At 43.5% G+C, this 115,343-nt stretch carries 89 protein-coding genes, 9 tRNA genes, 7 pseudogenes, 2 riboswitches and 2 other annotated features (1 of these 109 running past the window's edge); of the genes and pseudogenes, 90 read left to right on the top strand and 15 right to left on the bottom strand.

The features are described from left to right. The first annotated feature begins 272 nt into the window (after positions 1 to 272). From DXA18_RS08615 to DXA18_RS08645, 7 genes are all read left to right on the top strand, one after another. Positions 273 to 1,064: an HAD family hydrolase gene (locus DXA18_RS08615; protein ID WP_158567107.1), complete on the top strand. Its 792-nt coding sequence runs from the start codon at positions 273 to 275 to the stop codon at positions 1,062 to 1,064. Between the two features lie 26 nt (positions 1,065 to 1,090). After that, positions 1,091 to 1,522 carry a metal-sensing transcriptional repressor gene (locus DXA18_RS08620; RefSeq protein WP_118383567.1) on the top strand — a complete coding sequence of 144 codons (432 nt, stop codon included), beginning with the start codon at positions 1,091 to 1,093 and terminating at the stop codon, positions 1,520 to 1,522. Positions 1,523 to 1,743: 221 nt separating this feature from the next. Continuing rightward, the gene (locus DXA18_RS08625) at positions 1,744 to 2,997 is read left to right on the top strand and encodes an AraC family transcriptional regulator (RefSeq protein ID WP_118383568.1); all 1,254 of its coding nucleotides are present in this window, start codon (positions 1,744 to 1,746) and stop codon (positions 2,995 to 2,997) included. 78 nt (positions 2,998 to 3,075) lie between these two features. Then, the gene (gene larB, locus DXA18_RS08630) at positions 3,076 to 3,819 is read left to right on the top strand and encodes a nickel pincer cofactor biosynthesis protein LarB (protein ID WP_118383569.1); all 744 of its coding nucleotides are present in this window, start codon (positions 3,076 to 3,078) and stop codon (positions 3,817 to 3,819) included. Between the two features lie 18 nt (positions 3,820 to 3,837). Further along, on the top strand, positions 3,838 to 5,169 hold the full coding sequence (larC, locus tag DXA18_RS08635) for a nickel pincer cofactor biosynthesis protein LarC (RefSeq protein ID WP_118383570.1): 1,332 nt from the start codon (positions 3,838 to 3,840) through the stop codon (positions 5,167 to 5,169). A gap of 66 nt (positions 5,170 to 5,235) precedes the next feature. Beyond that, on the top strand, positions 5,236 to 6,054 hold the full coding sequence (gene larE, locus DXA18_RS08640) for an ATP-dependent sacrificial sulfur transferase LarE (protein ID WP_118383571.1): 819 nt from the start codon (positions 5,236 to 5,238) through the stop codon (positions 6,052 to 6,054). A gap of 35 nt (positions 6,055 to 6,089) precedes the next feature. Beyond that, on the top strand, positions 6,090 to 7,193 hold the full coding sequence (locus DXA18_RS08645; RefSeq protein WP_118383572.1) for an ornithine cyclodeaminase family domain: 1,104 nt from the start codon (positions 6,090 to 6,092) through the stop codon (positions 7,191 to 7,193). 145 nt (positions 7,194 to 7,338) lie between these two features. On the opposite strand, the gene DXA18_RS08650 is transcribed toward DXA18_RS08645, so the two are convergent. Then, entirely contained in the window at positions 7,339 to 9,036 is a 1,698-nt protein-coding gene (locus tag DXA18_RS08650; protein WP_118383574.1) for a carbon starvation CstA family protein, read from the bottom strand. Between the two features lie 122 nt (positions 9,037 to 9,158). Then, positions 9,159 to 9,412, bottom strand: a binding site (T-box leader). Positions 9,413 to 9,473: 61 nt separating this feature from the next. Then, entirely contained in the window at positions 9,474 to 10,190 is a 717-nt protein-coding gene (locus tag DXA18_RS08655; RefSeq protein ID WP_118383575.1) for a GTP pyrophosphokinase, read from the bottom strand. A gap of 163 nt (positions 10,191 to 10,353) precedes the next feature. On the opposite strand from DXA18_RS08655, the pseudogene DXA18_RS08660 reads away from it, so the two are divergent. The 12 genes and pseudogenes from DXA18_RS08660 (at position 10,354) to DXA18_RS08710 (ending at position 22,776) form a co-directional block, all read left to right on the top strand. Then, positions 10,354 to 11,795, top strand: a pseudogene (locus DXA18_RS08660) (Wadjet anti-phage system protein JetA family protein). Between the two features lie 22 nt (positions 11,796 to 11,817). Further along, positions 11,818 to 12,453 (top strand): DUF4194 domain-containing protein, encoded by a 636-nt coding sequence (locus tag DXA18_RS08665; protein WP_118383577.1) that lies wholly within the window; start codon positions 11,818 to 11,820, stop codon positions 12,451 to 12,453. Next, positions 12,410 to 15,825, top strand: a pseudogene (locus tag DXA18_RS17405) (SbcC/MukB-like Walker B domain-containing protein). Before DXA18_RS08665 ends, DXA18_RS17405 begins: the two are co-directional and overlap by 44 nt. Continuing rightward, on the top strand, positions 15,785 to 15,952 hold the full coding sequence (locus DXA18_RS15650) for a hypothetical protein (RefSeq protein ID WP_158567108.1): 168 nt from the start codon (positions 15,785 to 15,787) through the stop codon (positions 15,950 to 15,952). Before DXA18_RS17405 ends, DXA18_RS15650 begins: the two are co-directional and overlap by 41 nt. A gap of 93 nt (positions 15,953 to 16,045) precedes the next feature. Next, a tRNA-Gln gene (locus DXA18_RS08675) sits at positions 16,046 to 16,116 on the top strand. Between the two features lie 41 nt (positions 16,117 to 16,157). After that, positions 16,158 to 16,231, top strand: a tRNA-Pro gene (locus DXA18_RS08680). Positions 16,232 to 16,503: 272 nt separating this feature from the next. After that, positions 16,504 to 17,361: a DMT family transporter gene (locus DXA18_RS08685; protein WP_118383579.1), complete on the top strand. Its 858-nt coding sequence runs from the start codon at positions 16,504 to 16,506 to the stop codon at positions 17,359 to 17,361. Positions 17,362 to 17,379: 18 nt separating this feature from the next. After that, positions 17,380 to 19,392 (top strand): LTA synthase family protein, encoded by a 2,013-nt coding sequence (locus DXA18_RS08690; RefSeq protein ID WP_147345588.1) that lies wholly within the window; start codon positions 17,380 to 17,382, stop codon positions 19,390 to 19,392. A gap of 71 nt (positions 19,393 to 19,463) precedes the next feature. Further along, positions 19,464 to 19,702, top strand: a binding site (T-box leader). 70 nt (positions 19,703 to 19,772) lie between these two features. After that, entirely contained in the window at positions 19,773 to 20,345 is a 573-nt protein-coding gene (locus DXA18_RS08695) for a 2-oxoacid:acceptor oxidoreductase family protein (RefSeq protein ID WP_118383582.1), read from the top strand. Next, a complete protein-coding gene (locus DXA18_RS08700; RefSeq protein WP_118383583.1) occupies positions 20,345 to 20,647 on the top strand; it encodes a 4Fe-4S binding protein in 303 nt (100 codons plus the stop codon). The genes DXA18_RS08695 and DXA18_RS08700 overlap by 1 nt, the downstream gene beginning before the upstream one ends. Position 20,648: 1 nt before the next feature. Further along, entirely contained in the window at positions 20,649 to 21,830 is a 1,182-nt protein-coding gene (gene porA, locus DXA18_RS08705; RefSeq protein ID WP_118383585.1) for a pyruvate ferredoxin oxidoreductase, read from the top strand. A 13-nt stretch (positions 21,831 to 21,843) separates the two neighbouring features. Then, positions 21,844 to 22,776, top strand: a complete 933-nt coding sequence (locus DXA18_RS08710) for a thiamine pyrophosphate-dependent enzyme (RefSeq protein ID WP_118383586.1) — start codon at positions 21,844 to 21,846, stop codon at positions 22,774 to 22,776. A 204-nt stretch (positions 22,777 to 22,980) separates the two neighbouring features. Here the strand turns inward: DXA18_RS08710 and DXA18_RS17410 are convergent. Beyond that, a pseudogene (locus DXA18_RS17410) lies at positions 22,981 to 24,248 on the bottom strand (chloride channel protein). 383 nt (positions 24,249 to 24,631) lie between these two features. Here DXA18_RS17410 and DXA18_RS08720 point away from each other — a divergent pair. Continuing rightward, complete coding sequence (locus DXA18_RS08720; RefSeq protein ID WP_330424504.1) at positions 24,632 to 25,012, top strand: hypothetical protein; 381 nt, start codon at positions 24,632 to 24,634, stop codon at positions 25,010 to 25,012. 4 nt (positions 25,013 to 25,016) lie between these two features. Further along, positions 25,017 to 25,829, top strand: a complete 813-nt coding sequence (locus DXA18_RS08725; protein WP_118383588.1) for a hypothetical protein — start codon at positions 25,017 to 25,019, stop codon at positions 25,827 to 25,829. A gap of 94 nt (positions 25,830 to 25,923) precedes the next feature. Here DXA18_RS08725 and DXA18_RS08730 read toward each other — a convergent pair whose 3' ends face one another. After that, positions 25,924 to 26,844: a TDT family transporter gene (locus tag DXA18_RS08730; protein WP_118383590.1), complete on the bottom strand. Its 921-nt coding sequence runs from the start codon at positions 26,842 to 26,844 to the stop codon at positions 25,924 to 25,926. Between the two features lie 50 nt (positions 26,845 to 26,894). Next, a complete protein-coding gene (locus DXA18_RS08735; RefSeq protein WP_118383592.1) occupies positions 26,895 to 27,437 on the bottom strand; it encodes a C-GCAxxG-C-C family protein in 543 nt (180 codons plus the stop codon). Positions 27,438 to 27,792: 355 nt separating this feature from the next. On the opposite strand from DXA18_RS08735, the gene DXA18_RS08740 reads away from it, so the two are divergent. Continuing rightward, positions 27,793 to 29,310, top strand: a complete 1,518-nt coding sequence (locus DXA18_RS08740; protein WP_118383594.1) for a CapA family protein — start codon at positions 27,793 to 27,795, stop codon at positions 29,308 to 29,310. A gap of 45 nt (positions 29,311 to 29,355) precedes the next feature. Here DXA18_RS08740 and DXA18_RS08745 read toward each other — a convergent pair whose 3' ends face one another. Then, complete coding sequence (locus DXA18_RS08745; protein ID WP_118383595.1) at positions 29,356 to 30,201, bottom strand: arginase; 846 nt, start codon at positions 30,199 to 30,201, stop codon at positions 29,356 to 29,358. 565 nt (positions 30,202 to 30,766) lie between these two features. On the opposite strand from DXA18_RS08745, the gene aspS reads away from it, so the two are divergent. The 13 genes from aspS to DXA18_RS08810 all read left to right on the top strand — a co-directional run bounded on the left by aspS (position 30,767) and on the right by DXA18_RS08810 (position 47,709). Next, positions 30,767 to 32,101 carry an aspartate--tRNA(Asn) ligase gene (gene aspS / locus DXA18_RS08750; protein ID WP_118383597.1) on the top strand — a complete coding sequence of 445 codons (1,335 nt, stop codon included), beginning with the start codon at positions 30,767 to 30,769 and terminating at the stop codon, positions 32,099 to 32,101. Positions 32,102 to 32,127: 26 nt separating this feature from the next. Continuing rightward, positions 32,128 to 32,421 carry an Asp-tRNA(Asn)/Glu-tRNA(Gln) amidotransferase subunit GatC gene (gene gatC, locus DXA18_RS08755; RefSeq protein WP_118383598.1) on the top strand — a complete coding sequence of 98 codons (294 nt, stop codon included), beginning with the start codon at positions 32,128 to 32,130 and terminating at the stop codon, positions 32,419 to 32,421. A 21-nt stretch (positions 32,422 to 32,442) separates the two neighbouring features. Further along, positions 32,443 to 33,924: an Asp-tRNA(Asn)/Glu-tRNA(Gln) amidotransferase subunit GatA gene (gene gatA, locus DXA18_RS08760; RefSeq protein WP_118383599.1), complete on the top strand. Its 1,482-nt coding sequence runs from the start codon at positions 32,443 to 32,445 to the stop codon at positions 33,922 to 33,924. Between the two features lie 2 nt (positions 33,925 to 33,926). Beyond that, positions 33,927 to 35,360, top strand: a complete 1,434-nt coding sequence (gene gatB / locus DXA18_RS08765; RefSeq protein WP_118383600.1) for an Asp-tRNA(Asn)/Glu-tRNA(Gln) amidotransferase subunit GatB — start codon at positions 33,927 to 33,929, stop codon at positions 35,358 to 35,360. A 164-nt stretch (positions 35,361 to 35,524) separates the two neighbouring features. Further along, positions 35,525 to 35,809, top strand: a complete 285-nt coding sequence (locus DXA18_RS08770; protein ID WP_147345589.1) for an autorepressor SdpR family transcription factor — start codon at positions 35,525 to 35,527, stop codon at positions 35,807 to 35,809. Next, positions 35,793 to 36,440, top strand: coding sequence for an SdpI family protein (locus tag DXA18_RS08775; RefSeq protein ID WP_118383604.1), 648 nt, complete (start codon positions 35,793 to 35,795; stop codon positions 36,438 to 36,440). The genes DXA18_RS08770 and DXA18_RS08775 overlap by 17 nt, the downstream gene beginning before the upstream one ends. A 92-nt stretch (positions 36,441 to 36,532) precedes the next feature. Beyond that, positions 36,533 to 37,945: an amidophosphoribosyltransferase gene (locus DXA18_RS08780; protein WP_118383605.1), complete on the top strand. Its 1,413-nt coding sequence runs from the start codon at positions 36,533 to 36,535 to the stop codon at positions 37,943 to 37,945. Positions 37,946 to 38,616: 671 nt separating this feature from the next. Continuing rightward, entirely contained in the window at positions 38,617 to 39,321 is a 705-nt protein-coding gene (locus DXA18_RS08785) for an ABC transporter ATP-binding protein (protein WP_118383607.1), read from the top strand. A gap of 10 nt (positions 39,322 to 39,331) precedes the next feature. Next, positions 39,332 to 42,607 (top strand): ABC transporter permease, encoded by a 3,276-nt coding sequence (locus DXA18_RS08790; protein ID WP_199665562.1) that lies wholly within the window; start codon positions 39,332 to 39,334, stop codon positions 42,605 to 42,607. Positions 42,608 to 42,818: 211 nt separating this feature from the next. Continuing rightward, positions 42,819 to 44,867: a molecular chaperone HtpG gene (htpG, locus tag DXA18_RS08795; RefSeq protein WP_118383611.1), complete on the top strand. Its 2,049-nt coding sequence runs from the start codon at positions 42,819 to 42,821 to the stop codon at positions 44,865 to 44,867. Positions 44,868 to 44,987: 120 nt separating this feature from the next. Beyond that, positions 44,988 to 46,061 (top strand): M24 family metallopeptidase, encoded by a 1,074-nt coding sequence (locus DXA18_RS08800; RefSeq protein WP_118383612.1) that lies wholly within the window; start codon positions 44,988 to 44,990, stop codon positions 46,059 to 46,061. A gap of 39 nt (positions 46,062 to 46,100) precedes the next feature. Continuing rightward, positions 46,101 to 47,216 (top strand): 4-hydroxybutyrate dehydrogenase, encoded by a 1,116-nt coding sequence (locus DXA18_RS08805; protein ID WP_118383614.1) that lies wholly within the window; start codon positions 46,101 to 46,103, stop codon positions 47,214 to 47,216. Between the two features lie 22 nt (positions 47,217 to 47,238). Continuing rightward, positions 47,239 to 47,709 (top strand): zinc ribbon domain-containing protein, encoded by a 471-nt coding sequence (locus tag DXA18_RS08810; RefSeq protein WP_118383616.1) that lies wholly within the window; start codon positions 47,239 to 47,241, stop codon positions 47,707 to 47,709. A gap of 55 nt (positions 47,710 to 47,764) precedes the next feature. Here the strand turns inward: DXA18_RS08810 and DXA18_RS08815 are convergent, their stop codons facing one another. Continuing rightward, the gene (locus tag DXA18_RS08815) at positions 47,765 to 50,215 is read right to left on the bottom strand and encodes a PRD domain-containing protein (RefSeq protein WP_118383618.1); all 2,451 of its coding nucleotides are present in this window, start codon (positions 50,213 to 50,215) and stop codon (positions 47,765 to 47,767) included. Between the two features lie 319 nt (positions 50,216 to 50,534). Between DXA18_RS08815 and DXA18_RS08820 the strand changes: the two genes are divergently transcribed. From DXA18_RS08820 to DXA18_RS08855, 8 genes are all read left to right on the top strand, one after another. Further along, positions 50,535 to 50,954: a PTS sugar transporter subunit IIA gene (locus DXA18_RS08820; RefSeq protein ID WP_118383619.1), complete on the top strand. Its 420-nt coding sequence runs from the start codon at positions 50,535 to 50,537 to the stop codon at positions 50,952 to 50,954. 18 nt (positions 50,955 to 50,972) lie between these two features. Further along, complete coding sequence (locus DXA18_RS08825; protein WP_118383621.1) at positions 50,973 to 51,734, top strand: PTS mannose/fructose/sorbose/N-acetylgalactosamine transporter subunit IIC; 762 nt, start codon at positions 50,973 to 50,975, stop codon at positions 51,732 to 51,734. 3 nt (positions 51,735 to 51,737) lie between these two features. Next, positions 51,738 to 52,583, top strand: a complete 846-nt coding sequence (locus DXA18_RS08830) for a PTS system mannose/fructose/sorbose family transporter subunit IID (RefSeq protein ID WP_118383623.1) — start codon at positions 51,738 to 51,740, stop codon at positions 52,581 to 52,583. 13 nt (positions 52,584 to 52,596) lie between these two features. After that, complete coding sequence (locus DXA18_RS08835) at positions 52,597 to 53,532, top strand: phosphoglycerate dehydrogenase (protein WP_118383625.1); 936 nt, start codon at positions 52,597 to 52,599, stop codon at positions 53,530 to 53,532. A 2-nt stretch (positions 53,533 to 53,534) separates the two neighbouring features. Continuing rightward, entirely contained in the window at positions 53,535 to 54,008 is a 474-nt protein-coding gene (locus DXA18_RS08840) for a PTS sugar transporter subunit IIB (protein WP_118383627.1), read from the top strand. Between the two features lie 24 nt (positions 54,009 to 54,032). Further along, positions 54,033 to 54,680 (top strand): bifunctional 4-hydroxy-2-oxoglutarate aldolase/2-dehydro-3-deoxy-phosphogluconate aldolase, encoded by a 648-nt coding sequence (locus DXA18_RS08845; RefSeq protein WP_118383629.1) that lies wholly within the window; start codon positions 54,033 to 54,035, stop codon positions 54,678 to 54,680. Between the two features lie 76 nt (positions 54,681 to 54,756). Then, complete coding sequence (locus DXA18_RS08850; protein WP_118383631.1) at positions 54,757 to 55,941, top strand: mannitol-1-phosphate 5-dehydrogenase; 1,185 nt, start codon at positions 54,757 to 54,759, stop codon at positions 55,939 to 55,941. Beyond that, positions 55,934 to 57,007: a 2-dehydropantoate 2-reductase N-terminal domain-containing protein gene (locus tag DXA18_RS08855; protein WP_118383632.1), complete on the top strand. Its 1,074-nt coding sequence runs from the start codon at positions 55,934 to 55,936 to the stop codon at positions 57,005 to 57,007. The genes DXA18_RS08850 and DXA18_RS08855 overlap by 8 nt, the downstream gene beginning before the upstream one ends. Positions 57,008 to 57,531: 524 nt before the next feature. Here DXA18_RS08855 and DXA18_RS08860 read toward each other — a convergent pair. Continuing rightward, positions 57,532 to 58,017, bottom strand: a complete 486-nt coding sequence (locus DXA18_RS08860; protein WP_118383633.1) for a DUF5721 family protein — start codon at positions 58,015 to 58,017, stop codon at positions 57,532 to 57,534. Positions 58,018 to 58,377: 360 nt separating this feature from the next. Between DXA18_RS08860 and hpfG the strand changes: the two genes are divergently transcribed. From hpfG to DXA18_RS08880, 4 genes are all read left to right on the top strand, one after another. Continuing rightward, entirely contained in the window at positions 58,378 to 60,858 is a 2,481-nt protein-coding gene (gene hpfG / locus DXA18_RS08865) for a (2S)-3-sulfopropanediol dehydratase (protein ID WP_118383634.1), read from the top strand. A gap of 90 nt (positions 60,859 to 60,948) precedes the next feature. Further along, the gene (locus DXA18_RS08870; RefSeq protein ID WP_118383635.1) at positions 60,949 to 61,731 is read left to right on the top strand and encodes a sulfite exporter TauE/SafE family protein; all 783 of its coding nucleotides are present in this window, start codon (positions 60,949 to 60,951) and stop codon (positions 61,729 to 61,731) included. A gap of 14 nt (positions 61,732 to 61,745) precedes the next feature. Then, a complete protein-coding gene (hpfH, locus tag DXA18_RS08875) occupies positions 61,746 to 62,699 on the top strand; it encodes a (2S)-3-sulfopropanediol dehydratase activating enzyme (RefSeq protein ID WP_118383636.1) in 954 nt (317 codons plus the stop codon). A 21-nt stretch (positions 62,700 to 62,720) separates the two neighbouring features. Continuing rightward, entirely contained in the window at positions 62,721 to 64,160 is a 1,440-nt protein-coding gene (locus tag DXA18_RS08880) for an APC family permease (protein WP_118383637.1), read from the top strand. Positions 64,161 to 64,240: 80 nt separating this feature from the next. Here the strand turns inward: DXA18_RS08880 and DXA18_RS08885 are convergent, their stop codons facing one another. Continuing rightward, positions 64,241 to 65,227, bottom strand: coding sequence for a LysR family transcriptional regulator (locus tag DXA18_RS08885; RefSeq protein WP_158567109.1), 987 nt, complete (start codon positions 65,225 to 65,227; stop codon positions 64,241 to 64,243). A gap of 177 nt (positions 65,228 to 65,404) precedes the next feature. On the opposite strand from DXA18_RS08885, the gene DXA18_RS08890 reads away from it, so the two are divergent. The 6 genes and pseudogenes from DXA18_RS08890 to lspA all read left to right on the top strand — a co-directional run bounded on the left by DXA18_RS08890 (position 65,405) and on the right by lspA (position 72,215). Continuing rightward, positions 65,405 to 66,193, top strand: coding sequence for a pseudouridine synthase (locus tag DXA18_RS08890; RefSeq protein WP_118383639.1), 789 nt, complete (start codon positions 65,405 to 65,407; stop codon positions 66,191 to 66,193). A 33-nt stretch (positions 66,194 to 66,226) separates the two neighbouring features. After that, positions 66,227 to 68,157 (top strand): annotated as a pseudogene (gene ligA, locus DXA18_RS17415) (NAD-dependent DNA ligase LigA). 15 nt (positions 68,158 to 68,172) lie between these two features. Beyond that, a complete protein-coding gene (gene clpX, locus DXA18_RS08900) occupies positions 68,173 to 69,615 on the top strand; it encodes an ATP-dependent Clp protease ATP-binding subunit ClpX (protein WP_118383640.1) in 1,443 nt (480 codons plus the stop codon). A gap of 51 nt (positions 69,616 to 69,666) precedes the next feature. Further along, complete coding sequence (locus DXA18_RS08905) at positions 69,667 to 71,373, top strand: S8 family peptidase (RefSeq protein ID WP_118383641.1); 1,707 nt, start codon at positions 69,667 to 69,669, stop codon at positions 71,371 to 71,373. A 30-nt stretch (positions 71,374 to 71,403) separates the two neighbouring features. Beyond that, positions 71,404 to 71,745 (top strand): hypothetical protein, encoded by a 342-nt coding sequence (locus tag DXA18_RS08910; RefSeq protein WP_118383642.1) that lies wholly within the window; start codon positions 71,404 to 71,406, stop codon positions 71,743 to 71,745. Next, complete coding sequence (gene lspA, locus DXA18_RS08915) at positions 71,745 to 72,215, top strand: signal peptidase II (protein ID WP_118383643.1); 471 nt, start codon at positions 71,745 to 71,747, stop codon at positions 72,213 to 72,215. Before DXA18_RS08910 ends, lspA begins: the two co-directional genes overlap by 1 nt. 14 nt (positions 72,216 to 72,229) lie before the next feature. Here the strand turns inward: lspA and DXA18_RS08920 are convergent, their stop codons facing one another. Next, positions 72,230 to 73,168 carry a D-2-hydroxyacid dehydrogenase gene (locus DXA18_RS08920; RefSeq protein ID WP_118383644.1) on the bottom strand — a complete coding sequence of 313 codons (939 nt, stop codon included), beginning with the start codon at positions 73,166 to 73,168 and terminating at the stop codon, positions 72,230 to 72,232. A 416-nt stretch (positions 73,169 to 73,584) separates the two neighbouring features. On the opposite strand from DXA18_RS08920, the gene adhE reads away from it, so the two are divergent. Next, on the top strand, positions 73,585 to 76,200 hold the full coding sequence (gene adhE / locus DXA18_RS08925) for a bifunctional acetaldehyde-CoA/alcohol dehydrogenase (protein ID WP_118383645.1): 2,616 nt from the start codon (positions 73,585 to 73,587) through the stop codon (positions 76,198 to 76,200). 144 nt (positions 76,201 to 76,344) lie between these two features. Here adhE and upp read toward each other — a convergent pair whose 3' ends face one another. From upp to DXA18_RS08945, 4 genes are all read right to left on the bottom strand, one after another. Then, a complete protein-coding gene (gene upp, locus DXA18_RS08930) occupies positions 76,345 to 76,974 on the bottom strand; it encodes a uracil phosphoribosyltransferase (protein ID WP_118383646.1) in 630 nt (209 codons plus the stop codon). Positions 76,975 to 77,042: 68 nt separating this feature from the next. Further along, on the bottom strand, positions 77,043 to 77,576 hold the full coding sequence (locus DXA18_RS08935) for a TetR/AcrR family transcriptional regulator (RefSeq protein ID WP_330424507.1): 534 nt from the start codon (positions 77,574 to 77,576) through the stop codon (positions 77,043 to 77,045). A gap of 209 nt (positions 77,577 to 77,785) precedes the next feature. Further along, a complete protein-coding gene (gene hypD, locus DXA18_RS08940; RefSeq protein ID WP_118383647.1) occupies positions 77,786 to 80,164 on the bottom strand; it encodes a trans-4-hydroxy-L-proline dehydratase in 2,379 nt (792 codons plus the stop codon). Between the two features lie 4 nt (positions 80,165 to 80,168). After that, positions 80,169 to 81,077: a trans-4-hydroxy-L-proline dehydratase activase gene (locus DXA18_RS08945; protein ID WP_118383648.1), complete on the bottom strand. Its 909-nt coding sequence runs from the start codon at positions 81,075 to 81,077 to the stop codon at positions 80,169 to 80,171. Positions 81,078 to 81,421: 344 nt separating this feature from the next. Here DXA18_RS08945 and DXA18_RS08950 point away from each other — a divergent pair, with 344 nt between their 5' ends. The 21 genes and pseudogenes from DXA18_RS08950 to DXA18_RS09045 all read left to right on the top strand — a co-directional run bounded on the left by DXA18_RS08950 (position 81,422) and on the right by DXA18_RS09045 (position 104,851). Beyond that, complete coding sequence (locus DXA18_RS08950; protein WP_118383649.1) at positions 81,422 to 83,494, top strand: beta-L-arabinofuranosidase domain-containing protein; 2,073 nt, start codon at positions 81,422 to 81,424, stop codon at positions 83,492 to 83,494. Between the two features lie 22 nt (positions 83,495 to 83,516). Beyond that, on the top strand, positions 83,517 to 84,581 hold the full coding sequence (locus DXA18_RS08955; protein WP_118383650.1) for a M24 family metallopeptidase: 1,065 nt from the start codon (positions 83,517 to 83,519) through the stop codon (positions 84,579 to 84,581). A 16-nt stretch (positions 84,582 to 84,597) separates the two neighbouring features. Continuing rightward, positions 84,598 to 86,241, top strand: a complete 1,644-nt coding sequence (locus DXA18_RS08960) for a peptide ABC transporter substrate-binding protein (protein ID WP_118383651.1) — start codon at positions 84,598 to 84,600, stop codon at positions 86,239 to 86,241. A gap of 157 nt (positions 86,242 to 86,398) precedes the next feature. After that, positions 86,399 to 87,319, top strand: a complete 921-nt coding sequence (locus DXA18_RS08965; RefSeq protein WP_118383652.1) for an ABC transporter permease — start codon at positions 86,399 to 86,401, stop codon at positions 87,317 to 87,319. A gap of 9 nt (positions 87,320 to 87,328) precedes the next feature. Further along, positions 87,329 to 88,252 carry an ABC transporter permease gene (locus DXA18_RS08970; protein WP_243007076.1) on the top strand — a complete coding sequence of 308 codons (924 nt, stop codon included), beginning with the start codon at positions 87,329 to 87,331 and terminating at the stop codon, positions 88,250 to 88,252. A 12-nt stretch (positions 88,253 to 88,264) separates the two neighbouring features. Continuing rightward, positions 88,265 to 89,295 (top strand): annotated as a pseudogene (locus DXA18_RS08975) (ABC transporter ATP-binding protein). A 1-nt stretch (position 89,296) separates the two neighbouring features. Next, the gene (locus DXA18_RS08980; RefSeq protein ID WP_118383653.1) at positions 89,297 to 90,262 is read left to right on the top strand and encodes an ABC transporter ATP-binding protein; all 966 of its coding nucleotides are present in this window, start codon (positions 89,297 to 89,299) and stop codon (positions 90,260 to 90,262) included. 174 nt (positions 90,263 to 90,436) lie between these two features. Beyond that, entirely contained in the window at positions 90,437 to 91,678 is a 1,242-nt protein-coding gene (locus DXA18_RS08985; protein WP_158567110.1) for an aminopeptidase P N-terminal domain-containing protein, read from the top strand. A 172-nt stretch (positions 91,679 to 91,850) separates the two neighbouring features. Continuing rightward, entirely contained in the window at positions 91,851 to 93,488 is a 1,638-nt protein-coding gene (locus DXA18_RS08990) for a peptide ABC transporter substrate-binding protein (RefSeq protein ID WP_118383655.1), read from the top strand. A gap of 415 nt (positions 93,489 to 93,903) precedes the next feature. Next, positions 93,904 to 94,622: pseudogene (locus DXA18_RS08995) on the top strand (class I SAM-dependent methyltransferase). Between the two features lie 3 nt (positions 94,623 to 94,625). Continuing rightward, complete coding sequence (locus DXA18_RS09000) at positions 94,626 to 95,990, top strand: NAD(P)/FAD-dependent oxidoreductase (RefSeq protein ID WP_118383656.1); 1,365 nt, start codon at positions 94,626 to 94,628, stop codon at positions 95,988 to 95,990. A 108-nt stretch (positions 95,991 to 96,098) separates the two neighbouring features. Continuing rightward, on the top strand, positions 96,099 to 96,623 hold the full coding sequence (locus DXA18_RS09005; RefSeq protein WP_118383657.1) for an adenine phosphoribosyltransferase: 525 nt from the start codon (positions 96,099 to 96,101) through the stop codon (positions 96,621 to 96,623). A gap of 291 nt (positions 96,624 to 96,914) precedes the next feature. Then, positions 96,915 to 96,985, top strand: a tRNA-Gly gene (locus tag DXA18_RS09010). 26 nt (positions 96,986 to 97,011) lie between these two features. Then, positions 97,012 to 97,221 (top strand): DMT family transporter, encoded by a 210-nt coding sequence (locus DXA18_RS09015; RefSeq protein WP_118383658.1) that lies wholly within the window; start codon positions 97,012 to 97,014, stop codon positions 97,219 to 97,221. A gap of 53 nt (positions 97,222 to 97,274) precedes the next feature. Further along, positions 97,275 to 97,392: riboswitch (FMN riboswitch) on the top strand. 153 nt (positions 97,393 to 97,545) lie between these two features. Next, positions 97,546 to 98,163, top strand: coding sequence for a Gx transporter family protein (locus DXA18_RS09020; protein ID WP_118383659.1), 618 nt, complete (start codon positions 97,546 to 97,548; stop codon positions 98,161 to 98,163). Beyond that, positions 98,160 to 98,954: a creatininase family protein gene (locus DXA18_RS09025; protein ID WP_118383660.1), complete on the top strand. Its 795-nt coding sequence runs from the start codon at positions 98,160 to 98,162 to the stop codon at positions 98,952 to 98,954. Before DXA18_RS09020 ends, DXA18_RS09025 begins: the two co-directional genes overlap by 4 nt. 172 nt (positions 98,955 to 99,126) lie before the next feature. Further along, positions 99,127 to 99,414, top strand: a complete 288-nt coding sequence (locus tag DXA18_RS16120; protein ID WP_243007077.1) for a hypothetical protein — start codon at positions 99,127 to 99,129, stop codon at positions 99,412 to 99,414. Between the two features lie 40 nt (positions 99,415 to 99,454). Next, positions 99,455 to 100,096 carry a PD-(D/E)XK nuclease domain-containing protein gene (locus DXA18_RS09030; RefSeq protein ID WP_243007078.1) on the top strand — a complete coding sequence of 214 codons (642 nt, stop codon included), beginning with the start codon at positions 99,455 to 99,457 and terminating at the stop codon, positions 100,094 to 100,096. Between the two features lie 118 nt (positions 100,097 to 100,214). Further along, positions 100,215 to 100,694, top strand: coding sequence for a MarR family winged helix-turn-helix transcriptional regulator (locus tag DXA18_RS09035; protein WP_158567111.1), 480 nt, complete (start codon positions 100,215 to 100,217; stop codon positions 100,692 to 100,694). Further along, positions 100,687 to 103,008: an ABC transporter ATP-binding protein gene (locus DXA18_RS09040; RefSeq protein ID WP_118383662.1), complete on the top strand. Its 2,322-nt coding sequence runs from the start codon at positions 100,687 to 100,689 to the stop codon at positions 103,006 to 103,008. The genes DXA18_RS09035 and DXA18_RS09040 overlap by 8 nt, the downstream gene beginning before the upstream one ends. After that, on the top strand, positions 103,001 to 104,851 hold the full coding sequence (locus DXA18_RS09045) for an ABC transporter ATP-binding protein (RefSeq protein ID WP_118383663.1): 1,851 nt from the start codon (positions 103,001 to 103,003) through the stop codon (positions 104,849 to 104,851). The genes DXA18_RS09040 and DXA18_RS09045 overlap by 8 nt, the downstream gene beginning before the upstream one ends. Before the next feature lie 112 nt (positions 104,852 to 104,963). On the opposite strand, the gene DXA18_RS09050 is transcribed toward DXA18_RS09045, so the two are convergent. Then, positions 104,964 to 106,193, bottom strand: coding sequence for a dicarboxylate/amino acid:cation symporter (locus DXA18_RS09050; RefSeq protein ID WP_118383664.1), 1,230 nt, complete (start codon positions 106,191 to 106,193; stop codon positions 104,964 to 104,966). A gap of 224 nt (positions 106,194 to 106,417) precedes the next feature. Next, positions 106,418 to 106,544: riboswitch (FMN riboswitch) on the top strand. Between the two features lie 60 nt (positions 106,545 to 106,604). Here DXA18_RS09050 and DXA18_RS09055 point away from each other — a divergent pair. From DXA18_RS09055 to DXA18_RS09125, 15 genes and pseudogenes are all read left to right on the top strand, one after another. Then, positions 106,605 to 107,258, top strand: coding sequence for an ECF transporter S component (locus DXA18_RS09055; protein ID WP_118383665.1), 654 nt, complete (start codon positions 106,605 to 106,607; stop codon positions 107,256 to 107,258). Positions 107,259 to 107,272: 14 nt separating this feature from the next. Then, positions 107,273 to 107,758 carry a pyridoxamine 5'-phosphate oxidase family protein gene (locus tag DXA18_RS09060; protein WP_118383666.1) on the top strand — a complete coding sequence of 162 codons (486 nt, stop codon included), beginning with the start codon at positions 107,273 to 107,275 and terminating at the stop codon, positions 107,756 to 107,758. A gap of 84 nt (positions 107,759 to 107,842) precedes the next feature. Beyond that, positions 107,843 to 107,914 (top strand) — tRNA-Glu (locus tag DXA18_RS09065). A 120-nt stretch (positions 107,915 to 108,034) separates the two neighbouring features. Next, positions 108,035 to 108,107, top strand: a tRNA-Thr gene (locus DXA18_RS09070). A 23-nt stretch (positions 108,108 to 108,130) separates the two neighbouring features. Next, positions 108,131 to 108,204, top strand: a tRNA-Ile gene (locus DXA18_RS09075). Positions 108,205 to 108,266: 62 nt separating this feature from the next. Then, positions 108,267 to 108,340 (top strand) — tRNA-Asp (locus DXA18_RS09080). Positions 108,341 to 108,344: 4 nt separating this feature from the next. Continuing rightward, a tRNA-Val gene (locus tag DXA18_RS09085) sits at positions 108,345 to 108,417 on the top strand. Positions 108,418 to 108,448: 31 nt separating this feature from the next. Beyond that, positions 108,449 to 108,534 (top strand) — tRNA-Leu (locus DXA18_RS09090). 129 nt (positions 108,535 to 108,663) lie between these two features. After that, positions 108,664 to 110,004 (top strand): sodium-dependent transporter, encoded by a 1,341-nt coding sequence (locus DXA18_RS09095; protein WP_118383667.1) that lies wholly within the window; start codon positions 108,664 to 108,666, stop codon positions 110,002 to 110,004. A 246-nt stretch (positions 110,005 to 110,250) separates the two neighbouring features. Next, positions 110,251 to 110,799, top strand: a complete 549-nt coding sequence (locus DXA18_RS09100) for a DUF3793 family protein (RefSeq protein ID WP_118383668.1) — start codon at positions 110,251 to 110,253, stop codon at positions 110,797 to 110,799. Between the two features lie 36 nt (positions 110,800 to 110,835). Beyond that, on the top strand, positions 110,836 to 111,258 hold the full coding sequence (locus DXA18_RS09105) for a flavodoxin (protein WP_118383669.1): 423 nt from the start codon (positions 110,836 to 110,838) through the stop codon (positions 111,256 to 111,258). A 131-nt stretch (positions 111,259 to 111,389) separates the two neighbouring features. Further along, a pseudogene (pflB, locus tag DXA18_RS09110) lies at positions 111,390 to 113,390 on the top strand (formate C-acetyltransferase); the annotation flags it as partial. A gap of 105 nt (positions 113,391 to 113,495) precedes the next feature. After that, complete coding sequence (gene grcA3 / locus DXA18_RS09115; protein ID WP_118383670.1) at positions 113,496 to 113,738, top strand: autonomous glycyl radical cofactor GrcA3; 243 nt, start codon at positions 113,496 to 113,498, stop codon at positions 113,736 to 113,738. 21 nt (positions 113,739 to 113,759) lie between these two features. After that, on the top strand, positions 113,760 to 114,500 hold the full coding sequence (gene pflA, locus DXA18_RS09120; RefSeq protein ID WP_118383671.1) for a pyruvate formate-lyase-activating protein: 741 nt from the start codon (positions 113,760 to 113,762) through the stop codon (positions 114,498 to 114,500). Between the two features lie 98 nt (positions 114,501 to 114,598). Continuing rightward, on the top strand, positions 114,599 to 115,343 hold the 5' portion of the coding sequence (locus DXA18_RS09125; RefSeq protein WP_118383672.1) for an ABC-ATPase domain-containing protein. It continues 977 nt past the right edge of the window; 745 of the gene's 1,722 nt are visible here — the first part of the coding sequence; it begins with the start codon at positions 114,599 to 114,601; its stop codon lies off the right edge, out of view.

Genomic DNA, 115,343 nt, shown 5'->3' on the forward strand with positions numbered 1-115,343 from the left:
TTACCTGATTAGGTGTTGTGTCTATATTTGATTTTCAAACCACCGAAAGATGGTTTATTTGCTATGCCCTTTATTTCTTAGTTGTCTTCTACTTATTTGTTTCAAACTTATACCTCTCTTATAAATGACTTATATATGTGACAATGTGAATTGTCGGTATCCTTTAGTATAGTCTTTTACAGCAACAGAATCAAGTGTGCAGATTATGCTCTTGCATTGAAGACTGGTATCAATTAAACTATTACATGGATAAATCGAAAAGGAGAAGAAAAATGGTAAAACTGATTGTTACAGATGTGGATGATACATTAGTGCCGGAAGCGGGAAGTGAGATCAATCCGGAATATTATGATATAATTCGTGAATGTAGAAAAAGAGGCATTATCTTTGGCGTGGCAAGCGGAAGACAGAAGCCTTGTGTAAGGAAGCTGTTTGAACCTGTGTTAGATGAGATTTTTATCCTGGCAGATAATGGTACAGATATCTGGAGCAGTCAATATCAGACATCGATGAAATTACCATATGAGCTATATACAGAATTGATTGATGACATACATGAGCTGGAAGGCTATTCTATTATGGCGTGTAAGCCAGACATTGCTTATTTCGAATATGGTCATGAAAAGTATTTTGAACATATGAAGACGTATCCGTATGTAGGAGAATATACGGATGATATGCGTGGCATAAAAGATATCTGTAAGATATCGGTATGGCGAGAGGAAGGAATTGATCCGGCTGTGGAACGGCGCATGCAGGAAAAATGGTCAGACGTCATGGAAGTATGTATGGCGGGAGAGTGTTTTCTGGACTTTATGGCAAAAGGCTGTAACAAAGGAAAAGCGTTGTCTATTATGCAGGGGCATTATGGTATTGGCAGAGAAGATACAGTAGCATTCGGTAATGCAGATAATGACATTCCGATGCTCCAGAATGCAGCGCATAGTTATGCTGTTGCAGCGGCGAGCACAAGATTAAAGGAGACGGCTTCGCAGGTAATCGGAGAAATGAAAGACGATGCGGTATTGAAGAAGCTTCGAGAGATCCTGAACATTGCAGGATAAGAGTAATACAGAAAAGAGTGGTTGATATGAATACAGAGAATGCACAGACAAAAAAGAAATATACGCATGAAGAATTGCATGAGCTGGGAATTGCACACGAGCACAGTCACGAACACTCGCATGATCATCCGCACGATCATGATGGGGAGCATAGCCACGAGCATGGACATGGAGAACATGGACATCATCATGTGCACAGTGAGAAAGAAAAGAAAGCAGTTGTGAACCGTCTTGCCAAAGCTATCGGTCATCTGGAAGCTGTGAAACGTATGGTGGAAAGAGATGCAGATTGCAGTGAGGTCCTTATTCAGCTTGCAGCAGTGCGTTCTGCAATTAATAATACAGGTAAGGTAGTGTTAAAGAACCATATGAATCACTGCATTGTAGAAGCAGTTAAAGAGCATGATATGGAAGCAATCGAGCAGTTAAATAAAGCTATCGATCAATTTATGAAATAGTTTCATATAAAGAGCAGAAAGCTCTGAAAACAGTTATAAGTAGGAAATTGTTTTTAGGGCTTTCTCTGCTCCAATATGATATAAAAGAGATAACGTCGTTGTCTCTTATTTGCTATCAATAAGATTAAAATACAGAAGAACAGAAGAAAAATGTCCGGTTAGATTATTTTGATGTCATATAATTAGAACATATGACATAGATTAAAGGAGGATATGGGAGAATGTCGGATTTAATTACGATACAGAATTTTTGTGACAGAAATACTTCAGAGCCGATGATATGCAGCTTTGAGACAGAGACCATCTCAACTCCGACATCGCCGATTCTGCATTCTATGGCTCGTATATGGTTAATCAATGAAGGGGAAGCAGTAGTCTTGATTAATAATAAAGAATACTGTTTAACAAAAGGCTGCTGTGTAGGCATTTTGCCGTGGCAGATTACAGAAGTGATTGAGGTAAAGAAGCCGATTACGTTCTATCTGGTTGTATATTATTACGATAATGTTAATGAGATTATTAAGACATTTTATAATCCCGGGAGTATAGAGATGTCGATATTGCACAGAATTACAGCACATCCGATGATAGAGCTACATGACAGGGCATATCAGCAGATGCAGATACTGTTTATGCAGTTAGAAGATGAAGTGCATGAGATGTATACAGCAGACGAAGTAGAGGAGAACGAAGAAGACAGAGCATTAAGGAACTTGTTTATTACAAATAAGTTGGTTGAGATTATGCTTGTGCTGATGCGCTATGAGAAAAAAACGAAAAAGAAGTGGGAGACGATTGATGCCAGTGAAATTTTTCTGTATCTGTATTCACATCTTAATGAACGGATAACATTGGAACAGCTTTCACATAAATTCTATATGAGCGAATCCGCAATCGGAACTTATATTAAAAAGACGACGGGATTATCATTCTTTGATCTGATAAATGAGATGAGGATCGGACGAACAATGAATTACCTACTATATACGGATCTTACGCTGGAAGAACTGGCAGAGATACTGGGATTTGTAGACGGTGCACATATCAGCAAAGTATTCAAGGCAAGAACTGGCATGAAGGTCAGCGAATATAGAAAAACCTATCAGAGGATTGGAGATCAGTGTCGTATCAGTGATCGAAAAGTATATTATGAGATTGTGGCATATATTTACAGACATTATGCAGAAGATTTGAAAGGCAGTGATCTGAGCAGAAAATTTGGTGTGACAATGAAGAATCTGAATCGTATTTTGCTGTATCAGGTAGAAATGACCTTTCATGGATATTTGAATTATATCCGGGTAAACAAAGCGTCGGAGTTGCTCCTGACAACGGATAAAACTATTTTAGATATTGCATTGGAAGTTGGATACAATACGGAAAAAACATTGTCCCGTAATTTTATCATGATTCGTCATATCACGCCGGGAAAATTCCATACAAATATGCGTTTTCAAGGGATCGAAAATATTTAACAGACGAAAGAAGCATTTTCTTGAGGTTCAATGTGAAAACGAAATATGATAAGATAAACGGAAGGCAGGAAATTACAAATGAATGTGAAAGATTTACTTGAACAGGTGAAAAATGGAACAATAGAGATAGAGGAAGCGGAGAAGCATTTGCGGAAGCAGCCGTATGAAGAAATGGGCTATGCCAAGCTGGATTCGCACAGGGAGATCCGCTCCGGCTTTCCGGAAGTTGTGTATTGCAGTGGTAAGCCGGATGAATTTCTGGCATCCATTTATCAGAAATTGTATGATGAAAATGGAGAAGTATTCGGAACACGGGCAAGTGAGCATCAGTATGAGATTGTAAAACAGGTGCTTCCGCAGGTCGTGTATGATCCGATTTCTCATATTTTGAAAATCGAAAAAGAAGATAAGGAACATATTGGTAAAATCGCAATCTGCAGTGCAGGTACTGCGGATATCCCGGTAGCAGAAGAGGCAGCTCAGACAGCAGAATTTTTTGGTGCAAATGTAGATCGGATTTACGATGTGGGTGTCAGCGGTGTGCATAGATTATTAGCGCAGCTTGATACCGTTCAGGAGGCGAACTGTGTTGTGGCAGTGGCTGGCATGGAAGGCGCATTGGCAAGCGTAGTTGGCGGACTTGTGAGCAATCCGGTGATCGCAGTGCCGACTTCGGTCGGCTATGGTGCAAGTATGCACGGATTATCGGCGCTTCTTACTATGATCAATTCCTGTGCAAATGGAATTGCTGTGGTAAATATTGATAACGGATATGGAGCCGGATATATGGCAACACAGATCAACCGGCTTGCAGTAAAATAAAGGTTATAGGTGGACAGGATGAATAGACAGTTATATTTGGAATGCTATTCCGGCATCAGCGGTGATATGACGGTTGCAGCACTGCTGGATCTGGGGGCAGACGAGCAGATATTAAGAAAAGCACTTGCAAGCCTTCCGGTGGGAGGCTTTGAGATAGCAGTTACAAGAAAAGTAAAGTCAGGATTAGATGTCTGTGATTTTGATGTGATATTGGATGCGGAACATGAGAACCATGACCATGATATGGAGTATCTGCATGGGCATGATCATCAGCACACACATGACCATGAGCATGTACACGAGGATGGAAGTGTACACACACACGAGCATCACCACCATGACCACAGTCACGAGCATCATCACGATCATGGACATCATCATGAGCACCGAGGGCTTCATGAAATCTTACATATTATTGAGCATGCAGATATGACAGAACGTGCAAAGGAGACTGCTGTCCGTATTTTCCAGATACTTGCGGAAGCGGAATCAAAGGCACACGGCGTACCGGCAGATCAGGTACATTTCCATGAGGTAGGAGCAGTAGATTCTATTGTAGATATTCTTGCAGTGGCAGTATGTCTGGATAATCTGGATATCACGGAAGTGATTGTACCGTTTCTGTGTGAAGGTCAGGGCTCTATTCGCTGTCAGCATGGCATTATTCCAGTACCGGTTCCGGCGGTAGTTAATATCGCACAGGCACATGGACTAACTTTGAAGCCGACAGGTGTGCAGGGAGAACTGGTGACACCGACAGGAGCTGCGATTGTGGCAGCAGTACGTACATCAGACAAGTTACCGCAGACCTGTCGTATTGTAAAGATTGGAATGGGTGCAGGAAAAAGAGAATATGAGGGTACCGGTATATTGAGAGCAATGCTGCTGGAAAGTGGAAGTGCGGAAGCGGCAGATACAATATGGCGTCTCGAGAGCAATCTGGACGATTGCAGTGGAGAAGTCCTTGGCTTTGTGATGGATGAACTTTTTGCTGCAGGTGCAAGGGATGTATATTATACACCTATTTATATGAAAAAGAACCGTCCGGCGGTTCAGATTAATATAATCTGCCGGGAGCAGGATGTTGATAAATTGCAGAATATATTGTTCTGCAACACTACGACAATTGGCGTGCGCAGGTGTCGTATGGAGCGCACAATACTTCCGAGGGAAATCAGACAGATGGATACCCCTTATGGAAAAGTACAGGTAAAGGTATGCCGGATCGGAGAAGAAGTCCGAGCGTATCCGGAATATGACAGTGTGTCAGAACTTTGTAAGACGCATAATATGTCATTTCAGAAGGCATGGCGCATAGTAAGTGCGGCAGCGGATACTGTGGAGAAATAAACTTAAAAAGAACAGGATTCGTATATGGTCACTATGACAGACAATGATGGCAGGAGGATAGGTGACATGACGTATGAAGAGAAGAAACAAAAACTACAGAAACAGATGCTTGTATATGCACAGGGAGATATGTTGGTCGCATTTTCGGGAGGAGTAGATAGTAGTCTGATCCTGAAGCTTGCGGTGCAGGCAGCTGCGAAAACTGGACATCAGGTATATGGTATTATGATGCATACGATGCTCCATCCGATGGGAGAAGTAGAGGATGCGAGGGTAACAGCAGAGCAGATTGGAGCAGAATTCCGGGTGCTTGAGATTGATGAACTGAAAGGTGCGGATATTCTGGATAATCCGGTGGATCGTTGCTATCGCTGTAAGAAATATCTGTTTCGTAATCTGATAGAAGAGGGCGAGAAACTTGGCGTGTCTGTTATGATGGAAGGAACTAATGAGGATGACCTGCATGTATATCGCCCGGGTCTTCGGGCAATTCGTGAACTTGGCATTCACAGTCCATTAGCGGAAGCAGGAATGACGAAAGCAGAGGTCAGGAGGCTGGCAGGAGAGCTTGGCGTATCCGTATCGAATAAGCCGTCTATGCCATGTCTTGCAACCAGATTCCCGTATGGAACACGTATTTCGTATGAGGCTATGAGAAAGGTTGACGAGGGAGAAGCATTTATCAGAAGTCTGGGTTTCTACAATGTGCGTCTGCGCATTCATAATGATGTTGCAAGAATTGAAGTGGATGTGAACGAGATGCCTCATTTGTTGGAGCATTGCGAGCAGATTGTTGCGAAATTAAAAAATCTGGGCTATGATTACATTACAGTGGATCTGGAAGGCTTCCGATCCGGAAGCATGGATCTTCATGTAAAGAAATAACTGCAAAGAGGAACGACAGCAAAGGAGGAAATATGATGAACAAATTTGAAATGCCAGAGTACAGACATCCGGATTTTAGTCAGGAAATGTTTGTAAATGCACCAAGTGTAAAGTATGAAGCAGCGGAGAAGGATGGCGTTGCGCCGGAGAATTTTCACAGCACATCCATGTATCCAGAATATTTTAAAATAGACGGAGAGTGGAAGCTCGCAGAAGAAAGTCGTATGGACTCCTGTGTCGTGTATTGCGAGGATGGACATCTGGCAGTTGTAGAGGCACGGAACCTGAAAAAGGGTGACCGTGTAATCACAGGCAGAACAGAACGTTGTGAGGAAGGCATCTATATGCACTGTCATGGTTTTGAAGAGCCGGGAGCAAAGCTTGATGATCAGTTTGTATTCCGTCAGGGAAGAAGCCGTGAGACCTCTTATGCAAGAGATTATGATAAGTTATTTGAATTGTTAAAATATGAAAAGGAGAATGGCGGAAATGTAGTCTGGGTAATGGGACCGGCATTTGCATTTGATGCGGATGCAAGAGCAGCTATGCAGGCATTGATTGAGAATGGATATGCGCAGGGCGTGCTGGCGGGCAATGCACTTGCAACACATGATCTGGAAGGGGCACTTCTGCATACAGCGCTGGGACAGGACATTTATACGCAGGAGTCACAGCCAAATGGACATTATAATCATCTGGATGTGCTGAATAAGGTAAGAAGAAGCGGATCTATCCCGCAGTTTATTGAGGACTATAAGCTAGATGATGGCATTATCTGTAGCTGCGTTAAGCATAATGTTCCATTCGTGTTGGCAGGATCTATCCGTGATGATGGACCGCTTCCGGAAGTGATCGGCAATGTCTATGATGCTGCGGATGCTATGCGAGGACTGGTGCGTAATGCGACTACGGTGATCTGTATGGCGACCATGCTTCATACTATAGCAACCGGTAATATGACACCGTCATTCCGGATGCTCGAGGACGGCACAATTCGTCCGGTGTATCTGTATACGATCGATATCGATGAATTTGTGGTAAATAAATTACTGGATCGGGGAAGTCTGAGTGCGACTACGATGGTAACAAATGTGCAGGACTTTATTACGCTGGTGGCCAAGGGATTAGGAGTGCAATAGAATCAGCAATAAAAAGGAGATGTAACTCATCTATATGAGGTGCATCTCCTTCTCAATATGTACGTTATTTGTAATAACCTTCCTGTACGAGCACCTGCTCGTCCCAGGCTGCCCTTCGAAATTCTTGAATTAAGCTTGATCAGGATTAAGCCTGTGCTTTATCAGCTTTCTTTTTCAATAGTTCTTTTCCCGATGTGACTACGATATTAACACCAAGGATGATGAGCAGGACCGCGAGGATCAGCTGAAGTCCTTCTACCATGAATACTGCGGTTCCTGCACTGAATGCTTTGACCAGTGCGATAGAACGCTGAATCAGTGCAGTAAATGTTACACACAGCATGATGATGAGCGGCGGGAACAGTGTGCGGTTCTCACGACCTGTAACTTTCAGGAATACACACAGTGTAATCAGGACCAGTGCGCTTAACAGCTGGTTGGCACTGCCGAACAGTGGCCAGATATTGGCATATCCAACCTTTGTAAGGATGAATCCACAAGCCAGTGTAATGATGGTTGAGAAGTATTTGTTGCAGAGAACTTTGCGCCATCCTGCTGCATGTTCCATATCATCAACACTGAAGAGTTCCTGGAAGGACATACGTCCGATACGTGCTACAGAGTCCAGACTTGTAAGTGCCAGTGCGGATACGCACATGGTCATAAAGCACTGTGCTGCGAATGCGTGGATACCAAACATTTTCAGGAATCCTGCAACTCCGGCAGAGAAGATCTGGAATGGTGTGCCTACGGCAGCAGTTCCATCAGCGGAAGCGGCAGCACCTGCAACGCAGAGAGCTACAACAGCCAGCAGACTTTCCAGTACCATGGCACCATAGCCAACCTTTAACATATCTTTTTCATTTGCGATGATCTTAGAAGATGTACCGGAAGATACCAGGCTGTGGAATCCGGATACAGCTCCGCAGGCAACTGTTACGAACAGGATCGGGAACAGATTGCCGAGGGCTTCATTACTGAAGCCTGTGTATGCAGGGAGGTTCATAGATGGATGTGCTACAACAAGACCGAGCACAGCACCGATGATCATACCTGCGAACATGAATGTGGTCATGTAATCTCTTGGTTCCATCAGAAGCCACATTGGAAGTACGGCTGCCAGGAAGATATAAGCAAATGTGATGTATGACCAGGTATCTTTGGTAGCAATGATAGGAAGGTTCATACCGATCAGCAGAGCGGCTGCTGTGAATACCAGTCCTACGACTACCTGTTTCCAGCCCTTGAAATTGAATTTCTTCTGGATCAGACCAAATACTACTGCAAATGCGATGAAGAGCAGTGAGATACATCCTGCTGCACCATTTGCATTAGCACTGTCAGCGAGGGATACGACACCATCGGTTTCTACATATGCGTTAAATGTACCGGCAACCATGTCTGCAAATGCTGCGATAACGATCAGTGTGAACAGCCAACAGAAACCGAGGAACAGACGACGTCCGGTCTTGCCGATATATTTCTCAATCAGAAGTCCCATGGACTTACCTTCATTTTTAACACTTGCGTACAGTGCACCGAAATCGGTAACTGCGCCGAAGAAGATGCCGCCTAACAAGATCCAGAGAAGTACTGGAAGCCATCCGAATGCTGCTGCCTGAATGGCACCGGTGACGGGACCGGCTCCGGCGATAGAAGAAAACTGATGTGCAAATACGGTCCATCCGTTGGTCGGTACATAATCTTCGCCATCATTATGTCTGACGGCCGGTGTCTCTGCGGTAGGATCAATACCCCACTTTTTTGCAAGCCAGCGACCGTAAAGTGCATATCCGGCCAGGAGGCATACTGCTGCGATCAATACGATTACTAATGTGTTCATACTCTAATACACTCCTTTACTTGATACTTAATACTATAAGATAATATTTCAACATCAAATCCGATCGATATGAGTGGATATATGGAAAATAAAAAAAGCCTGCGTCCTTTATGGATTATCCATAAGAAGACGGAGGCTTAAACCTTCGCGATACCACTTCTCTTGCCGGAATAACCGGCCTCTCTGTCTCATCCTTTGAATGAGCATCCCTGTAACGGTGGATCTCCGACCTGAATTACTTGCAACGTGTAATTTGTGTTGATTCAGGCTGCTTGCAGGTGATAGCTTCTTGTTCCTGTGATGTCTTCTCACACCGACCGAAGACTCTCTGTAAACACAAGTGAACGAAAAGTGTTGTCCTGTTCGTCGCATTTGATTGTTGATAACAGTCATTATAGTCCTGCGTTTTAAGATGTCAAGAGAAGAAAATATTGTTTTTATAAAAGTACATCTTTGGAGGTTCCGTTCAGAACATCCCTTACATGTTGCATGCGTGCGTCCAGAGAAGCACTGATGTTGGCACATTCCAGCATTTCTTCTTCCAGATAATGTGCCTGATCTTCCGGGATATCTTTTTTGTAGCGGAGCTTGTGCTCCAGACTTGCCCAAAAATCCATGGCTATGGTACGGAGTTGTACTTCGACAGTTATCATGCGCTTTCCTTCCTGTAGGAAGATTGGAATGCTGATGATCAGATGCAGGCTTCGGTAGCCGCCCGGCTTTGGATTCTTGATATAGTCTTTCTTCTTAATTAATGTAATATCGTCCTGGCTGAGCAGACAGTCTGCCAGCATATAGATGTCATCCGGGAAAGAACAGATCACGCGGACACCGGCAATGTCGTGGATATTCTCCTCAATAGAGGCTACTGTCAGTGGGATGTCTTTGCGACGGATCTTGCGCATCAGACTTTCCATAGATTTGGTACGGCTTTTGATATCCTCGATTGGATTGCGGTCGTACTCCAGTGAATACTGTTCGTTCAGCACGCGGAATTTGGTCTCTACTTCCATAATGGCACACTTATAATAAGACATCATTTCGTCAAATGGACGTTTGTTCTTCTGTACAAAATTAATAAATTCATCGGACAGCAGACTGTTCCGAAGAATGGAATCTCTTCTTTTTTCGATAATAGTTTCAAAACCTTTCATTATAAAAAGCCCCTTTCTATGCCTATTATAGCGGGTTTGGGAGGGTGAGGCAATAGACAGATGGCGGAGTGTGGGGGATAAAGAGAGGAGTTACAGAATGGTGGCATATTTTCATGGAAAATGTTAAAATATATGTAATTACGGTGTACAAAGGGAGAAACTTATGAATCTGATGAATAAGATTCCGCGGGAATTTTATAAATTATTTGCAAGTAAATATATGGATTACTACCAGCAGTTTCTGACAGCAATTTACGAAGAATCCGGTAGGTCATTTTCATTGCTGGGGCTGACAGAGGCGAGTGCCGTGCTGTGATGAATGAGCGGATTGCGGAGACGACGCTGGACTGGAGCGAGGAGCAGTTTGACGAAGAGGGAGAACTGTTGACACGCTCGAATATGGCATCGATCTGTCTGAAGCATCTCGAGGACTGGGGATGGCTGAAGCGGGATTACGATGAAGCACTGAACAGTTACGTGGTGTCATTTCCGGAATACAGCCAGCAGTTCGTGGAGCTTTTCCAGAGATTGTACAGTGATAATCGTGATAAGGAGCGGGAGAGCGTGTTGGCAGTGTACAGTTATCTTCATACGTACAGTACCGACCGTGAGAAGAATAATGAGATATTGAAAAGCGCATTGTCTACATCACGAGGGCTTCTGCAGATGCTTGCCAATATGCAGGAGAGTATGCGCGGCTATTTTGATGAATTGTCCAGACAGAAAAGTTTTCTTGGAATTCAGGAAGTACTGGTGAAGGAAATTAATAACAGTGACAGTAAGAAGTATGCGATTCTGACGACGACAGACAGCTTTTACCGTTATAAGGAAGCGGTGAAGGAACTGATTGATCAGAACCTGGTGGAAAATGAAGATCGCTATCAGGAGATATTACTCCGCAAGGCAGAATACGAGGGGCAGAAGAGGGCAGATATGGATCAGGCAGAAGAAGTGCTGTATGAACTTTCGCCACAGTACCGGAGGCTGGAACGTGCGCTGGAACTGAGCAAAGAAGCAAATGATCTGCTGTATCGTATTGAACGGGAGTTTGATGCGATTGAGCGGAGATACAATATGCTGATTGAGCAGAAGACGGTATTTGCAGGACGAGCAGCAGCGAGAATCCGCTATATCCTGATGGAAGGAGCTGTGGAAGAAGACCGTACGGTGACACTTGTGAATCTGCTGAACCAGAGCGGAAAGCAGGAAGAGATGCTTATGAAACTGGCGGATCGTATGGGACTTACCGAACGATATAAAGTGATGACCGATCGCAGTCTTTACCGCAGACGTGAGAATGAGCGAGATGTATTTGCGCCGCAGGCAGTGGTGGCAGCTGAAACAGAAGAAATGTTGGATTCCTTTGTGCTGAAACCGTTGTATACCAGTCAGGAAATCGCCGAATTTCGGAGAAAGAATCAGGAGGATGGCAGATTTACGGTTACAGAGGAGACGATACAGTCGGTAGAAGACCTGGAAAAATTATTTTTTGTCTGGCAGGAGGCTACCGAAGTGGCAGATACCGATAAGGAGATTACGGTAGGAAAAGAACTGGAAAGTAAAGACGGATATCGGTTCTCAGAACTTACTGTCAGGGAAAAGTAAAAAACGGATAGGAGATTATAAAATGATTGCATATATGGAAGGATTATCTCTCACGGAAGCGGATAATCTAAAGAAAACAATATCAAAATTATTCCGGCAGACTTGCATTGTGCAGATGCGGTATGATCCTGTAACGTTGGTGCCAAGGGATAATCCGGATTATGAGATCTGTGTCCGGCATAAGGGATTTATCGAAGATTATCTGTCCGTGCTTGGATGTGAACTGGTGCATGATCCGCAGGAACACATTTTTAGGTTGAAGGGGGAAGGTGTAGAGGCAGAGAAGATCAGCCTGACGACCACGATTATTATACTGCTTGCAAGGATCATTTATCGTGACAAGATTCTTGGAGAAGGACTGGAAGCAACGGTGACGAACCTGGAAGAGATCCGTACCTATGGAAAGAATACGAATCTGCTGAACCGGAAGCTGACGGTGGCAGAATGGCGGGAAGCACTGTACCTGATGAGTAAGCATCAGATGATCGAGCTCCCGGGAGCGGTGAGAGATGTGGAGGATCAGACACCGATCTATCTGTACAGCACGATTAATCTCTACGTGACTGCTTCGGATATGAATGCATTGATCGAGGAATACAAGGAGGAAGCGGCAAATGAAACAATCGAAGAAGATATTTACCCGGATGGTGATCAATAACTGGGGCGGTATCAGTCATAAAGTGATGGAATTTCATGAGTACGTAAATCTGTTCAGCGGGAAAAGCGGTTCAGGTAAATCTACTGTTATGGATGCTGTGCAGGTTGTATTATATGGAAGTATTGCTGCGACATTTTTGAATAAAGCGGCGGATGACGCGAAGAACAGACGAAGCGTGCTGAGCTACCTCCGGGGTGCGCAGAAGGATGGCACGGCAAACCGTGAGAATATGGACTTCTGTTCCCAGCTTGTGCTGGAGATTCTGGATACGGGAAGTAATGTAACGACCTGTATCGGAGCAGCGTTTGAAGTAGGAAAGAATGATACCGATGTGCGTAGATACCATTTTTTCAGCCATTCCGGCAAGATTCCGGAAGATAATTACCTGACAGAGGATGGAACACCGTATACGATCGGACAGATCAGAAAGCTTGTGGATGAGCGTAAGAATTCGGATGATAACAGAGGGCGTGGGGATGTGAACCGTGTATACCCATCCAGAGAAGCATATCTGAATACACTGTATGATGTGATCTTTGGATATATCGATCCGGGGCGGTTTATGACGATGGAAAAGAGTGCCATTGCGCTACGGATGACCAATGGTACAGGTCAGTTTATCAAGGATTATATGTTCCCGCGGAGTAAGGAAGATACGGTGTCTACGATCAGTGAACAGCTGGGAGCGTATCGTGAGATCAAGGAGAGGGTAGAAGATCTGGAGCACAGAATTGAGATCCTGTCGGAGATTCGCGCACATAATTTGGAACTTCTGCAGGTGAAGACAGATAAGATTCGCACGGAACAGATTCTGCGTATCTTAGATATCGAGAACTGCCGTGTGCGTCTGGAAGCGAAGAAGCTTGATCTGAAGGGCATCTGTAAACGGATTGAGGCACTGGAGGAGAAGCAGGAAGGACTGGAGCAGCAGAAAAAGATTAAGACGGATGCACTGGTGGAAGTGCGTGCGGAACTTCATGCAAGTGATTACGGTGTGAAGAAGAAAGAACTGGAAGATCTGGAGACGACAATCCAGCTGCTCGCAGGTAATTCCAGACAGTGGCGGGAAATCCGTGCGGGACTTTCTCAGTGGGCAGAAGATGAAGATATCAGCGGTTATATCAGCAATCCAACCCTGCAATGTCTGGAAGATGTGTTGGGCGGAGAAGTGACTTCTTCTAATATGGAGAAGTTGAAAAAGGCATTCAGGCGGCAATGGAACTGATCGAGGAAGAACTGGCTGATCTGAATGAACGGATCCGAGAGACTGCCAAAGAACTGAAAGAGAAACAGGAGATGGTGGAGGATCTAAAAAATGACCGTAAGCCGTATCGTAAGGAGTTAAAGAGTGCCAGAGCTCAGCTTCAGAGTGAACTGAGCAGCCAGTACGGGCGAACGATCCATGTGGAGATATTTGGCGATCTTTTTGATATTACGGATGAAAAATGGAAGAATGCTATCGAAGGAAGACTTGGAAGGATTAAGCACAGTCTGGTAACGGAGCCGCAGTATGCGCTGGATGCGGCGAGAATCTTCCGCAGGATGAAGCGTAGGGAATATGAAGAGATTGATCTGATCAATACGGCAGCGATTAAGCGCGATGAGCCGAAAGCAGAAGAGGGAACACTCTATGAAGCAGTGCGCAGCGAAGAGGCGTATGTGGATCTGTGTCTGCGCAGATATCTTGGACGCATTTATAAATGTGAGACGGTAGAAGAACTGCATCAGGTGCGTGATGGCGTGACACCGGACTGTTATTCTTATAGTAATTACATATTCAGACATCTCCGGGAAATGGATTATACCCGTTATGCATGTATCGGTACCCGAGTATCCAAGGCGAAGTTAAAAGAGCTGGAAGATGAAGTATTTGATATGCAGAAAGAGCAGATTGAAGATATTCAGATGCGGGATACCCTGAATCAGGCACAGCGATTTGAACGACTCAGCCAGAGTCCGGAGCAGATATTAAGTCTTGCCGGGGCAGCAGATGAGCTGGAGCGTTATCTGGCGAAAAAGGATCAGCTTCAGCAGGAATTAAAAGAACTGGAAGACGGAACCAGAACTGCTGAACTGAATGTCAGACGAGAGACGCTGGAACGTGAAGTGGAAGATCTGGAACGAAAGATCAAGTCTGTGAATGAAGAACGGATCGGACGTGCCGGAGATAAGCGGATCGCTGAGAGTGAGCAGAAGAGTTATGAAGAACGTCTGAGTCTGCTGCAGGAAGGATTTGTGCCAAATCAGGAGCTTCTGGCGCAGGTGAAAGAGGTTCTCATGAACCGCACCGAGCAGGCGTACCGACGGGAAAATACAGAATTACTTGCGAAGCTGTCTGCACAGGAAGAATCAGCCGGCGACCAACGGACTTCTGCAAGAATCCGGTTTAATAATGAATATCCGGCGTATGGATTTACCAGTCTGGAGCATGACAATGATGTGTATGACAAGGTGTTGGATCAGCTTCAGCAGGATTATGAGCCGAAGTTTAAGGCAGAATTCGAGAAGCAGTATCTGCTGGTATATCATTCCCTGCGGGAAAATGTGATTGCGACCATTCACGGGGAGATCAAGGCTGCATACCGTCACCGGAAAGAGATCAACCGGATGCTGTCCCGTATCCGTTTCTCGGACAGTACGTATCAGATCGATATTCTTCCGGCGGATAATGAGAACGGACAGTTCTATGAGATGCTGATGGCAGAAGAACTGGACAGCAAGGTGTTAGATAATGACGGCTTTGACGGACAGTTAAGCTTTGGGGAAGATACATTTTACCAGAAATACGAGAAGCAGATCGAGCGTCTGACGGAGAAATTCATGCCACCGAAGGATGAGGATGGTCAGAAAAGAAGCCTGCACAAGCAGGAGATGGAAAAATATGCCGATTATCGGAATTACCTTACCTTCAGTATGTATGAGCGTGTGGAAGATGAACATGGTAATGTGAAGAAGAATTCGGTAGACGAGATGGCGGGGCGTGATTCCGGCGGTGAGGGACAGAACCCGAAATACGTTGCACTGCTTGCGGGATTTGCAATGCTGTACATGCAGCAGAGCAGCAGAGATCCAAGGATCCGTCTGGTGCTTCTGGATGAGGCATTTTCCAAGATGGATAAGGAGCGAAGCGAAGTGTGCCTGCGCTATGCGAGAGAACTGGAACTGCAGTTAATCGTGTGCGTGCCGGATGAACGTCTGCAGTCACTGATCCGCAATGTGGACAGTGTGTATGGATTCCGCAGACATAGGAATCAGATATCCATGATGCATATCGATAAAGGGCAGTATCTGGAAATGATGGAAGGAAATGCAGGCAAGGAAGACGTGAAAGATGGAAGAAAGCAGACAGGAACTGATACAGCAGCTGATTAAGATCATAGACGGTGATGCATACCGAAAGGGAACCAAGAAAGGTATGTGTCACCCGAAAGTGACGAATCATATGATGAAGGACATCCTGAAACAAGGGATGGAGATTGAGCAGGAGCTGCTGATTTAATAATTTTTGAAATATTTTAAAAAATTTAAAAAAGTACTTGCATTTTAGAAAAGTTCTGCTATAATAATATTTGTCGCTGATGCGAAACACTATTGCGGATTGGTGTAATGGCAGCACAGCAGACTCTGACTCTGTTAGTAGAGGTTCGAGTCCTCTATCCGTAGCTACTAAGATCGGATACATCATATGTATCCGATTCTTGAATCGGAGTGTGGCTCAGCTTGGTAGAGCGCTACGTTCGGGACGTAGAGGTCGCAAGTTCAAATCTTGTCACTCCGACTATTATGAAAAGTCATAAGACTTGTTAATTCAGGTTTTATGGCTTTTTATTTATGTGAAAGAATATATCAAATAAGATTGTTATGCTGTTTGGAAATCGATAATTAGTATATGTATTCAGCCCTATGATTAATCAAACATGTTTTATTAGTAATCAAAACTGTTTGATTAATCATGGGGCTGAAACTATATATAAAGGTGTTTTATTATGTCAAAAAACAGAGTATAATCATAAAGATTGATTTAAAAATGTTGATAGAGTGAGGCAAAAGATGAGGGAAAATAACAAAAAGAGTATTTTATTTTTGCATGTGGCGGTTATGCTGTTTGGCTTTTCGGGAGTGCTAGCACAGTATGTGCAGGTTCCGGCTGTGCTGGTGGCGATGGGGCGAGTCATTTGTTCGTCATTGTTACTTCTGGCAATATCGCTTGTGAAGAAGGACAAGCTGACACTGGAATCAAAAAAGGATTATGCATTGATTATCGGAACCGGTGTGATCATGGCGATTCACTGGTCCAGCTTCTTTCAGGCAATCCAGGTGTCATCGGTAGCAATCGGAACGATCACATTTTCTACATTTCCACTGTTTCTGACGTTTATGGAGCCGGTCGTGTTCAAAGAAAAGCTTCGGGCGAGGAGCGTGATCAGTGCAGTGATTCTGCTGGCTGGCGTGTATATTACGGTGCCGGAATTTTCTGTGGAGAATCAGGTGACCGTGGGAATCCTATGGGGAATATTGTGTAGCTTTACTTATGCAATTATGACGCTGGGTAACCGCTATTTTTCAAAAAAATATACAGGACGGATCATTTGCCTGTATGAGCAGGGAACAGCGGCGATTGTACTTCTTCCTGCGCTGTGGCTTGTGAAAGTGGAGTGGAGACCGGTTGATATTGCAGGTGTGGCGGCTATTGGCTTCGTATGCACGGCGATTGCATATTCATTATATGTATCTGCACAGAAGGGTGTGCGCGCGCAGACGGCGGGAATTATATCAGGAATGGAAACGGTCTATGGAATCATCTTTGCATTTGTTTTTCTGCGGGAAGTTCCGACTGTGAGAGAATTGATCGGAGGAGCAGTGATCCTTGGCGTGGCATTGTATTCTTCTTTGAAAGCAGATGATTAGGAGGAATTGAGAGTGATTATGAGAATACGAAAGATAACGCTGCCAGTTTACTTTTCTATAGCAATCTTATATCTGGAAATGGTATTTCATATATACGAATTCAGATCATTGTCCGGCGGCTTCTTTTTTATGACGCTGTTTTCGGTAATGGGGGGTGTGCTTATCGGAGCATTGATCGGGAAAATGAGGGAACGCGCAGCATATATTGTGACGATCGTTGTCACGGCGGTGTTGTGTCTGTTTTTCTGCGCTGAGATCGTATACAAATCCGTTTTTCAGAAATTCCTGGCATTATTCAGTATGCTGGGCGTGGCAGGACAGGCATTTGATTTTATGGATGTGATCGGTAAGAACATTCTGCTGACGATCGGCGGTTTGATTCTGTTGTGGCTGCCGATGATCTTTTTGATTATCGGAAAACGGAAGAACGTGATCGTATTTCGACCGTATTCCTGGGAGGAAAGTCTGAAAAGAATCGCATTAGCAGCGGAAATGTATCTGGCAGCGATTCTGATCCTTGGCTGTATGAGCCAGGAACCGTACAACTTGAATGATATCTATTATCATAACGTGTCTACAGATTTGACAGTGGAACAGTTTGGTGTATTGACTACAAATCGTCTGGATGCCTGGTATCAAGTGGTAGGAAAACCAATGCGGACATTGCAGACGGCAGTGGCAGATGATGCAGATAAGAAAAGTGATAAGAAAGATGCGGATGGAAAAGATAGCGGAATCGATACGTCACCGAATATCATGGATATTGATTTTGATGGAATCCTTGCAGCATCACCGAATGATTCTGTGACACAGCTGACCCAGTATTTTCAGACACAGAGTGGTACCAATAAGAACGAGTACACAGGCATGTTTGAGGGATATAATGTGATCTTTATTACAGCGGAAGGATTTAGCGGATATGTGATCGATGAAGAGCGGACTCCGATGCTGTATAAGTTGAAGAACGAGGGATTTGTGTTCAATCACTATTATACACCGGGGTGGTATGGCAGTACTTCGGATGGCGAGTATGCGAATCTGACCGGATTGTTACCTACAGACGGGATCGTCTCTATGCGTGAAGCGGGTGAGAACGGTAATAATATGTTCTTTACGCTGGGCAGACAGCTGGAGAGAAAAGGATATACGTTAAACGGATTCCATAACAATGATTATACGTATTATGGACGTGATAAGTCACATCCTAATATGGGATACAACTGGTATGGAACAGGTAACTGGTTTCAGCCGGAGAAGACCGAAAGTGGCAAGGATTACTGGCCGCAGTCGGATGTACAGTTGATGCTGCAGAGTATGGATATGTACATGGATCAGGAGCCGTTCCATACATACTATATGACAGTCAGCGGACACATGATGTACGATGTGAACAGCAATCAGATGGCATATAAGAATTACGATCAGGTGGCAGATCTTCCATATTCCGAGACGACAAAAGGATATCTGGCGTGCCAGCTGGAACTGGAAAAAGCACTGGAGACGCTGGTTGGAGAACTGGAAGACCGTGGGCTAGCAGATCATACGGTGATCGTACTCGGTGCGGATCACATACCATATGACGATAAGCCGGTGTGTGATGAACTGGCAGGACATGAACTGGATCCAGGTGTGGAGTGGTATCAAAATGATCTGATCATCTGGTCCGGCAGCATGAAAGAGCCGGTGCAGGTGGATAAATACTGCTACGATGTAGATATACTTCCGACTATTTCCAACCTGCTGGGTCTGGAATATGATTCCCGTCTGATGGTTGGTCAGGATATTTTATCAGACAGTGAGCAGCTTGTATGTTTCCCGAATCGCAGCTTCATTTCCGGGAAATGCATCTACAATGCGGTCAATGGTTCGGTAACGCCGCTGACAGAAGAGGAAGTGACGCAGGAATATCTGGATCAGATGTCGGCAGTCGTCTATGATAAATTCAGTGTATCCGAGATGGTATTGCACGAGAATTATTATCAGTATCTGGATGGTCACATTTCTTTCAAAAGCGACGAAAAAAGTAATTGACGTACTGGAAAAAATAGGATAAAATCACATTAAGCGTAAAACAGATTGCGCTCTAAAATTTGGTTTGTGATTTAAATTCTATGAAGAGAAAGAGTAGAAGAACGGATATGTTCTACAGAGAGCTGTCGTTGGTGCGAGACAGTGAAGATACCACTTTGAAGATCATCTCTGAGAATGGAGACTGAAGTAAGTGTAAGTTTCCACGGGCGTTTCCCGTTACAGGAATTGCGTATGTTAGTGCGCGAGACAACTTGTTTGTTAGAACAGGGTGGTTGCGGAAGATAGAAGATTAGAAAGATCCGTCCCTAGTTGGGGCGGATCTTATTTTATATCATCGGACCGCATCATCCGGTAAATACACACAGAAAGGATGAAAGAAGATGAGTAACCACACAGAGATCAGATGGCATGGCCGTGGCGGCCAGGGTGCCAAGACTGCTGCGCTTCTGCTGGCAGACGTAGCATTTCAGACCGGTAAATACGTACAGGGCTTTCCGGAGTATGGTCCGGAGCGTATGGGCGCACCGATCACAGCTTATAACCGTATCAGTGATACCGTGATCCGTTCACATTCCAACATTTACGATCCGCAGTATGTAGTCGTTGTTGACGAATCCCTGCTGGAGTCGGTAGATGTGACCAGTGGATTAAAAGAAGATGGAGCGATTCTGGTTAACACAGAACGCAGCAAAGAAGAGATCATTCCGCATCTGAAAGGCTATAAGGGAGATGTGTATGTAATCGATGCCAAGAAGGTATCCATGGCAACGCTTGGTAAATATTTCCCGAATACACCGCTTCTGGCAGCAATCGTAAAAGTAGCAGGAATTATGGATAAAGAGACATTCTTACGTGAGATGCAGGCTTCTTTCCATCACAAATTTGCCAGCAAGCCGGAGGTAATCGATGGTAACATGAAGGCTCTCGAAATGGCATTTGAGGAGGTACACTAATGGCAACAGATATCAGCAAATTAGGATTAAAAGCAAAATGGCAGGATCTGACCGAAGGTATGGTAATTGCCGGTTCGGGTACTTCCAAAGACTTTATGACAGGAGAATGGACACATGTGAAACCGGAATTTATCGCAGATAAATGTAAGCAGTGTCTATTATGCGCACCGGTCTGTCCGGACAGCTGCATTCCGATCAAGGATATGAAACGTGGAGAATTTGATTATGATCACTGCAAAGGATGTGGTATTTGCGTAAAGGCATGCCCATTCGGCGCAATTACAATGGAAGGAGTGAAATAAGATGGGAAAAAGAGATCGTTTGTCAGGTAATGAAGCCGTAGCAATCGCGCTTCGTCAGATTAATCCGGATGTATTTCCGGCATTTCCAATCACACCGTCTACGGAGATTCCGCAGTATTTTGCTTCTTTCGTAGCAAATGGACAGGTAGATACAGAATTTATTCCGGTAGAGAGTGAGCACAGTTCTATGAGTGCTGCAATCGGAGCATCCGCAGCAGGAGCAAGAGCACTGACTGCAACATCTTCTTGCGGTATGGCATATATGTGGGAGGAACTTTACATTGCTGCTTCTAACCGTCTGCCGTTAGCATTGGCACTGGTGAACCGCGCATTGTCAGGTCCGATCAACATCAACTGCGATCATTCCGACAGTATGGGTGCAAGAGATTCCGGATGGATCCAGATGTATGCAGAGAACAACCAGGAAGCATACGACAACATGGTTCAGGCGTTCCGCATTTCTGAGCACAGAGATGTACGTCTTCCAATTATGATCTGTCAGGATGGTTTCATCACCAGTCACGCAGTAGAGAATATTGAACTGCTGGAAGATGCTGAGGTCAAAGGATTCGTAGGCGAGTATGAGCCGGAGAATTATCTGCTGAACCCAGAGTGTCCGATGGCTGTCGGTCCTTACTCTGTGACAGACTTCTATATGGAAGCAAAAAGAAATCAGGCAGAAGGCATGAAGCATGTAGAGAAGGTTGTACTGGATGTTGCGAAAGAATTTGCTGAGATGTCCGGAAGAGAATACGGCTTGTTTGAGGCTTACAAGCTGGAAGATGCTGACCGTGCAGTTGTCATGATCGGTTCAGCAGCAGGTACAACAAAGGATGCGATCGATAAGCTGAGAGCGCAGGGAGAGAAAGTCGGACTTCTGAAGATTCGTCTGTACCGTCCGTTCCCGGCAGAGGCAATTGCAGAAGCACTGAAAAATGTCAAAGCAGTCGCTGTTATGGATCGTGCTGAGGGATACACCAACCACGGCGGACCGCTTGGATCTGATGTGATGGCAGCAATGTTCCGTGCAAGAAGCACAGCACTTGCAACTAACATCATTTACGGACTTGGCGGACGTGACGTACGCGTAGAAGATATGGAACAGGTATTTGCAGATCTGCAGACCATGATCGATAACGATGATGCAGGTGAGACCTATCGTTACATGGGTATCAGAGAGTAAGGAGGGACGACAAATGGCTTATAATTTCAAAGAGACAATGAATAAACCGGAACGTCTGGCTCCGGGACACAGAATGTGTGCAGGCTGCGGCGGTACGATCGCAGTTCGTAACGTACTTCGCGGACTTCACGAAGGAGATAAGGCAGTCATCGGTAATGCAACCGGATGTCTGGAAGTATCTACATTTACATACCCATACGTATCATGGGAAGACAGCTATATCCACAATGCATTTGAAAATGCGGGATCTACCATGAGTGGTGTAGAGGGCGCGTACAAGGCACTGAAGAGAAAAGGCAAACTGGACGAGACTTACAAGTTCATCACATTCGGCGGTGACGGCGGTACTTATGATATCGGTCTGCAGTCTCTGTCAGGTGCAATGGAGAGAAATCACGACATGGTATATGTCTGTTACGATAACGGTGCTTACATGAACACAGGTATCCAGCGCTCATCTGCAACACCAATGTTCGCAGACACTACGACGACACCGGTAGGAAGTGAGAGTAACGGTAAACCGCAGAACAGAAAAGATCTGGCTGCGATCATCGCTGACCACGACATTCCGTATGTAGCGCAGACGACATTTGTTCAGAACTTCAAGGATCTACACATCAAGTCTGAAAAAGCAATCTACACGCCGGGCGCAGCATTCCTGAACATCATGGCACCGTGCCCGCGTGGATGGAGATATAACACACCGGATATCATGGAGATCTGTAAGCTGGGTGTAGAGACTTGCTACTGGCCGCTGTTTGAGGTCGTAGAGGGCAAATGGATCCTGAACTACGAACCGAAGAAGAAGCTTCCGGTAGAAGAATTCCTGAAGAAACAGGGAAGATTCAAACATCTCTTCAAACCAGGCAACGAATACTTGATCGAAGCATTCCAGAAGGAAGTAGACAGAAGATGGGAAGATCTGCTGTACAAATGCTCAAGATAGAGCGCAGATAAGATTAGATAAAATAAATATCAGATAAGCACAGGGAGAGACCGTATGGCCTCTCCCTGTTGTGTATATCAGCTGGGAGTCAATCCCCCAGCTGATATAGCCTCCGGCAGGATTGCAGAGGTGCGCAGTAGAAGTATGTCATGCAATTGTATGACGCGCACCTCGCAGCAAGAATGCGAGGCATTCTTGAATGCTTTAACTTGTTTTCCTGTTAATATATCTTGCTTTATACTTTGAATAAATGATGGTCTGATCCTTATACAGACTGTAATATCCGGACAGCGAGTAGCTGATGGATATCGCGATCAGATAATATGCCACACCGGAGAATCCAAACAATTCAAAAGAAATCAGCATGGCAGTGATCGGACAGTTGGTAACGCCGCAGAACAGAGCAGCCATTCCGGCGGCAGCGGACAGCCCCGGTGACAATCCGAGCAGGCTTCCGGCAACACATCCGAACGTGGCACCGATACTGAATGCAGGTACGATCTCACCGCCCCGGTACCCGGCACGCATGGTCAGTGCGGTCAGGATCATTTTCCACAGGAAATCAAGCGGTTTTGCCTGACCTTCTTCGATGGCGCGGGTGATCAGATTGCCACCGGCACCCATGTAATCGCTGGTGTTCAAAAGTGCGGTCACTGCGATGATGATGCATGCAGCGGCAAAGACACGCAGGTATGGATTCTTCAGATATTTCTGATAGAACTTGCTGATGTATTTCAACAGAATACAGAACAGGATGCTTAAAAAACTGCATCCGACTGCAACCAGACCAATCTTCAGACCATTTGCAATCGTAAGCTCCGGCACCTTTACTACCAGAAATGTCTCCGGGCTTACTCCCATTCCATCAGCAAACCGTGATGCAATGATAGATGCGATCATGCATGGGAACAATGCAGCATAATACATAACGCCGACACTTGCTACCTCCATGGCAAATACGGCAGCAGCCATCGGGGTGCCGAATACGGCAGCGAACGCAGCGCTCATGCCGCACATGATCATCACATGCTGGTCAAATTCATCCAGCTTCGCAAGCTTGCCAAGCCAGCTTCCAAGCTTCCGCCAAACTGGATCGAAGCACCCTCGCGTCCGGCAGAACCGCCAGTCAGGTGAGTCAGCAGTGTGGACAGGAAGATCAGTGGAGCTGAGATAAATGGAATCTTATCTTTGGACTTGATCGTGGCGAGCACCTGATTCGTGCCGCCGTCCTCGCTTCCTAACTTCTGATATAAGAACACGATCAGCAGTCCTGCAAACGGCAGCAGGAGAAAAATCCTGATATGCGCGTCACGATAAGCAGTTGCCGCGCCGATACATTTGGCAAAGATACCGCTGGCACCGCCGACGATCAGGCCGGTCAGCACAGCTAACACAAGCCACTTCAAGAAATTCACGATGTTATGGCGGATATGTTCATAATAATATTGAAATAAAACTTCTTTTCTGGACATGATAGAAACCTCTTTTTCCTTTGTACTCTCAAAAACATTCCTATTTATTATACTATTTTTTCTTTAGAATTAACACTATGAAAATGCCCATTTTATCTCAGTCGAGAAGACCCCCATCTTTTCAGGTGGTGAGTAATAGCAAATTTGTAGAAAACATTGACAATATCCTATATATAAGGGTAAAATAATAAAAAACATCCTTAAAATAAGGAGAACGATACAATGAAAAAATATGCAGTGAAGAAAAGTGTAACAGGAGTGGAAATAAAAAAATGTCGTAAGAGGCTCGGTGTGTCTCAGGAGGAATTTGCGGAGCTGCAAATGTATCGAAGAAGACGGTAGAGCGGTGGGAATACAGCGGACAGCCGATAACAGGTCCGATCGTGACACTGATACAGATATTAATGAATGAACCTGCGTGGGAAGAAAAACTGGTCATACCGGAAAAAGAAATGCCGATCAGAATTTCCTATATGTTCCGTAATGAGTTATGTACAATCATCGATGTGGATGAAGGAAAACGGAGTGTGAACGCACTGAACTATACGAATCATTTTCTGAAAAAAGCATTTGGTGATAACGAGCATCCGACCTATGAAGACTATGAAGAATTTCTGGAATCCAGATGCTTTCCAAGAACAAGAGATAAGATGAAACTCATTCTGAGGGAGTTGGATCTGCCATTTTACGATCCGATGATGATTATAGAAAAGACAGAAGGCAGGATGGCAGAGGATGATTTCTGGATACGGATAGAGAGGTGAGAGCGTGGTAAGATTAAAAAAAGCGGATCTACGGGAACACATCCATCAGTCATCTAAAGGTAATCAGCTAAAATGGGAGAAGGATGGTATCTGGTATAAGGCAGACTATACAGGGTATGAAGGTCTGGCAGAATACATGGTGTCACAGCTGCTAAGATATTCTACACTTGATGCCAAAGAGTACGTATTGTATGAGACAGAACGGATTGTATATGCGGATCATGAATATTCGGGATGCAGCAGTCAGGATTTTCGAGAGGATAAAGAATGGCAGGTAATTACAGCAGAACGTTTGTTCCGAAGAAAATACAATCAGAGTCTATATATCAGCATGTTCCGTATTAGAGAGACGAAGGAACGGCTGAAGTTTATGGTTGATCAGGTGGTTCGCATGACAGGATTATCTGATTTTGGACAATATATGAGTAAACTGATTACTATTGATGCGCTGTTTTTGAATGAGGACAGACACACACATAATATAGCGTTCCTTTGGGACGGATATGATGAATACAGATATTGTCCGATATTTGATCAGGGAACCTCATTGCTTGCTGATACAACCGTGGATTATCCATTGGAAAAGGATGTGATAGATCTGATCGGAACTGTGGAAGCGAAGACATTCAGCAGGTCATTTGAAGAACAGCTTGACATTGCAGAGCAGCTGTATGGAGATACGATACAGTTTCAGTATGGAGAGCGTGAGATCAGAGAATTTCTGGGACAGGATCAGGTATATGCAGAGGATGTAAAGAAACGGGTGTATACAGTGTTGATGCAGCAAAGAAGGAAATATCAGTATTTATTTAAATAATATATGAGCAGGGTTTTGAATAGTAACTAAAATAATAATAGCTTCCACCTGAGAATTGTCTTCAGACGGAAGCTATTCTTTGTATAATTACAATTTATTTATTTCCACCAAAGATGGCACCCATAAAACGAATGTATGTATATACCACCAGGACAACTGCGATGATCGTCTCGATCAGTACGATATTTGCAAGGAACGGCATCGGGTGTCCCATATTGGCAGCGCATGCCATTGTCTGTTTGGTTGCGATCGCGCTGATTACGAATGGGAAGGTGAATGCTGCATAGCTTGGGTAAAATGGCATCTTCAGATATCCGATCGCTTTGATCAGTGCGAAGATGTAGATTACAGTAGCGACAACAAACATTGCCATCAGGAAGTTATAATTCTTAGGCATAACGGACTGTACATAGCCTGCGATACAGAGACTTGTCGGTGCGGCGTAGATACAGATCAGCGGTTTTGCCGGATCCGGAACTTCTTTGAACTTCACATAGCGGTATGTTACCAGTACCAGCAGGATGATCAAAGTCACCAGACCGAACCAGAATGTGGCACTTCCGAGAGACTGTTTCTCATAAGCAGGAGCTGTAACAGATGCCACAACGATACCTACATATACGATGTAGTAGCTTGCGAATACCTTCGGCATTGCTAATTTTGCGATGAATTTAATGGTAAAATAAATGATCAGCACGACATGAAGTGCGATAGCAAATAGCCAGATATAGTAAGCTGCCTGTCCGATAAATGGCTTCACATAGGTGCTTAAGATCATAAGTGCCATTGGGAATGTTCCGGAGACACTTGCCATGATCGGATTGTTCATATCCTCTTTGACAGCTCCCGGGAACATGATCAGTTTCAACAGTACGAGTACCAACAGGAATGCAGCGAATACTCCGCATACATAGCGGATACCTTCGGAATAGCTCTGAAGGAGATTGCCCAGTGCGGCAGTTCCCAGCATAACTCCGCAGAGTGGAATTGATACTTTTTTAATTACATTACTCATAGTTTTTCCTCATTTCTAGTAGATAGTTTGATGCTTTAAAATGTGTGTGCCTAGACAATATCTGAAAGAGCACGGCGCTCGCATGGCTCATCAACCTCATCAAGATTCTTGATATCGCATTCGCGACAAACGATTTCAGCAACCTTCCATGCACATAAGCCGGTGAAGAAGATACACTGTTCTTTGTGTTCGCCCTGTCCCATATTGAATTCTTTAGTGAGCACACGACAGCAGATCGCATTTTTCTTATTGGCTGTTTTAAACCAGTCATGCAGTTCATGCGTCAGTTCCATACATTTTACACTCTTTGGATTGGTTGGACCGTTCTGCTCGGTGCGACCGAAGAACATACCAAGTGCAAGGATACCGCCGTTGAATGCACCACAGACGCAGCCTGATTTACCCGCGCCGACAGCCATACCGGAAGCCATAGCGATTACAGAATCCGGAACATCCAGTTTGAACTCCTGCTTTATTGTGGCCATCAGTGCTTCACAGCAGTAATAGCCATTTTTGAAATTCAGCTCAGCAGCCTGCTGTACGGCTCTCGGACTGATCTCAGTTACTCCAATTTTTACGTTTGATTCTAACATATCAAACCCTCCTTAAATTAAAAATAATATCGAATATATTATACCTTTTTGAAAAATGAGGGTAAAATTGAAAAGTTTTATAAATATTCTGACTTATAGAAAATGTCTATAAATATCCAAAAACGCAGACTTTTCACATCCTGCACAAAGTTTGGTAACGATATTTTTACAGAATAAGCAGGTAAATATTTAAGGCAGGACAGCGAAAATCAGGCTGGACGGAGAGTGTTGAAGCCCGGTATACTGAAATCCTTCCGTAATCTTGTCTTTTTGACATTTTTCGAGTATCTTATTAGGTATAGGAAAGTGAAAAAGGAAGCAGCCAGAGAAATGGCTGTGGAGGGAGAAAAGCATTATGGAAGAAATTACAGAACAAAAGGGATCTGCGGGTGAGCATACACCGAGACCGGGAGGCATTAAGGCACATAAAGCTGCGGCGGAAAGACATGAAGCAGAGGACAGAGATCGTGCAGAGATGAGGCGACGCCGTGCGGCAAGAGAAAGGCGGAGAAGGAAGCGTAAGATCCAGAGAGCAATTCTGATTGCGGCAATGGTGTTGATCCTGCTTCTGGCTGTGCTGCTGGTAAGAGCAGTAGTGAAGAAAGTGACCGGAAGCAGTAAAAAAGAACCGGCAAAGACAACTTCTGTGGAAGTGAAAAAGGAAGATAAGGCGGAATCCAGGGAAGCGACAGCGACCATTAATATCGCAGGTGATATTATTATGCATAAGCCATTTTTGACTTCTTCGGTGTATAAGAATGGAGACGACTATGATTATAATCCGATCTTTCAATATGTAAAGGATTATTATAATGATGCAGACTTTTCTATCTGTACGACAGAGTATGCGCTGACTGGCGGTAATTACAGCGGTTATCCAACGTTCTGTGCGCCGGATGCTATTGCAGATGCGCTGGCAGAGAATGGGATCGATATGTGCCTGCTTGCGAATAATCATATTTATGACGGTGGAGACGAAGGACTTCAACGTACTATGGAAGTATTGGATAAGGATGGCATCATGTATACCGGTGTGCGTAAGAAAGCCGACGATAAGAAGTATGTGGTGAAGGATATCAACGGAATCAAGGTTGGTTTCTTCAATTATGTATTTGAGACTGAAGAAGTGAATGGACAGAAGACAATCAACGGTATCGCAGTGAACGATGAGAGTGCAGATCTGATCAATTCTTTTAAAGAAGCAGATCCGGAGTCTCTATATAGTGATGTAGAGCAGATTTTATCTGATATGAAAGAGGACGGTGTGGAATATACTGTTGCGTGTATGCATTGGGGTGTAGAATACCAGACGGAAGAGAATTCCGATCAGGACGAGATCGCGCAGAAGCTGTGTGATATGGGCGTGGACGCGCTCATCGCCAGTCCTCCGCATGTAATTGAACCTGTGGATCTTCTGACCAGCACAGACGGTGACCATGAAATGGTATGCGCATATGCGATTGGCAATCATCTGTCCAATCAGCGTACCGAATACATGGAAGGTCTGACGAATGGCTATTCGGAAGATGGCATGATGGTGAAGCTTACTGTAAAGAGAGATGCCAAAGGCAATATTTCTCTTGATGGCGCAGATTTTATTCCAACCTGGGTATACATGGATCAGAATCCGGATAATGAATATTTTATTCTGCCACTGGATAATCCGGAGAATCTGGAAAAGAATACAGGACTTACGAATCTGACAGATGATGTGACAGCATCTCTGGACAGAACAGATGGGATTGTAGGTAATGGCGTGAAGAAAGTGCAGGATGCACTGCCAATCGCACAGAAGGATCCATCAGTAAAATCAGCAGGTGAAGTGAAGAACAGCAATACAAAAAACGATAAATCAAAAAACGATACAAAATAAAAAGGTCCCCTGCGGAGGAAAGTAAACCTGCGCAGGGGATTGCTTTTAAAAATCTGTCAGAATCTGGTGTGCCATTTGACGTGTGAACGTGGCAGTCCGGTCAGATATATCATAATCCTTGTTAAATTCAACAATATCACATGATATCACAGGAAGACCGGTAAGAAGCTGGTGCATAAGCGTAAACGCTTCTTCCTCCAACAGACCGCCTGGAACCGGAACTGAGACTCCGGGAAGGTGTGCGGGATCCATTACATCAATATCAAAGCTGATATGGACATTCTGCAGATGTGCCAGATATTGAAGTGTTTCATCAATGCAGCGTTGGATACCGAGAGTTGCCATCTGTTGCCACGTATAATAGCGAATATTAAGCTTGTTCAGAAACTCCATCTCCGGCGGGTCAATATCGCGAAGCCCCAGCATGACAATGTTAGATGGTTTGACTTTAGGCTTGTCTGACAAGATTCTGGTCAATGACTGTTCGCCCATACCAATTAGAGCGGCAACGGGCATTCCGTGGATATTACCGGTGACAGTGGTTTTGTCAGTATTGATGTCTGGATGTGCATCGATCCAGATCAGACCAAGATCTTCGCAATATGTTCCGGCAGCAGAGACGCTTCCGATGGCGGAACTGTGATCGCCGGAAATGTAAAGTGGTGATTCACCTTTGCATAATGCATGATATCCAGATTCAGCAATTTGTGAACAGTTTGCAATCACGCTGTTCAGATATTTCAGATTGCTCAGGTTCTCTTCCGGTCTGGTGATTTCCGGAAGTATATGAATATCCAGTTCAGGGCAAAAAGATTGCAGATAATCCAGACTGTTGATCAGTCCCGGAGCACCCACTCCGTAATGCATGGGACAACCAAAAATGTGATTCATAAAGTAACCTCCTATATGATTATATGACATACACACATACATGCATCATATCATGGTTGTGTGCTTCTTTCAATGCTGTAAATGTGGTTGAAATAAATCGTGACACACATATCTTGAAAATGTTGAAAAAGAAGAATAAAACATCAAATTCATTGATTTAATATTTGAAAAGTGAAAGCGTTGAAATTAGAACTTGCAAAATAAAAATAGCTGTGCTAAGATTGAATCAAATTTCAGAGAATGCTGAGAACAAGACTCAACTTTCTGGAACCTGACAGGAATAAGGTGTCACCGACTGAGAGCACCTTTTAGGGAATGAGAGATATGGGAACACTTGGGAGCAGACTGGCTGAAAAGTTATGACTTAGTAGGACAGTACGTGTCATGCGCGTTAAGCATAAGAGAGGAATTAAAAGGGAGAAGATTCCCGGAGATTCAAAGCGGGTGGTACCGCGGATTATGTCAGATCCGTCCCGGAATATGAGAGATCATGTTCCGGGACTTCTTTTATTTAAATTCAATCATAAGAGACAGATCCGTCCCGTTCAAAAAAGGAGGACCAATCATGGAATATTTAACAGGAGTAGCCAAGAAAGAGACTTTAGAAATCAGTGAACTGCTTGCCGGAGATCTGGCAGGACAGAAGGTTAAGGTTAACGGAGCCGTTCATACGATCCGTGACATGGGAACCGTAGCATTTGTTGTTCTGAGAAAAAGAGAAGGACTGCTGCAGGGTGTATACGAGGAAGGCACAGCCGGATTTGATCTGAAGGATCTGCGGGAAGCGGATACCATAGAGATCGAAGGAACGTTGGAGAAGAATGAAAAAGCACCGAACGGTATCGAGATCCGCATGGAATCATTGCGAATCCTCAGTGAGCCGGAAGCAGATATGATGCCACTTGCCATTTCCAAATGGAAGCTGAACACCTCACTGGATGCAAAGCTGAACTACAGACCGATCGCACTGCGCAATGTGAGAGAACGGGCAAAGTTCAAATTGCAGGAAGGCATTACAAGAGCATTTCGTGATTTTCTTTATGAACAGGGATTTACGGAGATTCATACACCGAAGATCGGAGCTAAGAGTGCAGAGGGCGGAGCGAACCTGTTTCGTCTGGATTATTTCCACAGACCGGCAGTGCTGCAGCAGAGTCCTCAGCTTTACAAGCAGATGATGGTCGGCGTGTTTGACAGAGTATTTGAGACAGCACCGGTATTCAGGGCAGAAAAACACAACACCAAGCGTCATCTGAATGAGTACACCAGTCTGGATTTCGAGATGGGTTACATCGATGGATTTGAAGATATTATGGCAATGGAAACGGGATTCCTGCAGTACATGATGGCAATGCTCGCTAAGGATTATGAGAAAGAACTGAAGATTTTGAATATTACACTTCCGGATGTCAGCAAGATCCCGGCAGTGAGGTTTGATGAGATCAAACAGAAGGTATCTGAAAAATATGGTCATAAGATGCGGAATCCATTTGATCTGGAACCGGAAGAAGAGCAGCTGATCGGACAGTATGCGCAGGAAGAATGGGGAAGTGATTTCGTATTTGTTACCCACTATCCTTCGAAAAAACGTCCGTTTTACGCAATGGATGATCCGGCAGATACCAGATACACATTAAGCTTCGACCTGTTGTATAAGGGAATGGAGATTACCACAGGTGGTCAGAGAATCCATGATTACAAAGCACTTCGCGAGAAAATCGCAGCACGTGGCATGGAAGAGGAAGGTCTGGAACATTATCTGGATACATTCAAACACGGTATGCCGCCGCATGGTGGACTGGGTATTGGCCTGGAGCGCCTGACCATGAAGCTGGTGGGAGAGGATAATGTCCGTGAGACTACACTCTTCCCAAGAGACTTAAGCAGACTGGAACCATAGAACAGAGTACGGATAAAGGAGTAGTTATGGCAAATAAGATATCAGATGAGACCATCGAATATGTAGGCATTCTGGCAAAGCTGGAACTGTCTGAAGAAGAGAAATTAGCAGCCAGATCCGATATGGAACGGATGCTGGATTATATCGATACACTGAATGAGCTGGACACCGAGGGGATTGAGCCGATGTCACATGTATTTCCGGTAAATAATGTATTCCGGGAAGATGTGGTGACGAATGGAGACGGAAGTAAAGATACTTTGAAGAATGCGCCGCTTCAGAAGGAACAGTGCTTCAAAGTGCCAAAGACCATTGGATAGACAGAGTCAGGAGGATAAGAGATGAGTATCAGAAGTCTGACAGCAGTTCAGCTGGGTAAGAAAATACAGGCAGGAGAAGTTACCGTTCGCGAAGCAGTGGAAGCGTCTCTTGCACAGATAGACAGTGTGGAATCAGAAGTCCACAGTTACGTGACGATCTGCAGAGACGAAGCACTGAAACGTGCAGATCAGGTGCAGAAAATGATTGATGCAGGAGAATTTACGGGACCGCTTGCAGGTGTGCCGATTGCCGTTAAGGACAACATGTGTACGGAAGGCGTGCTTACTACCTGTAGTTCTAAGATATTGGGAAATTTCGTGCCGACATTTACGGCAGAAGCGGTAAAACGGCTGGAAGAAGCCGGCGCAGTCATCCTTGGCAAGACCAATATGGATGAATTTGCTATGGGTAGTACAACCGAGACTTCCTATTATGGAGTGACAAAGAATCCGTGGAATACAGCCCATGTGCCGGGTGGATCTTCCGGCGGTTCCTGTGCGGCAGTGGCAGCAGAAGAATGCTTCTGTGCATTGGGATCTGACACAGGTGGTTCAATCCGTCAGCCAAGCGCATTCTGTGGCGTGGTTGGAATGAAGCCGACATATGGTACGGTATCCAGATATGGACTGATCGCCTATGGTTCTTCTCTGGATCAGATTGGACCGGTGGCAAAGGATGTGACGGACTGCGCGGCAATCCTGGAAACGATTGCAGCACATGATGAAAAAGACAGCACTTCTATAGGAAGAGACAGCTATGATTTCACATCTGCACTTGTAGAAGATGTGAAAGGCATGAAGATCGGTATTCCGAGAGATTATTTCGGTGACGGATTGGATCCGGAAGTAAAGGAAGCTATCCTGAAAGCGGTGAAGGTACTGGAAGAAAAAGGGGCGGTTGTAGAAGAATTTGACTTAAGCCTGGTAGAATATGCAATTCCAGCATACTATGTAATCGCATCGGCAGAGGCAAGTTCCAACCTGTCCCGTTTTGATGGTGTGAAATACGGATATCGGACAGCAGACTATGAAGGACTTCACAATATGTATAAGAAATCTCGTTCTGAAGGATTCGGACCGGAGGTGAAACGTCGTATCATGCTTGGCTCTTTTGTGCTGAGTTCCGGATATTATGATGCATACTATCTGAAAGCACTTCGTACCAAGGCATTGATCAAAAAAGCGTTTGACCGCGCATTTGAAAAATACGACATGATTATTGGACCAGCTGCACCGACGACTGCACCGGAGCTTGGTAAGAGCTTAAGTGACCCGATGAAAATGTATCTGAGTGATGTATATACTGTATCTGTGAACCTGGCAGGACTGCCGGGTATCAGCATTCCGGTGGGACGTGATTCCAAAGGACTGCCGATCGGTATGCAGATGATCGGTGACTGTTATCAGGAGAAAAAACTGCTCCAGGCAGCATACACATATGAACAGACAGGAAGTTATGTACGGCCGGAGCTGGCAGAAGCAGCTGAGAAAGGGGGCAGATAATCATGGCAAAACAGTATGAAACCGTCATTGGACTGGAAGTCCATGTAGAACTTGCCACTAAGACGAAGATATTCTGCGGATGCAGTACAGCATTCGGGGGTGCACCAAATACACACACCTGTCCGGTATGTACCGGTATGCCGGGGTCTCTTCCGGTATTGAATAAACAGGTAGTAGAATACGCTGCTGCCATCGGTCTTGCAACGAACTGTGAGATTACACAGGTATGCAAATTTGACCGTAAGAACTACTTCTATCCGGATAACCCACAGAACTATCAGATCTCGCAGCTGTATCTTCCAATCGCAAGAAACGGATATGTAGAGATCGAAGTCGGAGAGCAGAAGAAAAAGATTCGTATCCACGAGATGCATATGGAAGAGGATGCGGGTAAACTGGTGCATGACGAATGGGATGACACCTCTCTGGTAGATTACAACCGAAGCGGTGTGCCACTGGTAGAAATCGTATCCGAGCCGGATATGCGTTCAGCCGATGAAGTTATGGCTTATTTGGAAAAGCTTCGTCTGATCATTCAGTATCTGGGCGCATCAGACTGTAAGCTTCAGGAAGGTTCCATGCGTGCTGACGTGAACTTGTCTGTTCGTGAAGTAGGGGCATCTGAATTCGGTACCCGTACAGAGATGAAGAACCTGAACTCTTTTAAAGCGATTGCAAGAGCCATTGACGGAGAGCGTCAGAGACAGATTGATTTAATAGAAGCAGGACGTGCAGTCGTGCAGGAGACAAGGCGCTGGGATGACAACAAAGAATCATCGCATGCTATGCGTTCTAAAGAGGATGCACAGGACTACCGATACTTTCCTGAACCAGATCTGGTACCGATCGTAATCAGCGACGAATGGATCGCAGAGATCAAAGCCAGACAGCCAGAGTTCCGTACCGAGAAGCTGGAGCGCTACAACAGAGCGTTTGATATTCCGCGTTACGATGCAGAGATCATTACAAACTCCAAGAAGATGGCAGACATTTTTGAAGCAACCACAGCCATCTGTGGAAAGCCAAAGAAAGTGGCTAACTGGCTGATGGTAGAGACGTTGAGACTGTTAAAGGAACGCGGACAGGAACCGGAAGACATCTGCTTTGCACCGGAGCATCTTGCAAAACTGATTGAACTTACCGAAGCTGGTACAATCAACAGCTCCGTAGCCAAGGAAGTATTTGAGAAGATCTTCGATGAGAACGTAGATCCTGAGAAATACGTAGAAGAAAAGGGTCTGAAGATCGTACAGGATGACGGAGCACTGGAAGAAGTGCTGAAGAAGGTTATCGCAGACAATCCACAGGCCGTGGCTGATTATAAAGGTGGTAAAGAAAAAGCACTGGGAGCTCTGGTTGGACAGACGATGAAGGCAATGAAAGGCAAGGCCAATCCAGGAGCGGTTAATAAGAAGCTTCGTGAGATGTTAGCTTAAGACAGAATGAGACATTAGTATTAACAGTATTATATAGAAAAACAGGCAGGCATTTAGGTATTTAGAAAAATATCTAAATGCCTGTTGCGTTTTGCGATGAGGTGTGTTATAAAGTAATTAGAAATATTTCTAAATAGATTCACGACAGGTAAAGGATGGTGAGTATGGGATTTGGAGAGACATTTAAAGCACTATCAGACCCGGCACGCCGGGACATTCTTTCTTTATTGAGAGAAGGACGGATGTCGGCTGGAGAGATTGGAGCACATTTTGACATGACAGGTGCGACAATTTCCTATCATTTGAAGATCCTTAAGAAAGCAGGACTGGTCTTTGAGACCAGGGAAAAGAATTACATTTATTACACATTGAATACTTCCGTAGTTGAGGAAGTGATGCTCTGGCTGTCAGAGCTGAAAGGGGATGGAACTCATGCTGAAAGCGAATAAAAAGTTTTTTATTGTAACATGTATTATTACAGTGCTCCCGATATTGGTCGGGTTGCTGTTGTGGAATCAGCTGCCGGATCGGGTAGCGACACATTTTGGTACTGACGGTACACCGAATGGATACAGCAGTAAGTTGGTTGCGGTAATAGGGATTTATCTGTTTTGCCTGGCGGTACATATATTCTGTGCATTGGTGACAAGTGTGGATCCCAAAGGAAAGAATATCAGTCCGAAAGTTTATCGTCTGATACTCTGTATCTGTCCGCTGGTATCTATTTATGCGGGTGCCACTGTTTATGGTAATGCACTTGACTATAGGGGCGTAAACAGTACAGTCTGGATAAATGCGTTGATGGCTGTGATACTGATCGTGGTCGGTAATTATCTGCCGAAATGCAGACAGAACTATACGATCGGTATTAAACTGCCATGGACACTGGCAGACGAAGAAAACTGGGATTATACGCACCGGATGGCTGGCAAATGGTGGATAGCAGGTGGTGTACTAACCTTTCTGGCTGGCTTTCAGTCATGGGTAGATCCGGTCTATGTAAGCCTTGCAATTATTATGATTGTGACACTGATTCCAGGAGTGGCATCGTATCTGTATTTCAGAAAACACAGCTTATAAATAAGATTAGGAGAAATAATATCTACATCTTATCGACGGGTGCTATACTGTATATAGTATGTCAGAATAACAGGTAAGATAAGGAGAAAGTTATGAGTGGTTTTTTCGGAGTAGCATCGAAGGAAGATTGTGTACTGGAACTTTTCTATGGAGTGGATTATCACTCTCATCTGGGAACAAGACGCGGGGGCATGGCAGTTCATGGGGAAGATGGCTTCGACCGTGCAATCCATAATATTGAAAATACACCGTTCCGAACCAAGTTTGACAAAGATGTCGGCAATATGAAAGGCAATATCGGTATTGGCTGTATCTCAGATTATGAACCGCAGCCGCTGCTGTTCAGTTCTAAGATTGGAAGTTTTAGTCTTGCATTTGTCGGTAAAGTTAATAATTATGAGGAATTACTGGAAGACCTGTATAGCAGATCTAAGACACACTTTCAGGAAATGACGAATGGAACGGTCAATGTGACAGAACTGATCGCAGCACTGATCTGTGAGAAGGACAGCTTTGCGGAAGGTATCCGATATGTGCAGGATCTGGTGGATGGATCATTGAGCATGCTGTTGATGACCGAGGAAGGAATCTATGCAGCAAGAGATAAGATGGGACGTACTCCGATTGTTGTAGGACATAAGGAAGGCGCATACTGTCTGTCATTTGAGAGCCATGCATATATTAATCTCGGATTTCAGGATTATAAAGAACTGGGACCTGGCGAGATCGTTTATGTGACTCCGGAGAGTGTGGAGACATTGGTAGAGCCTGGTAAGGAAATGAAGATCTGTTCCTTCCTATGGGTATATTACGGATATCCGACATCTGCTTATGAGGGTGTGAATGTAGAAGAGATGCGTTATCGTTGCGGTAGCATGCTTGCAAAACGTGACGGTGATTCCGTGCATCCGGATATCGTAGCAGGTGTACCGGATTCCGGTATTGCACACGCCATCGGATATGCCAATGAATCCGGCGTTCCGTATGCAAGACCATTCATCAAATATACACCGACCTGGCCGAGATCATTCATGCCGACCAATCAGAGTCAGCGTAACCTGATCGCACGTATGAAGCTGATTCCGGTGAAAGCATTGATTGAAGATAAGAAGCTTCTGCTCATCGATGATTCCATCGTCCGCGGTACACAGCTTCGTGAGACAACCGAATTTCTGTATCGCAGCGGCGCAAAGGAAGTTCATGTGCGTCCGGCCTGCCCACCGATCATGTACGGTTGTAAATATCTGAACTTCTCACGTTCCAGATCAGAGATGGAGCTGATCGCCCGTCAGATGATCCAGAAGAGAGAAGGAGATAACTGTCCGCAGGAAGTACTGGATGAATATGCAGATCCATGCACCTGCAAATATGAGCAGATGATTGAAGATATCCGGAAGCAGCAGAACTTCACCACACTGAGATACCACAGACTGGATGATCTGCTAGCATCTATCGGTATCGAGCCATGTAAAGTATGTACATACTGCTTTAATGGTAAAGAATAAAATGGATGAACCGTGATACGGTAATTGAAAATAATGATTGAAAATGGATGAAGCTTATGCTATAATTTTATTAGGCGATAAGCTGAAACGAATTGAATAGGTTCACAATCGTGAGCAAATGAAATGCCTCGGAGCTGGCACTCCGAGGCATTTCTATTCCGTTTTTTGCTAGGTGGCTTAATCCTAAGGTTAGTCTTTTATTTCTTTCCGTCTAACCATTTGCATATGTAGTATGCAACTACACTTGCCATTACGGAAAGTACAAACGAATAGAATAGATTCACAGTCTCACCTCCTATCTACTGCCTTGTATAGGTGAGACAGTAGATAGAGTATAACATGGTTTAAATAATTAAACAATATGAAAAGAAAAAGAAAAGTATTTTATACAAATAATAAAAATAAAACTTGAAATATGAGATAATATATGCTATATTACAGATAGACAGAGAGTAATCTTGAGGCTGGTTTTATGCTATTTCCCTCTGTCTAGCCATTTGCATATGTAGTATGAGTGAAATGCCTCGGAGTTGCCGCTCCGAGGCATTTCTGTTTTTGTATATAAATCCTAAAATAACTCTAAATTGTGAAATCGGGGAATGTTTTTCTGACGCATCTAATGTTATACTAAATATATCTTTAAATTCCAAATTGCTGATACGGAGGAACTTATGAAAGATTTTGTGAAATTGGACGATGTCCGTAAGATATATCATATGGGTGAAGTTGAGATCGCTGCAGCTGATGGTATTTCTTTTCAGATAGAAAAGGGAGAGTTTGCAGTTGTAGTTGGTCCAAGTGGAGCAGGAAAGACAACGGTACTGAATATCCTTGGCGGAATGGATACGGCTACATCCGGTCAGGTGCTGGTGGATGGAGTAGATATTGCAAAGTATTCTGGGAAGCAGCTGACAGCATATCGCAGAGACGATATCGGATTTGTATTCCAGTTCTATAACCTGATTCCGAATCTGACTGCGCTGGAGAACGTGGAACTGGCACTCCAGATCTGTAAGGATCCGTTACCGGCAGAAGAGGTGTTGCGGGAGGTAGGACTTGGTGACAGATTGAAGAATTTTCCGGCACAGCTTTCCGGAGGTGAGCAGCAGAGAGTATCAATTGCGAGAGCGTTGGCGAAGAATCCGAAGCTTCTGCTCTGTGATGAGCCGACAGGAGCCCTGGATTATAATACAGGTAAGGCGATTTTAAAACTGCTCCAGGATACCTGTAGAGAAAAGGGGATGACGGTAATCCTGATCACGCACAACTCGGCAATCGCACCAATGGCAGACCGGGTGATCCAGATTAAGAATGGTAAGGTATCGAAGATGACGGTGAATCCGCATCCGGTATCAGTCGAGACGATAGAATGGTAGGAGCTTGGATATGAAGACTACGACGATTGAATTTTTCAGAGAGATTAAAAAGAGCTCGGGACGTTTTGTGTCGATACTGTTTATTGTGGCGCTTGGTGTTGCATTTTTCTCTGGAATCCGTGCTTCGGAACCGGATATGCGTGTGACAGGAGATGCATATTTTGATCAGGCGAATCTGATGGATATCAAGGTTATCAGTACACTGGGATTGACAAAAGATGATGTGAAAGCATTCGAAGGACTGGACAGTATCGAGAAAGCAGAAGGCGCATACAGCGGGGATTTTCTGAATTATGATGGTGAGAAACAGCGTGCATTGCATGTGATGTCGTTGTCTGAGGATATGAATCAGATTACGGTTACAGAAGGAAGACTTCCGGAGAAGTCTGGCGAATGTCTGGCAGATGACGAGAGCACCTATAAGGTCGGAGATAAGATCAAGCTTACGTCCGGTACGGAAGACCCGGTTACAGATACACTGGCAACAGATGAACTTACTGTGGTTGGTACAGGGAACAGTCCATATTATATATCTTACGGCAGAGGCAGTACGACGATCGGCAACGGAAGTCTGTCAGCATTTCTTGTGGTTCCGAGGGAGACATTTACACAGGACGTGTACACAGAATGCTATCTGTTAGTAAAGGGAGCGAAAGAGTGTATTGCTTATACAGATGAATACGAAGATCTGATAGATGATGCTATGGATGATGTGAAGGAACTCTCCAATGATCGGGGAATCATCAGAAGACGGGAACTGGTCGATGATGCTACCAGAGAGCTGGATCAGGCGAAGATAGATCTGAAAGAGGGAAAAGCGAAGGCAGAACAGGAATTATCAGATGCGGAGACACAGATAGCGGATGCAGAAAGTCAGCTGGCAGATGCGAAAGAAAAGATCAGAAGCGGCAGGGCTCAGATAGAGGAAGCAAAGAATACGCTGACACAGAAACAGCAGGAGCTGGATCAGGCAAAAGCACAATATGCAGATGGTGTGCAGCAATTACAGGATGGACGTGCTCAATATGAAGCAGGGAAGACTGCATTTGAAGCAGGAAAGCCAGAGGCAGAACAGAAGATTACAGAAGGCGAAGCAGCTCTTGAACAGATCCAGGCGGGGATTGATATCTGCAATAATGGATTAGATGCACTCAAAGATATGTGTGGTAATGATGAATCCATTTATGGAAATCCGGATACAGAGATAGGAGCACAATACGCTGGACTGGTGCAGCAACTGGAGGGATTGGAGCAGCAGAAAACAGAATTTTCAGCTCAGCTACAGATGGCAAAAGATCAGCTCGCTTCTGCGGAACAGCAATTTTCAGATACGAAGGCCGCACTGGATGCATCTGAGGCAGCGCTGGCGTCAGTACCGGCGCAGCTGACAAGTGGACAGGAGCAGATTAATGCCGGCTGGCAGGAACTGTCTGAGAAGGAACAGGAACTGGAAAAAGGGATGTCTGAGATTACGGAAAATGAGAATAAGATCTCAGATGCAAAACAAGATTTGGAAGAAGGCAGAACAAAAGCAGCACAGGATATTGCGGATGGGGAAGATAAGATTGCAGATGGTGAGAAAAAGATCGATGATATCCCGGAGGCAGAATGGTATATTTATGACAGAAGTACATTGCCGGAGTACAATGGTTATGGGGAGAATGCAGATCGGATGAAGGCTATAGGAAAAGTCTTCCCGGTATTGTTCTTCTTGGTAGCCGCTCTGATCAGTCTTACCGGTATGACTCGTATGGTAGAAGAACAACGAGTACAGATTGGTACGATGAAAGCACTTGGATATCGCAGATCAACAATTGCTATGAAGTATATTGGTTATGCGTTTTTGGCAACTATCACCGGAAGTATTCTCGGAGTGTTGGTTGGTGAGAAGATTTTGCCGTATATAATCATTTATTCATATGGTATTTTATATCATCACATTCCGGAGATTCTGGTGCCATATGTGCCGTCATACGGTATTATGGCATCGGCAGCAGCAATTGCGTGCACTTTGATGGCAACAATCTTTGCCTGCTATAAGGAACTGGGAGCACAGCCGTCTGAGCTGATGCGTCCTCCGGCTCCTAAAGTAGGAAAAAGGGTTTTCCTGGAACGGATTCCGTTTATATGGAAACGATTGAATTTCTCGTGGAAATCTACAGTGCGCAATTTGATGCGGTATAAAAAGCGCTTCTTTATGACGATATTTGGTATTGGTGGCTGTATGGCGCTGATGATCGTGGGATATGGACTTAGGGATTCTGTATATGAGATTGCAGATATCCAGTATTCTGAGATCCAGCTTTATGACGGTCAGATCGTGCTGCAGGAAGATTTGAATGAGCAGGATCGAGAACACCTGAATACATTTTTGGATACGGACAAAGACGTAGAATCTTATATGGATGCTTATATGAAGAGCATTACACTTAAGAATGGAAAGAAAGAGCGTCAGGCTTACATTACGGTGTTTGGAGATGTGAAAAATATAGGACGGTATGTAGATTTTCACGACCGAAAATCAGATGAGAAATACAAACTTACAGATGATGGTGTGATTATCAGTGAAAAGACTGCTAAGCTTCTAAACGCTAAAGCGGGAGATCGTATCACGATTCAGGATGAGAAAAACGGCGATAAAGAACTCACCATTTCTCATATATGTGAGAATTATATGGGACATTATATCTATATGACGCCAACTTATTATAATAAGGTATTTGGTACAATGCCGGAGTATAACAGTGTTCTGTTTGAAACGGATGATTCTTACAGCCAGACACAGGTAGAAGACGTTGGCGAGAAGATCATGAAACGGGATGAAGTTTTAAGCATCAGCTATGTTCATGATATTCAGGAACAGTTGGATGAAATGCTGTCCAGCCTTAATCTTGTTATTATTGTATTGATCATTTCAGCAGGAATGCTGGCATTTGTTGTACTTTATAATCTTAATACGATCAATATCACAGAGCGGCAGCGGGAATTAGCTACATTGAAGGTATTGGGATTCTACGACGGAGAAGTGGCACAATATGTATTCCGTGAGAATATTTTGTTGACGTTTATCGGCGCAGCAGTGGGTGTTGTGCTTGGCAAGGTTCTGCATTTGTTTACGATTCAGACGGTGGAAGTAGATGCAGCTATGTTTGGACGTAGTATCTATCTGCCGAGTTTTATTTATAGTCTGTTGTTTACCGTGGGATTTTCATTGTTGATCAACGGGATCATGTATTTTAAACTGAAGAAGATCAATATGGTGGAGTCTTTGAAGAGCGTAGAGTAAAGCTTCTTGAAGATGCTCCGGTGGACCTGGAAGACAGATTTAATAAACAGTTTATAAATTTAAGGAAATTATTAGCACTCTTTTTTGAAGAGTGCTAATTTTCTATTGACTTTTAAATTTTACAGTATTATCATAATTTTTGTACATAAAGTACGGAAAAAAGAGCTGGTAGGCTCTGATATTATATAGAATAAAAACAGGAGTGATAGACATGGCAAAAAAAGGTTCATTATCAATCAGCAGTGAGAATATTTTTCCGATTATTAAAAAGTGGGTATATTCCGATCATGACATTTTCTTCCGTGAGATGGTGTCGAATGGATGTGACGCGATCACTAAGCTTAAGAAGTTGGATATGATGGGTGAATATCAGCTTCCGGATGATTACAAACCACAGATTCGTGTTGTTGTAAGCCCGGAAGATAAGACTTTGAAGTTTATCGATGATGGTCTTGGCATGACAGAAGATGAAGTTGAAGAATATATTACCCAGATCGCATTTTCCGGTGCAACAGAATTCCTGGAGAAGTATAAAGATAAGACATCAGAAGATGATATGATCGGTCATTTCGGTCTTGGATTCTATTCTGCATTCATGGTTGCCGATGAGGTTCATATTGATACACTTTCTTATAAAGAAGGGGCAAAGCCGGTACACTGGGTAAGTGACGGAGGCACAGAATATGAGATGTCAGAAGGCGATAAGGAAGGTGTTGGTACCGAGATCACACTGTTCCTGAATGAGGATAGTTTACAGTTCGCGAATGAATACCGTGCAAGAGAAGTACTGGAGAAATATTGCTCATTTATGCCTGTTCCGATCTATCTGGAGAAGGCGAATGCGGAGCAGGAATATGAGACTATCGATGAGGCGGATCTGAAAGAGGATGACGTAGTCGTAGAGCGTATCCATGAAGAAGCCAAGATGGAAGAAAAAGAGAATGAAAATGGCGAGAAGGAGATGGTAGAAGTATCTCCTGCCAAGGATAAAGTTAAGATCAACAAACGTCCGGTACCGCTTAACGATACGACACCGTTGTGGACGAAACATCCGAATGAATGCAGCAAAGAAGACTACATTGATTTCTACCGCAAGGTATTTATGGATTATAAGGAGCCATTGTTCTGGATTCATCTGAACATGGATTATCCGTTCAACTTGAAAGGTATCCTGTACTTCCCGAAGATTAATACCGAATATGATTCTGTAGAGGGAACCATTAAGCTGTATAACAATCAGGTCTTTATCGCAGATAATATCAAAGAAGTAATTCCGGAATTTCTGATGGTATTAAAGGGAGTGATTGACTGCCCGGATCTGCCACTGAACGTATCCAGAAGTGCTCTGCAGAATGATGGATTTGTTAATAAGATCGCGGATTATATTTCCAAGAAGGTTGCAGATAAGCTGAGCGGAATGTGCAAGACAGACAAAGAGTCTTATGAGAAGTATTGGGATGATATCAGTCCGTTTATCAAGTTTGGATGCCTGAAGGACGAGAAGTTCTGTGATAAGATGACAGATTACATCTTGTTCAAGAATATTGATCATAAGTATCTGACACTGAAAGAGTGTGTAGAGAATAATGGTGGCAAGCTGGAAGATAAGAAAGCAGAGAAGCCGGAAGGTGACAACGCTGAGAATAAAGAGCAGACTACCATCTACTATGTGACAGATGAACAGCAGCAGAGCCAGTACATCAATATGTTCCGTGCGCAGGGACAGGATGCTGTGATCCTGTCACACAACATTGACTCTCCGTTCATTACACAGTTAGAGCAGCGCAATCCGGAACTGAAGTTCCAGAGAATTGATGCGGATGTCAATGCATCTTCGAAGGAAGAAGTATCTGAGGAAGAGAAGGAGGCATTCCAGAAGACAACCGATGAACTGGTTGCACTGTTCCGTAAAGAGCTTGGCAATGAGAATCTGGAAGTGAAGGTAGAGAAGATCAAAGATGAGTCTGTGGCAGCTATGATCACACTGTCAGAAGAAAGTCGCCGTATGCAGGATATGATGAAGATGTATGGTATGGCAGGTATGGATCCGTCTATGTTTGGAACGACCGGCACACTGGTACTGAATGCGAATCATCCGTTGGTACAGTATGTACAGGCACATAAGGATGAAGAGAATACAGGTATCTTCTGTAAGCAGTTATATGACCTGGCTATGCTGGCGCATAAGCCGTTATCACCGGAAGAGATGACAGCTTTTGTACAGAGAAGTAATGAGATTATGCTGAAGCTTGCAAAATAATGTGATATAATGAATCCGTCGATGGTGATGACTATCGGCGGATTTTTGTGCACGTCGAATAGGCGTCAGCCTGCTCGATTATTGAGGTTATGAGATTTCATTTCACAGGAGGATAAGCAAATGAATACAAGAACAGAACGCATTATGAAGGCATTGGAAGAACGTGGATTAAGCCAGATGCTGGTAGTAGATCCGATGTCTATTTATTATATGACCGGTGTTTATATTGAACCACATGAAAGATTCTACGGATTATTATTGCGGAAGAATGGAGGTCATGTATTATTTTTGAATAATTTATTTACCATTCCGGATGGCGTAGAACTGGAGAAGGTATGGTATAGCGATACAGATCCGGCGATGGATTATGTGATGAAATATATTGATCCAAACTGTAGACTTGGCGTTGATAAAGATATTAAAGCAAGATTTTTATTGCCATTGATGGATAATCATGCCGCAACAGGATTTGAAAATGCTTCTCTTGCAGTAGATGTGACACGTGGTATTAAAGATGAAGAAGAAAAAGAAAAGATGCGTGCAGCATCTAAGATCAACGATCAGGCTATGGCGAGATTCCGTGAGCTTGTAAAAGAAGGCATTACAGAGAAAGAGATCGCTGATCAGACTCTTGAGATCTACAAAGAACTGGGAGCAGAGGGATTCTCCTTTGATCCGATCGTGTCTTTTGGAGCCAATGCAGCCGATCCGCATCACATGCCAGATGATACTGTACTGAAAGCAGGAGATGTGATCCTGTTTGATGTGGGATGTATCAAGGACGGATACTGCTCTGATATGACACGTACCTTCTGCTATAAAGAAGTAACAGCGAAGAATAAAGAGATCTATGATCTGGTACTGAATGCAAATCGTTCTGCTATCGCAAAGATCAAACCTGGCGTACCGCTTTGTGAACTGGATAAAACAGCCAGAGATATTATCACAGAAGCAGGATACGGTGAGGGATTCAATCATCGTCTGGGACATTTTATCGGACTGTCTGAGCATGAGTTTGGTGATGTATCGTTGACAAATGAGACAAAAGCAGAGCCTGGCATGATCTTCTCTATTGAGCCTGGTATTTATCTGCCGGGAGATACAGGAGTTCGAATTGAGGATCTGGTGTTGGTAACAGAAGACGGCGTAGAAGTGCTGAACTCTTACACCAAAGAACTGCAGGTTATTGAATAAAACGATAGACTTGAAGGAAAGACACGGAGGGTATGTGCAATGAAGTTATTTCAGCAGAAGACGGTGATTAACAAATGTGAGACGGCAAAAGAATTTGCAGAGGCTTACCAGATCGGCAAGGGAGATTTTATCCTGGCGAGCAAGAGTACCTATGATGCGTATTTTACGCCGTTAGGTCTGGATGCCCATGTGGAATACAAGAGCGAGTATGGAAAAGGAGAACCGACGGATGTGATGATCGATGCGCTGATTGCAGATTATAAAGCATCCGGATGTGACCGTATCATAGCGATCGGTGGCGGTGGAGTTATCGATATGGCTAAGATTCTGGTGCTGGAAGGTGAACATACTGCTGAGCAGGTGTATCGCAGACAGGTACCTCTGAAGAAAGCGCATACCTTGATCGCAGTACCTACCACTTGTGGCGCGGGATCAGAAGTGTCCAACGTATCGATCGCAGAATTGACCAGTATTCACAGTAAAATGGGATTAGCGGACGACAGTATTTTTGCAGATGAGGCAGTGCTTGTGCCGGAACTTTTGACCAAGCTTCCGTATTCATTTTTTGCTACCAGTGCGATTGACGCATTTATCCATGCCATCGAATCTTATGTGTCACCAAAGGCAACGCTGTATACACGGATGTTCAGTAACCAGGCAATGGAAATGATCCTGGACGGATTCCAGAAGATCGTGGAGTATGGACCGGAATACCGCATGGAGATTCTGGATCAGTTTCTGGTGGCAAGCGATCTTGCCGGTGTGGCATTTGGCAATGCGGGAACAGGCGCGGTGCATGCTATGTCCTATCCGTTGAGTGGGGAGTATCATGTGGCACACGGAGAAGCCAACTATCTGTTCCTGACAGCTGTATTTGCAGAATATCAGAGAGTGAATCCAGATGGAGAATTAAAAGAGCTGAACGAACATCTTGCGGGACTTCTTCACTGCGAAGTGGATCAGGTCTATGTAGAGATTGAGAAGCTGTTAGATAAGATCATTGCCAGAAAGAAGCTTCATGAGTATGGCATGACAGAGGATCAGATCCAGAGCTTCGCAGAAGGTGTAGAGCAGAACCAGCAGAGACTGCTGAACCAGAGCTATGTAAAGTTTAATGTGGAACAGATGGTGAAGATTTACCGTCAGCTGTTCTAAGATAATAAATGGAGGCAGGAACATGGGATTTTTTGATGATGTAAAGAACAGCCTGACAGAGAAAAGTCAGGATCTGAGCAAGAAGGCGAAAGATACGACAGAAATATATCGTCTGAATAATGCGAATAAATCTATGGAAAAAGAAGTCGAGAAGCTTATCTATCAGATTGGATTAAGATACTATGCAAATTACAAAGACGAGTGTGCAGAGAAATGTCCGGATCTGATTGAACAGATTGATCAGCTTTATCAGACAATGGAGGCGAATAAGCAGCAGATCGAGCAGCTTTCAATTGTTGAGGTATGTCCGAACTGTGGTAAGAAACTGGACCCGAATGCGAAGTTCTGTGTGAATTGCGGAACAGCTATCAATCGTGAGCCGGCATCGGCTACACCGAATCCGTCAGGAAAGGTGTGCGCCGCCTGCGGAACGCCACTGGAAGATGACGCTGCGTTCTGTACCAATTGCGGAACTCCGGTGAAGAATGATTAAAATAATTATAGAAGATAAAAGCCATGGCTCAGAGCTATGGCTTTTATAGGTTCTCTTAACTTTCTTCATTCTGCTGATAGTAAGGCAGGAATATCTCTATAACATATCCCATTTCACTGGCAGGAATCTGTACGGAAAATAATTCAGTGATGATCTCAAAATTTTTCTCCAATACATTGAATAGTGTCGCATGCTGTTTAATCAGTATACGTGCTTTTGGATAGACGAACGGCTCTTTTCTTATGCATCGTTCCAGTGCAAAAGATGTATGGAAAATGAATTTGATCAGTAAGTCGTCCGAATACGGAACGGACAGATCCTGCAAAATGTTCAGCAGAACATGGAACAGAGCCTGGCATGCCTTTTCGGGATTCAGGAATACCAGAGATTCAGACAGCAATTTTTCCTGAATATTCTGCAGAAGTTCTTGCGCCGGTGTCTCTACCGAAGTCTCTGCCGTGACCTGTTCGGTGGTCAGTGAATCAAAAGCATTGGAGGACTGAATCGTAGCACCCAGAGATTCGACATGTTCTGCAATCGATACGATCTTCTGAATCGTCATATCCTCTACGATCGTGTATTTGCCGGAAAAATGTTTTGAAATCAGCGAACTGTGTTTTGGGATAAATGACTGGTCGGTGATGATGATAACACCTCGACCACGGTCGATTTTGCGCATTTTCTCAGCAATTTCATGAATAATTGCTTCTGCCGGTTCATCCTTTGATACGGTCATATAGGATGCATGGGTTTTGAACTTCTGACCATTAATAAAATCAGCATAATTTCTGGAAATTTCTCTTCCGGAGGAAATGATCAGAAGCTGGATATATCGTCTGTCAATCCACTGGGAAGACAGGTACAGATATGTTGCAATATAATCCACTTCAATGGACGGAAGCTTAACGTGATCTGTTTCGTTCAGTGTGGAGGAGATCCTGCTGGCATAGGCGTAATCACTTCCTCTGGCAATCTTGTTATTCAGACTGACGGTGGAAGAGGTGACGCCTGATTTTAGGTTGTTCAGCTCTCCGGAAATGTGAAGAAGCAGACCATAGAGCAGATTCTCGCTTTTACAGATTGCATGATTCTGGACGATTGGATGGATCGTATCATAAAGCGTCTGTAACATGACAGACCGAAGGCTGTTCAGCTGTGAATTAGCAGCAGATTCAATATCACTAATACACTGATTGATGAGCTCATCACCAACTTTGCGGACGGTCAACGGGTTATCATTCTTGTTCGGCTGATCCAGATCATACAGAAGCTGCAGTTCTGGATTGAGTTTCTGTGCTGAAAAGAAGAAATATTCTGTTGAGAACAGGTTCAGTGTTTCATTAAGCTCTGCAATGTGATCGTCGACATTGAAGATATTCTCCAGCACAGGTGTGGACAGATCATCCAGATCGATGTCGATAAACATGGAATTTTCTTCAACATATCGCTGATAACCGCTGGCACATGCCTGCCGGATCTCGGAACGCTGATGCGCCAGGTTTCCGCTATATTCAGACATGGTAAGACAGCTCAGCGCGTCCTTGGAAATACGGATCGTCTTGTCAATTGTGAGTGCTTCATCCTGAAGATATTGCATGATGATCACCAGCTTTTCTACAATGGATCGCTCATACAGGTTCGGCATATCGATAAACATTGGAAAACATCTGCGTAAATCCCCGTCATTTCTCAAAACTGCTGTGGATGCAGTGGCAATGATCAGGGATGACAACGGAATCGTCTTGTTGGAATTGATCGGTGAAAATGATTTATCCAAAATGGCATTGTACAGGGAACTTAACACACCTGACGGCAGCTGGTCGATATTATTCATAATGATAATATGATTGGAAGACTGTTGAAAAAGTCCTCGCTTCCAGGTGTTCGTTTTTGCAATGTATTCACCGAACAACAATTTAAGCAATGTGTTGTCTGGAGTTCCGCTATAATTTAGACACTCTACAATATGAATCTTCTTCTTATCATCAATAAAGTGTGCATCTCTTGCATAATTGGACATTGCCTTCGCAAATTGAAAACGTCCGGTACCTCTATCGCCGATGATTAGTGTGTTCAGTCCGGAAGGATACAGGATTGCTGACTTTGCCTTACGCACCGGTTCTGCCATTTTTGAATGACGGAGATTGGTGATATAGCGGTTAAAGGTGTTGATATGATCCTGTCGTACCTTGGATGCAGATGCATTGGAGGTAGCCAGATAGTCCTTGATTGTCTTGTCCTTTGGAATGATGGAAGGGATGTAGGCGTGTTCTACATAGCGGTCCAGTGCTGACCGATCCATAAAGAATACCGGTCTCGAATCCGTTTTGATCAGTCTTCCTTCATTATAAAGCTGATTAAGAAGTCTGGATATGTTGGCACGGTTCATTTTCAGATCCAGGCTGACCGTCAGCGTGTCCAGACCCAGCGATTCAAATTGTTCTTCTTTTAATTTGGTAATCGTATCACTACGAATATGTTGATATACCTGTTCTTTTTTCTCCATGGTGTCTCCCTTCTGAGCAAAAAATAAAAAAAGTATAAAGAAAACTGTGTAAATTATTGCGTGATTCGAACACAGAAAGTGTATTTACCGTGTCGGTACTTTGTATTATCTATGAAAAACTGTAAAAATTCAACTGCAAAATTCGTGAAAAATAGAACAAAGTTGTCAAAAACAGCATAAAATGGCGAAAAAAGATGAGATACACAAAAGGCACAGTGTGTAAAAAAACCTAAAATTTTACAAAAAAATAGTTGGGTGATAAAGTGTGTTCATCGAGATTATTGCAATAATTCCGGAGAATGAAGGAGGGAAGAATTAGATGGTAGCATTATTATTGGTCACACATGGTGATCTGGCAAATGCATTAGTAGGAAGCGCAAAGCTGATCATGGGAGAAGCACCTTTGGTTGAGAGCTATGGATTATATCATGGTGACGATATAGACGCGCTGAAAGATACAGTCAAGGACGCAATCGTCCGACTGGAAGAGCAGTCAGGAGGAGATGGAGTACTGGTTCTGACCGATCTGCTTGGAGGCAGCCCGTACAATGCGACTGCACGAAGCTTTTACGAGTTAGGCAGTGAGGTAAAAGCAGAGTGTATTACCGGAGTGAACTTGCCGATGCTTCTGGAAGCTGCATCCGGTACATCCTATATGAACCTGGAAGAACTCAAAAGCGCCTGCCTGACGTCAGGTCCGGAGGGCATCGTTAACTTAAAAGACAAGATTCAGATCTAAAAGGAGGAGAAGAGAATTATGCATATTTCAATATTTCAGGCAATTTTGTTAGGCTTACTGTATTACCTGACAAACAACGGAACACCGTGGGTAACCGGTCTTGGTAGTGTATCTATCCGTCAGCCAATCGTGTGTGGTGCAATTACAGGTTTGATCCTTGGTGATGTAACACAGGGCGTTATCATCGGTGCAACAATCAACACACTGTACCTTGGATTCATCAATGCAGGTGGAACACTTCCGGCAGATGCCGGTATCGGTGGTATCGTAGGTACCGCACTTGCACTTTCATCAGGAGCTTCTGCTGAGGCAGCAATTGCTATCGCAGTACCTCTTGGTATTGCAGGTACAATGATCTGGACACTGCGCCAGACAGTAAATATCTACTTTGTACACCAGATGGACAAATACGCACTGACAGGTGATACAAAGAAAATGGCATTCTGGCAGAAATGGCCAACCCAGATTTTTGCCTGCTTAGTAACTACAATTCCTGTAGCCGCAATGGTATACCTTGGATCAGCAGCAGTACAGGGCGCAATCGATGCATTATCAGGAACACCACTTCACATTCTGAGCGTAATCGGTAGCCTCCTTCCGGCAATTGGTATCGGAATGCTTCTGAAGATGCTGAACACAAGAAAAGGAATCCTTCTTTTCTTTGTACTGGGATTCTTCCTTCAGACATATTCAGGACTTGGAATGCTTGTAATCGCAATCTTCGCTGGTATCCTTGCATACGTATACGGCGAACTGAAATTTAAAGATCAGGAGGTGTAGAAAATGGGAGAGCAGACAATGGAAACACAGAAGAAAGTATCTTTGACAAAAAAAGATTTGAATAAAGCATATTGGACATTTGAAACATATGCACAGGCTTGCTGTAGTTATGAAAGACTGCAGGCACCTGGATTCTTCTCAGGTATGAGAAACATCATTGATAAATTGTATGACGATGATCCGGAGCAGAAGGCAGAAGCCTGCCAGCGCCACATGGAATTCTATAACTCAGAGTTCGCTCTGGTAGGACCTGTAATCCTTGGTGCAGCAATCGCTATGGAGGAGGAAAAGGCAAACGGTGCAGACATCGACGGACAGGCAATCAGTGCTATCAAGACAAGTTTGATGGGACCTCTGGCAGGTATCGGTGATACACTTCGTCAGGGAACATTGATCCCGATTATCGGATCTATCGCAATTGCACTTGGACAGGCAGGTAATCTGTTTGCACCAATCTTTTATATGCTTGCTACGCTGGCACTTAACTGGGGTATCAGCCACACACTGTTCATGAAAGTATACGACAAAGGTACTGCTTTCGTAGCAGAATTCTTCCAGGGTAACCGTATGGAGAAGATCATGACTATCATCACTACGATGGGTTCTGTAACAATCGGAGCGCTGGCGGCCAATACGGTTAAGTTAAGTACACCACTGGAACTGACACTTGGAGAAAAGGTTCTGAACATTCAGGCAGATATCCTTGATTCCGTAATCCTGAACCTGCTTCCATTCTGTGCAGTTATGCTGGTATTCTGGTTGATTGGTAAAAAGAAAGTAAGCATCAACAAAGTAATCATTGGTATTTTTGTAGTAGGTATTGTCGGTGGACTGATCGGCATTCTGTAGGAGGCATTTAGACATGAAGGTATTAATTACATCTAACAGCTTTGGAAAATTTGACTCCAAACCCAGAGAACTCATGGAGTCTCTGGGCTGGGAGGTAGTCGGCAACAGATATCATCACATTATGAATGAAGAGGAAATGATGGGTGAAGTACCTGGTGTAGACGCAATCATCCTTGGCTCAGACACAGTCAGCAAAAAAGTATTAGAGAAAGCAGATAAATTAAAGATCATTTCTCGTTATGGTGTAGGTATTGATAACATCGATCTGGAAGAAGCTAAAAAGAGAAATATTGAAGTTACCATTACAAGAAACTGCAACACAGAAGCAGTTGCAGATTATGCGATCGGACTGATGCTTTCTGTAATGCGTCATATCAGCACAGTAGATAAGAACCTGAAAGCAGGAACATGGCAGAAAGAGACTGGTATCAACCTGTGCCACAAGACCGTAGGCGTTGTCGGACTTGGTTCTATTGGACGCCAGGTAGTAAAGAGACTGAAAGGTTTTGACTGCAAGATTCTTGGATATGACAAATTCTTAGACGAAGCTTACTGTAAGGAAAACGATATCACGGTTATGGAGCCGGAAGAGATTTTCAAAAAAGCAGATATTATTACCCTTCATGTTCCGGGTAATCCGGATGGAACTCCATTAGTTGGAGAAAAGGAACTGGCTTCTATGAATAAGAATACAGTTCTGATCAATACTGCCAGAGCTTCTCTGGTAGACGAAGAGGCGCTGATTGAGGCACTCGCAGAGCACCGAATATACGGATATGGTACGGACGTATTTAAAGGGGAACCGCATATCAATGAGAAATTTGAAAACCTTGATAATGTGGTATTAAGTCCGCATACTGCTGCAGTAAGTGTAGAAGCAATCAATCTGATGACCAATACAGCTGTAGATCACATTTTAGAGTATTTCGGTGTTAAGAAAGGAGAATAATCATGAAAAATATTGTATGGACAAGAATTGACGACCGTCTGATTCACGGACAGGTAATGACGCAGTGGATTCAGCACGCTGATGCAAATGAGGTAGTAATCATAGATGACGGTGTGGCAAAAGACGCATTCATCCAGATGATCATGAAATCCAGTGTGCCTGCAAAGATTAACCTTGAGATTTTCAACGTGGCAGATGGAATCGATTATTTAAAGGGTGAAGATGATGGAAAGAAAATCCTGGTTTTGGTTAAGACACCAGGCGTTCTGGTAGCACTTGCAGATGCAGGCGTTAAACTAGAATCTGTTAATGTGGGCGGTATTGGCGCTAAGGCAGGGCGTAAGACATTATATAAGAACATTTCCACAAGTGAAGCTGAGAATCAGGATCTGAGAAATCTGATCGACAAAGGAATTAAAGTATTCTTCCGTGTAGTAGTATCAGACTCAGAGGAACTGGTTGAAAAATATGTATAGGTTATAAGAAAGGCGCGTAATACAATGAGTGACGTAGTAAAATTTATTGAAGACAACAAGGTATTGGTAATCTGTCGTGGATATTACGGAGATGATCTCCGCAAGGTGATCACTGCTCTTCATAAGGGTGGAATCCGTATGGCTGAGGTGACATTCGACCAGGCAGATCCGGACGCAATTGAGAAGACCTGTGGTGCAATCCGTATGATCAGAGAAGAGTTTCCGGACATGAAAGTCGGATCAGGAACTGTAACCTGTGTAGAGCACGTAATTGCTACCAAAGAAGCAGGCGGAGAATTTTGCCTGTCACCGAATGTAAATATTGATGTAATCAAAGCTACAAAAGCAGCTGGTCTGGTATCTATTCCGGGAGCAATGACACCGTCTGAGATCCTGGATGCACATGATGCTGGCGCAGATATCGTGAAGATCTTCCCGGCAGGATGGCTTGGACTTGGATATCTGAAGGATGTCAAAGGTCCTGTTAACCACGTAAAATTCCTTGCAGCAGCAGGAGTGAATGAAGAGAATTTTGCAGATTTCCTGAAAGCAGGATATTCTGCAGCTGGTATCAGCGGACGACTCCTTGACAAGAAAGTAATCGCAGAAGGAAATTACGATGAACTGACCAGAAGAGCACAGACATTTGTGAAGATCGCATCAGAAAACTAATGATAAAAAAGTCAGCATCTGCTGACTTTTTTGTTTACTAAAATTTGCAGGAAATATAAACATTTGGAGGAAATTCATGAAGAAGAAAGCAGTTATATTTGGAGCGGGTAAGATTGCGAGAGGATTTATCGGACAGTTACTTTATCTTAGTGATTTTGAAATTACCTTTGTAGATGTATTTGAACCAATTGTAAATGTGTTGAATGAAAAGAAACAGTATCATGTACATGTACTCGGAGATGAATCATTAGACAGTGACGTTACAGGTATTCAGGCATTTACATACGATTCTAAAAAAGAGATTTACGATGAGTTCTACAAAGCAGATCTGGCATTTGTATCTGTAGGAGGTAATCACCTGCCGGCAGCAGCCCAGAGTGTTGCGGATATCATTAATACATACGGAGCACAGAAAGTAGTGAAGAACATCATCGTATGTGAGAACTGGAAAGATGCAGCAGAGACATTTAAGAAGCCTCTGATGGAAGCACTAAATGACGAGAACCGCAAGATATTTGAAGAATATGTGGGTATCTCAGAAGCTGTACTGATGCGTACCGCTACACAGCCGGATGAGGAACTTGCTAAGAAGTATCCACAGGATGTATGGGTACAGAACTTCTGGTATCTGCCGATTGATAAGTCAAGATTAAAAGGGGAGATTCCAGAGATTAAAAGTGTAGAATTGATGGATCATTTTGGTAATTTTCTGACACAGAAGATGTACACCAATAATACCAGTAATGCGGTTATTGCATATACAGGATATTTACTTGGATATGATATTCTTGCAGATGCAGCTAACAGCCCGGAGATCCAGAAGCTTCTGGACAGTGCATACAAAGAGATCAATCAGACACTGGAAGCAGAACTTGGTGTAGATCCGGCGCAGCAGGAAGCATTTGCTAAGAAAGCAAGAGCAAAATATTGTGACAGAGTTATTGTAGATAAGGTTATTCGTCATGCCAAGGATCCACTACGTAAGCTCGGACCACAGGATCGTCTCGTAGCACCATGCCGTATGGCTTTAAAACATGGTATTTATCCGAAGACGTTGATTGATACTATAGCGAAGGCACTGTATTTCGATGAGTCGACGGATGAATCTGCCATGAAACTTAAAGAGATGCGTCAGACATATGGTGTGGAATATGTGTTGCAGAATGTGTGCGAACTTGATAAAGAAGAACCATTATACGCAGAAGTATTGAAATCAGTAGAAGAAATAAAAGAACAGGGATTGGTGAAAGGTCATGAGTAATATAGTAATCATTGGAGCCGGCCAGACGGGGAGAGGGTATCTGAATCGTTTCTTTCAAGCGGAATCAATTACTTTTCTGGATAAAGATGAAGAATTGATTCACGCATTGCAGACTGAGCCATGTTATCATGTGTCTTTTGGACCGGGAGCAAGAAAACCGCTGGAACTGGAGAATTATAATGCTTATCTGATTGACTCGGAAGATGGCATCCGGGCTATGGCAGATGCAGATCTGATCATGGTAAGTGTGGGCAAGAAGAATCTGAAAGATGTAGCAGTCAGTCTGAAGAAGGGGCTGGCAGTGCGTACAAAGGATGATATTGATATACTGACTGCAGAGAATGGCGTTAATGTGAAGCAGGATATGATGGAACTCTGCGAGGATCAGAGAGTGCATCTGGCAGAAGCTATTGTATTCTGTACAACCATTGGAGAAAAATGGTCTCTGGATATCCTGAGCCAGAACCTGGATTATCTGCCATACGATGTGGTAGCATTGGGACATACCCTGCCATATGAAAATATGGTAGCCGAGGAGAAGTTGGATGTACTGATGCAGAGAAAAATCTACACATATAACTGTATTTCTGCGGTAGTATCTTACCTTGGATATTATAAAAAATATGAAGTCTACAGTGATGCTGCCAATGATACAGAGATTGTATCCTGCATCGAAGGCATCTTAAAGACATTAAATCATTGCATCTGTGAAGAATATCAGATTACAACCAAGGAACAGAAGGAATTTTCTGATATGGCGGTTGATAAATTCCAGAACAGAAACATTGTAGACAGTATCGAGCGTAATGCAAGAGACGTAGACCGTAAGCTTGGTGCTACCGAGCGAATTATGGCACCACTTGCTATCGTGCGTAAGCATGACCAGAGCTCACCGGAGCTGCTCCTGACAGCAGCCAGTGCATTGTATTATGGAAAAATGACCAAGACTCTTCTGAAAACAGAAGCAGAGTACATTGTAGATCTACCGGAAGAGTGGCAAAAAGAGATCATGGAAGATCTGGAAGCCCTGGAACAGAAAAAAGACATAGCAGATATACTGAAATAGATTGTCTCTCCTAGATGCAAAAAGAGTTGTGATGAAAGTCGCGGCTCTTTTTGTAACTTTTTTATAATGGAATCTTTTTGACATTTGTATGAAACCATGATAATATGATTATAGAAATAGGGTGTCGCCGATAGACGGTTAGTCCGATTTGCTATTAGAATATCAAAGATAGCCGCATAGTTTGCAGACGAGGCGGCTATTTTTGCGTTTTGTTAATATCTTTACCGAATGCGTATCCGATACTAAAGCAAGTTAAGCCGAAGCTTACTACTGCAATAAAATCTGCAATACTCATTGGCTTAGTCCTCCTTTCCGTTAGATTCCCATGTGAGTTTCTATGTAATCAGAGGATCGCAGTTCCTCTGTTGAAGAACTAACCGCTTACCGTTATGGTAACACCCATGTGATGAGTATAGCATTTGTAAGAGATAAATACAATTGAAATTATGACAAATTAAATATTTTAATAAAATACATACGATTAACAAAAAGATTGCGATTCGAATAAATCGCAATCTTTTCTGCTATAAAGCTACATTATATTCTATTTCATGTTTTGCAAAGAATTTTTCTACCCATTTATCAAATGCGTGATCCAGTGATTTATCCAATGTAAATACTTTTAATGAAGTTCCTGTCACACAGGTGAGCGTGGAACCGTCATATCGGAAGTTAAGGTATAGTCCCTGCACAGATTCCGGCTGAAAGTCCAACGCATTCTCTGTAATAAGAGTGCGGACGGCATCAGCAGATAGGGAGAATACGAAGTGAAAATCCAATGGTGTCCGTTTGCCTTTAATAATAGAAAAGACAAATTCCCGGAGTGATTTCCAGACGCTGTATGGTTCTGCCGGAGCATTCTCTTCATAGAAATCGCTGTGGATATAGCCGTCGATGGTGAATTTATTAAACGTGGTGACAGAGCCTTCGATAAACAGAAACGAGTCGAATGTCTCGCGGAGCAGAAGCTCTGCCATGCATTTTTTTGTATTTAAAGTTAAGCTGATCATAGATGTTCTCCATTCGGAAGACTAGTATATAGTAATATTCAGTATATCATATGTAATCCCCTTATGTGAAGATAAAAATGCATTGTCAGAATGTTAAAAATAAGACATAAAAAGAAAACAGTTGGAGTGTCTACATAATTATAAGGTGAGGAATAATATACAAAAAAATAAGAATTAACAAAAATGAGTTGTAAAAAATATCATAACGAAAGGTTATTGTGAAAGTTATATAACATTAAGTTATATAGATGTATAAGGAACTGGTATTATCCAAGAACGGTAATTCATGTTATATTTTAGACAAAGAAAAACGGCCGTAAAATATAAAAACGAATATATCGAACACAAGGAGGATATAACATGAAAGTTCAGCACACAACCGCAAGTGGAATACATCCATATGATCACACATATTCTTTGGGATATCAGGTACATCATGAAGACTGGTCACCATTTCCGAGAGTTAATCACCTCAGACAGAAATTCCTGGACAGACCATATGATGTGGATGTAGACAGACTGAGACTGGTTACAGAATCTTACAAAGAGCATGAGGATTGTACAAGAAAGATGCAGTGTGCATATGCTTTTGATAAAATTCTGGCTAACATTCCACTTTATATCTATGATGAGGACCTGATCGTGGGAGAAATTGCCGCACCTGCTAAAGCAGCTCCGATTTATCCGGAATTTTCAGTAGAGTGGCTGATTGATGAAGTGCTTCATTTCCCATTTGAGGAACGTGCACATGATCAGTTCTATATCAGAAATGATCAGGATCGTAAAGATATTGTTGAGCTCGCAGAGTACTGGAGAGGAAAAACAGTTGATGACCTGATCAATTCCAGACTGACACCTGATCAGTTGAAAGGCTCAGAGGCAGGAGCTAAGGTATATGTTACAAATGACTATCATTATGCCGGAGTTGGACATACAGAAGTAGATTACGCAATGCTGATGAAGCTTGGATATGATGGAATTCAGGAAAAGGCCAGAGAATCACTTGCTAAATTGAAAGAAACAGATGAGGATTATGCAGAACGAAAAGATTTCCTGACAGCTATGATTATGATGCTTGATTCTGTCAAGATGTATATCAGACGTTATGCAAAGCTTGCAGAAGAAATGGCTGCAAAAGAAGAAGATCCGAAGAGAAAACAGGAATTAGAGACAATGTCAGCAAACTGTTATCAGATCGCTGGTGGTGTGCCTCAGACATTCTGGCAGGCAATTCAGCTGTTTAATCTGGCAACAACATTGATCCAGATCGAGGGAAATGGACATTCAATTTCATACGGACGTATGGATCAGTGGTTATATCCATTCTATGAGAAGGACATGAAAAATGGTACAATTCCGAAAGAGTTTGCGCTTGAGCTGATTGAGAATCAGTACGTTAAGATGAACAATCCGACCAAGCTGAAAGACAAGAGTACAGTTGTGGTTCGTAATGGACGTGGATTTGGTGGAGAAAGTCTTGTTATCGGAGGAGTTGACAGAGAAGGAAATGATGCAACAAATGATCTGACTATGATGATGATTGAAGCATCTGCTCATACTCGTATGATGAATCCATGGCTTTGTGTACGTATGCATGAAAATACACCATACGAATTGAAAGTTAAGACGATTGAATGTATCAGAGCCGGATTTGGACATCCGAAGGTATTCAATGATGCACCGGCTATTGAGGCTATGTTAAAGAAGGGTCATACGCTTGAAGAAGCAAGAGACTACAGTGTTGTAGGATGTGTAGAGCCGAATCTGCCAGGTAAGGAAAATGGATGGCATGGCGCAGGATATATCAATTCTGCCAAGATTGTAGAGTTGGCATTAAATAATGGACGTCTGATGCATATCGACGGACAGTTAGGCCCTGATTACGGAAGTCTTCGTACATACAAGACATTTGATGAAGTTCTGGAAGCAGTTGACAAACAGTTTGCATACTGGTGTGAACAGATTCGTGGAAGCAATGATGTGATTGATATCGCTCACAGAGAAGTTAAACCATTACCATATATTTCATCTATGTATGAAGATTGTATCGAAAGAGGTAAATGTATCACAGAAGGCGGAGCAAAGTATAACTTTACAGCACCGCAGGCGGCTGGTATTGCAACCTGTGCAGATATTCTTTCTACAATCAAACAGCTGGTATTTGAGGAAAAACGTTATACAGGCGATGAGCTGCTTCAGGCAGTATATGATAACTGGGAAGGACATGATCAGTTATATGCACTGGTTAACAGCTCTAAGATTCATCATTATGGTAATGATGATGATTATGCAGATGAATTGTTCAAATTTGTATATGAAAGTTTCTGCAGAAATCTGAATAAAGGTACGAATCCTCGTGGCGGTTCATACATTCCAGGTGTTTACACAGTAAATGCTAACGTAGGACTTGGACTTGCAACAAATGCATCACTGGATGGACGTAAGAATGGCGAACCACTGTCTGATAATATGGGACCAGTTCATACACAGGGCAGTCAGCATGATGTATCAGGACCGACAGCACTGATCAACTCAGTTGCAAAGGTTGACCACAGCCTGGCACAGAACGGAACTCTTCTGAATGCAAGATTCCCGGAGGAAGCTGTATCCGGAGAGGAAGGAAGAGATAATCTGGTAAGCTTTGTTGATGAATATCTGGATAAAGGTGGTATGCATATTCAGTTTAATATCATGAGCGCTGATAAGATGAGAAAGGCTCAGAAGCACCCTGAAAATTACAAAGATATGCTTGTTCGTGTGGCTGGTTACAGTGCATACTTCGTTGAATTGGGTACACCATTACAGAATGACCTGATTGACCGTACAGAATTTCATTTTTAATGAATGGTTATAGTTTGATTATTTGAGAAATGAGAAAGTCTGGAGCATGTAATATACTCCAGACTTTCGTGGTTAAAGGAGGAAAATGCGATGACATTTGAGATGGGATTTATATTACTTGGAATTATACAGATATTTGGCTTTTTTGTGGAAGGTAGTGCAGGATTTGGATGTACAGTTATTTCTTCACCATTCGCAACAAGTATTTTAGGTGTAACGACTGCGGTTCCATTTGGAACAATCATGTCCACGTCACTGGCACTGATCTTAACATTAAAATCTCTGAAAAATATTTCATGGAAGGATTTGGGAAAAATACTTATTGCATGTCTGCCGGGTCTTCTGGTAGGTCAGTATCTGTTTTATGCGATTGATCCGGCAATGGCAAAGATTGCAATCGGAGCAGTTGTTATGGTAATTGCACTGTTTAAGATTTATCAGAATATTATTGTGCCATTAGTGTTGAAGAAAGAAATGAAAGAAGAGGATGACTCTCCAAAAGCAAAAGTACTTCGTGTTATCTGTCTTATTACAGGAGGAATTGTTCATGGAGCATTCAATATCGGAGGTCCATTGATTACAGTGTATACATTGAGTGCAGTTAAGGATAAGACAAGATTCAGAAATACAATGATCTGTTTCTGGTGCATCATGGATACCCTGAATGCGATCAATCAGTTTAGAAACGGAGCATGGACACCATACCTGTGGAGTGCTGTAGCAGTATGCTGGCCATTTGCAGCAGTAGGATTCTTACTTGGAATTAAATTCCTTGACAAGATTAACAGAGAACAGTTCCTGCGTGTAATCTATGTAGTTCTGTTCGCAGTAGGATGTAATCTTTTCGTAAGAAGCTTAATTGAAGTTATTTAGTCAGGAGGTGCAGAATGTGTAAAGATACAGGAATTGTATTCAATGTCCAGAGATTTACCATTCATGATGGACCTGGTATTCGAACAGAGTTGTTTTTGAAAGGCTGCCCATTGCGCTGTGAATGGTGCAGTAACCCGGAAAGCTGGCTATATCATATGCAGGCGGGGATATATTCGAGTAAATGCATTTCTCAGGAAAAGTGCAATGCCTGTAAGAATGTCTGCCCGGTAGACGGGGCTCTTTGTTTCGAGGATGGTAAGCTCGTTAAGATTAACAGGGATATATGTACAAATTGTATGAAATGTTACCAGGCATGTCCGTCCGATGCGATCAAAGCATGGGGAAAAGAGATGACTGTAGATGAGTGCATGGAGATCATATTAAAAGACAGAGGCTATTACGAGAAATCTGGTGGTGGAGTTACAGTGTCTGGCGGTGATCCTGTGATACAGATGGATTTTGTTGTTGAGTTGTTCAGACGTTGTAAAGAAGAAAAGATACAGACATGTCTGGAATCAACATTTTATGCAGAATGGAGTACGATTGAAAAAGTTCTCCCATATACAGATATCATCATATCTGATATCAAACATATGGATACAAATGTGCATAAAAAACATACTGGAAGGGACAATTATCTGATATTGGAGAATTTGAAGAAACTGGCAGATCTGAATAAAGAGATTATTTTACGAATTCCGGTGATCCCTGGCATTAACGATGGCAAAGATAATCTTGAAAAAACGGCAGATTTCATTTTGAACGAAATGGATGGAAAAGTTAGAACCTTGCAATTATTAAGTTTTATGCGGCTGGGCGAGGAAAAATATCAGTCTTTGGGTATTCCGTATAAGATGGAAAATATTGTGGTAGACCGTAAAGCATTTACTGAAAAGGTTAAAAAAATGGCAGAATACTTCAATGGAAGAGGAATTCATTGTCAGGTAGGCACTAAAGAAAAACAGTAAGCGGTGAAAGAAGGCAAGCGAATGGGTGAAGAACAGAAATTAGAAAAGAAACTGTCAACGACAAGTGTATGGGCATTAGCTTTTGGATGTATCATCGGATGGGGAGCATTTGTGATGCCTGGAGATACGTTCTTAATGGATGCGGGACCGCTTGGGACTTTGATTGGTATGATATTGGCAATTGTTGTTATGAGTCTGATTTCGGTCAATTATAACTATATGGTAAGATTGTATCCAGTGGCAGGTGGAGAATTCAAGTATACACAAATGATCTTTGGAGATGGACATGCTTATTTTTGTTCCTGGTTTTTGTCATTGGCATATATTATGCCGATTGCAATGAATGCAACAGCGTTAGCATTAATTGGAAGAACCTTGTTAAATAGTGTGTTTCGGATAGGACCGCATTATAGTGTGGCAGGATACGAAGTGTATGTAGGTGAAATTGCTCTTGCTGTGTCTGTTAGCTGTCTGCTTGGAATACTGTGTATCAAGGGTGTGAATATGGCTGGTAATTTTCAGATTCTTCTGACAGTTATGCTGGTTCTGGGTGTGGTTGTAATAGCAGTGGCAAGTATAGTGAGTCCAAAAGCATCAGTAGATAATATGAGACCATTCTTTTCGAGTGAAACCTCTAAAATAGCCGGTATATTTTCAATCGTGACAATGGCTCCATGGGCGTTCTTTGGATTTGATACGATACCGCAGGTTGCGGAAGAAAGTAATTTTTCACCTAAAAAAACGAGAACAATTATGATTGCTTCGATTATGTTCGGCGGTGGTGTATATATTATTTTGAATACGGTAACAGCTTTTGTGCTTCCAGCGGGATATTCTTCATGGATAGAGTATATCCGGGAGGCAAAGCAGTTAGAAGGTCTGGAAGCATTACCGACGTTTTATGCTGCATATGAATTGTTGGGTAAGGCAGGACTGCTGTTTATCGGTGTCGCTGTGTTAGCAGCAGTATTATCGGGAATTGTAGGATTCTATATGGCTGCAAGCAGGTTGCTGTTCTCTATGTCAAGAGAAGAGTTCTTGCCAAAATGGTTTGGGGTTGTTGATAAAAAAAGCAAGACTCCGAAAAACGCAATTATTTTTTTAATGATCATAACAATGGTTGCTCCGTTCTTTGGAAGAACTGCGCTGGGGTGGCTGGTTGATATGTCATGCGTAGGTGGTGCCATCGGATATTTTTACACATCGCTGGCTGCATTTAAATGTGCAAGAAAAGCACATTCAACTAATTGCATGATTATAGGTGGAATAGGCGTTGTTTTATCTGTTTTGTTTGCAATTTTGTTATTGGTACCAATTCCGGGATTGAATAGCGTGCTTGGAAAAGAGGCGTATATATGTCTGCTTATCTGGACAGTATTAGGGGTTGGATTTTATGCATATATGCGAATGAAGAAAACTGATGAACCAGTTGAAGTGGTCAGCCTAGAAAATGCAGAATAGTGTGATGTAAAAGTATATATGATGGGAATGTAAAAGAGCACCCGGACAGTGATTTGTCCGGGTGCTCTTTTGTACAGAGATTATTCTTCAAAAATCTCCGATAAAGGCGCTTTGGTCATATAATCCAGAATCAGTGATGTGGGTTCTACGATTTCGTGTGCGTGTATATCCCCACACTTTTGGATGATATAGTCGATGATGTGCTGTGTTTCAGCAGAGATGTTACACTGATTGCGCATGGCGTAAGCAAAAATCCGGTAGGTTTTCTTGGAACTGACTATGCGGTAATAATTTACGTAATTATTCTGGTGGTGTGTAAACCAATAAGGCACAATCGTTGTTCCAATGCCTCTTTCTACCATGGAATGCGCAATGTCCCAGTTTTTGGCGACAAAAATGGTATTTACATCAAGTTCTGCATCTTCGAATAAGGGTCTTATGAATTCTGTGTATGCCTTGGCTGGACCGGAAATAAAAGCCAGCTCATCCAACGTGGATAAATCAACCGTTCCCTTTTCGTTGTGAGCTTCTATCGTTTTATTGATTGTGTGTCCATTCGGAACAGCAAGATAATAAGCTTCGTGACAGATTGTCCGATATATGATATCGGGATGATAGTAAATTGCCGGTATGAATACAATATCGAGCTTTTTTTTGGCAAGCATATTGATAAGGGCTTCCACGGAATCTTCTGATAAATGATACTCACAATCCGAGAAGTGTTTGCAATTTAACAGAAATTCACTGAACCAGGGAACGGAATAGCCAGTAGGACAACCGAAATATATATCCTTTTTTTGAGAATTGGCACAGATTTTCATTTCTTCAATCATCGTGTCAAACTGTGACAATATATCAGATCCCTTTTGAAGAAGAATCTCTCCCGGAGGTGTAAGGACACATTTACCGTTTTGGCGTTCATATAAAGGAAAAGACAGTTCGTTTTCTATACGTTTTATGTATTGACTAAGCGCAGGCTGGCTGATATATAAGGAAGCAGCCGCTTTTTGAAAACTGCCTTCTTCGGCAATTGCTTTGATATAATGAATTGTTTTGAGATCTATCATGCAAACATCACCTGTCATATAAGTATAATTTTATATTAAATATACCATAAAATATCAGAAAATGGAAATGGATTGTAGGGAGAATTCCTTACATTATGCTCGTTGCAAAAAGTACCATAACCCGTTATTATATATAGGAAAGAAAACGTAATATTTTAGGATATAAGGGTATCGAATATGAAGAATCGAATTGAGGAAGAATACAATCGCAGGGAAGTGAAGCCAGTCCGCCTGAATAAGTACATCAGTGATGCGGGTATCTGTTCCCGGCGTGAGGCAGACCGGTTGATCGAAGCCGGTAAAGTGAAGATAGATGGAGTGACGGCATCCTGCGGCATGAAGGTATTGCCGAATCAGACAGTGACAGTTGGCAAGAAGGAGATCCGCGGAAAGAATGCTATGGTAGTGCTTGCAGTGAATAAACCGGCGGGTGTGGTCTGTACGGAAGACATGCGCACGAAGAATAATATCATTCGGTTTCTGGATTATCCGGTACGGGTGACTTATGTAGGACGCTTAGACAAAGATTCGGAGGGACTTCTTCTGATGACCAATAACGGTGACATCATTAATAAAATGATGCGTGCCGGTAACCGTCATGAGAAGGAATACAAGGTGACTGTGAACAAGCCGGTAACGGATGAATTTGTGGAACAGATGGCAGCAGGTGTGCATATTCAGGATAAGGAAAAAGGTCTGGATGCAGTGACCAGACCGTGTACGGTAGAGAAGATTGGAAAATATAAGTTCCGCATCGTGCTGACACAGGGACTGAACCGCCAGATCCGAAGGATGAGCGAGGCGCTGGGGTATAAGGTGACAGAGCTTGTGCGTGTGCGTATTATGAATATCGAACTGGGGAATCTGAAGCGAGGCGAATATCGGAGCCTTACGGATGAGGAACTGAATGAATTATATGAAGAATTGAAAGGCTCGGAGAATGCGCCGGGCGGAAAAGGAAGATAGAAGATTATGAATAACAATACAGATACCAGGAGAATGCAGGAGCTGGTGGAGCTTCTGAACCGGGCGGCGAAAGCCTATTATCAGGATGCGGACGAGATTATGTCCAATTACGAATATGATGCACTGTATGACGAGCTGCAGGCACTGGAGGCTCAGACCGGAGTTACGTTGTCTTCCAGTCCGACGGTGAATGTAGGATATGAAATATTAAGCGAGCTTCCAAAAGAACGGCATCCGAGTCCGATGCTGTCATTGGATAAGACAAAAGATGTTGCCGGACTGCAGGCATTTGCCGGAGACCAGAAAGTGGTCATGTCCTGGAAGATGGATGGGCTGACCATTGTATTAACCTATCGTGATGGCGGTCTTGTGAAGGCGGTTACCAGAGGAAATGGTGAAGTCGGTGAGGTTATTACAGCTAACGCCAGAACATTCAAGAATCTGCCGCTGCAGATTCCGTATAAGGGTGAGCTGGTTCTTCGTGGTGAGGCAGTGATCGGATATAAAGATTTTGAAAAGATTAATGAAGAGATTGCAGAAGTAGATGCCAAATATAAGAATCCGAGAAATCTGTGCAGCGGATCGGTCCGCCAGTTAAACAGCGAGATCACAGCAAAGCGTAATGTGAAGTTCTACGGATTTTCGCTGGTACAGGCAGAGGGTGTGGACTTCCATAATTCCAGAGCAGCGCAGTTAGACTGGCTTGCGAGTCAGGGTTTTGAAGTAGTAGAACATATTGTTGTGAGTCGGGAAGAGATACCGAATGAAGTTATTAAATTTTCGGAAAAAATCGTGTCGAATGATTTTCCGTCTGACGGACTTGTGTTAATATATGATGATGTAGCATACGGTCAGTCTCTGGGCAGAACATCGAAGTTTCCGAGAGATTCATTTGCCTTTAAATGGGCAGATGAGACGAGCAAGACGGTATTGCGTGAGATTGAATGGAGCCCATCGAGAACAGGACTGATCAATCCGGTAGCAATCTTTGATCCGGTGGAACTGGAAGGTACGACTGTGAGCCGTGCTAGTGTTCATAATATCAGCATTATGGAAGAATTAGAGCTTGGTATCGGAGACCAGATCGAGGTCTATAAGGCAAATATGATCATTCCGCAGATTGCAGAGAATCTGACCAGAAGCGGTGTGAAAGATATCCCGAGGTCTGTCCGGTGTGCGGAGGTGCCACGGAGATCCGGAGTATCAGTAACGCCAAAGCATTGTATTGCACCAATCCGGAATGTCAGGCGAAGCAACTGAAGTCTTACGCATTGTTCGTAAGCCGGGATGCGCTGAACATTGATGGATTGTCGGAAGCTACATTGGAAAAGTTTATAGCCAGAGGTTTTATTCATGATTTCGCAGACCTGTTTCATCTGGAGCAGCATCGGGAGGAGATCTGTGAGATGGATGGATTTGGTGAGAAGTCGTATAATAACCTGATCGCCAGTGTGGAGAAGGCAAGAGAGACGACACTGCCGAGACTGATCTACGGACTTGGAATTGCCAATATAGGTCTTGCCAATGCGAAGCTGATCTGCAAGGAAATCGGACACGACCCAGAGAGGGTTAAGGATCTGACCGCAGAAGATCTGGCTGCGATTGATGGAATCGGTGATGTGATCGCGGGCAATTATGTGGCGTATTTTGCAGATGCGGAGCACCGGGAATTATTTGAAAAGCTTCTAAAGGAAGTGAAGTTACCGGAAGAACAGGAAGATGTGGGCGAGCAGACATTTGCCGGAATGAACTTTGTAATTACCGGAAGTGTGGAGCATTTTGCTAACCGTAATGAGGTAAAGACACTGATTGAATCCAAAGGTGGAAAGGTGACTGGTTCAGTAACATCCAAGACCAATTACCTGATCAATAATAACGTGGAATCTACATCCTCCAAGAATAAAAAGGCGAAAGATTTGGGTATTCCGATTATTACGGAAGAAGACTTTTTAAGGATGTTATAAATTAGGAGAAAACGAATGTCAGAAAAAGATAATATGAATCATAATGAATTGGAAAATGAAGTAGAAAAAGTAGATGACAAGGATGTTGTTGTCGAAGATCAGAAGAAAGATGATGATGAATATGAAAAGGTATGCTTCATCTGTCACAGACCGGAAAGCCAGACCGGCAAGATGATGGATCTGCCGAATCATATCAGTGTGTGTCCGGACTGCATGCAGAAGAGCTTCGATATGATGTCAGGCGGACAGATGGATTACAGCCAGCTTCTGAATATGCCGGGAGTGCAGATGTTCAGTGTGGATGATCTTGAGAATGTGATCCCAAAGAAGCAGAAGATCAAGAAGAAAAAAGAAGGCGAAGAGCGTAAGCCGATCCTGGATATCAAGGATATTCCGGCACCGCATAAGATTAAGGCGAAGCTGGATGACTTTGTAGTAGGACAGGAATATGCCAAGAAAGCAATGTCGGTAGCAGTATATAATCATTACAAACGTGTAGCAACGGATACGATGGATGATATTGAGATCGAGAAATCTAACATGCTGATGATTGGTCCTACCGGTTGCGGTAAGACATATCTGGTCAAGACACTGGCGAAACTTCTTGATGTGCCGCTTGCAATCACGGATGCAACGTCTCTGACTGAGGCGGGCTATATCGGTGATGATATTGAGAGTGTGGTATCCAAGCTTCTGGCGGCAGCGGATAATGATGTAGAGAAGGCAGAGCAGGGCATTATCTTCATCGATGAGATTGATAAGATTGCCAAGAAAAAGAATACCAGCCAGCGTGATGTCAGCGGTGAATCTGTTCAGCAGGGCATGCTGAAGTTATTAGAGGGCAGTGAAGTAGAAGTTCCTGTTGGAGCCAACAGCAAGAATGCTATGGTGCCGCTCACTACGGTGAATACCAAGAATATTTTATTTATCTGCGGCGGTGCATTTCCGGATCTGGACAATATTATCAAAGAGCGTTTGACCAAACAGGCAACTATTGGATTTAATGCAGAGCTGAAAGACAAATATGACCATGACAAGAATATTCTGTCTAAGGTAACGATTGAAGATCTGCGTGCATTTGGTATGATCCCGGAGTTTATCGGACGTCTGCCGATTATATTTACGCTCCAGGGATTGGATGAAGATCTGCTGGTTAAGATTCTCAAAGAGCCTAAGAATGCCATCCTGAAGCAGTATCAGAAGCTTCTGGCGTTGGATGAAGTAAAGCTGGAATTTGAGGATGATGCGCTTCGTGCAATCGCAGAGAAAGCAGTGAAGAAGAATACAGGAGCCCGTGCGCTTCGTGCGATCATTGAGGAATTTATGTTGGATATTATGTACGAGATTCCAAAGGATGACAGCATTGGTGAAGTAGTGATCACCCGATCTTATATAGAAGGAACCGGCGGCCCGGTGATCATGCTGCGCGGTCAGGAACTTCCACAGCTGGAAGGCTAATTCGGATACATACCTCATATACTGGATTGAAAGTATATGAGGTGTTTTTATATGGATTTGGAAATGTGCAGGGCGCAGATATTGTCGAATGATTACAGGGATTTTATTGTGTCAACGGATGGTGGAAGGATGAGCCTCCCTGCGCTTCCCGAGGAGGTGTGTTCGCAGGAGGTTGGGGCAGGATACGAGATCGTATATCTGAATAAGAATATTGCAGAACCCATTGATTTTGATCGGTATGTGTATAATGCGGTCCCACAGTGTTACGGTCTTCTGGATATGGATGCCATGAATCAGGCAGGGATCAGTCAGGTGCAGTATTACCCAACGCTGAATGTGGCAGGTGAGGGGGTTATGATCGGTTTTGTGGATACGGGGATTGATTATACGAACCCGGTGTTTCGTAAGCTGGATGGGAGTACGCGTATTGTGAGAATCTGGGATCAGACCATACAGGATGGTTTAGTACCGGATGGATTTGCCTATGGAAGTGAATATACAGAAGAAATGCTCAACCAGGCGTTACAAAGTGAAGATCCGAAAGTAATCGTACCGTCAGAAGATACCATTACTCATGGGACATTTGTGGCGAGTCTTGCATGCGGAAGTGGAAATGCAGAGAATAGATTCCTTGGTGCGGCACCGGAATCAGCGATTGCTATGGTGAAACTGAAGCCTGCCAAGCGCTATCTCAGAGATTTCTACGCGATTGCAGGAGAGGCGGTCTGCTATCAGGAAAATGATATCATGCTGGGAATCCGGTATCTCAGGAATCTTGCACAGAGGTATCAGATGCCATTGGTGATCTGTCTGGCGGTGGGAACCAGTTTTGGCGGACACAATGGCAATAATTCGTTGGACTTTATGCTGCAGATCTATGCCAACTCCAGCAATCAGATCATCGTGAGCGGTACCGGAAATGAAGCGAACCAGAGGCATCATTATCAGGGAAAGATAGAGGCACTTACCGAACGCAGAGAGATTGAACTTCAGGTCGGAACAGGTGTAGAGGCGTTTTCAATAGAATTGTGGGCAGAACTGCCGAATCTGATTGCTGTTTCAGTAATCTCACCATCCGGGGAAGTGCTTCCGCGAATCTCTGTCAGACAGAGCGGGATGTTTTCTTTTCGCTTTTTGTTTGAGCAGACGACTGTGCAGGTATATAATCAGATTTTGTCCAAATTTAACAGTGCGCAGCTGATCTTTATGCGTTTTTTAGCGCCAGTGCCTGGCATCTGGCGGATTGTGGCAGAACCGGTGCGGCTGGCAGGTGGGATTTTCCATCTGTGGCTTCCGATGAAGGAGTTCCTGACAGGCAATGTAATCTTTCTGGAGTCTGATCCGGATACAACGCTTACCGGACCTGGGACAACGAGATCTGTGATCACAGCAGCCTACTATAATGGAGATGAGAATAGTATTGATATTAACTCAGGCAGAGGCTATACTAGACTTAATAGTGTAAAGCCGGATTTTGCAGTGCCGGGCGTGAATGTGACCGGAGCGTTGCCGGGAGGAAGATTCGCAGAGCGAAGCGGTTCCAGCATTGGGGTAGCGATTGCAGCAGGTGCGAGTGCGCTTTTGCTGGAATGGCTGTTGGAGCAGGAAAAGCGGTCGGCAGGTTATGATACGATGCAGCTCAAAGGACTTTTTATATTAGGTGCCAGAAAACGGACAGATATTGAGTATCCAGATAAAGCCTGGGGATATGGTGCATTGGATCTCTATGAGACACTGCGGACGATTCGGGAGTTATAAAACGTATATATACAAGAAAGGATGACAGAGATGGCAGGATTTTTTGATGATTTAGGAAAGAGACTTTCAGAGACGGCAAATGATCTGGGGAAGAAGGCAGAAGATACACTGGAGATACAGAAGAGAAAGAGCGATATCCGCTTTCTGGGTCGGGCAAATGACAGAGATTATATGGATATCGGCAAAATCATATTTGAAAAGTATCGTAACGGTGAAGTTGTTGATACGGATATGGCAGCACTTTGTGAAGCAATCGCTCAGAGAAATGAAGAAGTTACAAAGATTCAGGCAGAGATTGACCGCATCAATGGTGTTGCTGCAGCGGATGCAACGGAAGAGGAAGAGGTTTTTGAAGAGACCTCAGAAGAATAATGAAGTCCAGACTATATCCGGCAGTTGCAGCAGTTATCTGTGGAATGGATCTTTATCTGAAGAGCCGCGTAGAGAAATGTATAAAACCAGGTGAGGAGAAAAAACTCTCCGGCACGCCATTTTCTATCCGCAAGGTGTATAACCGGGGAGTGGCGTTTAACCTGCTGCAGGATCAGCCGAAGACTATGCGGATGCTGACCACATCAGCGGTGGCAGCAGTCGTGGCGTATGATTTTATCTTACTTCATCAGAAAGGCGGACATCTGCTGAAGCTTGGCATGATGTGTATGACTGGTGGTGCGCTCAGTAACTTTGTCGATCGTGTCAGACACGGAAAAGTAGTGGATTATATAGGAATCCGCACCCACTGGGAAAAGTTCTCTTCCATTACCTATAATGTGGGAGACTTTGCTATCTTTGCAGGTGCGGTTATGACTGTACTATCTGAATTTTTTCAGAATAAAAATTAATAATCAGCGGCAGCTTATTTTATATCAAAGAACTCCTTGATCTGTCCCAGGATGATGTCCATCAGTCTGGTGCGTGCCTCTACACTTGCCCATGCAATGTGTGGAGTGATCAGGAGTTTTTTACTGTCTTTGATCCGTCCTAACGGATTATCGGCAAGCATTGGTTCTACGCGGAGTACATCCAGTCCGGCAGCGGCAATCTCGCCGTTCTCCAGTGCGTCAGCCAGATCTTCTTCGACCACGATCGGTCCTCGTCCAACATTAATAAAGATACAGCTTGATTTCATTTTGCTCAGGGCATCCTTATTAATAAGATTCTCTGTATATTTATTCAACGGTGCATGTACGGAGATAATATCGGATTCTGCATATAAGGTGTCCAAATCTACCTGATGATAGCCGTCCTGAGCCGTTCTTCCGGATGCAGAAGCGTAGATGACATTGGCACCAAATGCGGATGCAATCGCAGCTACACGGCGTCCGATGTTGCCAAGACCTATGATTCCCCAGGTTTTACCTTTTATCTCGCAAAAACGCTCGTCGAAGTGAGTGAATACGGTATCTTGCGTATAGGCTCCATCTTTTACATAGTCATCATAGTAACGGAGCTTTTCCAACAGATAGAAGAGCATGGCAAATGTATGCTGCGCCACAGATTCGGTAGAATAGTCTGCTACATTGCGCCATGCGATACCGTGGCTGTCCAGATAATCCTTGTCCAGATTGTTGGTTCCCGTTGCAGTCAGGCAGACCAGCTTCAGGTTCTTGGCTGCACCTACGGTGGTTTCGTTGACAGGGATCTTGCTGAGTACGGCGATATCCGCATCGGCAATCAGTTCTGGTGTCTGTTCGGCAGTTGCGATTGGGTATTTAACGACTTCTCCAAGAGCATCAAATCCGGAAAGATCAATGTCGTCTCCGATGCTCTGTGCTTCTAGAAATACGATTTTCATGGCTTATCCTCCTAAAAAAATTCCGTATACATTGTAACGCATCTTTTTCAGAATAGTCAATCTAAATAAAGTATAGGCAAATGTGAACAAAAAATAAAAATAGAACACGCTCTGATTGTTAAAAATGTATAAAAACGTGTGTAATTTAGACTAATAATTAACCAAAAAAACAAATAAAAGAAGTCAATTGACTGACAAAATACACAAAAGATGGAATGTGATTGATAAGAATGGTAGTAATTAGTACTACTAAACACTATTTAAAGATAATTATTTCACAAGTAGTGAAAAAATTAACCTGTGTGACACAAAAATGTCAGTAAATTTAGCAAAAAATACTTGAAATTTACAAAATAATATGGCACAATACAGTCAGAGATTAGAGCCAAACAAAAATACATATTAAGGAGGAAGTTATGGCAAAGAAAGAAGAAATCAAAGCACCGGAAGTTAATACACCTGAATGGCTGGAGCAGAAGATGGCCAAGATGAAAGAGGCCCAGAAGATCTTTGCAACATACACTCAGGAACAGGTTGATAAGATCTTTTTCGAAGCGGCTATGGCAGCTAATAAGGCACGTATTCCGCTGGCAAAGATGGCAGCCGAAGAGACAGGAATGGGAATCGTAGAAGATAAGGTAATCAAGAACCATTACGCAGCAGAGTATACTTATAATAAATATCGTCACCTGCAGACATGTGGTGTTCTGGAAGAGGATCCTGCATATGGTATTAAGAAGATCGCTGAGCCGGTTGGCCTGGTAGGAGCTATCATTCCTACAACGAACCCGACATCTACAGCTATCTTCAAGACATTGATCTGTCTGAAGACAAGAAACGCAATCATCATCAGCCCACATCCACGTGCTAAGAAATGTACAAGAGCAGCAGCTATGCTAGTAGCAGAAGCAGCTGTAAAAGCTGGTGCACCGGAAGGTATCATCGACTGTCTGGAAGAGCCAACCGTTGAGATGTCCGGTCTGATCATGGCTAATGCAGATGAGATTCTTGCAACAGGTGGTCCGGGAATGGTAAGAGCAGCTTACTCATCAGGAAAGCCGGCACTTGGTGTAGGACCTGGTAACACACCGGTTATCATGGATTCAAGCTGTGATATTCAGACAGCAGTGTACTCAGTTATCCATTCTAAGACATTTGACAATGGCATGATCTGTGCATCTGAACAGTCTGTTACAGCAATCGCAGACATTTATGACGAAGTACGCGCTGAGTTTATCAAACGTGGATGTCATATGCTTAATAAGAAAGAACTGGATATGGTTCGTGAGATTATCCTGACACCTGCAGGAAGCGTTAATCCTAAGATCGTAGGACAGCCTGCGGCAGAGATCGCTAAATTAGCTGGATTTGAAGTACCTGCAGATACCAAGATCCTGATTGGTGAGGTTACATCTGTAGATGTATCTGAGCCATTTGCACATGAGAAGCTGTCTCCGGTACTTGCTCTTTACAAAGCAAAAGATTATGAGACAGCACTTCAGATGGCTGAGCAGCTTGTATCTGACGGTGGATACGGACATACATCATCTCTGTACATCAATGTAAATGAAAAAGAGAAGATGGCTGAGCATGCAGCACGCATGAAGACCTGCCGTATTCTGATCAACACACCTTCTTCTCACGGTGGTATTGGTGACCTTTATAACTTCGGATTAGCTCCATCACTGACATTGGGATGCGGCTCTTACGGCGGCAACTCTGTATCAGAGAACGTAGGTCCGAAACACCTGCTGAACATCAAGACCGTTGCCGAAAGGAGAGAAAATATGCTGTGGTTCAGAACACCTCAGAAGGTATACTTTAAGAAGGGTTGCCTGCCAGTAGCACTGGATGAATTAAAGAATTATTATGATAAGAAAAAAGCGTTTATCGTAACTGACGGATTCCTGTTCAGCAGCGGTATGACAGCTCCTATTACTGATAAACTTGATGAGATGGGCATTCAGTATGCATGTTTCTATGAAGTAGCACCGGATCCGACACTTCAGATTGCAAGAAAAGGTCTGGAGCAGTTAAAGGCATTCCAGCCAGATGTAATCATCGCTCTTGGCGGTGGATCATCTATGGACGCAGCGAAGATCATGTGGCTCATGTATGAGCATCCAGAGTGTAAGTTCGAAGACCTGGCTATGGACTTCATGGATATCCGTAAGAGAGTATACACATTCCCGAAGATGGGTGAGAAAGCTATGATGGTAGCAATTCCTACTTCATCAGGTACAGGTTCTGAGGTTACACCGTTTGCAATCATCACAGATGCAGACACAGGTACAAAATGGCCGATCGCTGACTACGAGCTTCTGCCGAACATGGCAATCGTAGATACAGACTTCATGATGACTCAGCCGAAGGGACTGACCAGTGCATCAGGTATCGATGCCCTGACACATGCTCTGGAAGCATACGTATCTATCATGGCTACAGATTATACAGATGGTCTGGCTCTCAAAGCTGGTAAGAACATCTTTACATATCTGCCAGATGCATACGAGAAGGGCGCTGCTGATCCGATTGCAAGAGAAGGAATGGCTAATGCATCTACAATGGCTGGTATGGCATTTGCCAATGCATTCCTGGGAGTTTGCCACTCTATGGCACACAAGCTTGGTGCATATCATCACCTGCCACACGGTATTGCTAACGCATTGTTGATCGAGCTTGTTATGAAATACAATGCAGATCCGGCACCGGTTAAGATGGGAACATTCTCTCAGTATCCATATCCAAAGGCTAAAGAGAGATATGCTGAATTTGGAAGATTCTGTGGCGTAACAGGTAAGAATGATGACGAAGTATTTGATAACTTCATCAAAGCTATCGCAGAACTGAAAGAAAAAGTTGGAATCAAGAGAACAATTAAAGAATATGGTGTTAAGGAAGAAGACTTCCTCGCTACATTGGATGAAATGGTAGAGAATGCATTCAACGACCAGTGTACAGGTGCTAATCCAAGATATCCTCTGTTCAAAGAAATTAAGGAAATTTATCTGAAAGCGTACTACGAAGGATAATAAGTTTCTCCAAATATGTTATATTTATAAGATTAGAGAAAGGCACTGCCGCATCAGCGGTAGTGCCTTTCTCGTTGGCATATATAAGAACAGGACGCTTATTCCGGCGTCCTGTCTGAAAATACAATTAAAATATCATGTGGATTATTTGGTTCCGAAGATACGGTCTCCGGCATCTCCAAGACCCGGGCAGATGTAAGCATCTTTGTTCAGCTCACGATCAACATGTCCGATATAAATCTGTACATCCGGATGAGCCTCGTGTACACGCTTTACGCCTTCCGGTGCTGCGATAATGGACATGAGTTTGATGTGCTTTCCGCCGTGCTGCTTGATGAAGTCAAGAGCTGCGATAGCAGATCCGCCGGTAGCAAGCATCGGATCGGTAACAACAATCAGTCGTTCATTGATCGGATCCGGAAGTTTGCAGTAGTATTCGTGTGGCTCGTGAGTCTCCTCGTCACGATATAGTCCAATATGTCCTACCTTTGCAGACGGTACCAGTGCAAGGATGCCATTAACCATACCAAGTCCGGCTCTTAAGATCGGTACAACTGCAAGTGTCTTGCCGGCAATGACTGGAGTCTTGCAGGTTTCGATCGGAGTCTCTACTTCAATATCTTCAAGCGGAAGATCACTCAGAGCTTCAAATCCCATTAACATGGCTATTTCTTCTACCAGCTTACGAAATTCATTAGTTCCTGTATGCTTGTCGCGCAATTTTGAAATCTTATGCTGAATCAGTGGGTGTTTTAGTTCGAATACGTTTTCCATGATTTTCCTCCTCGTGTGAAATACGTTTTCTCTATTATAATTCGTAACAGCGGTATGCGTCAATGGGTTTAAGCTTTGAAGTGCTCCAACATGACAGGCATACACTTGTGACTGTATTCGCTCAGCGAGAATTCACCTCTGCTGAGGCACCAGTCAGACACTAATGCGCGTTCACACATGGTAAAATACTTGGTAATCTCTATAGCGGACATGTCATTTCGAATCTGCCCGCGCATCTGACCTTCTGTAATAATGCGGGTGATAAATTTGTAATATGTGCGGTTCTGATCCAGGAGATTTCGCTGTCCCTGTGATACGAGCTGGGTAGAGTAGAGGGATGCGATCAGATCAATGCTGATATTTTCCTCGATCATTTTATGGGCTTCGTAATTCACATTCAGAAGCTTTACAAAAGAATTGAGATCAGGATTCATTCTGCTTTCCAATTCTTCATAGAAATCGTCCAGAATCACAGACAGAGTATTGAGCAGTTCATCTTTGGTATTGAAGTAGTAATAAAATGATCCCTTTGATGTACCAGACAGAGCAATGATATCATCCACGGTAGTACCGTTATAGCCTTTTTCATGAAAAGCTGCCATGCTGCGGTTACGATTCTGTTCTTAGCGCTTTTTCCTTTTTTTGTACGTTCCATAGATTCTCCTTGAAAACAAAATGTAATTGTTAAATATTCTATCACAAGCCATCAGCATTCTGCAAATAGTTTGTGATAAACGAGAAGACCTTTACACATGAGCGCGTGTGAAAGGTCTTCTCAGACTTTAAACTGCTAAGCAGTTATTTGTTTGAGTTAGTTGAAGGACTGCTCTGTACGGTTAATGATCTCATCCTGCAACGGCTTAGACAGGTTGCGGAAGAAGTCGCTGTATCCGGCTACACGAACGATCAGATCCTTGTAGTCATCCGGATTATTCTGAGCATCGATCAGAGTCTGTCTGTCGATGACATTGAACTGTACATGATGTCCGTCCATAGCGAAGTAGCTGCGGATCAGGCTTGCCATGTTGTTCAGACCTTCCTCGCCGGCAACTACGTCAGGAGTGAACTTCTGGTTCAGCAGAGTACCTGCTGTTGCCAGGTGATCCATCTTAGCGCAGGATTTGATAACAGCTGTAGGACCATTCGTATCTGCAGATTTTTCAGGAGAAATACCTTCGGATACAGGTACGTTAGCTTTACGTCCATTAGCTGTTGCTCCGATAACTTCACCGAAGTATACGTGGCAGGTAGTCGGAAGCATATCTACGCCATATTTACCACCCTTCATGTTCGGACGACCTGTGATCAGATCATGGTACAGATAGAATACATCTTGCATCAGATCATCAGCGTAGTCATCATCATTGCCATACTTAGGTGATTTGTCATGAACCATACGGTAAATAGCATCATATCCTTCGAAGTTGTGATCCATTGCTTCGATTAGCTCTTCCATTGTGAAGTTTTTCTTGTCATATACGTTGTATTTAACAGCTGCAAGACAGTCAGAAATAGTTCCGATACCTACACCCTGAATGTAGTTGGTATTGTATCTTGCACCACCTGCATTGTAATCTTTTGCATTGCTGATACAGTCGTTGGTTACAACTGACAGACAAGGAGCCGGCATATATTCTGCGTACAGCTTCTCGATCACGTTGTTACCGCGAAGCTTGATATCGATGAAGTGTTTCATCTGTTTCTTGAATGCTTCCCACAGTTCTTCATATGTCTTGAAGTCTTTTGCATATCCGAGTTTCAAACCAAGCTGTTTGCCGGATACATTGTCATATCCATTGTAAAGTGTGAGCTGGAAAATCTTTGGAATGTTCATGTATCCGGTCAGGATATATGCTTCGCTTCCCCATGCTCCTGTCTCAACACATCCTGAAGAACCGCCGCGGCGTGCGTCTTCCAAAGATTTACCTGCGTTGATAAGCTCCATAGTCTGAGCTTCTGTATTGTAAAATGCAGGCTGTCCCCATCCCTTTCTGGAGATCTCGCATGCTTTCTTTAAGAACTTGGTCGGTGTTTTCTTACTGATGGTTACATTGGAGTTAGGCTGAACCAGTTTCATATCGTCCATGCAGTCAAGAATTAGATAGCTGACAGCATTAACGCCGTCTTTGCCATCTGGTGTGACACCACCGGTATTAATGTTGGCGAAGTCTGTGTAGGTAGCACTTTCTTTTAATGTAATACCTACTTTGACAGGTGCCGGCTGGTTGTAGAACTTAACCCATAAGCACTCCAGAAGCTCCAGAGCTCTTTCGTCATCCAGAATACCTGCTTCTGTATCTGCCTCATAGTATTTGATCAGATGCTGATCCATACGTCCCGGGCTGAATGCATCCCATGGGTTCAGCTCTGTTGTAACTGCAAGGTGTGTGAACCAGTATAACTGGATTGCCTGCCAGTAAGTCTGTGGAGCATGAGCAGGTACGACTTCCAGATTGGCAGCAATCTGCAGAAGTTCTGCCTTACGTGTCTCGTCTGTCTCTTTTTCAGCCATCTCGAGAGCCAGTTTGTGATATCTCTCACCAAGAATGATCACTGCATCGCAGGAGATATCCATAGCTTTCAGTTCTTCTAATTTATCCAGGGCTTCCGGATCGTTCATGAAATCCAGGGAATCCATAGTCTTTTTGATTTTTTCTTTGTAATCCATGTATCCGGTTGTGAACACCTGCTCGCCGCCGCATGTGTGTCCAGGACCTCTCTGTTCCATGAATTCTGTGAACATACCTGCCTCGTAGCAGTCGTGCCATTCCGGAGTCATCATGGAGAGAAGCTTCTCGCGCATGGTCTTACCTTTCCAATAAGGAATGATCTCTTCTGCCTGAAGCTTTCTGTCTTCTTCGGTAGTGTGGAAAGATACCAGATCACGCTCGCTCATAACGGTCATATCCTCTACGCTGTGGCAGCACAATTCCGGGAAGGTAGGAGATGCCTGTGGATCTTTACCCTTTTCTCCGACGATCAGTTCGCCGTCTCCCAGATACAGAGTCTTTTTGGAGAAATATTCTTTCAGAACCATAGATCTCATAACCGGGATAGAGTATTTACCCTCATTTTCTTTGTAGAAATCAGTCTCGATCTTAGCTCTTTCCAGGTCGATATGTACCGGAGTGTTAACGCTGAGATCTCTTAATTTCTGGATTCTTTCGTTCATGCCTCGTTTTGTTGCCATTTTCCTAACCTCCTATTTTGGTGTTTTGAAATCCTGCATCCTTGAAAAGCTGCACAAAGCTTTCCATTTCTTCTTTGGATGGTGCATGTAAATCTGTTCCTTTATATTCCATATCCAGCTTGGCGTATTTGCCGCTGCCTGTATCATGGTAAGGCAGGAGATTGACCTGAGCCGGATGGATGTCGTGTTCTTTCAGAAACCTAATCGTCTCTGTCATATTCTGTTCATTACCGTTGACCTCTTTAATAGTAGGAATCCGGATATAAATGCGGGCGCCTGCATTAGAAAGCTTCACCAGATTCTCGAGGATCAGCTTGTTGTCGACACCGATATATTTTTTGTGAAGTTCTGGATCCATAACTTTGATATCATATAAAAATGTATTCACATATGGAAGAATTGCTTCAAATTTATCATAAGAAACCTGACCACAGGTGTCAATGGTAAGGGTGATATCTTCATGCTTTAATGCTTTGGCAATTGCAAGAATGTAATCAGTTGACATGGTCATGACCTCTCCGCCGGAGAGTGTAACACCGCCGCCGGAATCTTCATAGAACATCAGGTCTTTCTTTAACTCGCGGACCAGACTCTTGACGGAGTATTCTTCGCCGATGATCTCACGGATACCTTGCGGACAGAAGTTCGTACATTTGCCACAGAGCTGACAGAGGGTCTTATCGAGTACCGGCTTGCCCTCCTGCATCGTGATCGCACCGGACGGACAGACCTTAGCGCAACAGCCGCAACCCGCACATTTCTCAGAATCATATTGAAGCTCTTGCTCATAACGCTGTGTCTCAGGGTTGTGACACCATTCACATTTAAGCGGACAGCCTTTGAAAAATACGGTTGTGCGGATTCCGTCACCATCATGTATAGAGAATTTTTGAATGTTGGTAATCAGATTCATCGCATGTTTATTCCTTTCTTTTAAGGTTTGTAGACTATGGTTTGTACTATGGTCTAAAAGTACCATATAGCGGTCAGATTGTCAATAGTTTGACAGGTGAAAACGAAAATGCAAGAAATAAAATAAAAAAATTCAAAAAAAGACTGGAAATAATTTAGACTATAGTATATAATCACGTCAAGCGTTACCAAAGAAGGCATCCTTAAAAAGGTGCCTTTTTTTGCACTTTTTTAGACAATTTATGAAATGCGTCTAAAAATCATGAAAAATGGCAAAGAGGAATTGAACTTTGGTCTAAAAAGTGTTATATTATTAACGTGTATAAAATTATAGAGGATGTCAATATGAACCTGAACGACCAGAAAGTAGTACAAAAAGATATGGATTTTCTTTATCTTGGGAATTTGAAGACTGTGACGTTTAATCTTGCACTTCCTGCAAAAGGGAAGTACGGATCAGAGATTAACTGGAGCTCAGGAGAAGAGCGTTTCCTTGATACAGATGGCAGGGTGAACCGTCCGTTATATGGCATGGGAAACCGGGAAGTGCTTTTGACAGGTACTTTTACATACGGAGAAGCTACTGCCAGCAAAGTATATGCAGTGACGATCCTGGAACAGGAGAATCCACAGCAGAATGCAGACACATATCCTATAGAAGTTACTGTACAGGGAAGACCTGATAAAGATGCAGAAGTTTATCAGAACGCAGAGGCAGAGATCCGGATACTTCCGGGGAATGCATTTTACGAGGCTCAGGAACGGATGCATAAGTATTTGCTTTCGATGGATGATGACAGTATGCTGTATCATTTCAGGAAGGCGTCGGGGCTGGACACCGGAGGAGCTGACAGTCCGGATGGATGGGACGCCGATGAGAGCAAGCTCAAAGGACATACCACAGGACATTATCTTTCAGCACTGGCACTTTGTTATCGGGCTACAGGAGATGAGAAGATCCGGGATAAGGCAGTCTACATGGTAGACGAACTGGGAGAATGCCAGCGAGCATTTCAGAATATAGATGGTATTCAGAAAGGATTCTTAAGCGCATACTCGGAAGAACAGTTTGATCTGTTAGAAGAGTATACACCATATCCTAAAATCTGGGCTCCATACTATACACTTCATAAGATTATAGCAGGACTGTTGGACTGTTACCTATATATAGATAAGAAAGAAGCGCTTTCTATTGCAGAGCAGATGGGAGTGTGGACCTGGCACAGATTATCACAGCTCCCGGAAGCACAGCTTAAGAAGATGTGGAGCATGTACATAGCCGGAGAATTTGGCGGTATGAATGTGGTAATGGCACAACTTGCTGAACTGACGGGAAGAGAAGAATTCCTGAAGTGTGCCGGATTATTTGATAATGATAAGTTATACCGACCACTGATGCACTATCGGGATCAGTTGAATGGAATCCATGCGAATCAGCATATTCCACAGATTCTGGGAGCAATAGAGATCTATAAAGCATCAGGGGATCTGAAGTATCTGGAAATGGCAAGAGCGTTCTGGACGACAGTAACGGAGAACAGAACATATGCCACAGGAGGTGTCGGTGAGGGCGAAATGTTCCAGGGGTACCGGGAGATCGGAAAGCTTCTGACAGCATCGACTCAGGAGACATGTGCTTCTTATAATATGCTGAAGCTTACCAGAGAACTGTATCAGATGGATCCTGACAGCAGGTATATGGACTATTATGAAAAGACTCTTTATAATCACATTCTGGCAACGCCGGATGAAAGCGGGAGCGGAGAAAGTACTTATTTCTTTCCGCTTGGACCGGGGATGAAGAGAGAGTTCTTATTTGAAAACAGCTGTTGTCATGGAACCGGCATGGAGAGTCACTTTAAGTATCAGGAAGGTATGTATTTCCAGAAAAGGGATGCATTCTTTATAAATATGTATATACCGTCTGAATTTAGCCAGGATGATATGAGGCTTCATATGGAGTGTGTATCACAGCGCAGACAGGAATATGAACTGAGGATTCAGAATGGCACATTTCGGAAGTTATATCTTCGCTATCCGGAGTGGGCAGATGAATGTTTGCTGGAGATGGATAGAGAAGTGTTGGAGACGAAGAAAAATAAAGCCGGGTATATCGAAATTACGATGCACTCCGGTGATGTGAAACTTCGGATTCGGTGGATGCCGGGATGGAAGGTACTCCGAACACCGGATGAACCGGAAAAAGCGGCAATCCAGTATGGACCATATATTATGGCAGCAATTTCGGATGAGAAGGAGTTCCTGGAACTTCCAATCAAAGAGAATGAAATCGCAGATCGGGCGGAATGGATGGATGAGTATGAAGACGGCCTTGCATTCAGACTCGGAGACTGGAAATGGATTCCGGTTTACGAAGTAGGAGACAGAGCGTATCATGTATATACAATTATTAAGTGAAAGGCAGGTATAAGCAGACGTTATGAATCGATTAGAAGAATTAAGAAGCTATATGGAAAAAGAAGGACTGGACGGATTTTATATTGCAAAACCGGCTAATGTCAGATGTATCAGCGCATACACCGGCGATGATTCGTACCTGTTTATCGATAAAGCAAATCAGTATTTTATCACAGATCCGAGATATACCGAGCAGGCAGGCATGGAGTGCCCGGATTATGAGATCATTAACTGGAGATCAACCAGTATTGGTAATGTGATCGCAGAACTGTGTAAAAAGGATGGCGTTAAGACCATTGGTTTTGAACAGGATTATCTTACATTTGCAACATGGAGATCCATGCAGGATACGATTGATGCTGAATTAGTACCTACACTGAACGTAGTTGAGAGATTCCGTGAAGTGAAGACACCGGAAGAGATCCAGAAGTTAAGAGTTTCCTGTGATATTGCTTCCAGAGCATTTGATAAGATTCTTCAGGACATCAAAGTAGGAGTGACAGAGAAGGAACTCGCTTCCAGGTTATCACATTACATGGTAATGGAAGGAGCAGATACCAAGCCGTACGGCGGAATCCTGATCTCAGGACCTAAGACATCACTTCTTCATGGCATTCCGGGAAATAGAGCCCTGGAATACGGAGATTTCGTGCTGATGGATTATGGATGCCAGTATGATGGCTATCTTTCCGATATGACAAGAACTGTAGTTGTCGGTAAGGCAACACCGAAGCAGAAAGAAGTATATAACATTTGCAGACAGATGACAGAGGATGTTGAAGCAACAATCAAACCGGGAGTTACTGGTGAGGACTGCTATCAGGCATCTCTGAAAGCGATAGAAGGAACTGAATATATGCCGTATAACTATACGGGAATCGGTCATGGAGTAGGCTTGTTTGTACATGAGCTCCCATTTATTGGTAAGAACCATACCGATGTGCTGCAGGCAGGCAGCGTAATGACAGTAGAACCAGGTATTTATATCCCGGGATGGGGTGGTGTCCGGATCGAAGATCAGGGTATCATTACAGAGGATGGATATGAGAACCTGATAAGTGCTACACATGAGCTAATAGAACTTTAAAGAAGGAGGACGACTTATGAAAAAGAGAGTATTAGCTGCATTTTTAAGTATGGCTATGGTGGCAGGTCTTGCTACAGGCTGTGGAACACCAGGTAGTGGAAAGTCAGACAGTGATTCTGCTGATGGAAAAGTATTCCGTTATGCTGTAAACACACTGCCGACTACACTGGATCCGACTAAGGGACAGAGCATTGGTGACAATGAGATCCAGCATGCTGTTACAGAGGGACTTACCCGTAACACAGCCGGTGATGTCAAGCCGGGAATTGCAGAGAGCTGGGATGAGTCTGAAGACGGACTTACTTACACGTTCCACCTGCGTAAAGATGCAAAATGGAGTGATGGAGAGCCAATTACAGCTGCTGACTTCGAGTACAGCTGGAAGAGACTGGTTAATCCTGAGACAGCCAGCCCATATGCATTCATTGGTGACTGCTTGAAGAATGGTCAGGCCATTGAGCAGGGCAACATGGATGTTGAAGAACTGGGAGTTAAGGCTGTAGACGACACTACACTTGAGGTGACACTTGAGCACCCGACATCATACTTCTTGAGTCTGATCGGATCATCAGGTCAGTATGCACCGCTTCGTCAGGATGTTGTTGAAAAATACGGCACAGACTTTGCTGCAACTTCAGAGAAGAACGTATACTCTGGCCCGTTTGTAATGACAAGTTCAGAGGATAATGTATGGACATTCGCGAAGAACGACAACTACTGGGATAAAGATTCTATTAACCTTGATAAATGTGAGCTTAACTATGTAGAGAACACAGATACACAGCTTTCTATGTATGAGGCAGGAGATCTGGATTATGTGCAGGTTCCTACAGCATATGTTTCAGACTACAAGGATAAAGCTGATGTATTTGCAAACGGTAACGTTGACTTCTGCTACATCAACTCGAAGAGCGACAATCCGGTACTTGGCAACAAGAACTTCCGCCTGGCTCTTAACTATGCACTGAATCGTAACGATTACAATAAGCTTGCTAATGCTGATACATACACAGCATTCAATGGACTGGTATTCCCGGGACTGCAGGCTAAGGGAACCACATACGGTGAAGCGTATGACCTGAATTCTTACTCATATCCATTGGATGGAGATCAGGACAAAGCTACAGAATATCTGAATGCTGCTATGCAGGAACTTGGCATTGCTAACGCTTCAGATATTACAGTTGAAGTAGTTACAACAGATGCTGACTCTAGCAAGAGAATCGTTGAGACTCTTCAGGAGCAGTGGCAGAATGCACTTGGAATCAACGTAAAGATTCGTCAGGTAACATATGCTGACATCTACGGCAAAGTATTCCCAGAGCATGATTATGAGATTGGTTATGGCGGATGGGGATCTGACTACGATGATCCTTACAGCTACCTTGAACTGTTCAAGGGCGACAGCTCTTACAACTACAGCCAGTATGAGAATCCGGAAGTTGATCAGCTGCTGATAGCTTCTCAGGATGAACCGGATACAGATAAGCGTATGGATGAGCTGAATCAGGTTGAGCAGGATATCCTTGCTGATGGCGCATTCGTACCTCTTCAGGCAAGAAATGTATACTACATGCTGGATGATGATACAACAGGTATCAACTTCTACTACTGCAGTCTGAACATCGACTGGGTATATGCAGATGTAAATGCTAAATAAGTATTTTGTATCTGAATGGCAAGATAAATAGCCTATTATACAGAGTCCCGGTATGTCCGGGGCTCTGTACAAGATTAGAATGAAAAGGTGATTCAGGGAAGAAGGAATCATCTTCCTTTCCTGAATCCCCTTTTCATATCTGTTTAGGAGGAAAAAGATGTTTAAGTATGTTGTTAAGCGGGTGATCGCAGCTATTATTACACTTTGGGCACTTGTTACCATCGTGTTCTTTCTGGTTCGTCTGATGCCTGGTGATCCATTTACCAGTGCAAAGCTGACAAAAGAAGTAGCTGCCAATATGAGATCGTACTACGGCTTCGATAAGCCGCTGATCCAGCAGTATTTCACCTACCTGGCGAACTTGCTGCATGGCAATTTCGGTTACTCTATGAAGTACACCAATAAGACAGTTAACTATATTATCGGACAGACATTCCCATATTCTGCCGATCTTGGAATCCGTGCACTGGTAATGGCCGTATCATTTGGTCTGGTGCTTGGTATTATTGCCGCCAGAAATCGTGGCAAGAAGCTGGACTTCTTCTGTGTAATCATTGCGATTATCGGAACAAGTATTCCGGACTTCATTATGGGAGCAATTTTACAGTATTTCTTTGGAATTAAATGGGGACTCTTCCCTGTGGCAAAGTATCTGGGATTCAGATACACCATTCTTCCGGCAACTGCCCTGGCGTTCTATACGCTGGCCTCTGTGTCGCGAATTATGCGATCCAGTATGTTGGAAGTAACATCACAGGATTATATAAAGACAGCTCGTTCAAAAGGATTGTCTGAGTTCAGAATTACATTCAAGCATCAGATTCGTAATGCGATCATGCCTGTAATGACAATTCTGGGACCTACAGTAGCGGCTGTACTTACAGGTACATTCGTTATCGAGTCTATTTTCGCTATTCCTGGAATGGGTAAATATTATGTATCAAGTGTAAATGAAAACGATTATGCAATGATTCTTGGAATGACCGTCTTCTATGGCTTTTTCCTTGTATTGTGTAATCTGATTGTAGATATTATGTACGGAGTGGCCGATCCACGAGTACGTATTGGTAAAAGGTAGGTGAGAGAAGTGGCTGAACTGAACAAAGAAATGTTTACTATTAAGGGTAAAAATACGCAGCGTATGGAATCCATCAGCAGACCGTCACTCTCTTTCTGGCAGGATGCATGGCGCAGATTAAGAAAGAACCGCGCCGCGTTTGTCGGACTTTGCATTATCGTGCTGTATGCGTTACTTGCAATATTTGCACCAATGCTCAGTCATTATGGATTTTCAACCATGGATCCGAATTCGATTCATGCAGGACCGTCCTCAGCGCACTGGCTTGGATGTGATGCGACAGGTCGTGACCTGTGGGTTCGTACATGGATGGGAGCAAGAACATCCCTGACAATCGGTCTGCTCTCTGCATTTATTAATATGTGTGTAGGTGCAGTGGTCGGTGGTCTGTGTGGATACTATGGCGGTAAGCTGGACATGATCGTTATGCGTATCGTTGATGTGTTATATGGTATCCCGAGTCTGATCATTACTATTCTGGTTATGATCGTATTAGGTAAAGGTATTACATGTCTGATCGTTGCGATGTGTATCGTAGGATGGATCGGTACCTGTCGTTTCGTGCGTGGTGAGGTATATCGTCTGAAAGAGCAGGACTTCGTAATGGCTGCTAAGGTACTCGGTATCCCGGATATCGTGATCATCCTTCGTCACATTATTCCAAATATTCTTGGTATGATGGTAACAAACCTGTGTATGGCTATTCCAAACGCAATCTTCCAGGAAGCATTCTTGAGTTACATTGGTCTGGGTATTGCACCTCCGAACTGTAGCTGGGGAGTTCTGGCAAAAGAAGGTATCCAGTTCCTGCGGATCCATCCGCATGAGATTGTTATGCCGGCGTTTTTCATCTGTACAACGATGCTTGCCCTGAACCTGTTGGGTGATGGACTGCGCGATGCAGTAGATCCAAAGCTTCGTGGAACTGAATAGGAGGAGCAGAAGATGTCTGAAAGAGAAAATATTCTTGAATTAAAGAATGTAGTATATTCCTTCCACACCTATGGTGGAGAAGTAAAGGCTGTACGTGATGTCAGCTATGAAGTCCGCCAGGGTGAGATTCTGGGAATCGTGGGAGAGTCCGGATGTGGAAAGAGTGTAACAGCTCAGTGTATTCTGCGTCTGAATCCGGAGCCGCCTGGATCTTCGAAGGTGGGGAAATCTTATACAAAGGGCAGGATGTCCTGAAAATGTCTAAAAAAGAGATCCGTAAGATCAGAGGACGTGAGATTGGATTTGTATTCCAGGATCCGATGACCTCTCTGAACCCGACCATGAGAGTTGGTGCTCAGATTGAAGAGGTATTTCTTGGACGTACGGATGTCAGCAAAAAAGAAGTAAAAGAAAGAGCTATGGATATCATGCGCCTGGTAGGTATCTCTGATGTAGAGAAACGTTATAAACAGTATCCGCATGAGCTTTCCGGAGGTATGAAACAGCGTGTTATGATCGCGATCGCTCTGGTTAGCCGTCCAAGTGTAATTATTTGTGATGAGCCGACAACATCTCTGGATGTTACAATCGAAGCACAGATCCTTGACCTGCTGTTGGAACTTCGTGAGAAACTCGGCACGTCTATCATCATGATCACACATGACCTGGGTGTTATTTCTCGTCTGTGCGACCGTGTAGTAGTAATGTATGGTGGTAAGATTGTAGAAAAAGGTGAGATCGGTGAGATCTTCTACAATACCGCTCACCCATATACCAAAGGTCTGATGCAGTCTATTGCCAAACTGGATACAGCCAAAGGCGAGAAACTGAAACCGATCGAAGGTACACCTCCGGATCTGTTCGCACCTCCGAAAGGATGTCCGTTTGCTGCAAGATGTGAATACTGTATGGATGTCTGTGAACAGTTGCCGCCGGAAGCATATACAGTAGCAGATGATCATACAACATTCTGCTGGCTGCAGCATGAGATGGCACCGGAGACAGATTTGAAGAAAGCAACAGCTAAGAAAGGAGAGGTGTAAAATGGAAAATGAAAACAAGCAGCCTCTCGTGCAGGTAAAAGATCTGTGTAAATATTTCCAGATCAACAGACATGCTACTTTGAAAGCTGTAGATCATGTGAGTTTTGATATTCATAAAGGAGAGACCGTCGGTCTGGTAGGTGAGTCTGGATGTGGTAAATCTACAACGGGTCGTTGCATGATCCGTCTGTATGAACCTACGGACGGAGAAGTTATTTACGATGGTAAGGATATCACCAAGCTGTCAAAAGAAGAACAGAAAAAATTCTGCCAGAAGGTACAGATGATATTCCAGAATCCATATGCATCCCTGAATCCTCGTATGACGGTTAAGGAGATTGTAGGAGAAGGTATTAAGCATCATGGACTGGCCGATAAGGATGTAGATCAGAAGGTAGAAGAACTTCTGGAGACGGTTGGTCTGAATAAGGATCATATGTCGCGTTTCCCTCATGAGTTCTCAGGTGGACAGAGACAGCGTATCGGTATAGCCCGTGCACTTTCTGTAGATCCGGAATTCATTATCTGTGATGAGCCGATCTCAGCTCTGGACGTATCTGTTCAGGCACAGGTTATTAATATGCTGAAAGAACTTCAGGAGACAAGAGGACTGACATACCTGTTCATCGCTCATGACCTGAGTGTTGTTAAGTATATTTCTGACCGTGTGGTTGTAATGTATCTGGGAACGATCGTAGAGACAGCGGAGACAGAAGAACTGTATGCGAACCCGATGCATCCATATACAAAGGCACTGCTTTCCGCTATTCCGGAAGCTGATCCGGATAAGGCTAAGAACAACAAGCGTATTCCGATCAAAGGAGAGATCCCTAGTCCGATCAATCCGAAAGAGGGATGTCGTTTCGCAGGACGTTGCCAGTACGCTACCGAGAGATGTCATCAGGAGACACCGCAGGCAAGAGAAGTTAAGCCGGGACATGTGGTTGCATGCCATTTGATGGACTAAAAACAATGAAGCCTATTGCATTGATGATGCGATTGTGAAATAATGGGAGGTGGGTTGCCACTTCCCATTTTTTGTGCGATGAGTGAGAAGCTATTGCTTGTATAAAGAGTGGGTGTCAGCCTGCATGATTGTAGTGAATAAGAATGCTAATAGAGAAAAGAGGTAATGACAAGGATGAAGGCAGAATTTCATAAAGGTAATCGAGAGAGATTATATGCGAAGCTTCCGGAAGGATCATTGCTCGTAATGTTTTCCGGTGAAGAGATCACGAAGACAAATGACGAGTATTATCCGTTTTTTGCAGACAGAAGTTTTGTATATCTGACAGGTCTGGAGTGCAAAGAAGCGGTTCTTCTGGCAGCAAAAGATGCAGAAGGCAGTGTGGAGGAGCGTGTCTACATTCTTCCGCCAGATGCATTTGCGGAAAGATGGACGGGTGTGCGTGTAAAGCCATATGAAGCGACAGAGATTTCAGGAGCAGAAGATATCCGCTCTAATGAGAAATTTGAGACGGATTTCCGCGCGTTGGCTAATAGTGGTAATTACGGACATTTGTATCTGGATCTGTTCCGCATAAATGCAAAAGACATCGACCGTCCGGCTCAGAGATTTCTGAACTATGTACAGCAGCAGGTGCCATTCTTTACTATTGGCAATGCCAATGCGCTGGTAAGAGAACTGAGACTGATTAAACAGCCATGCGAGATCGAAGCACTGCGTCAGGCAGAGAAGATTACAAAGGCTGGTATTGTGGCGATGATGGAAGCGTCTAAACCAGGCATGTATGAATACCAGTATAAAGCAGAATTTGATCGTGCGCTGGGACAGTTCGGACCGAAGGGACCTGGATTCCCTTCTATTATTTCAGCAGGTAAGAATAACTTCTGTATACACTATTACAGCTATCAGGGACAGGCGCAGGATGGTGATATGGTACTGAATGACGTTGGGGCACAGTGGGATAACCTGATTACTGATGTATCCCGTGGATGGCCTTGTAACGGTAAGTACAGCGAGAAACAGAAGCTGTTGTTTAACTGTGCATTGGAAACGTCTAATCATATGTTCTCAATTGTGAAGCCTGGCATGGAGATGAAAGAAGTAGATGCAGAGATCCGCAGATACAACTGTGAGCAGCTGAAGCAGGCAGGTGTGTTGAACTCATATGATGAGATCGGTACATATATGTGGCACGGTGGAGCACATCACATTGGTTACGATGTGCATGATGTGGTTAAGACGCCGGAGGTTATTGCACCAGGTATGGCATTTTGTATCGATGTGGGTATCTATCATGAAGAATGGGGCATCGGATTCCGCCTGGAAGATAACTGTCTGGTAACAGAGGATGGATGCGAGAACCTGTCCGGAGATATTCCGAGAACAATTGAAGATATCGAAGCTGTTATGAATTAAAGTATGTCGAGAGTATTCTTGAGTTATTATACGGGTAGAACCAGATTTTTATGATTTAGGCAGGGTGTCCGAAACGGATAAATCGGGGAATGAAGGGACGGATCACTCTAAGATTACGGTTATGAAGGTCTGATAAATACTACATATAAGCTAATAGAATAGGGAGGTTTTTATGAAAAAGAGATTATTAGCTACATTTCTAAGTATGGCCATGGTAGCGGGACTTGCTACAGGCTGCAGCACGCCGGGCAGTGGTAAAGATGGTGGAGCATCAGATGGGGAAAAAGTGTTCCGCTATGCTACGAATACATTGCCTACAACACTGGATCCGAATAAGGGTCAGGGCATGGTAGATAATGAGATTCAGCATGCGATTACGGAAGGACTTGTTCGTAATACAGGTGGTGATATTCAGCCAGGTATTGCAGAAAGCTGGGATATTTCAGATGATGGACTGACGTACACATTTCATTTACGTGATGATGCAGTGTGGAGCGATGGAGAGCCAGTTACAGCAGCAAACTTTGAGTACAGCTGGAAGAGACTTGTGAATCCGGAAACAGCCAGTGCCTATGCATTTATTGGTGACTGTCTGAAAAATGGACAGGCGATTGAAAAAGGTGAGATGGCTGTTGATGAACTGGGAGTAAAGGCTACCGATGATACAACACTGGAGGTCACACTGGAGCATCCGACTTCATACTTTTTGAGTCTGATCGGTTCATCAGGTGAATTTGCGCCGATCCGTCAGGATATTGTTGAAAAATACGGTACAGACTTTGCAGCAACAGCAGATAAAAATGTTTATTGCGGACCTTTTGTGATGACAAGTTCCGAGAATAACGTATGGATATTTGAGAAGAATGAGAATTACTGGAATAAAGATTCTATTAAACTGGATAGATGTGAACTGAATTATGTAGAAAATGCAGATACACAGCTGTCAATGTATGAAGCAGGAGATCTTGATTATGTACAGATTTCTACTGCGTATGTTCCGGAGTATAAGGATCAGGCACAGGAATATGCAAATGGTAATATAGACTTTTGTTACATTAATCAGGGAAGCGATAATCCGGTGCTTGCTAATAAGAATTTCCGTCTGGCACTGAATTATGCACTGAATCGTAATGACTATAATAAGCTTGCTAATTCGGATACATTTACTCCATTTAACGGATTGGTATTCTCTGGATTACAGGCGAAGGGAAGCACTTACGGTGAAGTCTATGATCTTGACTCTTATAGTTATCCGCTGGATGGAGATCAGGCTAAGGCTGAAGAATATCTGAACGCTGCTATGCAGGAACTGGGTATTGCCAAGGCATCAGATATTACTGTAGAAGTGGTTACAACTGATGCTGATTCAAGCAAAAGAATTGTTGAGACTCTGCAGGAACAGTGGCAGAATGCACTGGGAATCAATATCAAGATTCGTCAGGTAACATATGCTGATATCTATGGCGAAGTATTACCGAACCATGATTTTGAAATTGGTTACGGCGGATGGGCATCTGATTATGATGATCCGTATAGTTATCTTGAACTTTTCAAGAGCGACAGCTCTTACAATTATAGTTTATATAAAAATGAAGAAGTGGATGCACTTCTGAATGCATCTACAGACGAGGCTGATACAGATAAACGTATGGATGAACTGAATCAGGCTGAACAGTTGATTCTGGCTGATGGAGCATTCATTCCGCTGCAGTCCAGAAATATTTACTATATGTTAGATGAAGATACCACAGGTGTTGTATTCTACTATTGCAGTTTGAATATTGACTGGGTATATGCAGACGTACAGTAGCTATATGTATAGTTGCAGATGCTAAAGAGCAGATAGAATGATATAGAAGATAATAAAGAGGGTGAGAAACAACTTGAAGAAGTTTCTCATCCTTTTTACAATTTTACTATTAGAAATGATAACTCTCGTGTGCAAGTGTATATTGTTCCATCGTCAGAATCGACGAGACAGGCAAAATTCAGCATGAGTGTGTTGCCCTTCTATGGGTTACTATAGCACGAATATAATTCCACGCAATGACCTGGATTATTTGGTAAGGATTTTCATTGCGAGCATGAAAAATGCCTGTTATACTGTATATTGGAATAGAAGCGAAGGGAAATAATTTATGACGACTTTAGAAGAATACTATAACAAGTTTAATGAAGATAAGCGTCTGGATAGTCGGCATGGCAAAGTGGAATTTCAGACCTCCATGCATTATATTCACAAATATTTAGATCAGATCGCAGATGCGTCTGGCAGGGACAGGCATGAGATCAGGATATTGGATATCGGTGCGGGAACAGGTCGCTACAGTATTGCACTGGCGGAAGAAGGATATGATGTATCGGCAGTGGAGCTTGTAAAGCATAATCTGGGACGTCTGAAGCAGAAATGCAGCCTGGTGAAGGCATACCAGGGAAATGCACTGAAGTAAAACGCTTTGAACCGGAGAGTTTTGATCTTGTATTACTGTTTGGACCAATGTATCATCTGAAAGGTGAAGGTGAGAAGCTTCAGGCGTTGCTGGAAGCGAAGCGTGTACTGAGAGCGGATGGCGTACTGTTGGTGGCATATATTATGAATGAATTCAGCGTGCTGACTTATGCATTTAAGGAACGGCATATCAGGGAAGCGGTGCAGGAAGGAATGTTGGACGAAACATTTCACTGTACAGAGAAAGGAAATGAGCTCTATAGTATGGTTCGGTTGGAGGATATTGCAGAATTGAACTGGCAGGCGGGTATGGAACGGCTGCAGATCATTGCAGCAGACGGAGCTGCGAATTATATGCGTCCGTTTCTGAATGCGTTGGATGAAGATGAATTTGAACAGTTTATAACATATCATATGGCTACCTGTGAACGGATGGATCTGATGGGAGCATCCGGACATACGGTAGATATTTTGTGTAAGTTAAGGGAGGAATAACGGATGAAGTATGATGTAGTGATTATCGGAGCAGGACCGGGAGGTATCTTTTCAGCATATGAATTGATGAAATTGAAACCGGAACTGAAGGTTGTTGTATTGGAAGCAGGACAGCCTCTGGAGAAGAGAAAATGTCCGATTGATGGCAAGAAGATCAAGAATTGTATCCATTGTAAGAGCTGCGGAATCATGAATGGATTCGGAGGCGCAGGTGCATTTTCAGATGGAAAATACAATATTACGAATCAGTTTGGTGGTACTCTGCATGAATATATTGGCAAGAGAGAAGCAATTGATCTGATGAAGTATGTGGATGATATTAATATGAGCCACGGTGGTAAGGGCACGAAGCTTTATTCTACAGCTAATACTGAGATTAAGAAGACATGCTTACAGAACGATCTGCATTTGCTGGATGCATCCGTTCGTCACCTGGGAACAGACATTAATTACGTGGTTCTTGAGAACCTTTATAATGAATTAAAAGATAAGGTCGAGTTTCATTTCATGACACCGGTAGAGACAGTGGCAAAGAGTGGAGAAGGTTATGTGGTGAAGACTGCAGATGCCGAATATATATGTGATAAATGTATTATTTCTGCAGGACGAAGTGGAAGTAAATGGATGGAAGGTGTATGCAAGGATCTGGAAATCCCGACCAAGTCTAATCGTGTGGATATTGGTGTGCGTGTAGAACTTCCGGCAGAAGTATTTGCACACCTGACAGATGAATTGTATGAAAGCAAGATCGTATATCGTACACAGAAGTTTGAAGATCTGGTAAGAACATTTTGTATGAATCCGCGGGGAGTGGTTGTAAATGAGAACACGAACGGTATTGTAACGGTAAATGGTCACAGCTATGAAGATCCGGCATTGCATACAGAGAATACGAATTTTGCATTATTGGTATCCAAGCATTTTTCAGAACCATTTAAGGACAGCAACGGATATGGTGAAAGCATTGCGAGATTGTCTAATATGCTGGGCGGAGGAGTAATGGTACAGCGTTTTGGGGATCTGATCCGTGGACGCAGAAGTACGGTATCAAGAATTGCTGAAAGCTATGTGACACCAACACTTGCAGCAACACCGGGTGATCTGAGTCTGGTTATGCCGAAACGTATTCTGGACGGTATTATTGAGATGATCTATGCACTGGACAAGATTGCTCCTGGTACAGCTAATGATGATACGTTGCTGTATGGTGTAGAAGTGAAGTTCTATAATATGGAAGTAGAGATAGACAACCACCTGCAGACCAGACATGAAGGATTGTTTATTATCGGTGACTGCAGCGGTGTTACACATTCCCTGTCTCATGCATCAGCCAGCGGTGTATGTGTAGCAAGATATCTTGCAGAATAAGAAAATATCAGAGATAGAGCAGAGAATGCATAACAGGAACAGTGGAATTTTGAAACGGACTATGGTATACTAGACGAGTAGTCATTATTTCACTAAGGAGCGATATCGATGAAAAAGATTGAAGAATATGTAAAAAGTATTCCGGATTTCCCGGAGAAAGGAATTATCTTTCGCGATGTGACAAGTGTGTTGCAGGATGCAGACGGCTTACATCTTGCGATTGATGAGATGCAGAAGTTCCTGGAAGATGTAGAGTTTGATGTGATCGCCGGAACAGAGTCCAGAGGATTTATTTTTGGTGTACCAATCGCATACAATCTTCATAAAGCATTTGTACCAGTCAGAAAGAAAGGCAAGCTTCCAAGAGAGACTGTTTCTGCTGAATACGAACTGGAATATGGCAAAGCAGAGATCGAGATGCATAAGGATGCTATTCAACCGGGACAAAAGGTTGTATTAGTGGATGATCTGATTGCTACAGGTGGCACGATTGAAGCGGCAGCCAGATTGGTGGAAGAGCTTGGTGGTGAAGTAGTGAAAATAATCTTCCTGATGGAATTAGAAGGCTTGAAAGGAAGAGAGAAGCTGAAAGGCTATGATGTGGAGAGCGTCATTCATTACGAAGGAAAGTAAATAATTTCTTTGACGCTGTGTGATGCAGAATCCCCGGAGCCGGCGATGCGGATATATATCCGATACCATCGCTGACTCCGGGTTTTATATATCAGATGGGAGTCAATCCCCCCAGCTGATATAGCCTCCGGCAGGATTGCAGAGGCATTCTTGAGATTTACGGTATCGAAAATAGAATTCCAATTAGAATTGAGTGTGATGTGCATATTTTATATATTTTTTAAAAAATTTTAAAATTTCACTTGCATTTTTCTGGGAATATGGTATTATATTTTTTGTGTTATGAAACACGCGGGTGTAGTTCAATGGTAGAACATCAGCCTTCCAAGCTGGATACGTGGGTTCGATTCCCATCACCCGCTTTTTTTGTTACCCAAAAACAGCCGCGATGGGATTCTTTGTATGGAACCTGTCAACACAGTGGATTGGCGCGTTAAAGACCAGTGTGTATATCTATGTATCGCCGATTGTAACGGTTGTCCTGTCAGTGCTGATATTGAAAGAAAGACTGACTGTGAGATTGGTGATCGGTGCAGTACTGATTCTTACAGGACTGGTTATTTCACAGAAGAGAAGTAAAGCTTCCGATATGAAATAGTGGGTTGACAGGTTACTAGTCGTGTGCTATCTTAGACCCAGAACAGAATAGAATAAATTCTTCGGGGCAGGGTGTAATTCCCTACCGGCGGTATAGTCCGCGAGCTGCGCAGGCAGTTGAACTGGTGAGATTCCGGTACCGACAGTATAGTCTGGATGAGAGAAGATGATTCAAACATGGAAGCGTGGCAGAGTAGTCATGCGACATCAGAGTTGAAAAGTAAGATCTCAGGTTCCGAAGAACCTGAGATTTTTTTCTTCCACAAACGAAACCTTCTAGAATTTAGAATTTCTGCTCAAATAGAACATTCTGGAGGAAAAAGAAATGGAAAAGAAAAAATGGAGTACACAGAAACTGATTTATACAGCAATGCTGGCTGCAGTGGGAGGAGTGCTGATGTCATTGGAGATATCAGTGCCGATGATGCCGCCGTTTTATAAACTGGATTTCAGTGATGTGCCATCGATCATTGCGTTGTTTTTGATGGGACCGGCATCGGCAGCGATAGTAGAAGTTGTAAAGATCCTGATTAAGCTTGTAACGGTAGGAACGAATACCATGTATGTCGGTGAGTTTGCCAATCTGATAGGCATTGCGTTGTTTGTGATTCCAATGTGGCTGGTTTACAAGAAGATGGGAAAGACCAGAAAAGCAGCAAGTGTTTCCATGGCAGCCGGTGTGGTGATTCGTACAGCATTTGCCTGCTTCTGCAACGCCTTTATTACCTTGCCGCTGTATGCGAAAGCAATGGAATTGCCGTTAAATCAGGTGATCCAGATGGTGGCTTCTGTGAACCCATCCATCACGAATCTGACATCCTTTATTATTCTGGCAACCATTCCATTCAACATAATTAAGATTGGACTGAACAGCTTTGCAGGTTATCTGCTTTATGAGAGAATTCATACAGTCAGCTTTGTGAAAAGGGCGGTGGAAGCATGATTCGGAATTACAGAGATCTGACCCGTCTGGAGATGGAACAGGTAGATAAGGAAGAAACGATTATTCTGATTCCTCTTGGGGCACTTGAACAGCATGGCAATCAGGCTCCGCTTGGAACGGATGATATCATAGCAGAAGCAATGGTGAAGTATCTTGGAGAAGAACTGGATGCAGCAGGAGAAAAGGATTTTCCGATTTTAGCATTTCCGGTGATTCCGATAGGATTGAGCACAGAACATAAGAACTTTTGTGGCTCGATTACATTTAAGCCGGATACCTATTATCATATGCTATATGATATCTGTGTCAGTCTGGCACATCACGGGTTCCGGAAAATTGCTTTTCTGGTGTGTCATGGTGGAAATGCGCCGGTGGTGCAGATATTAAGCAGAGAGCTGAGAAGCGAACTGGGGATTTCACCATTCATATTATCTTCCGGTGCTTTTGGACATCCGGATGTGAAAGCCACCGTATCTGAAGGAAATATCTGGGATTTTCATGGTGGCGAGATGGAAACTTCGATGGTAATGGCAGTAGATGAAAGTCTTGTAAAACTGGAAACGAGCGAGGCCGGTCGACCGGAAAGCTTCCTTCATAACAAGACCTTGCTTCCGTATGGTTCCGTGTCGATTGGATGGGTGTCGGAAGACTGGAAAACAGAAGACGGAAAACCAATCGGCATCGGTGGAGATCCTTCTGGTGCAACAGCAGAAAAAGGAGAGATCATCCTGCGAACCAGCGCAAAAGTGCTTGTACCTGGACTTTTGGAAATACGTAATTGGAAAGTATAGTGATTATTTTCGGAAAGAAATCAAATATAATTGATAATCTTCTGAGTATAAGTTGTAATTAGCGGGAAGAATAATCTGAATAATGATAGAAGGTGAACGCTGATGAAAACTTGTAAGGAAATGGCAGGAATGTGGAGAGGAATATCGCGCTCATCAGGGGAGATATCCCGTTGTGTTTCTTACATTTAAAGATGTTAAATTCGATTCGTGGGAAGCAACACTTGATAAAATTCGTGGTCTCCTTCAGGAAGAATATGGAAGGCATCAGGAGCTGCTTGGAAGTGATAAAATAGCAAAATACGAGAAAGAGTACTTCATGCGGATTATTGAAGGAACGGCAAATGAGGTGGATCTTACATCGGCTCTTGAAAAAATATCGAAGATGCTAAAGTCGCATTATGGTAAGGCGCCAATTATTATTATCGATGAATATGACACGCCTATTCAGGAAGGTTATTAAAAGGAGTTCTATGACGAGATTTGAGACAGAAGTTCATGAGATGATGCAATATTATGGCGTGACGGAAAAAGAGGCTGAGCTAAAGGCGTGGTACGATGGTTATCTTTTTGGAAGCAAAGAGATTTATAATCCCTGGTCAGTCATCAATTATCTTTCGAAAGGATGTATACCACAGCCTTATTGGGTAAATACGGGAAAGAATGAAATCCTTGAAGACGTTTTGCAAGTTGCAACAGATGATATTATAGAAAGACTTTTTTCACTTTTGCAAGGAAAAAGAGTAATTGCGAGGATTGACCAGAATGTAGTTGCTATTGCGGAATACATGGATAAATCTATTAGTTTTTATGATGCGGGAGCAGAAGGCTTTTATCATGGATTAGTTCTCGGCTTGATTGCTCTCATGGATAATCAGTACAAGATAACATTTAACAGAGAATCCGGAGACGGAAGATATGATATTAGTCTAATGCCAAGAGAACAAAGATATCCTGGGATTATCATGGAATTAAAGTGGAATAGCAATCTAAATGCAGAGGATCTTGAGAGACTGGCAGAAGATGCGTTAGCGCAGATTAACGAGAAGAGATACAATTCCGAAATGATGCAAGAAGGCGTTGAAAATATACTTAAACTTGGAATTGCATTTTCAGGTAAGAAAGTTAAAATTAAGGCAGAATAGGAAATAAAAATTAAGAAAGTATAAAACACCGGCATTTAGCTTGACAGAGTTACTTGCCGGTGTTATTAATTATAGATGTTAATATATAACAATGTTAAATAATCAAATGAGAACCGAGGTGAACATAGAAGTGGATGAATTGTACAGGGAGTTTTTTCAGACAATCCATCAGTTCCGGAAGCTGAATATGGCATCTATGATGCCGGATGTCAGCCAGTCGGAATTCGTGATCATGAATGTGATCCGGGATAAGAGCTCCGAGGGAAAGGTTGTAATTTCCGAACTGGCATGCAGGTGTAAGCTGCATTCGTCTGCTGTATCCAGGACGTTACACGGACTGGAAGAAAGAGGATATGTGGAGCGACATATTGATAAGGACGACCGGAGAAATATCTGTGTAGAACTTACCGAAGAGGGGAAAAGGACTGTTGAAGAATGCAGGCAGATCATGCAGGATTTTGGCAGGACTGTATTGAACCACATGAATGTCAGAGATATGGAACGTTTAATTACGTATATGAATAGACTGTATTCTGTGGCAGAAAAAGAAATAGAGACTAGAAAATGGAAAGGCAGAAAGGGAAAAGAGCATGAGTAAGATAGCGAAGAATATGCTTCCGTACTGGAAGTCAGTGATTATCATTCTTACGCTGCTGGTGGTTCAGGCGATGTGTGATCTGGCACTTCCGTCGTATACTTCGGACATTATCGATGTAGGAATTCAGAACAGCGGTGTGGAACATGTGGTGCCGGAGAAGATAACTGAAGAGGAAATGCAGACAGCGCAGTTTATTATGACAGATGACGAAGCGGATGTGTGGAAGAATCTGTATAAGGAGAAAGACGGATATTACGAATTGAAAGATCTGTCAGAGGATAAGCTGAATCAGGCAGATGAAGAACTGACGGTGCCGCTGATCATGAATTATCAGATGAGTACGATGGAGGTGGATGCGTTTAAGAAATCCATTGCTGCTCAGATGGGGATGGATGCAGCACAGCTTGCGGACATGTCAGTTGAGCAAATTGGTCAGATGATGCATATGGAACTGGAGAGTTTCATGCAGGAGAAAGAAGATGATGACGGTAACACAAAGACGGTAGAATGCGTAGATGTACGCAGTGTATTTTCTGCGTTGTTGCAGAGCGGCGCAATGACAAAAGACCAGATTTTTTCTATGCGCGACGATATGGAAGATACCATTGATGCAATGGGAAGCTCTCTGGTGAAATCGATGGGAGTTGCCTATGCAGTATCTGCTGATAAGGCAGCAGGTGTGGACATTGATCAGGTACAGAAGGATTATCTCTGGATGTCCGGACTGAAAATGGTTGGCATGGCACTGTTGATGGGAGTTGTTACCGTACTGGTAGGCTTCTTTGCTTCTCGTGTGGGTGCGGGTGTCGGAAGAGATCTGAGAGATAAAGTATTTAAGCGTGTTGTGAGGTTCTCCAATGCAGAGATGGACAGATTTTCAACAGCATCCCTGATCACCAGAAGTACCAATGATATTCAGCAGATTCAGATGGTGTCTACGATGCTTCTGCGAATTGTAGCATATGCACCGATCCTTGGTATCGGCGGCGTGCTGAAGGTTATGAAGACGGGAGCGGGAATGGGATGGGTGATTGCATTGGCGATTATTGTGATCCTTGGATATGTAATGGTACTGGTATCCGCAGCTATGCCGAAGTTTAAACTGATGCAGAAACTGGTGGATAACATCAACCTGGTATCCAGAGAAATCCTGACAGGACTTTCTGTTATCCGTGCATTCGGACGAGAGAAGAAAGAAGAAGAACGTTTTGATGATGCGAATCGGAGCCTGACTAGGACGACACTTTTTACCAACCGCATTATGACATTTATGATGCCTGGTATGATGCTGATCATGAATGTGCTTACAGTAAGCATTGTATGGGTAGGTGCACACAGAATTGACAGTGGTGATATGCAGGTAGGTGCAATGACAGCCTTTATCACTTATGCGATGATGATTGTTATGTCATTCCTGATGCTGACAATGCTTTCTATTATGCTTCCGAGAGCAGCGGTAGCAGCAGAGCGTATTGATGAAGTCGTTGTAACAGAGTCCTCGATTCATGATGCAGATCAGACGGAAGCAGTTGCAGAGCGTAATGGCGTGATTTGCTTTGAACATGTGAATTTCCGGTATCCGGGAGCGGAAGAAGATGTATTGCATGATATTGATTTTATTGCAGAACCAGGCAAAACGACGGCTATTATCGGAAGCACAGGATGCGGTAAATCTACACTGGTGAATCTGATTCCGCGGCTCTATGATGTGACCGGCGGTAAGATCACACTGGATGGCAAAGACATCCGTAATATTAAGATGTCAGATCTGCGTGAGGAGATTGGATTTGTGCCGCAGAAAGGAGTGTTGTTCTCTGGTACGATCGCATCTAACCTGCGCTTTGGCAAAGAAGAAGCAACAGATGAGGAGATTGCGAAGGCGGCCAGGATTGCACAGGCGACCGAGTTCATTGAGACAAAAGATGACAGATATGATAGTGCGATTGCGCAAGGTGGAAGCAATGTGTCTGGTGGACAGAAGCAGCGTCTTGCAATCGCCAGAGCGATCGCAAAGAATCCGAAGATTTTTGTATTTGATGACAGCTTCTCAGCACTGGATCTGAAGACGGATGCGGCGCTTCGGAAAGCTCTTGGTGAAAATGTAAAGGACAGCACTGTGATCATTGTAGCACAGCGAATCAGTACGATCCTGCATGCAGAACAGATACTGGTTCTGGATGATGGAGAGGTTGTAGGTAAGGGTACACATGAAGAACTGTTGAAGACATGTGAAGTATATCAGCAGATAGCGAAGTCTCAGTTGTCTGCAAGAGAGCTTGGACTTGAAGAAAGTGAGGTGTCCGGAAATGAGTAATAGTCAGGAACGTACACGTACGCAGCGCCGCAGAGGACCGATGGGACACGGTATGCAGCCGGGTGAGAAGCCAAAGAATCTGAAGAAATCTGTTGAGCAGCTTGCAAAATATATGGCAACATATAAGATTGGCATATTTATTGTGATGATCTGTGTGGCATGTTCAACAGTATTTACAGTAGCCGGACCAAAGATTCTGGGTAAGGCTACAACGGCTCTTTCAGAAGGACTGATGAATAAGATACGCGGAACAGGAAGTATCGATTTTCAGAAGATTGGAATGATCTTGTTGTTTGTACTGACGTTGTATCTGTGCAGTGCGCTGTTCAGTTTTATTCAGGGCTGGATTATGACCGGTATCACGCAGAAGGTATGTTACAGATTGCGGAAAGAGATCTCTGAGAAGATCAACTGCATGCCGATGAAGTATTTTGAAAGCCGTACTTATGGCGAAGTCCTTTCGCGCATTACGAATGATGTAGATACACTGGGACAGGGACTTAACCAGAGTATTACCACGATCATTACGTCTGTGGCTACGCTTGTGGGTGTGTTGATCATGATGCTCAGCATTTCACCGTTAATGACACTGATCGCATTGATTATCCTGCCAATTTCTATGGGACTGATCGGACTGGTGATGAAGAAGTCACAGAAGTTCTTCCGTTCACAGCAGGAATATCTGGGACATATCAATGGTCAGGTTGAAGAAGTCTATGGCGGTCATATGGTTATCAAAGCATTTAACAGAGAAGAAGCAACAATCGAAGAGTTTGAAAAGACGAATAATATTTTGTATGATTCTGCATGGAAATCACAGTTTCTGTCAGGAATGATGCAGCCGATTATGATGTTTGTCGGTAATCTGGGATATGCATGTGTGGCATTGACAGGAGGACTCCTGGCAATCAGGGGCGTGATTACGATTGGTGATATTCAGGCGTTTATCCAGTATGTCAAGAACTTTACACAGCCGATTCAGCAGATTGCACAGGTAATCAATATGGTGCAGTCTATGTCTGCAGCATCTGAGAGAGTATTTGAGTTCCTTGGAGAAGAAGAGGAAGTGCAGACTGCAGAACATCCGGCTGATATTGCGCAGGTAACCGGTGAGGTAAGTTTTGAACATGTGAAGTTTGGTTATAATCCGGAGCAGGTGATTATCCATGACTTTAGTGCAAATGTTAAACCGGGACAGAAGATTGCGATTGTGGGACCGACCGGTGCTGGTAAGACAACGATGGTCAAACTACTGATGCGTTTCTACGATGTGAACAGTGGATCCATCCGTTTGAATGATCATGATATCAGAGATTTCAACCGAAGAGAGCTAAGGGATGCATTTGGAATGGTATTGCAGGATACCTGGCTGTTTAAAGGCACAATTATGGAGAATATCCGTTACGGACGGTTGGATGCAACGGATGAAGAGGTTATTGCGGCAGCAAAAGCAGCGAGAGCACATCATTTTATTAAGACACTGCCGGGTGGCTATCAGATGGAACTGAATGAGGATGCAAGTAATGTATCTCAGGGACAGAAGCAGCTTCTGACGATTGCGAGAGCGATACTGGCAGATAATAAGATACTGATTCTGGATGAGGCGACTTCGTCTGTAGATACCAGAACAGAGATTGAGATTCAGAAAGCGATGGATAACCTGATGAAGGGCAGGACAAGTTTTGTCATTGCACACAGATTGTCTACAATCCGGGATGCAGATCTGATCCTTGTTATGAAAGACGGAGATATTATCGAACAGGGCAATCATGAAGATCTGCTGGCAGCGGGTGGCTTCTATGCAAACCTGTATAACTCACAGTTTGAAGATGTGGTAGCTTAAAAAGTTAAATAGATATATACGATATATACAAAAAACCGATGGTAAAGACATTTGATATAAATGTCTGAATCATCGGTTTTGTGATAGAGCTTAAAAGATTGGTGTATTTGTTTTAATTATTTGTGGTTTTGCGCGCTTCACGCTTTGCCTCCAGATTGGAGACAATGACGGTACAGGCTGCATCACCGGTGATGTTGACGGTTGTACGTCCCATATCAAAGATACGGTCTACTCCGGCTACCAAAGCAATGCCATCAACAGGAAGACCAACAGAAGTAAGTACCATAGCCAGCATGACCATACCTGCACCCGGTACTCCAGCGGTTCCGATAGATGCCAGTGTAGCGGTAAGAACGATGGTCAACATCTGTGGAAGAGTGAGCTGGATGCCGTAGCAGGAAGCAATGAAGATAGCACAGACACCCTGGTAAATGGCTGTACCGTCCATGTTGATCGTCGCTCCCAGAGGCAGTACGAAAGAAGCAACTTCTCGTCTGGCACCGAGCTTTTCAGTGCACTCCATGTTGATCGGCAGAGTTCCTACAGAAGATGCACTGGAAAATGCAAACATGATTGCCGGAAGCATGCCTTTAAAGAATTTCAGTGGACTTAAACCGCCCATAGTTTTTACCGTCAGTGAGTACACGAATACTGCATGTACAATGTAACAAATATATGCTGCCAGAAGCACCATTGCAAGAGAACCGATGATAGCAGGTCCGTTGGATGCGATGACCGGGCACAGTAAACAGAAGACACCGATCGGTGACAGCTTCAGAATCATTTCCATACATTTCATAAAAATGTCATTTAGATCGTTGAATGCATTTACTACACGGATATTTTTCTCACCTACAAGGATAATCGCAAATCCAAGAAGAACAGCCATGACGATGATCTGCAGCATGTTAGCTTCTACCATAGGAGATACGAAGTTGGATGGGAACATATTCACAAGTGTATCCATAAAGGATGTGGCTTCGGTTGCTTCATAAGTCAGATCCGTAGTAGCAACTACCGGGAACAGACTTTTAAAAAGATTACCGCCGATCAGACCGATCGTAACAGCAAATGCAGTCGTGCAAAGATAGAAAATAACCGTTTTCAGACCAATGGCGCCCACCTTTTTGATATCACTCATAGAAATGATACCGAACATGATGGAGAATAATACAATAGGAACGACGATGAATTTAACAAGGTTCAAGAATATCGTTCCGAAGGGTTTGATGTAGGATTCGGCAAAGTCTGCGTGACTCTGCAAGAGCAATCCTGCAATGATGGCCAGTACAAGTGCAATAAATATCTGCATGGCCAAAGACATTTTTTTCTTTTCTTTCATTTTATCAATTCCTCTCTTTAAAAAAGAGACACTGCGCCTACTGCAATGTCTCCGTTGACGATTCATTATACCATGATACATTTATAAAAACAATTCCTTTCAAAAATTTCAAAATATTCCAAAAATTTCAAAAAATAACAAATAATATTTACAGCTGTGTCAGAAAAGTATATAATAAATCTCAACAGATAATGTTACTGCAATTACAACTCGATATAGAATCAATAAGTCTTTGTGGCAGGGTGAGATTCCCTACCGATGGTATAGTCCATGACCCGCGAGAGCGGCTGATCTGGTGACCTTTATGGAATTCCAGAACCGACGGTACAGTCCGGATGAGAAAAGACATTTTCTGCAAAAATAAAGCCCGGAGCGTAGATGTTCCGGGTTATTTTTATAGGAGGATCCGATATGAACGGAAATGAACAAGAAGTAACAACAGTAAGTAATCAGGTACACAGCGCATCGAGGATGAAGGTGAAAAAGATTGCATTTATAGGTCTTATGGGAGCTGTCAGTGCAGTACTTATGCTTATGCGATTCCCGATTCCATTTATGCCGCCATTTCTTTCGTTTGATCTGTCTGGTGTGATGGAGATTATGGGAGGCCTAATGTTTGGACCGGTAGAAGCACTGTGCATTATCGTTGTGAAGATATTGCTTCAGCTTGTGATGCAGGGAACGATGTCGCTTGGTACCGGAGAACTGCAGAATTTTCTGTTAAGTTCTGCTTATGTGTTGCCGGCAGTGTTTATTTATCACAGAAAGAAGACAAGAAAAAGTGCTGCTCTCGGAATGGCTGTCAGCTGCTGTGTAGTAGCTGTAGTTGCAGTTCTTACTAATTTATATCTTATTATACCGTTTTATGTGAAATTATTCGGTATATCCATGGGTGATATTATTGCAATGTGTAATGCTGTCAATCCAGCCATGAAGGATACGGTAAGCCTTGTTATTTTTGGACTGCTTCCATTTAATCTGATCAAATATGGGGCAACATCGGTGGTTACATTTATTATTTATAAGAGATTAAGTGGTGTGATAAGAGGAATCATTAACAGATAAAGAGGAGATTAGGGATGAAATTTACATTAAAAAAAGACATTACATACGAACAGGCTGTTGAAAGAATGTTTGAAATGCTGGGAGATTGGAAGATTATGGCATTGGCTTCCAGCGTGAATGACTATGTAATGGTAAGAAACGTAAGCTGCCTGTTTTATGATGAGAAAATCTGGTTTAAGACAGACAAGAATTTCCGGAAAACAAAACAGCTTCTGGAAAATCCGCATGTAGCATTGTGCTGGAGTGGAGTACAGGTGGAAGGAATTGCAATTAATAAAGGATTGGTGGTAGATGAGCCAGACAGACGTTTTGAAAAAGGATATAAAGAACATCTGTGGGAAAGTTATAATAAATACAGTCATGAAGATACAGAAATCCTGATTGAAATAGAGCCAAAGTATGTGGAAATCTGGGATACCAGTGATGAGGGTTACGCATTCCAGCTTTTTATAGATTTTGAAAACAAAACGGTAGAATCTAAAATTTACGATCAAAAATAATAATAAATTTCAAAAAAAGCTTGCATATTTTAAAACAGTATGCTAACATTAAATGCGGTCACCATGGAAGTGGTGATAGCATAAGGCTCCATGGTCAAGCGGTCAAGACATCGCCCTTTCACGGCGGTAACCCGGGTTCGATTCCCGGTGGAGTCATTTGATTGAATAATTCAATCTTGCAACACATCATGCCGATGTGGCTCAATTCAGTAAGATTGACCACGTCAATCGCAGGCAGAGCTGATGATTACAAATCAGTTGCTTGCAACACATCATGCCGATGTGGCTCAATTGGCAGAGCAGCTGATTTGTAATCAGCAGGTTATCGGTTCGAGTCCGATCATCGGCTTAGTCCTTTAAGGGACGTCATATGGACCTTTAGCTCAGCTGGTTAGAGCAATCGGCTCATAACCGATCGGTCCTGGGTTCGAGTCCCCGAAGGTCCACTAATCCAGCACAAGAGCGTCTGGTATAGACGCTGGGTGCATGGTGATTTAATTTAATATTTGGCCCAGTGGCTCAGTTGGTTAGAGCGCCGCCCTGTCACGGCGGAGGTCGAGAGTTCGAGTCTCTTCTGGGTCGTTTTGGGATCTTAGCTCAGCTGGGAGAGCATCTGCCTTACAAGCAGAGGGTCACAGGTTCGAGCCCTGTAGGTCCCATTCGCAACAAAGTTGCGAATCACAATTGAATGCCGCAGTGGCGGAACTGGCAGACGCACAGGACTTAAAATCCTGCGGGACTAACCTCTCGTACCGGTTCGATTCCGGTCTGCGGCATTAAGTAAAAATAAGAGAACCGTTGAAATTACAGCGTTTCTCTTATTTTTTATAATAAGAAGCAAAGTCAGGAATATGAATGGCTTCGCCGATTGGTCGAGAACAGTGGTAGTTGGAGGATTTATTTAAATGGGGAAACATGAAAAGGAAAGAGATGGATTCAAGAGCAGGACAGGGTTTGTCCTGGCCTGTATCGGGTCTGCGGTTGGTATGGGGAATATCTGGCGATTCCCATATATGGTGTCAGATTGGGGTGGTATGACATTTCTGCTGCCATATATTTTGTTTGTAATATTGATTGCGTCTACCGGAGTGATTGAAGAGATGGCGCTGGGACGGGCAGCGAAAGGTGGTCCGATTATAGCATTTGGCAATTGCACGGAGATGCGAACTGGTAATGCGAAAGTGGGAAACACAATCGGCTGGATTCCGGTGCTGGGATCGCTTGCCATGGCAATCGGATATACAGTGATAGTCGGATGGATTTTTAAATATACATTTCTTGCGATCACGGGTCAGATTGCAGACATGGGTCAGGATATGGATGTGATCGGAGGAGTGTTCGGAAGAACCGCGGCAGCATTTGGAAATAATTTCTGGCTGGTTATTGCTGTACTTATAACAGCTGTTATTATGGCAATGGGAATTGCCGGGGGAATCGAACGTGCCAATGGTGTCATGATGCCGCTGCTGTTTGTGTTGTTTGTCGGTCTGGGAATTTATATTTTTACATTGCCGGGAGCGGTCGGTGGATATCGTTATATATTTACGATTAATCCAAGTGGACTTTTGGATCCTAAACTTTGGATCTACGCGTTTGGGCAGGCGTTTTTTTCATTATCTATTGCCGGTAACGGAACTGTGATTTATGGATCGTATCTGAGTGAGTCGGAAGATCTTGTGAGTTCAGCACGTAATGTGGCGATTTTTGATACGATTGCAGCGATGCTTGCGGCGTTGGTGATCATACCTGGTATGGCAGTTGGCGGTGCGGAATTGTCATCGGGTGGCCCGGGACTGATGTTTATTTATTTGATCAATGTATTTAATGGTATGGCAGGTGGCAAAATAGTAGGAATTGTATTCTATATTTGTGTGCTATTTGCTGGTTTAAGTTCTCTTGTGAATCTGTATGAAGCGCCAATTGCTGCTATGCAGGAGATATTTGGAATGAAGCGTGTGACTGCGGTGGGAAGTATTGCAGGATTCGGATGTATCAGTGCGCTTATGATCCAGGGGATCGTTTCGGGGTGGATGGACGCGGTATCAATCTATGTCTGTCCGCTGGGGGCGATGCTTGCAGCAATCATGTTTTTCTGGGTGGCTGACAGGGAGTTTGCACTGAAAGCTGTGAATACCGGACGAGAGAAAAAGATTGGAGCATGGTTTCTGGTGCTCGGAAAGTATGTGCTTGTTCCGCTGGCATTTGTGGCATTAGTTGCAGGGGCACTGCTTGGTGGTATAGGATAAAGTAATGGGATTACTTTTGTGTATAAAATAAAAGACATGGAATTGCTTGACACTTTAATGAGAATATACTATATTAGGAAATGAGTTAGAATTAACTAACTCATTTCTTTTAATCAAAGGTTAGATAAAACTAATTACAATATGATGAGACTAACTTACGGGTTTGAAGAAAAAGAATAATTCATGCAGAATGGGTGACACTAAAAGAACTGAAAAGTATCTGACAGGCTGAAAGGAGACTTCGGGATGGAAAGATATCTGGTGGAGAATTGTTCTCCAACGCTTGCTTCGTTGAAAACCGGGAATTTATTTTCATATAAATACGATTCGCTGGAAGAAGTGGAATTCTATGTGGAATTCTGGAATCAGTGCATGGCAGAGAAAGGGGTATCTGTGTGCATTCTGAAGATCCGAAAGCAGACGGCATTGATCTACGTATTCAGAAAAAACTTTCTTGAGCGTGATATGAAGCGTCCGGGAGTGACAAAACTTCTGAAAAAAATGGGATACGAAAGTAGTGATGCAGACTATGCTCTCAGACATTTGCGAGGGCGTCTGGAAAATAATGAGGATTTTCCACACGAGATTGGTCTGTTTCTTGGCTATCCGCTTGGAGATGTGATTGGATTCGTGGAGAATGAAGGGCGTAATTCTTTATGCTGTGGGTGTTGGAAGGTGTATTGCAATGAATGTGAAGCGTTGCAGACGTTTCGGAAATTCAAAAAGTGTACAGAGGTCTATACTCATCTGTGGAATCAGGGAAAGAGTGTTTTGCAGCTCACGGTAGCTGCTTGACATAAGCAAATTCAAATTTAAAGGAGGATTATTATTATGAGCAAAATCGCAGTTGTATATTGGAGTGGAACAGGTAACACAGAGGCTATGGCAAATGCTGTACTGGAAGGTGTGAAAGAAGCAGGAGCGGAAGGAGAACTTCTGAATTGTGGAGAATTTGATGCGACGAAAGTGGCTGACTATGATGCAATTGCATTTGGATGCCCGGCTATGGGAGATGAAGTGCTGGAAGAAGGCGAATTTGAGCCAATGTTTGAGGGATGCGTGTCAGCACTGAAGGATAAGAAAATCGCACTGTTTGGTTCTTACGGATGGGGAGACGGTGAGTGGATGAGAAACTGGGAAGATGAATGCCGTAATGCAGGAGCGGTACTTGCGTGTGACAGCGTAATATGCAATGATGCACCGGATTCTGATTGTGAATCTGCTTGTAGAGCACTTGGGAAACAGTTGGCATAATGAAAAGAAAAAATGTATTCAAAAATATACATTTTTAAAATGCGTTGGAGATTGACAAGAGAGTTGATTTGACGTTAGAATGATTGAAGCAGAACAGGGGACTGCGGGAAATATACTTTTAGGAGGAAGTTATGGAACAGGAATGGAATTCATTTGTTGGAGGAGTTTGGCAGAAAGAAATTAATGTCCGTGATTTTATTCAGAAGAATTATACACCATATGAAGGTGATGATTCTTTCCTGGCTGGTCCGACACAGGCTACAAAGGATCTGTGGGATCAGGTAATGGAATTGTCGGCTGAAGAGCGTGCTAAGGGCGGAGTTCTGGACATGGACACTAAGATTATCTCAAGTATTACATCTCATGGACCTGGATATCTGAATAAGGATAAAGAGAAGATCGTAGGTTTTCAGACAGATAAGCCGTTTAAACGTTCGCTTCAGCCGTATGGTGGTATCCGTATGGCAGTTAAGGCCTGCGAAGATAATGGTTATCATGTAGATCCACAGATCGTTGATTTTTTCCAGAAACACAGAAAGACTCATAACGATGGAGTGTTTGACGCATATACACCGGAGATGCGTGCATGCCGTTCCAGCCACATTATTACCGGTCTTCCGGATGCTTACGGACGTGGACGAATCATTGGCGATTACAGACGAGTAGCTCTGTACGGAGTGGATCGTCTGATCGAGGATAAGCAGAGACAGAAAGATGGTACCAGAGTGATCATGTATTCTGATGTTACCAGACAGAGAGAAGAGCTTTCAGAGCAGATTAAAGCACTGAAAGAGCTGAAAGAGTTGGGTAATATCTATGGATACGACATTTCCAAGCCGGCTTCTAATGTAAAAGAAGCAATCCAGTGGCTGTATTTCGGTTACCTTGCTGCTGTTAAGGAGCAGAATGGTGCAGCAATGTCACTGGGAAGAACTTCTACATTTATTGATATTTATGCAGAAAGAGATCTGAAGAATGGCACATTCACAGAGGAAGAGATTCAGGAATTTGTTGATCACTTCATTATGAAGCTTCGCCTGGTTAAATTTGCCAGAACACCGGAGTATAATGCACTGTTCTCAGGTGATCCGACATGGGTAACAGAGTCTATCGGTGGTATGGGTATCGATGGTCGTACAATGGTAACTAAGATGTCATTCCGTTACCTGCATACACTGGAGAATCTTGGAACAGCACCGGAGCCGAATATGACCGTACTGTGGTCAACAAGACTGCCGATGAACTTCAAGAGATTCTGTGCTAAGACATCCATTGCATCATCATCTATCCAGTATGAGAATGATGATCTGATGCGAGTAACACACGGAGACGATTATGCAATTGCTTGTTGTGTATCTTCTATGCGTGTCGGTAAAGAAATGCAGTTCTTTGGCGCTCGTGCGAACCTGGCTAAGTGCCTGCTCTACGCTATCAACGGTGGTGTGGATGAGGTATCTAAGAAACAGGTTGGACCAAAATACCGCCCGATTACTTCAGAGTATCTGGATTACGATGAGGTTATGGATCGTTTCCAGGATATGATGAAATGGCTGGCACAGGTATATGTTAATGCACTGAATATCATTCACTATATGCATGACAAATACTGCTATGAGCGTATTCAGATGGCACTTCATGATAAACAGGTAAAACGCTGGTTTGCAACCGGTATTGCAGGTCTTTCAGTTGTTGCCGATTCACTGTCAGCGATCAAATATGCAAAGGTTAAGACGATCCGCGATGAAAATGGAATCGTTGTTGACTATAAAGTAGAGGGAGATTTCCCGAAATATGGTAACGATGATGACCGTGTAGATGACATCGCTTACACTGTAGTAAAAGAGTTCATGCATTATATTAAGAGTAATCATACTTACCGTGGAAGTATTCCGACAACATCAATCCTTACGATTACATCCAATGTTGTATATGGTAAAAATACAGGATCCACACCAGACGGAAGAAAAGCAGGTGAGGCATTTGCTCCGGGAGCTAACCCGATGCACAAGAGAGATAGCCACGGTGCAGTAGCATCTCTGAGCTCTGTATCTAAGCTCCATTTAAAGATGCACAGGATGGTATTTCTAATACATTTTCTATCATTCCTGGAGCGCTTGGTAAAGAAGATGCAGTATATATGAGCGATATCAGCCTGGATGACTTGAGTTTCTCTATGGAGCCAGACTGCGCTTGTGAGGAACCAAACCTTACAGATGACAGAGAGGAGGAAATGTAATATGAATATCAGCGAATCACAGATTGATAATTTGGTAAACCTTCTGGATGGCTATGCAGAAAAAGGTGGACACCATCTCAATGTTAATGTATTTACGAGAGAGAAACTCCTGGATGCACAGGCACATCCGGAAAAATATCCGCAGCTTACCGTCAGAGTATCCGGTTATGCAGTAAACTTTAATAAACTGACGAAAGAGCAGCAGGATGAGATCATCGCAAGAACTTTCCATGAGAGCATGTAAGGTCCTGGCGGGGAGAATCAATTGACAGGATATATTCATTCCACAGAGAGCTTCGGGACCGTAGATGGTCCCGGAGTTCGTTTTGTAATATTCTTTCAGGGATGTCCTATGCGTTGTAAGTACTGCCACAATCCGGATACGTGGGAGATCAATGCGGGCACGGAAGTGACCGTAGAAGAACTCTTGGAGCGCTATGAAAGAAATAAAGAATTCTACCGCAAGGGTGGAATTACAGCTACAGGCGGAGAACCGCTGCTGCAGATTGGATTTCTGACGGAGCTTTTTACAGAAGCGAAGAAGCGTGGAATCCATACCTGTCTGGATACATCTGGCATTATGTACAGCAAGGAAAAGCAGGACGAATTCGAGCGGTTATTCCATGTGACAGATCTGGTGCTGTTGGATATTAAACACAGCGATCCGGCAGGACATGTGGAACTTACCGGAAGAAAGCAGGAAGCGGTACTTCAGTTCATGAAAGCTCTTGAAAGGGCAGAGATACCGGTGGTAATTCGACATGTGGTAGTGCCGGGGATTACTGACGGTGAAAAGGAACTGACAGATACCGGACATCTGATCGGAGGTCTGCGTAATCTGGTGGGATTAGAGATCCTGCCATACCATACGATGGGAATTAATAAGTATAAAAATATGGGCAAAGAATACCCTCTGGAAGGTGTGCCAGAGATGAAAACGGAGCAGGCAAAGAAAGCGCGTATGACCATATTGAGAGCAATACAGGAAGTGAGGAGAAATTTGTAGGAATTTCTCCTTTCTCTTTATGTTATAATAAGATGTCAGGAAAAACACGAGGCAATCCACAGGCATCATAATAAGAAAAGAAAAAGGATGGAATAAGTATGAATACAGAGGCACAATTAAGAGAGCAGTTGAACAGGATTAATCGCAGAAGCTATCCTGCGTATAAAGATCTGAGAGGAAGTTATCAGTTTCCGGGATACATTCTGCATATTGACCATGTGCAGGGAGATCCATTTGCAGCTCCATCTAAAGTGAGTGTTGAAGTTATGCAGAAAATGGCAGGGTTTCCAAAGACACTTTTTAGTGAACCGCATAGGAGAATAGCGTTACAAGATCATCTGATTCGTGAATTTGGAAAGGTAATGAGCGGATACATGTTTCAGGCAAAAGGTTCCGGCAAAAGTGGTCTGATGAGTATATCAAAATGCGGTCAGCAGGTGCTGGAACGAACCGCTTTGACAATGGATGACAGGCGGATTCTGGTGAGATTTGAAGTGGGCTTTCCTGCAAATGGACGTACGATAAATGCGCCGGAACTGGAGAAGATACTTTTTCGTTTTGTCCCGGAATGTGTGAAACGAGCATTATACTATAATAACATGGATGCGAAGAAGATTCAGGAAATCGTGGAACTGGCAGATGATCAGCAGGCAATCAGGGAACAGCTTCCAGAGCGCGGGATTGTAGCGTTTGTGGCAAATGGTGCGATGCTCCCGCGAGAAAGTGGTGTGTCAGATCGACCAATGCGAGGAGCAGTGCCATTTGAATCGCCGGAATTAATGGAAGTAGAACTTACACTTCCGCATAAAGGTAAAATCAAAGGCATGGGAATTCCCAAAGGGA

Origin of the sequence: Dorea sp. AM58-8, assembly GCF_003464045.1 — a bacterium.
GTDB lineage: Bacteria > Bacillota > Clostridia > Lachnospirales > Lachnospiraceae > Claveliimonas > Claveliimonas ammoniilytica.

Excerpts from the sequence above, each read along its gene's own strand:
- DXA18_RS09045 (WP_118383663.1), top strand. The coding sequence starts at position 103,001 with ATGAGTAATAGTCAGGAACGTACACGTACGCAGCGCCGCAGAGGACCG.
- DXA18_RS08735 (WP_118383592.1), bottom strand. The coding sequence starts at position 27,437 with ATGTTAGAATCAAACGTAAAAATTGGAGTAACTGAGATCAGTCCGAGA.
- DXA18_RS08830 (WP_118383623.1), top strand. The coding sequence starts at position 51,738 with ATGGGAGAGCAGACAATGGAAACACAGAAGAAAGTATCTTTGACAAAA.
- DXA18_RS08685 (WP_118383579.1), top strand. The coding sequence starts at position 16,504 with ATGAGGGAAAATAACAAAAAGAGTATTTTATTTTTGCATGTGGCGGTT.
- DXA18_RS08690 (WP_147345588.1), top strand. The coding sequence starts at position 17,380 with ATGAGAATACGAAAGATAACGCTGCCAGTTTACTTTTCTATAGCAATC.
- DXA18_RS08710 (WP_118383586.1), top strand. The coding sequence starts at position 21,844 with ATGGCTTATAATTTCAAAGAGACAATGAATAAACCGGAACGTCTGGCT.
- DXA18_RS08655 (WP_118383575.1), bottom strand. The coding sequence starts at position 10,190 with ATGAAAGGTTTTGAAACTATTATCGAAAAAAGAAGAGATTCCATTCTT.
- DXA18_RS08935 (WP_330424507.1), bottom strand. The coding sequence starts at position 77,576 with ATGGCAGCTTTTCATGAAAAAGGCTATAACGGTACTACCGTGGATGAT.
- DXA18_RS08960 (WP_118383651.1), top strand. The coding sequence starts at position 84,598 with ATGAAAAAGAGAGTATTAGCTGCATTTTTAAGTATGGCTATGGTGGCA.
- gatB (WP_118383600.1), top strand. The coding sequence starts at position 33,927 with ATGGCAAAACAGTATGAAACCGTCATTGGACTGGAAGTCCATGTAGAA.
- DXA18_RS09050 (WP_118383664.1), bottom strand. The coding sequence starts at position 106,193 with ATGAAAGAAAAGAAAAAAATGTCTTTGGCCATGCAGATATTTATTGCA.
- clpX (WP_118383640.1), top strand. The coding sequence starts at position 68,173 with ATGTCAGAAAAAGATAATATGAATCATAATGAATTGGAAAATGAAGTA.
- DXA18_RS08845 (WP_118383629.1), top strand. The coding sequence starts at position 54,033 with ATGAGTGACGTAGTAAAATTTATTGAAGACAACAAGGTATTGGTAATC.
- DXA18_RS08620 (WP_118383567.1), top strand. The coding sequence starts at position 1,091 with ATGAATACAGAGAATGCACAGACAAAAAAGAAATATACGCATGAAGAA.
- DXA18_RS08945 (WP_118383648.1), bottom strand. The coding sequence starts at position 81,077 with ATGAATCTGATTACCAACATTCAAAAATTCTCTATACATGATGGTGAC.
- gatC (WP_118383598.1), top strand. The coding sequence starts at position 32,128 with ATGGCAAATAAGATATCAGATGAGACCATCGAATATGTAGGCATTCTG.
- DXA18_RS09060 (WP_118383666.1), top strand. The coding sequence starts at position 107,273 with ATGAAATTTACATTAAAAAAAGACATTACATACGAACAGGCTGTTGAA.
- DXA18_RS08890 (WP_118383639.1), top strand. The coding sequence starts at position 65,405 with ATGAAGAATCGAATTGAGGAAGAATACAATCGCAGGGAAGTGAAGCCA.
- gatA (WP_118383599.1), top strand. The coding sequence starts at position 32,443 with ATGAGTATCAGAAGTCTGACAGCAGTTCAGCTGGGTAAGAAAATACAG.
- DXA18_RS08805 (WP_118383614.1), top strand. The coding sequence starts at position 46,101 with ATGAAGTTATTTCAGCAGAAGACGGTGATTAACAAATGTGAGACGGCA.
- DXA18_RS08770 (WP_147345589.1), top strand. The coding sequence starts at position 35,525 with ATGGGATTTGGAGAGACATTTAAAGCACTATCAGACCCGGCACGCCGG.
- DXA18_RS08855 (WP_118383632.1), top strand. The coding sequence starts at position 55,934 with ATGAGTAATATAGTAATCATTGGAGCCGGCCAGACGGGGAGAGGGTAT.
- DXA18_RS08885 (WP_158567109.1), bottom strand. The coding sequence starts at position 65,227 with ATGATAGATCTCAAAACAATTCATTATATCAAAGCAATTGCCGAAGAA.
- DXA18_RS08625 (WP_118383568.1), top strand. The coding sequence starts at position 1,744 with ATGTCGGATTTAATTACGATACAGAATTTTTGTGACAGAAATACTTCA.
- DXA18_RS09105 (WP_118383669.1), top strand. The coding sequence starts at position 110,836 with ATGAGCAAAATCGCAGTTGTATATTGGAGTGGAACAGGTAACACAGAG.
- DXA18_RS09025 (WP_118383660.1), top strand. The coding sequence starts at position 98,160 with ATGATTCGGAATTACAGAGATCTGACCCGTCTGGAGATGGAACAGGTA.
- DXA18_RS08780 (WP_118383605.1), top strand. The coding sequence starts at position 36,533 with ATGAGTGGTTTTTTCGGAGTAGCATCGAAGGAAGATTGTGTACTGGAA.
- DXA18_RS08650 (WP_118383574.1), bottom strand. The coding sequence starts at position 9,036 with ATGAACACATTAGTAATCGTATTGATCGCAGCAGTATGCCTCCTGGCC.
- DXA18_RS09055 (WP_118383665.1), top strand. The coding sequence starts at position 106,605 with ATGAACGGAAATGAACAAGAAGTAACAACAGTAAGTAATCAGGTACAC.
- DXA18_RS08785 (WP_118383607.1), top strand. The coding sequence starts at position 38,617 with ATGAAAGATTTTGTGAAATTGGACGATGTCCGTAAGATATATCATATG.
- adhE (WP_118383645.1), top strand. The coding sequence starts at position 73,585 with ATGGCAAAGAAAGAAGAAATCAAAGCACCGGAAGTTAATACACCTGAA.
- larE (WP_118383571.1), top strand. The coding sequence starts at position 5,236 with ATGACGTATGAAGAGAAGAAACAAAAACTACAGAAACAGATGCTTGTA.
- DXA18_RS08980 (WP_118383653.1), top strand. The coding sequence starts at position 89,297 with ATGGAAAATGAAAACAAGCAGCCTCTCGTGCAGGTAAAAGATCTGTGT.
- DXA18_RS08700 (WP_118383583.1), top strand. The coding sequence starts at position 20,345 with ATGGCAACAGATATCAGCAAATTAGGATTAAAAGCAAAATGGCAGGAT.
- grcA3 (WP_118383670.1), top strand. The coding sequence starts at position 113,496 with ATGAATATCAGCGAATCACAGATTGATAATTTGGTAAACCTTCTGGAT.
- DXA18_RS08840 (WP_118383627.1), top strand. The coding sequence starts at position 53,535 with ATGAAAAATATTGTATGGACAAGAATTGACGACCGTCTGATTCACGGA.
- DXA18_RS08810 (WP_118383616.1), top strand. The coding sequence starts at position 47,239 with ATGGGATTTTTTGATGATGTAAAGAACAGCCTGACAGAGAAAAGTCAG.
- hpfG (WP_118383634.1), top strand. The coding sequence starts at position 58,378 with ATGAAAGTTCAGCACACAACCGCAAGTGGAATACATCCATATGATCAC.
- DXA18_RS08815 (WP_118383618.1), bottom strand. The coding sequence starts at position 50,215 with ATGGAGAAAAAAGAACAGGTATATCAACATATTCGTAGTGATACGATT.
- DXA18_RS08950 (WP_118383649.1), top strand. The coding sequence starts at position 81,422 with ATGAACCTGAACGACCAGAAAGTAGTACAAAAAGATATGGATTTTCTT.
- hypD (WP_118383647.1), bottom strand. The coding sequence starts at position 80,164 with ATGGCAACAAAACGAGGCATGAACGAAAGAATCCAGAAATTAAGAGAT.
- DXA18_RS08790 (WP_199665562.1), top strand. The coding sequence starts at position 39,332 with ATGAAGACTACGACGATTGAATTTTTCAGAGAGATTAAAAAGAGCTCG.
- DXA18_RS08800 (WP_118383612.1), top strand. The coding sequence starts at position 44,988 with ATGAATACAAGAACAGAACGCATTATGAAGGCATTGGAAGAACGTGGA.
- upp (WP_118383646.1), bottom strand. The coding sequence starts at position 76,974 with ATGGAAAACGTATTCGAACTAAAACACCCACTGATTCAGCATAAGATT.
- DXA18_RS09000 (WP_118383656.1), top strand. The coding sequence starts at position 94,626 with ATGAAGTATGATGTAGTGATTATCGGAGCAGGACCGGGAGGTATCTTT.
- DXA18_RS08615 (WP_158567107.1), top strand. The coding sequence starts at position 273 with ATGGTAAAACTGATTGTTACAGATGTGGATGATACATTAGTGCCGGAA.
- DXA18_RS08985 (WP_158567110.1), top strand. The coding sequence starts at position 90,437 with ATGAAGGCAGAATTTCATAAAGGTAATCGAGAGAGATTATATGCGAAG.
- DXA18_RS08910 (WP_118383642.1), top strand. The coding sequence starts at position 71,404 with ATGGCAGGATTTTTTGATGATTTAGGAAAGAGACTTTCAGAGACGGCA.
- DXA18_RS08990 (WP_118383655.1), top strand. The coding sequence starts at position 91,851 with ATGAAAAAGAGATTATTAGCTACATTTCTAAGTATGGCCATGGTAGCG.
- DXA18_RS09040 (WP_118383662.1), top strand. The coding sequence starts at position 100,687 with ATGAGTAAGATAGCGAAGAATATGCTTCCGTACTGGAAGTCAGTGATT.
- DXA18_RS08775 (WP_118383604.1), top strand. The coding sequence starts at position 35,793 with ATGCTGAAAGCGAATAAAAAGTTTTTTATTGTAACATGTATTATTACA.
- DXA18_RS08905 (WP_118383641.1), top strand. The coding sequence starts at position 69,667 with ATGGATTTGGAAATGTGCAGGGCGCAGATATTGTCGAATGATTACAGG.
- DXA18_RS08820 (WP_118383619.1), top strand. The coding sequence starts at position 50,535 with ATGGTAGCATTATTATTGGTCACACATGGTGATCTGGCAAATGCATTA.
- DXA18_RS08745 (WP_118383595.1), bottom strand. The coding sequence starts at position 30,201 with ATGAATCACATTTTTGGTTGTCCCATGCATTACGGAGTGGGTGCTCCG.
- DXA18_RS09020 (WP_118383659.1), top strand. The coding sequence starts at position 97,546 with ATGGAAAAGAAAAAATGGAGTACACAGAAACTGATTTATACAGCAATG.
- htpG (WP_118383611.1), top strand. The coding sequence starts at position 42,819 with ATGGCAAAAAAAGGTTCATTATCAATCAGCAGTGAGAATATTTTTCCG.
- DXA18_RS08740 (WP_118383594.1), top strand. The coding sequence starts at position 27,793 with ATGGAAGAAATTACAGAACAAAAGGGATCTGCGGGTGAGCATACACCG.
- DXA18_RS08955 (WP_118383650.1), top strand. The coding sequence starts at position 83,517 with ATGAATCGATTAGAAGAATTAAGAAGCTATATGGAAAAAGAAGGACTG.
- DXA18_RS08665 (WP_118383577.1), top strand. The coding sequence starts at position 11,818 with ATGATTGCATATATGGAAGGATTATCTCTCACGGAAGCGGATAATCTA.
- DXA18_RS09100 (WP_118383668.1), top strand. The coding sequence starts at position 110,251 with ATGGAAAGATATCTGGTGGAGAATTGTTCTCCAACGCTTGCTTCGTTG.
- DXA18_RS08730 (WP_118383590.1), bottom strand. The coding sequence starts at position 26,844 with ATGAGTAATGTAATTAAAAAAGTATCAATTCCACTCTGCGGAGTTATG.
- DXA18_RS08870 (WP_118383635.1), top strand. The coding sequence starts at position 60,949 with ATGACATTTGAGATGGGATTTATATTACTTGGAATTATACAGATATTT.
- porA (WP_118383585.1), top strand. The coding sequence starts at position 20,649 with ATGGGAAAAAGAGATCGTTTGTCAGGTAATGAAGCCGTAGCAATCGCG.
- DXA18_RS08645 (WP_118383572.1), top strand. The coding sequence starts at position 6,090 with ATGAACAAATTTGAAATGCCAGAGTACAGACATCCGGATTTTAGTCAG.
- larC (WP_118383570.1), top strand. The coding sequence starts at position 3,838 with ATGAATAGACAGTTATATTTGGAATGCTATTCCGGCATCAGCGGTGAT.
- larB (WP_118383569.1), top strand. The coding sequence starts at position 3,076 with ATGAATGTGAAAGATTTACTTGAACAGGTGAAAAATGGAACAATAGAG.
- DXA18_RS08965 (WP_118383652.1), top strand. The coding sequence starts at position 86,399 with ATGTTTAAGTATGTTGTTAAGCGGGTGATCGCAGCTATTATTACACTT.
- DXA18_RS08920 (WP_118383644.1), bottom strand. The coding sequence starts at position 73,168 with ATGAAAATCGTATTTCTAGAAGCACAGAGCATCGGAGACGACATTGAT.
- DXA18_RS08850 (WP_118383631.1), top strand. The coding sequence starts at position 54,757 with ATGAAGAAGAAAGCAGTTATATTTGGAGCGGGTAAGATTGCGAGAGGA.
- DXA18_RS08695 (WP_118383582.1), top strand. The coding sequence starts at position 19,773 with ATGAGTAACCACACAGAGATCAGATGGCATGGCCGTGGCGGCCAGGGT.
- DXA18_RS08835 (WP_118383625.1), top strand. The coding sequence starts at position 52,597 with ATGAAGGTATTAATTACATCTAACAGCTTTGGAAAATTTGACTCCAAA.
- aspS (WP_118383597.1), top strand. The coding sequence starts at position 30,767 with ATGGAATATTTAACAGGAGTAGCCAAGAAAGAGACTTTAGAAATCAGT.
- DXA18_RS08825 (WP_118383621.1), top strand. The coding sequence starts at position 50,973 with ATGCATATTTCAATATTTCAGGCAATTTTGTTAGGCTTACTGTATTAC.
- DXA18_RS08860 (WP_118383633.1), bottom strand. The coding sequence starts at position 58,017 with ATGATCAGCTTAACTTTAAATACAAAAAAATGCATGGCAGAGCTTCTG.
- DXA18_RS09030 (WP_243007078.1), top strand. The coding sequence starts at position 99,455 with ATGATGCAATATTATGGCGTGACGGAAAAAGAGGCTGAGCTAAAGGCG.
- DXA18_RS08880 (WP_118383637.1), top strand. The coding sequence starts at position 62,721 with ATGGGTGAAGAACAGAAATTAGAAAAGAAACTGTCAACGACAAGTGTA.
- lspA (WP_118383643.1), top strand. The coding sequence starts at position 71,745 with ATGAAGTCCAGACTATATCCGGCAGTTGCAGCAGTTATCTGTGGAATG.
- DXA18_RS09095 (WP_118383667.1), top strand. The coding sequence starts at position 108,664 with ATGGGGAAACATGAAAAGGAAAGAGATGGATTCAAGAGCAGGACAGGG.
- DXA18_RS09005 (WP_118383657.1), top strand. The coding sequence starts at position 96,099 with ATGAAAAAGATTGAAGAATATGTAAAAAGTATTCCGGATTTCCCGGAG.
- DXA18_RS09015 (WP_118383658.1), top strand. The coding sequence starts at position 97,012 with ATGGGATTCTTTGTATGGAACCTGTCAACACAGTGGATTGGCGCGTTA.
- hpfH (WP_118383636.1), top strand. The coding sequence starts at position 61,746 with ATGTGTAAAGATACAGGAATTGTATTCAATGTCCAGAGATTTACCATT.
- DXA18_RS15650 (WP_158567108.1), top strand. The coding sequence starts at position 15,785 with ATGGAAGAAAGCAGACAGGAACTGATACAGCAGCTGATTAAGATCATA.